At 55.2% G+C, this 115,343-nt stretch carries 102 protein-coding genes, 1 tRNA gene, 1 pseudogene and 1 other annotated feature (2 of these 105 running past the window's edge); of the genes and pseudogenes, 40 read left to right on the top strand and 64 right to left on the bottom strand.

Going from position 1 to position 115,343, the window contains the following annotated elements; all coding sequences use genetic code 11:
• The 21 genes from ACNSPV_RS10420 to tyrS form a co-directional block, all read left to right on the top strand.
• Positions 1-852, top strand: partial view of an ATPase, T2SS/T4P/T4SS family gene (locus ACNSPV_RS10420; RefSeq protein WP_348583481.1) — the 3' portion only. 51 nt of this gene lie to the left of the window's left edge; 852 of the gene's 903 nt are visible here — the last part of the coding sequence; the start codon falls outside the window, past its left edge; its stop codon occupies positions 850-852.
• Positions 849-1,307 (top strand): hypothetical protein, encoded by a 459-nt coding sequence (locus ACNSPV_RS10415; RefSeq protein WP_348583482.1) that lies wholly within the window; start codon positions 849-851, stop codon positions 1,305-1,307. The genes ACNSPV_RS10420 and ACNSPV_RS10415 overlap by 4 nt, the downstream gene beginning before the upstream one ends.
• Positions 1,308-1,325: 18 nt before the next feature.
• Positions 1,326-1,520, top strand: coding sequence for a stage III sporulation protein AC (gene spoIIIAC / locus ACNSPV_RS10410; RefSeq protein WP_005942027.1), 195 nt, complete (start codon positions 1,326-1,328; stop codon positions 1,518-1,520).
• On the top strand, positions 1,517-1,900 hold the full coding sequence (locus tag ACNSPV_RS10405) for a SpoIIIAC/SpoIIIAD family protein (RefSeq protein WP_339394893.1): 384 nt from the start codon (positions 1,517-1,519) through the stop codon (positions 1,898-1,900). Before spoIIIAC ends, ACNSPV_RS10405 begins: the two co-directional genes overlap by 4 nt.
• A complete protein-coding gene (locus ACNSPV_RS10400; RefSeq protein WP_348583483.1) occupies positions 1,897-2,973 on the top strand; it encodes a stage III sporulation protein AE in 1,077 nt (358 codons plus the stop codon). The genes ACNSPV_RS10405 and ACNSPV_RS10400 overlap by 4 nt, the downstream gene beginning before the upstream one ends.
• A gap of 1 nt (position 2,974) precedes the next feature.
• Positions 2,975-3,445, top strand: a complete 471-nt coding sequence (locus tag ACNSPV_RS10395) for a hypothetical protein (RefSeq protein WP_348583484.1) — start codon at positions 2,975-2,977, stop codon at positions 3,443-3,445.
• A complete protein-coding gene (locus ACNSPV_RS10390) occupies positions 3,442-3,963 on the top strand; it encodes a stage III sporulation protein AG (RefSeq protein WP_348583485.1) in 522 nt (173 codons plus the stop codon). The genes ACNSPV_RS10395 and ACNSPV_RS10390 overlap by 4 nt, the downstream gene beginning before the upstream one ends.
• Before the next feature lie 32 nt (positions 3,964-3,995).
• Positions 3,996-4,619 carry a SpoIIIAH-like family protein gene (locus ACNSPV_RS10385; protein WP_348583486.1) on the top strand — a complete coding sequence of 208 codons (624 nt, stop codon included), beginning with the start codon at positions 3,996-3,998 and terminating at the stop codon, positions 4,617-4,619.
• 193 nt (positions 4,620-4,812) lie between these two features.
• On the top strand, positions 4,813-5,199 hold the full coding sequence (locus tag ACNSPV_RS10380) for an Asp23/Gls24 family envelope stress response protein (RefSeq protein WP_249236655.1): 387 nt from the start codon (positions 4,813-4,815) through the stop codon (positions 5,197-5,199).
• 75 nt (positions 5,200-5,274) lie between these two features.
• The gene (gene nusB / locus ACNSPV_RS10375) at positions 5,275-5,721 is read left to right on the top strand and encodes a transcription antitermination factor NusB (RefSeq protein ID WP_249236654.1); all 447 of its coding nucleotides are present in this window, start codon (positions 5,275-5,277) and stop codon (positions 5,719-5,721) included.
• Positions 5,718-6,659: a glycoprotease gene (locus ACNSPV_RS10370; RefSeq protein ID WP_348583487.1), complete on the top strand. Its 942-nt coding sequence runs from the start codon at positions 5,718-5,720 to the stop codon at positions 6,657-6,659. Before nusB ends, ACNSPV_RS10370 begins: the two co-directional genes overlap by 4 nt.
• Positions 6,647-7,870, top strand: a complete 1,224-nt coding sequence (xseA, locus tag ACNSPV_RS10365; RefSeq protein ID WP_348583488.1) for an exodeoxyribonuclease VII large subunit — start codon at positions 6,647-6,649, stop codon at positions 7,868-7,870. The genes ACNSPV_RS10370 and xseA overlap by 13 nt, the downstream gene beginning before the upstream one ends.
• On the top strand, positions 7,848-8,063 hold the full coding sequence (gene xseB / locus ACNSPV_RS10360) for an exodeoxyribonuclease VII small subunit (RefSeq protein ID WP_249236651.1): 216 nt from the start codon (positions 7,848-7,850) through the stop codon (positions 8,061-8,063). Before xseA ends, xseB begins: the two co-directional genes overlap by 23 nt.
• Positions 8,063-8,944: a polyprenyl synthetase family protein gene (locus tag ACNSPV_RS10355; protein WP_348583489.1), complete on the top strand. Its 882-nt coding sequence runs from the start codon at positions 8,063-8,065 to the stop codon at positions 8,942-8,944. Before xseB ends, ACNSPV_RS10355 begins: the two co-directional genes overlap by 1 nt.
• 31 nt (positions 8,945-8,975) lie before the next feature.
• Positions 8,976-9,443, top strand: coding sequence for a divergent PAP2 family protein (locus tag ACNSPV_RS10350; protein WP_249236649.1), 468 nt, complete (start codon positions 8,976-8,978; stop codon positions 9,441-9,443).
• Between the two features lie 46 nt (positions 9,444-9,489).
• Complete coding sequence (dxs, locus tag ACNSPV_RS10345; protein ID WP_348583490.1) at positions 9,490-11,373, top strand: 1-deoxy-D-xylulose-5-phosphate synthase; 1,884 nt, start codon at positions 9,490-9,492, stop codon at positions 11,371-11,373.
• Entirely contained in the window at positions 11,370-12,173 is an 804-nt protein-coding gene (locus ACNSPV_RS10340) for a TlyA family RNA methyltransferase (protein WP_249236647.1), read from the top strand. The genes dxs and ACNSPV_RS10340 overlap by 4 nt, the downstream gene beginning before the upstream one ends.
• Positions 12,174-12,213: 40 nt before the next feature.
• Positions 12,214-13,065, top strand: coding sequence for an NAD(+)/NADH kinase (locus tag ACNSPV_RS10335; RefSeq protein ID WP_249236646.1), 852 nt, complete (start codon positions 12,214-12,216; stop codon positions 13,063-13,065).
• 18 nt (positions 13,066-13,083) lie between these two features.
• Positions 13,084-13,572 carry an arginine repressor gene (locus ACNSPV_RS10330; protein ID WP_339394883.1) on the top strand — a complete coding sequence of 163 codons (489 nt, stop codon included), beginning with the start codon at positions 13,084-13,086 and terminating at the stop codon, positions 13,570-13,572.
• Between the two features lie 15 nt (positions 13,573-13,587).
• Entirely contained in the window at positions 13,588-15,252 is a 1,665-nt protein-coding gene (recN, locus tag ACNSPV_RS10325) for a DNA repair protein RecN (protein ID WP_348583491.1), read from the top strand.
• A gap of 67 nt (positions 15,253-15,319) precedes the next feature.
• Positions 15,320-15,577: a binding site (T-box leader), on the top strand.
• 65 nt (positions 15,578-15,642) lie between these two features.
• Positions 15,643-16,863 (top strand): tyrosine--tRNA ligase, encoded by a 1,221-nt coding sequence (gene tyrS, locus ACNSPV_RS10320; protein WP_339394881.1) that lies wholly within the window; start codon positions 15,643-15,645, stop codon positions 16,861-16,863.
• Positions 16,864-16,996: 133 nt separating this feature from the next.
• Here the strand turns inward: tyrS and ACNSPV_RS10315 are convergent, their stop codons facing one another.
• The 5 genes from ACNSPV_RS10315 to asd all read right to left on the bottom strand — a co-directional run bounded on the left by ACNSPV_RS10315 (position 16,997) and on the right by asd (position 21,713).
• A complete protein-coding gene (locus ACNSPV_RS10315) occupies positions 16,997-17,464 on the bottom strand; it encodes an ACT domain-containing protein (protein WP_348583492.1) in 468 nt (155 codons plus the stop codon).
• A 51-nt stretch (positions 17,465-17,515) separates the two neighbouring features.
• Positions 17,516-18,733: a CapA family protein gene (locus ACNSPV_RS10310; RefSeq protein ID WP_348583493.1), complete on the bottom strand. Its 1,218-nt coding sequence runs from the start codon at positions 18,731-18,733 to the stop codon at positions 17,516-17,518.
• Between the two features lie 111 nt (positions 18,734-18,844).
• Positions 18,845-19,603 carry a 4-hydroxy-tetrahydrodipicolinate reductase gene (dapB, locus tag ACNSPV_RS10305; RefSeq protein WP_348583494.1) on the bottom strand — a complete coding sequence of 253 codons (759 nt, stop codon included), beginning with the start codon at positions 19,601-19,603 and terminating at the stop codon, positions 18,845-18,847.
• 91 nt (positions 19,604-19,694) lie between these two features.
• On the bottom strand, positions 19,695-20,588 hold the full coding sequence (dapA, locus tag ACNSPV_RS10300) for a 4-hydroxy-tetrahydrodipicolinate synthase (protein WP_339394879.1): 894 nt from the start codon (positions 20,586-20,588) through the stop codon (positions 19,695-19,697).
• Between the two features lie 42 nt (positions 20,589-20,630).
• Positions 20,631-21,713, bottom strand: a complete 1,083-nt coding sequence (asd, locus tag ACNSPV_RS10295; RefSeq protein ID WP_348583495.1) for an aspartate-semialdehyde dehydrogenase — start codon at positions 21,711-21,713, stop codon at positions 20,631-20,633.
• A gap of 174 nt (positions 21,714-21,887) precedes the next feature.
• Here asd and queA point away from each other — a divergent pair, with 174 nt between their 5' ends.
• From queA to ACNSPV_RS10260, 7 genes are all read left to right on the top strand, one after another.
• Positions 21,888-22,916: a tRNA preQ1(34) S-adenosylmethionine ribosyltransferase-isomerase QueA gene (gene queA, locus ACNSPV_RS10290; RefSeq protein ID WP_348583496.1), complete on the top strand. Its 1,029-nt coding sequence runs from the start codon at positions 21,888-21,890 to the stop codon at positions 22,914-22,916.
• Positions 22,917-23,011: 95 nt separating this feature from the next.
• Positions 23,012-24,157, top strand: a complete 1,146-nt coding sequence (gene tgt / locus ACNSPV_RS10285) for a tRNA guanosine(34) transglycosylase Tgt (protein WP_348583497.1) — start codon at positions 23,012-23,014, stop codon at positions 24,155-24,157.
• A 73-nt stretch (positions 24,158-24,230) separates the two neighbouring features.
• On the top strand, positions 24,231-24,542 hold the full coding sequence (gene yajC / locus ACNSPV_RS10280) for a preprotein translocase subunit YajC (protein WP_005942086.1): 312 nt from the start codon (positions 24,231-24,233) through the stop codon (positions 24,540-24,542).
• Between the two features lie 75 nt (positions 24,543-24,617).
• On the top strand, positions 24,618-25,013 hold the full coding sequence (locus tag ACNSPV_RS10275; protein WP_348583498.1) for a TIGR04086 family membrane protein: 396 nt from the start codon (positions 24,618-24,620) through the stop codon (positions 25,011-25,013).
• Between the two features lie 28 nt (positions 25,014-25,041).
• On the top strand, positions 25,042-25,791 hold the full coding sequence (locus ACNSPV_RS10270; protein ID WP_348583499.1) for a hypothetical protein: 750 nt from the start codon (positions 25,042-25,044) through the stop codon (positions 25,789-25,791).
• Positions 25,792-25,887: 96 nt separating this feature from the next.
• On the top strand, positions 25,888-27,291 hold the full coding sequence (radA, locus tag ACNSPV_RS10265) for a DNA repair protein RadA (RefSeq protein WP_348583500.1): 1,404 nt from the start codon (positions 25,888-25,890) through the stop codon (positions 27,289-27,291).
• Between the two features lie 17 nt (positions 27,292-27,308).
• Positions 27,309-28,508: a tyrosine-type recombinase/integrase gene (locus ACNSPV_RS10260; RefSeq protein ID WP_348583501.1), complete on the top strand. Its 1,200-nt coding sequence runs from the start codon at positions 27,309-27,311 to the stop codon at positions 28,506-28,508.
• 591 nt (positions 28,509-29,099) lie between these two features.
• Here ACNSPV_RS10260 and ACNSPV_RS10255 read toward each other — a convergent pair.
• The 6 genes from ACNSPV_RS10255 to ACNSPV_RS10230 all read right to left on the bottom strand — a co-directional run bounded on the left by ACNSPV_RS10255 (position 29,100) and on the right by ACNSPV_RS10230 (position 35,944).
• Positions 29,100-29,966 (bottom strand): N-acetylmuramoyl-L-alanine amidase, encoded by an 867-nt coding sequence (locus ACNSPV_RS10255; protein WP_348583502.1) that lies wholly within the window; start codon positions 29,964-29,966, stop codon positions 29,100-29,102.
• Between the two features lie 113 nt (positions 29,967-30,079).
• The gene (locus ACNSPV_RS10250) at positions 30,080-32,491 is read right to left on the bottom strand and encodes an endonuclease MutS2 (protein WP_348583503.1); all 2,412 of its coding nucleotides are present in this window, start codon (positions 32,489-32,491) and stop codon (positions 30,080-30,082) included.
• A gap of 16 nt (positions 32,492-32,507) precedes the next feature.
• A complete protein-coding gene (gene recO, locus ACNSPV_RS10245; RefSeq protein WP_249236630.1) occupies positions 32,508-33,254 on the bottom strand; it encodes a DNA repair protein RecO in 747 nt (248 codons plus the stop codon).
• Positions 33,255-33,449: 195 nt separating this feature from the next.
• Positions 33,450-34,388, bottom strand: a complete 939-nt coding sequence (gene era / locus ACNSPV_RS10240; RefSeq protein WP_348583504.1) for a GTPase Era — start codon at positions 34,386-34,388, stop codon at positions 33,450-33,452.
• A 49-nt stretch (positions 34,389-34,437) separates the two neighbouring features.
• On the bottom strand, positions 34,438-34,929 hold the full coding sequence (gene ybeY / locus ACNSPV_RS10235; protein ID WP_249236628.1) for an rRNA maturation RNase YbeY: 492 nt from the start codon (positions 34,927-34,929) through the stop codon (positions 34,438-34,440).
• A 55-nt stretch (positions 34,930-34,984) separates the two neighbouring features.
• Complete coding sequence (locus ACNSPV_RS10230; RefSeq protein WP_249236627.1) at positions 34,985-35,944, bottom strand: PhoH family protein; 960 nt, start codon at positions 35,942-35,944, stop codon at positions 34,985-34,987.
• Positions 35,945-36,313: 369 nt separating this feature from the next.
• Here ACNSPV_RS10230 and ACNSPV_RS10225 point away from each other — a divergent pair, with 369 nt between their 5' ends.
• Positions 36,314-36,508 carry a DUF3873 family protein gene (locus tag ACNSPV_RS10225; RefSeq protein ID WP_249236626.1) on the top strand — a complete coding sequence of 65 codons (195 nt, stop codon included), beginning with the start codon at positions 36,314-36,316 and terminating at the stop codon, positions 36,506-36,508.
• A gap of 94 nt (positions 36,509-36,602) precedes the next feature.
• Here ACNSPV_RS10225 and yqeB read toward each other — a convergent pair whose 3' ends face one another.
• Genes yqeB through ACNSPV_RS10175 form a run of 10 tightly spaced genes read right to left on the bottom strand, consistent with a single transcriptional unit; the run spans position 36,603 to position 45,801 of the window.
• Positions 36,603-37,418, bottom strand: a complete 816-nt coding sequence (yqeB, locus tag ACNSPV_RS10220) for a selenium-dependent molybdenum cofactor biosynthesis protein YqeB (protein WP_348583505.1) — start codon at positions 37,416-37,418, stop codon at positions 36,603-36,605.
• Positions 37,415-38,470: an XdhC/CoxI family protein gene (locus tag ACNSPV_RS10215; protein WP_348583506.1), complete on the bottom strand. Its 1,056-nt coding sequence runs from the start codon at positions 38,468-38,470 to the stop codon at positions 37,415-37,417. Before ACNSPV_RS10215 ends, yqeB begins: the two co-directional genes overlap by 4 nt.
• Before the next feature lie 22 nt (positions 38,471-38,492).
• Positions 38,493-38,723, bottom strand: a complete 231-nt coding sequence (locus tag ACNSPV_RS10210; RefSeq protein ID WP_339394867.1) for a DUF3343 domain-containing protein — start codon at positions 38,721-38,723, stop codon at positions 38,493-38,495.
• A gap of 1 nt (position 38,724) precedes the next feature.
• Positions 38,725-39,867, bottom strand: coding sequence for an aminotransferase class V-fold PLP-dependent enzyme (locus ACNSPV_RS10205; RefSeq protein WP_348583507.1), 1,143 nt, complete (start codon positions 39,865-39,867; stop codon positions 38,725-38,727).
• Entirely contained in the window at positions 39,864-40,469 is a 606-nt protein-coding gene (gene yedF / locus ACNSPV_RS10200; protein ID WP_348583508.1) for a sulfurtransferase-like selenium metabolism protein YedF, read from the bottom strand. The genes ACNSPV_RS10205 and yedF overlap by 4 nt, the downstream gene beginning before the upstream one ends.
• Positions 40,470-40,494: 25 nt before the next feature.
• Complete coding sequence (gene selD, locus ACNSPV_RS10195; RefSeq protein WP_348583509.1) at positions 40,495-41,529, bottom strand: selenide, water dikinase SelD; 1,035 nt, start codon at positions 41,527-41,529, stop codon at positions 40,495-40,497.
• Positions 41,526-42,233: a selenium cofactor biosynthesis protein YqeC gene (gene yqeC / locus ACNSPV_RS10190; protein ID WP_348583510.1), complete on the bottom strand. Its 708-nt coding sequence runs from the start codon at positions 42,231-42,233 to the stop codon at positions 41,526-41,528. The genes selD and yqeC overlap by 4 nt, the downstream gene beginning before the upstream one ends.
• A gap of 8 nt (positions 42,234-42,241) precedes the next feature.
• Positions 42,242-44,530: a xanthine dehydrogenase family protein molybdopterin-binding subunit gene (locus ACNSPV_RS10185; protein ID WP_348583511.1), complete on the bottom strand. Its 2,289-nt coding sequence runs from the start codon at positions 44,528-44,530 to the stop codon at positions 42,242-42,244.
• Positions 44,527-44,997: a (2Fe-2S)-binding protein gene (locus ACNSPV_RS10180; protein WP_249236617.1), complete on the bottom strand. Its 471-nt coding sequence runs from the start codon at positions 44,995-44,997 to the stop codon at positions 44,527-44,529. Before ACNSPV_RS10180 ends, ACNSPV_RS10185 begins: the two co-directional genes overlap by 4 nt.
• Positions 44,998-45,801 (bottom strand): FAD binding domain-containing protein, encoded by an 804-nt coding sequence (locus ACNSPV_RS10175; RefSeq protein WP_348583512.1) that lies wholly within the window; start codon positions 45,799-45,801, stop codon positions 44,998-45,000.
• A gap of 97 nt (positions 45,802-45,898) precedes the next feature.
• Between ACNSPV_RS10175 and ACNSPV_RS10170 the strand changes: the two genes are divergently transcribed.
• Complete coding sequence (locus tag ACNSPV_RS10170; protein ID WP_348583513.1) at positions 45,899-46,558, top strand: nucleotidyltransferase family protein; 660 nt, start codon at positions 45,899-45,901, stop codon at positions 46,556-46,558.
• A 3-nt stretch (positions 46,559-46,561) separates the two neighbouring features.
• Here the strand turns inward: ACNSPV_RS10170 and ACNSPV_RS10165 are convergent, their stop codons facing one another.
• The 9 genes from ACNSPV_RS10165 to ACNSPV_RS10125 form a co-directional block, all read right to left on the bottom strand.
• Positions 46,562-47,911, bottom strand: a complete 1,350-nt coding sequence (locus tag ACNSPV_RS10165) for a uracil-xanthine permease family protein (protein WP_173014053.1) — start codon at positions 47,909-47,911, stop codon at positions 46,562-46,564.
• Between the two features lie 299 nt (positions 47,912-48,210).
• Complete coding sequence (locus tag ACNSPV_RS10160) at positions 48,211-49,053, bottom strand: SDR family oxidoreductase (protein WP_348583514.1); 843 nt, start codon at positions 49,051-49,053, stop codon at positions 48,211-48,213.
• Between the two features lie 81 nt (positions 49,054-49,134).
• Positions 49,135-49,440: an AzlD domain-containing protein gene (locus tag ACNSPV_RS10155; RefSeq protein WP_249236613.1), complete on the bottom strand. Its 306-nt coding sequence runs from the start codon at positions 49,438-49,440 to the stop codon at positions 49,135-49,137.
• Positions 49,430-50,215 carry an AzlC family ABC transporter permease gene (locus tag ACNSPV_RS10150; protein WP_339394858.1) on the bottom strand — a complete coding sequence of 262 codons (786 nt, stop codon included), beginning with the start codon at positions 50,213-50,215 and terminating at the stop codon, positions 49,430-49,432. The genes ACNSPV_RS10155 and ACNSPV_RS10150 overlap by 11 nt, the downstream gene beginning before the upstream one ends.
• A gap of 138 nt (positions 50,216-50,353) precedes the next feature.
• Positions 50,354-51,874, bottom strand: coding sequence for a DUF3794 domain-containing protein (locus tag ACNSPV_RS10145; RefSeq protein WP_348583515.1), 1,521 nt, complete (start codon positions 51,872-51,874; stop codon positions 50,354-50,356).
• A 109-nt stretch (positions 51,875-51,983) separates the two neighbouring features.
• Positions 51,984-53,405, bottom strand: a complete 1,422-nt coding sequence (locus ACNSPV_RS10140; protein ID WP_348583516.1) for an amino acid decarboxylase — start codon at positions 53,403-53,405, stop codon at positions 51,984-51,986.
• Positions 53,402-54,853 (bottom strand): thioether cross-link-forming SCIFF peptide maturase, encoded by a 1,452-nt coding sequence (gene scfB, locus ACNSPV_RS10135; protein WP_348583517.1) that lies wholly within the window; start codon positions 54,851-54,853, stop codon positions 53,402-53,404. Before scfB ends, ACNSPV_RS10140 begins: the two co-directional genes overlap by 4 nt.
• A gap of 66 nt (positions 54,854-54,919) precedes the next feature.
• On the bottom strand, positions 54,920-55,066 hold the full coding sequence (gene scfA, locus ACNSPV_RS10130) for a six-cysteine ranthipeptide SCIFF (protein WP_005926683.1): 147 nt from the start codon (positions 55,064-55,066) through the stop codon (positions 54,920-54,922).
• A 122-nt stretch (positions 55,067-55,188) separates the two neighbouring features.
• Positions 55,189-55,482, bottom strand: a complete 294-nt coding sequence (locus tag ACNSPV_RS10125) for a DUF2508 domain-containing protein (RefSeq protein ID WP_249236608.1) — start codon at positions 55,480-55,482, stop codon at positions 55,189-55,191.
• Positions 55,483-55,739: 257 nt separating this feature from the next.
• Between ACNSPV_RS10125 and ACNSPV_RS10120 the strand changes: the two genes are divergently transcribed.
• A tRNA-Gln gene (locus ACNSPV_RS10120) sits at positions 55,740-55,813 on the top strand.
• Between the two features lie 98 nt (positions 55,814-55,911).
• Here the strand turns inward: ACNSPV_RS10120 and ACNSPV_RS10115 are convergent.
• The 11 genes and pseudogenes from ACNSPV_RS10115 to ACNSPV_RS10065 all read right to left on the bottom strand — a co-directional run bounded on the left by ACNSPV_RS10115 (position 55,912) and on the right by ACNSPV_RS10065 (position 75,171).
• Positions 55,912-57,672, bottom strand: coding sequence for a bifunctional UDP-sugar hydrolase/5'-nucleotidase (locus ACNSPV_RS10115; RefSeq protein ID WP_348583518.1), 1,761 nt, complete (start codon positions 57,670-57,672; stop codon positions 55,912-55,914).
• A 266-nt stretch (positions 57,673-57,938) separates the two neighbouring features.
• A complete protein-coding gene (locus tag ACNSPV_RS10110; RefSeq protein WP_348583519.1) occupies positions 57,939-59,711 on the bottom strand; it encodes an oleate hydratase in 1,773 nt (590 codons plus the stop codon).
• 217 nt (positions 59,712-59,928) lie between these two features.
• The gene (gene rnr / locus ACNSPV_RS10105; RefSeq protein ID WP_348583520.1) at positions 59,929-62,049 is read right to left on the bottom strand and encodes a ribonuclease R; all 2,121 of its coding nucleotides are present in this window, start codon (positions 62,047-62,049) and stop codon (positions 59,929-59,931) included.
• 166 nt (positions 62,050-62,215) lie between these two features.
• Positions 62,216-62,467, bottom strand: a complete 252-nt coding sequence (secG, locus tag ACNSPV_RS10100; protein WP_249236604.1) for a preprotein translocase subunit SecG — start codon at positions 62,465-62,467, stop codon at positions 62,216-62,218.
• A gap of 101 nt (positions 62,468-62,568) precedes the next feature.
• Complete coding sequence (locus ACNSPV_RS10095) at positions 62,569-64,164, bottom strand: peptidoglycan D,D-transpeptidase FtsI family protein (RefSeq protein ID WP_348583521.1); 1,596 nt, start codon at positions 64,162-64,164, stop codon at positions 62,569-62,571.
• Positions 64,165-64,602: 438 nt separating this feature from the next.
• The gene (locus ACNSPV_RS10090; protein WP_348583522.1) at positions 64,603-65,757 is read right to left on the bottom strand and encodes a site-specific integrase; all 1,155 of its coding nucleotides are present in this window, start codon (positions 65,755-65,757) and stop codon (positions 64,603-64,605) included.
• Between the two features lie 106 nt (positions 65,758-65,863).
• Complete coding sequence (locus tag ACNSPV_RS10085; protein ID WP_158394678.1) at positions 65,864-66,058, bottom strand: excisionase; 195 nt, start codon at positions 66,056-66,058, stop codon at positions 65,864-65,866.
• A gap of 212 nt (positions 66,059-66,270) precedes the next feature.
• Positions 66,271-67,633, bottom strand: a pseudogene (locus ACNSPV_RS10080) (VapE domain-containing protein).
• A 76-nt stretch (positions 67,634-67,709) separates the two neighbouring features.
• Positions 67,710-68,750, bottom strand: a complete 1,041-nt coding sequence (locus tag ACNSPV_RS10075) for a hypothetical protein (protein WP_348583523.1) — start codon at positions 68,748-68,750, stop codon at positions 67,710-67,712.
• A gap of 1,106 nt (positions 68,751-69,856) precedes the next feature.
• Positions 69,857-73,165: a DEAD/DEAH box helicase family protein gene (locus tag ACNSPV_RS10070; RefSeq protein ID WP_348583524.1), complete on the bottom strand. Its 3,309-nt coding sequence runs from the start codon at positions 73,163-73,165 to the stop codon at positions 69,857-69,859.
• Positions 73,165-75,171 carry an Eco57I restriction-modification methylase domain-containing protein gene (locus tag ACNSPV_RS10065; protein WP_348583525.1) on the bottom strand — a complete coding sequence of 669 codons (2,007 nt, stop codon included), beginning with the start codon at positions 75,169-75,171 and terminating at the stop codon, positions 73,165-73,167. Before ACNSPV_RS10065 ends, ACNSPV_RS10070 begins: the two co-directional genes overlap by 1 nt.
• 153 nt (positions 75,172-75,324) lie before the next feature.
• Here ACNSPV_RS10065 and ACNSPV_RS10060 point away from each other — a divergent pair, with 153 nt between their 5' ends.
• From ACNSPV_RS10060 to ACNSPV_RS10050, 3 genes are all read left to right on the top strand, one after another.
• A complete protein-coding gene (locus ACNSPV_RS10060) occupies positions 75,325-75,651 on the top strand; it encodes a helix-turn-helix domain-containing protein (RefSeq protein WP_348583526.1) in 327 nt (108 codons plus the stop codon).
• Between the two features lie 95 nt (positions 75,652-75,746).
• Complete coding sequence (locus tag ACNSPV_RS10055; RefSeq protein WP_015538062.1) at positions 75,747-76,124, top strand: type II toxin-antitoxin system HicB family antitoxin; 378 nt, start codon at positions 75,747-75,749, stop codon at positions 76,122-76,124.
• Positions 76,125-76,178: 54 nt separating this feature from the next.
• The gene (locus ACNSPV_RS10050; RefSeq protein WP_348583527.1) at positions 76,179-77,063 is read left to right on the top strand and encodes a DUF6414 family protein; all 885 of its coding nucleotides are present in this window, start codon (positions 76,179-76,181) and stop codon (positions 77,061-77,063) included.
• A 433-nt stretch (positions 77,064-77,496) separates the two neighbouring features.
• Here ACNSPV_RS10050 and groL read toward each other — a convergent pair whose 3' ends face one another.
• From groL to ACNSPV_RS10005, 9 genes are all read right to left on the bottom strand, one after another.
• Entirely contained in the window at positions 77,497-79,137 is a 1,641-nt protein-coding gene (gene groL / locus ACNSPV_RS10045) for a chaperonin GroEL (protein ID WP_249236595.1), read from the bottom strand.
• Positions 79,138-79,188: 51 nt separating this feature from the next.
• On the bottom strand, positions 79,189-79,476 hold the full coding sequence (locus ACNSPV_RS10040) for a co-chaperone GroES (protein ID WP_249236594.1): 288 nt from the start codon (positions 79,474-79,476) through the stop codon (positions 79,189-79,191).
• Between the two features lie 320 nt (positions 79,477-79,796).
• Positions 79,797-80,786, bottom strand: a complete 990-nt coding sequence (locus ACNSPV_RS10035; protein ID WP_348583528.1) for a diacylglycerol/lipid kinase family protein — start codon at positions 80,784-80,786, stop codon at positions 79,797-79,799.
• Positions 80,787-80,908: 122 nt separating this feature from the next.
• Positions 80,909-83,209 carry an ATP-dependent Clp protease ATP-binding subunit gene (locus ACNSPV_RS10030; RefSeq protein ID WP_339394843.1) on the bottom strand — a complete coding sequence of 767 codons (2,301 nt, stop codon included), beginning with the start codon at positions 83,207-83,209 and terminating at the stop codon, positions 80,909-80,911.
• 139 nt (positions 83,210-83,348) lie between these two features.
• A complete protein-coding gene (locus tag ACNSPV_RS10025) occupies positions 83,349-83,612 on the bottom strand; it encodes a TIGR03905 family TSCPD domain-containing protein (protein WP_249236591.1) in 264 nt (87 codons plus the stop codon).
• 98 nt (positions 83,613-83,710) lie between these two features.
• Complete coding sequence (locus ACNSPV_RS10020; protein ID WP_348583529.1) at positions 83,711-84,586, bottom strand: PHP domain-containing protein; 876 nt, start codon at positions 84,584-84,586, stop codon at positions 83,711-83,713.
• A gap of 158 nt (positions 84,587-84,744) precedes the next feature.
• The gene (locus ACNSPV_RS10015; protein ID WP_418268305.1) at positions 84,745-87,012 is read right to left on the bottom strand and encodes a hydratase; all 2,268 of its coding nucleotides are present in this window, start codon (positions 87,010-87,012) and stop codon (positions 84,745-84,747) included.
• A gap of 336 nt (positions 87,013-87,348) precedes the next feature.
• The gene (gene ligA, locus ACNSPV_RS10010) at positions 87,349-89,349 is read right to left on the bottom strand and encodes an NAD-dependent DNA ligase LigA (RefSeq protein WP_348583531.1); all 2,001 of its coding nucleotides are present in this window, start codon (positions 89,347-89,349) and stop codon (positions 87,349-87,351) included.
• A 337-nt stretch (positions 89,350-89,686) separates the two neighbouring features.
• Positions 89,687-90,097, bottom strand: a complete 411-nt coding sequence (locus ACNSPV_RS10005; RefSeq protein WP_348583532.1) for a hypothetical protein — start codon at positions 90,095-90,097, stop codon at positions 89,687-89,689.
• A gap of 139 nt (positions 90,098-90,236) precedes the next feature.
• Between ACNSPV_RS10005 and ACNSPV_RS10000 the strand changes: the two genes are divergently transcribed.
• Complete coding sequence (locus ACNSPV_RS10000; RefSeq protein ID WP_348583533.1) at positions 90,237-91,874, top strand: hypothetical protein; 1,638 nt, start codon at positions 90,237-90,239, stop codon at positions 91,872-91,874.
• On the opposite strand, the gene ACNSPV_RS09995 is transcribed toward ACNSPV_RS10000, so the two are convergent.
• From ACNSPV_RS09995 to hprK, 7 genes are all read right to left on the bottom strand, one after another.
• Positions 91,875-92,408 carry a terminase TerL endonuclease subunit gene (locus tag ACNSPV_RS09995; RefSeq protein ID WP_348583534.1) on the bottom strand — a complete coding sequence of 178 codons (534 nt, stop codon included), beginning with the start codon at positions 92,406-92,408 and terminating at the stop codon, positions 91,875-91,877.
• Positions 92,409-92,711: 303 nt separating this feature from the next.
• The gene (gene pfkA / locus ACNSPV_RS09990) at positions 92,712-93,686 is read right to left on the bottom strand and encodes a 6-phosphofructokinase (RefSeq protein WP_348583535.1); all 975 of its coding nucleotides are present in this window, start codon (positions 93,684-93,686) and stop codon (positions 92,712-92,714) included.
• A gap of 158 nt (positions 93,687-93,844) precedes the next feature.
• Positions 93,845-97,363, bottom strand: a complete 3,519-nt coding sequence (locus ACNSPV_RS09985) for a DNA polymerase III subunit alpha (protein ID WP_348583536.1) — start codon at positions 97,361-97,363, stop codon at positions 93,845-93,847.
• Positions 97,347-98,288: a DNA-binding protein WhiA gene (gene whiA, locus ACNSPV_RS09980; RefSeq protein ID WP_249236583.1), complete on the bottom strand. Its 942-nt coding sequence runs from the start codon at positions 98,286-98,288 to the stop codon at positions 97,347-97,349. Before whiA ends, ACNSPV_RS09985 begins: the two co-directional genes overlap by 17 nt.
• Positions 98,289-98,303: 15 nt before the next feature.
• On the bottom strand, positions 98,304-99,167 hold the full coding sequence (gene rapZ / locus ACNSPV_RS09975) for an RNase adapter RapZ (RefSeq protein WP_348583537.1): 864 nt from the start codon (positions 99,165-99,167) through the stop codon (positions 98,304-98,306).
• A 37-nt stretch (positions 99,168-99,204) separates the two neighbouring features.
• On the bottom strand, positions 99,205-100,101 hold the full coding sequence (gene murB / locus ACNSPV_RS09970) for a UDP-N-acetylmuramate dehydrogenase (protein WP_249236581.1): 897 nt from the start codon (positions 100,099-100,101) through the stop codon (positions 99,205-99,207).
• 17 nt (positions 100,102-100,118) lie between these two features.
• Positions 100,119-101,054 carry an HPr(Ser) kinase/phosphatase gene (gene hprK, locus ACNSPV_RS09965; RefSeq protein WP_249236580.1) on the bottom strand — a complete coding sequence of 312 codons (936 nt, stop codon included), beginning with the start codon at positions 101,052-101,054 and terminating at the stop codon, positions 100,119-100,121.
• A 367-nt stretch (positions 101,055-101,421) separates the two neighbouring features.
• Between hprK and ACNSPV_RS09960 the strand changes: the two genes are divergently transcribed.
• Genes ACNSPV_RS09960 through ACNSPV_RS09950 form a run of 3 tightly spaced genes read left to right on the top strand, consistent with a single transcriptional unit; the run spans position 101,422 to position 105,241 of the window.
• A complete protein-coding gene (locus ACNSPV_RS09960) occupies positions 101,422-103,209 on the top strand; it encodes a Na/Pi cotransporter family protein (RefSeq protein WP_249238691.1) in 1,788 nt (595 codons plus the stop codon).
• Positions 103,206-103,895: a response regulator transcription factor gene (locus ACNSPV_RS09955; protein WP_249238690.1), complete on the top strand. Its 690-nt coding sequence runs from the start codon at positions 103,206-103,208 to the stop codon at positions 103,893-103,895. Before ACNSPV_RS09960 ends, ACNSPV_RS09955 begins: the two co-directional genes overlap by 4 nt.
• Entirely contained in the window at positions 103,892-105,241 is a 1,350-nt protein-coding gene (locus ACNSPV_RS09950) for a sensor histidine kinase (protein WP_348583538.1), read from the top strand. The genes ACNSPV_RS09955 and ACNSPV_RS09950 overlap by 4 nt, the downstream gene beginning before the upstream one ends.
• A gap of 18 nt (positions 105,242-105,259) precedes the next feature.
• Here ACNSPV_RS09950 and ACNSPV_RS09945 read toward each other — a convergent pair whose 3' ends face one another.
• The 3 genes from ACNSPV_RS09945 to ACNSPV_RS09935 all read right to left on the bottom strand — a co-directional run bounded on the left by ACNSPV_RS09945 (position 105,260) and on the right by ACNSPV_RS09935 (position 108,485).
• Positions 105,260-106,141, bottom strand: a complete 882-nt coding sequence (locus tag ACNSPV_RS09945) for a hypothetical protein (RefSeq protein WP_348583539.1) — start codon at positions 106,139-106,141, stop codon at positions 105,260-105,262.
• 86 nt (positions 106,142-106,227) lie between these two features.
• Positions 106,228-107,025: a hypothetical protein gene (locus tag ACNSPV_RS09940; RefSeq protein WP_348583540.1), complete on the bottom strand. Its 798-nt coding sequence runs from the start codon at positions 107,023-107,025 to the stop codon at positions 106,228-106,230.
• Positions 106,983-108,485, bottom strand: a complete 1,503-nt coding sequence (locus ACNSPV_RS09935; protein WP_348583541.1) for a spore germination protein — start codon at positions 108,483-108,485, stop codon at positions 106,983-106,985. The genes ACNSPV_RS09940 and ACNSPV_RS09935 overlap by 43 nt, the downstream gene beginning before the upstream one ends.
• A gap of 81 nt (positions 108,486-108,566) precedes the next feature.
• Here ACNSPV_RS09935 and ACNSPV_RS09930 point away from each other — a divergent pair, with 81 nt between their 5' ends.
• Both ACNSPV_RS09930 and ACNSPV_RS09925 read left to right on the top strand, forming a co-directional pair.
• A complete protein-coding gene (locus ACNSPV_RS09930; RefSeq protein ID WP_348583542.1) occupies positions 108,567-109,259 on the top strand; it encodes a DUF421 domain-containing protein in 693 nt (230 codons plus the stop codon).
• 9 nt (positions 109,260-109,268) lie between these two features.
• Complete coding sequence (locus ACNSPV_RS09925; protein ID WP_249238684.1) at positions 109,269-109,637, top strand: DUF4363 family protein; 369 nt, start codon at positions 109,269-109,271, stop codon at positions 109,635-109,637.
• Between the two features lie 60 nt (positions 109,638-109,697).
• On the opposite strand, the gene nrdR is transcribed toward ACNSPV_RS09925, so the two are convergent.
• The 4 genes from nrdR to clpX all read right to left on the bottom strand — a co-directional run.
• On the bottom strand, positions 109,698-110,168 hold the full coding sequence (gene nrdR / locus ACNSPV_RS09920) for a transcriptional regulator NrdR (RefSeq protein WP_249238683.1): 471 nt from the start codon (positions 110,166-110,168) through the stop codon (positions 109,698-109,700).
• A gap of 39 nt (positions 110,169-110,207) precedes the next feature.
• On the bottom strand, positions 110,208-112,544 hold the full coding sequence (gene secF, locus ACNSPV_RS09915; protein WP_348583543.1) for a protein translocase subunit SecF: 2,337 nt from the start codon (positions 112,542-112,544) through the stop codon (positions 110,208-110,210).
• A gap of 185 nt (positions 112,545-112,729) precedes the next feature.
• Positions 112,730-114,013 carry an aminotransferase gene (locus ACNSPV_RS09910; RefSeq protein WP_249238681.1) on the bottom strand — a complete coding sequence of 428 codons (1,284 nt, stop codon included), beginning with the start codon at positions 114,011-114,013 and terminating at the stop codon, positions 112,730-112,732.
• A gap of 217 nt (positions 114,014-114,230) precedes the next feature.
• A protein-coding gene (gene clpX / locus ACNSPV_RS09905; protein WP_249238680.1) for an ATP-dependent Clp protease ATP-binding subunit ClpX crosses the window boundary here: on the bottom strand, positions 114,231-115,343 show its 3' portion. Its footprint extends 213 nt past the window's final position; the window shows 1,113 of its 1,326 coding nt (coding positions 214-1,326); its start codon lies off the right edge, out of view — the gene reads right to left on this strand; it ends in the stop codon at positions 114,231-114,233.

The following is a 115,343-nucleotide window of genomic DNA, read 5'->3' as shown; positions in this document are numbered from 1 at the left end:
CCTTTGGGGCAGCTTCCGACATCAACAGCGGCACAGATCCATGAGCTGCGATTCCGGACAGGGCATGGCATTTTTCTTACGATGTCAGGTCGGCAGGTCTGCCTGAAGGAACTTTCTGAGTGTCCGCAGTCACTGCGGGAATGCATACTGGATCAGCTGCAGCTCGAAGAGATCTTTCACACTCTGTGCGGTGGTGCGGTCCATGCACATCAGAACGAACTGACGCAGGGGTTCCTTACCACACCGTCCGGCTGCAGGGTCGGAGTTGCCGGCCGCTATGTGGACCGCGACGGGCAGATGATCCTGCAGCAGGTGCAGTCGTTGAATCTGCGGATCGCGCGTGCAGTTCCTCTGATGCTGCCGGACAGGCTTTGCGAGATCCTGCAAAGGCATTTTATCGGGATGCTTGTAGTCGGTGAACCGGACAGCGGCAAAACAACATTTCTGCGGCAGATCGCTCAAAGCCTTGCCGGAATGCAGCGGAGGGTCTGCGTGGTGGACGAGCGTGGTGAAATTTATCCGCAAGAACTTTCAGGTCCGGATCAGCAGCTGCCCGCAGTGGATACCCTGTCCGGCATTCCAAAGGAGCGTGCCGTGCAGATGGCGCTGCGCACTCTTTCACCGCAGGTGATCGTTCTGGACGAGCTGGGTTCACTGGCTGAAACAGCAGCGCTGGAGCAGGGCTTTTTCAGCGGGGTGGATTTTATTGCAAGCGTTCATGCCGCAAGTGCGGAGGAAGCAGTCAGACGACCGCAGGTGAAGGCTTTGCAGCAGCAGGGAATGCTGCGTGTACTGGTGCTGCTGCAGGGCTGCGCCGAGCCGGGCAGGGTCCGGCAGATCGACGAGTTATGATCCAACTGTTTCATTGGATGGGAGCAGCGCTGCTTCCGCTGTGCGGATGGCTGACCGGAGCAGCCCTTCAGGCAGGAAAAGAGCAGCATATCCTGCAGCTGCGGCATACTGTGGAATTGCTGCGGCGCATCCGGCAGGAAGTGGCATACCGCAGGCCGGATATGGAGCTGCTCTGCCGCTGTCTGATACAGGAAGGGCTGCTGACGCCTGCGGAAAAATTGCAGGCTCTCGCATCGCCTGCAAGCTTCCGCGCCGAAGAGCGGCTTTGCTTTGAACAATGCTTTTCCGGCCTCGGCCAGTGCGAAGCTGCGCAGGAGTGTGAACGGCTGGACTACTATACCGCGCGCTTTGAAGCGTTTCTGCAGCAGGCTCAGCAGGAAGCAGCCGCCTGTGCTGGCCTGTCCTGCAGGCTGGGGCTTGCGGCAGGAGCTGTTCTGGCACTGATTCTTTTGTAAGCGCAGGAGGATGCAGAATTGGAGATCGATCTTGTTTTTAAAATTGCAGCCATTGGCATCATTGTGGCGGTGCTGAATCAGCTGCTAATCCGTTCCGGACGGGAGGATCAGGCCATGATGACCACTCTTGCGGGCCTTGTCGTAGTGCTGTCCATTCTTGTCAAGCAGATCAGCGCCCTGTTTGTCACCATCAAGTCGCTGTTTGCGCTATGAGTACATCCGTTTCCATCCTTGGGGCGGCAGTCGTTTTTGCGGCAGCACAGCTTTTGCTGCGCAAGGATTCTCCGTCTTATGCATTTTTGCTTTCGATCGGTGCCGCAGTATTTATACTGCTGAGGCTTGGCGCGGCTGCGCAAGATCTGATGCGGGGAGTATGGGCACTCAGCCGCCGGGTGGATGGTACTGCCTTTTCCTGTCTGCTGCGCTGTGCAGGGATCCTGCTGATCACGGATTACGCCCGGACACTGTGTGAAGAAGCAGGCGCAGATTCACTGGCGTGGTGTACAGGTTTGGCGGGGAGGCTCCTTGTTCTGGCAGCGGCATTCCCCTTGCTGGAGGAGATCTGTCAACGGATCTGGGGGCTTGCTGCATGAAATTATTTCAAAAGGCGTCCGCTGCTGTGCTTGCCGTCTGCGGAGTTTTGTCTGCGGTCCCGGGTGCGCAGGCGGCCGGGCTGCAGGATCTGCCCGGGCAGGAGCTCTGGCAGCCCTATCTGAATGCTGCGCCGCAGGATGCGGATTCATTTGTCCACGATCCGGTCGGAGCGCTGCTTTCCCTTTTGCCGGCTTCTCCGCTGGAAATGATCCGGCAGATGGTGCATTGTTATGCAGATGTCCTGCTGTTCCTGCTGCTTTTGGTCCTGCTTTCTTTTCTGGTCGGAGAAGCGGCAGACAATGCGCTTTTGGAACTGGCAGCAGCTGTAGGGTGCGGCACCCTTTTATGGGGCGACCTGATGACCCTCGCGCAGCAGGTGTGCGAGCGGATGACAGGATGGAAAGACTACCTTCTGGGGTTCCTTCCGGTCTACAGCGGGGTGCTCACCGCAGGAGGAGAAGCAAATGCCGGTGCAGCGGCAAGCGGTCTGCTGCTGACAGGGCTGTGTTTCCTTGCACAGTGCACGGCTACAGTCGTCAGTCCGCTGCTGCAAAGCTATCTTGCGGTCAGCATGGCGTGCTGCATCAGTACCCAGAGAGGGCTTTCCGACACCTGCCGCGCCACAGGTGCACTGCTGCAAAAAGGGCTGCGCTGGGCCGGCCGCCTTTTTGCAGTTTTACTGGGGCTGCAGCGTGCAATAACGGTGCAGTTGGATCGTTCGGCGCTGCGGCTCGGAGAGCTGTTCACCGGCAGTGTGCCGGTCATAGGACAGGCTCTGAGCGATACGGCAGAGGTTTTTCTGACCGGAATGCGGCTGCTGAAAAGCAGTCTGGGCCTTGCGGCGCTCATGGTGATCGGTGCGGAGTTTTTGCCGCTGTATGTGCAGCTGATGCTCCATCTGGCGTTCCTCACAGCCTGCAGCCTTTTATGCGGGCTTGCGGCGAACAGCCGCTGTCAGGCGCTGTTCGCCTGTATGGCAGAAGCTGTAAAATGCATGGCTGCCATTACAGCATTGTATTTTGAGTTGCTGACGGTGGGCGTCGGGCTTTTGATGATGACAGGAGGCGGATGAAGTGCAGGCATTCCAAAACGCTGCAGCTGCATTTTGCATCGCCTGTATCTGCGCAGAGGTCACTGCTTTGCTGACAGGCACAGGCTGGGCGGGCAGATGCATAAAAGCTGTTGCCGGGCTATATATTCTAGTAGTCCTTTTCCGGCTGGCACCGGGTGTGAAGCCGGAACTGAAAAGCGCCATGGAGGTAGTACCATCCTCTGTCCATATCCAGAGTGCCGAAATATCGATCCTGCAGAAAGCGCAGGAGCGGCTGGAAAGCTCCCTGCGGACAGAGTGTATGCAGCGCTTTGGGGTACCGATAGAACTGGACATCACGCTGACGCAGGAGGGGCAGACCGTACAGGCTGGATCTGCAGTTTTTACCATCCTATCAGAATGTACCGACGCAGAAAAGCAGCAGGTCGCCGCATATCTGCAGGAAGCACTCGGCACAGCATCGGTACGGGAGATGCAGGAGGAAGTCGGATGAAAGAAACAGAGGGCTTTTCCATCCGTCTCTTTGCCGAAAAATGCAAAGGAAAGCAGGGCAGGGCAAGGCTTGCGGCTGCAGTAGGATTGCTGGCGATGCTGTTGATCCTGCTGTCGGAGCTTTTCCCTCAGACCTCTGCGGCAGGCAGCACCCAGAAGGCCAAAAGCGCACAAAGCAGCACCGAATATCAGGCACAATTGGAGGAGCGGCTGGAACGGCTGATCTCTCATATGAGCGGTGCGGGCAAGACCACTGTGATGGTCACACTGGGGACCGGGGAGGAAATGATCTATGCATTGGACACGCAGTCCGGAGATATGCAGTCGCAGCAGACGCATGTCTTGCTGGAGGATGGTTCTGCCCTGACTGAGACAGTCTGCGTGCCGCAGGTCTGCGGCGTGGCAGTGCTGTGCGAGGGCGGCGGTGATGTCCGGATCGCGGCCCGGATCACAGAGCTGGTGAGCGCATTGCTGGATCTGCCGTCCAATCACATTTGTGTGGAGCAGCGCAAGGGCTGAGTCCCGGAAACTTTTATAAGGAGGAACGATCTATGAGAGCACTTTCTGGAAATACCCGCAAAGCTACTGCCGTTACACTGGCCGCAGCGCTGGTGATCGCCGTGTACTTAAACTGGCAGTATGCCCGCAGCGATGTACCTGCGGAACTGGAAAGCACTGCTGCTGTCGCGGCGCAGGTGGAGGATGTTCCGGTGCAGGCCGATGCCATTCTGGATGAACTGCCTACCGAAGCGGAAGCAGTTTCCAGTGCAAATAAAAATTATGGCGAGGCACAGCTGGTAAGTGTTGCCAGTGACAGCGGTGCAAAGTTCTTTGAGCAGGCCCGTCTCAAACGACAGAAAGCCCACGATGAAGCGATGGATTCCATTAAAAAGACGATGAAGGCTTCCTCTCTTTCCGCAGAAGAAAAGAAGGAATACACCTCCCAGATGACGGCAAATCTGGAAGACCTGAATGCAGAAAATGAGATCGAGACCCTGATCAGGGCCAAAGGCTTTGCCGACTGCCTGTGCTTTTTGCAGTCTGGCCGGGCAGATCTGACCGTTATGACCTCAGGCCAGCCGCTCACTGCCGCACAGGTGGCGCAGATCCGCGATGTGGTGCTGAGCAAAAGCAGTGTGACGGCACAGAATATCACAGTGGTGGAGGTCAAATAAGACACAGTCCTGCCATTTTGTCCCAGCATAGCTGCAGAAGGCAGAGTTTTCCCAAACAAGTATTGAAATCACCCCCGCTTTGATGGTATAATAACTCTATCAATCAAGCATGATGTTGTCCTGCGTATGGCATTGATCGTTTCAGGCAGGACCATTTTAAACAGGAAAAAGCAGGCGGACTGCCCGCTTTTGGATGGAGGACAACACAATGGATTTTCAGAATACGAATCTTCAGGGCGGCAGCCTTCAGATCTCCACCGAGGTTATTGGCAAGATCGCACGCTGTGCAGCGTTGGAAATTGACGGCGTTGCTGAGGTCTCCTGCGGCAAGCAGAATAAAAAGCTCAAGGATCTGCTGGAAGCTTCCAGCATCCAGTCTCCGGTCACGGTGGAAATGCGGGATGGTACCGCAAGCATCACCTTGAACCTGATGGTAAGCTTTGGAGCACGGATCCCTGCCGTGGCAGAAAAGGTACAGGAAAACGTGAAGACCGCTGTGCAGAACATGACCAATGTTACGGTGAGCCGGGTCAATCTGGTCATTGCCGGTCTGGCAGATGCTGCAGCAGCGCAGGAATAAAACAAAATCAAACAGGAAAGACCGATCCTCTCTGCCGCTTCAGGCAGAGGGGGTTCGTGTTGCGAGAGGAACATTATGGAAAATATTTTGCCCCGTAGAGAAGCCCGCGAAAATGCATTTTTGCTGGCATTTTCGCAGACCTTTGGTGATATCCCGCTGGCAGAAGCCATCATCAACCACGAAGAAAACGATGAAGAACATCCGGTGGATGGCTTCAGCAAGCATCTGCTGAATGCTTACTACGATCATTCTGCCGAAGTGGACGACGAGATCCGCGCACATCTGCGCAACTGGACCATGGAGCGTCTGCCCCGGGTGAGCCTGACAGTTCTTCGTCTGGCAATTGCAGAAATGCTGTTTGGCGGTGAGAACAAGCCCGGCGTCGCCATCAACGAGGCAGTCGAGCTGACCAAAAAGTATGGTGCAGACGAAGATTACCAGTTCGTGAACGGTCTGCTTGGCGCAGTGGCCCGGGATCATGGTCTGGATGCAGATGCCGCAGCGGAGCAGGCCGAACAGTGAGCCGCTATACGCTTGGCATTGATACAAGCAACTATGCAACCTCTCTGGCAGTGTTTGATACAGCTGGAGAGGTTGTTTGCGCAAAAAAACGTTTTCTGCCGGTAAAAGAAGGCCAGCTGGGCCTGCGGCAGAGCGATGCACTGTTTCATCATACGGTCGCGCTGCCGGAAATGATGCAGGAGCTTGCGCAGGAATTTGATCTGACAAAGATCGATGCTGTCGGAGTGTCGCAGAAGCCGCGCCCGGTGGAGGGCAGCTATATGCCATGCTTTCTGGCGGGCGTCAGTGCGGCTGCAGCCTTTGCGCAGGCAAAGGGCATCCCTCTTGTGCGGACCACCCATCAGCAGGGTCACGCTGCGGCAGCACTGTTTGCAGCCAAGGGGGAACAGCTGTTTGCTGAAAAAGTTCTGCTGTTCCATATTTCCGGCGGTACGACGGACCTGCTGCTCTGCGATCAGGTGCGTCAGATCACGACTCTTGGCACCAGCACCGATCTCTACGCCGGACAGGCTGTGGATCGTGTGGGGGTCAAACTGGGTTTTGGGTTCCCGGCGGGTGCTGAAGTTTCCCGTCTGGCTGCGCAGTGCGAGGAAGAGATCCGGCCGAAGTCCAGTGTAAAGGGAATGCAGTGCAGCCTTTCCGGGCTGGAAAACCAGTGCAACGGTCTGCTGGCCGCAGGCAAAACGCCGGAGTATGTATGCAAATATTGTCTGCTCTGTGTGGCAGATACAGTGGTCAAAATGACAAAGGCCGCGCAGAAGGAATACCCCGGTCTTCCGGTGGTCTGTGCCGGCGGCGTGATGAGCAGCGATATCATCCGCGCATGGGTGCAAAAGCGGCTGCCGCAGGTATATTTTGTGCCGGGAATGTATTCCAGCGATAATGCCATCGGCGTTTCGATCCTTGCAGCACGGGAGGCCGGATTATGGCTGAAGTAATTACCGTTTCGGCCCTGAACCACTACGTTAAAATGCTGCTGGATGCAAACGACAGATTGTTTGACATTGCCCTGCGCGGCGAGATCGCAAACTTTGTACAGAACGCACGCAGCGGCCACTGCTATTTTTCCCTGCGGGATGAAGCCAGCAGCGTGAAGGCTGTAATGTTCCGTGCAGATGCCCGCCGTCTTGCCTTCCGCCCAGAAGAGGGGATGCGCGTTGTGGCACGCTGCCGTGCGACCCTTTATGAGCGTGACGGTGCCTTCCAGCTGTATGTGAACGATATGTTTCCGGATGGCATCGGTGCCGCACAGCTTGCATTGGAGCAGCTCAAAGCAAAGCTGGAGCAGGAGGGTCTGTTTGCCCCGGAACATAAAAAGCCGCTGTCGGCATTCCCTAAATGCATTGGTGTTGTCACCAGCAAAACGGGAGCCGCATTGCAGGATATCCGCAATGTACTCACCCGGCGCTGGCCCTCGGTACAGCTGCTTTTGTGTCCGGTAACGGTGCAGGGCTTTGAGGCAGCACAGCAGGTCGCAGATGCGATCCGGAAGCTGGATCAGCGCAAAGAGGTGGACGAGATCATCGTGGCCCGCGGCGGCGGCAGCAGGGAAGATCTGTGGGTGTTCAATGCTGAAGTGATCGCACGGGCGGCCTATCGCTGCAAAAAACCACTGATCAGCGCGATCGGCCATGAGATCGACTATACGATCCTGGACTTTGTAGCCGACCGGAGAGCCCCTACACCTTCCGCTGCGGCAGAGCTTGCCGTGCCGGATCGGGAAGAGCAGAAACGGATATTACTGGATTTGCAGCAAAATATTCGTAAAAATATGCAAAACCGTCTTGATTTATGCTATAATGGTCTGGAACAATACAACTTTGTGTTGGAGCAGGGGCCTGCACGCCAAAGCTGGCAGAAAAAGCATGACCTGCTGCAGCAGGCGAAAGATGAGATCCGACAGCAGATGCAGACGCAGCAGAATGATGCAGAGCTTCAGCTCCAGCATGCCGCAGCGCTTGCCGGGTCACTGAACCCCTATAAGGTGCTGGCCCGCGGCTATGCTATGGTCACAACAGCAAATGGAGCCATTCTGGATGCAGAAGGTCTGCAGCCGGAAAAAACAATATATGTTCGCAGCGTTTCTCACCGGGCAAAATGCCGGGTAGAAGCGGTGGAGGAGATCAATGAGAACACCCAAAAGTTTTGAAGAGGGCATGGAACGGCTGAATACGATCCTTGTTCAGATGCAGAGTGAAGAGACCACCCTTGCAGATTCGGTCAAGCTGTACGCAGAAGCGGCTTCTCTGATGGAGTATTGCCATGCTGCATTGGAAAAGACATCTCTGCAGATCAGCGAGATCGATGCAAAGCTTGCAGGTACAGTGCAGGAGGAAAGCTGATGGATCACAAAGAGCAGTATCAGAGTTACCTTGCACAGGCAATGTCCGCACTGGAACATGCCTGTGCCCACTTTCTGCCGGAAGAGTCTGAGGTGTGCCGTGCAGCACGCTACAGTCTGATGGGCGGCGGCAAGCGGATCCGCGCCGTTCTGGTGCTCAGTGTCTGTGATATGCTGAGCGGTAATATGCAGGCGGCAGAGCAGTTTGCGGCTGCAGTGGAAATGCTGCATTGCTACTCGCTCATCCATGATGATCTGCCCTGCATGGATAATGATGATCTGCGCCGTGGCAGACCTTCCTGCCATAAAGCTTTTGGCGAGGCGACTGCTATGCTGGCCGGCGATGTTCTTTTGACAGAGGCATTTGAAGTGATTGCCAATGCCCCGGCAGATGCCGATGTCTGTGTACGGGCCGCAGCTGCACTGAGTGCAGGTGCGGGCAGCCGCGGTATGGTCTATGGACAGGAGCTGGATCTGAAGTACGAAGCGCTGGCCGCTACAGAAGAGCAGCTCCGGCTGATCCACCGCAACAAAACGGGCGCACTGATCAATGCGGCGATTCAGATGGGTGCTGCTGCTGCAAGGGCAGATGACGCTCAGTGCCGGGCGCTGGAGCGCTATGCTTACGGTCTGGGGCTGGTTTTTCAGATCGTGGACGATGTGCTGGATGTTACCAGTACTCCGGAACAGCTGGGCAAGCCCATCGGCAGCGACAGCGAGAATGGCAAGACTACTTTCGTGACCCTTTATGGCGCAGAAGGGGCTATGCAGCTTGCACAGGATCTGAACAATGAGACCTGTGCAGAGCTGCGCCGGAACTTTGGCGGAAAGGCTACATTTCTGGAACAGCTTGCACAGCAGCTTCTTGTGCGCAAAAACTAAAACGATCCATACAGAATAAAGGAAAAAGACTATGCAGTTTATTCAAAACATCCTGTCGTTCAATCAGATCCTGACGGTTTCCCTGCTTGGCTGGTTTGTGGCTCAGGTGCTCAAAACCGTTATCAATTTTATCCTGCTGGGTAAATTCCAGCTGGAGCGCATGTGGGGCGATGGCGGCATGCCCAGCGCGCACAGTGCAACGGTCTGTGCAATGGTTATTGCTACCGGGCGCTGTGTAGGTGTTGATTCTGCTATTTTTGCCGTGGCGAGCGTTGTGGCGATCATCACGATGCACGATGCAATGGGCGTGCGGCATGAGACTGGCGAGCAGGCCAAGGTGCTCAATCAGATGATCGATCAGTGGATCGACATCAGCGAAAAGAATGCACCGTTCCTTCAGAATATGCATCTGAAGGAAATGGTCGGCCATACACCGCTGCAGGTAGTGGCAGGCGTTCTGGTGGGTATAGCAGTTGGTTTTCTGTATCCGCTGGTGTGATGAATGGCATCGGCCTAGACTCTGCATTTGAAGGACGTGTGATTTTATGGGAGTATTGCTGCTGGACAGCATCAATCAGCCCGCAGATTTAAAACAATTAAATGAAAAGCAGGTAGAACAGCTTTGTGAGGAGATCCGCAGCTTTCTGCTGAAAAACATCTCTAAAACCGGTGGACATCTGGCGTCGAACCTTGGCATGGTAGAGCTTACAGTGGCATTGCACCGCGTGCTGGAGACCCCGCAGGATAAGATCGTATTCGATGTGGGCCATCAATGCTACACGCATAAGATCCTTACGGGACGACGCGGACAGTTCGATCAGCTTCGTCAGTTGGACGGCATTTCCGGATTTCCAAACCCGAACGAAAGTGTGCACGATGCATTTATTGCCGGGCATGGCAACACAGCCCTTTCGCTTGCTATTGGCATGGCATGGGCCAAAAAACTGCATCATGAGCAGGGGCTTGTTGTGGCAGTGATCGGTGATGGTGCCTTTACCGGCGGCATGGTCTACGAGGGCATGAACAACATCGAGCATCTGGACAACCTGCTTGTGATCCTGAACGACAATAAAATGTCGATCTCTAAGAATGTTGGTGCACTTGCCCGTTATCTGACCCATCTGCGTACGACCACCGCCTATGTGGATGCCAAGGATAATGTGCGCAGTTTTTTGGATGCCGTTCCGCTGGTGGGCACCCCGTTGAAAAATACCCTCACCGATTGTAAAACGCTCCTGCGCCGTGCGATGTACCACTCCACGATGTTCGAGGATATGGGGTTCCAGTATCTTGGCCCTGTGGATGGCCACAATGTGGAAGAGCTGGAACGCACACTCCGCACGCTCCGCAGTCGGCCGGGGCCGCACTTTTTGCATGTTATCACGAAAAAAGGTAAGGGCTATCAGCCCGCCGAAGTGAATCCCGGCAACTATCACGGAGTTTCTGCTTTCGATCTGGACGGGATGCCCGACCCGGAAGTGGCGCCCAAGGAGTCATTCTCAACTGTATTTGGCAAAGCACTCGTGACAGAAGGGGAGAAAAATCAGGATCTCTGTGCCATTACAGCAGCGATGAAATATGGCACCGGTCTTCAGTTTTTTGCACACAGCCATCCAACACGCTTTTTTGATGTCGGAATGGCAGAGCAGCACGCTGTCACCTTTGCAGCAGGCCTTGCAAGTCAGGGAATGCTGCCGGTAGTCTGCATTTATTCCACCTTTCTGCAGCGCTCCTATGATCAGATCATTCACGATGTCAATTTGCTGCAGGAAAATGTGGTGTTTGCGATCGACCGTGCAGGCTTTGTTCCCGGGGACGGCGAGACCCATCAGGGAATCTATGACCCGGCTTTTCTGAGCCAGATCAATATCCCGTTGTATGCACCTTCCAATTACCAGGAACTGACCTACTGGCTGCAGCAACTGCTGAGTGACCGCTTCCATGGCCCGCGTGCGATCCGTTATCCGCGCGGCGGACAGGATGCTGTGCTGGCAGGATTTGGCTGCAGCGGTCAGGAGTACGATTATCTGTATAAGAACGAGAATGCAACAATCGTTCTGGTGAGCTATGCGGATGAATTGACCGATGTTTTACAGGCTGCACAGGAACTGAAGCAAAAAGATATCGTGTGTGACGTGCTGAAGCTTGTAAAGCTATATCCCTTTACAGAAAAAGTTCTCGATGAACTGATAAAATATCAGAAAATTCTGTTTGCAGAAGAATGCGTTGCAAACGGAAGCATCGGTGAGCATTTGGAGTATGTTTTACAGCAAAAAGGATGGAATGGATGTTTTATCCATCTTTCTGTGCGGGATGTGCGTCTTCCTCATGCCAGTGTGGCGCAGATCAAACAGGCAACAGGACTGGATGCTGCCAGCCTTGTACAGACGGTTCAGATGGCCGTGACGAAAGGAGAAAGTTTATCGTGAAGATTCGGTTGGATCAATATCTTGTTCAGCATGGCCTGACACAGAGCCGGGAGCGTGCAAAGGCATTGATCATGTCCGGCATCGTATTTGTCAATGAACAGAAGGTGGACAAGGCCGGCGAAATGATCAAAGAGGATGCCAAGGTAGAAGTACGCGGACATGATATCGGTTATGTGAGCCGCGGCGGTCTGAAGCTGGAAAAAGCCATGCAGTGTTTTCCGCTGACGCCGAATGGCAAGGTCTGCATGGATATCGGTGCATCTACAGGCGGCTTTACGGACTGTATGCTGCAGAATGGTGCCACCAAGGTCTATGCCGTGGATGTCGGCTATGGTCAGCTTGCATGGAGTCTGCGCACCGATGAACGTGTCGTGAATATGGAACGCACGAACATCCGCAATGTCACGCTGGAAGATCTGGCAGAGCCCATCGAGTTTTTCAGTGTGGATGTCTCTTTTATTTCACTGCATCACATTTTCCCGGTGGCACAGGCCATCACCACACCGGATGCCATGGGCGTTTGTCTGGTCAAGCCTCAGTTTGAGGCAGGCCGCGAAAAAGTGGGCAAAAACGGTGTTGTACGCGACCCGGCTACCCACCGTGAGGTTTTGCACAATGCAATGGGTTATGCTGCCGCAAACGGCTTTGTTGTGCGCGGACTGGATTTCAGCCCGGTGAAGGGCCCGGAAGGCAATATTGAATATTTGATGTTCGTGCAGAAGAGTACAGAGCCTGCCGTGCTGGACGACAGTGCTGTAGAACAGGTAGTAGCTGCAAGCCACAGTACGCTGGACCGCTGAGGGATACGCAAAAAATTCAAATGCAAAAGGAGCTTCCGGTATGACGATCTATATTTCGCCGAACCCCGGCAAAACTTCTGCCAATGAGATCGCGCTGCGTGCGGCACAGATCCTGTTGACGCATGGTGCGGCTGTTCTGATGTGCAAAGAATTGTGTGCGGAATGCAGTACCGCGGGTGTGGTCTATCTGCCGCAGGAGGAATGCCTTGAGCGCTCAGATGTGATCCTGACCATCGGCGGTGATGGCACAATTTTGCATGAGGCAAACCTGTCGCTCCGGTATGCAAAGCCGATCCTTGGCATCAATTTGGGACGCTGCGGTTTTCTGGCAACTTGTGAGGTCAACGAAATGGAGACCAAACTCTCCGCTGTTGCCAGAGGGGAGTTCAGTCTGGATCACCGGATGCTGCTGTATGTGCATGTTCTGGGCCATGATGGCTGGGAGGGACATGCACTGAATGACGTCGTGGTCACAAAAGGCCGGTTGCAGCAGGCGATTGATTTCAGCATCTACTGCGATGATATCCTTGTGGAGCACTACCGCGGGGATGGCGTCATTGTTGCCACGCCTACGGGTTCCACCGCGTATTCACTGGCAGCAGGCGGCCCCATTCTGGATTCACAGACAAAAGGCGTCGTCGTAACGCCGATCTGTCCGCACAGTCTGGCGAGCCCGGCCATGGTTTTTGCGCAGGAGCGTAAATTGAACATCTGTGTCGGGCAGGTGGCAGACGATGAGGTTTTTATCAGCTGTGATGGAGCAGCCGGTTATCCACTCAAAGCCGGCGCAACAGCTGAAGTCCGGCTTTCGGATCAGGTGGTAAAGCTGATCACCTTCGGAAAAGCCGATCAGTTTCAGGCAATCGATCAGAAGCTTCGCAGCAGACGATAAACGGGAGGCGAGTTTGATATGGCGCGCAGCCGCAAAGATGATGTAAGAAGTAAAGGAGAACGTCAGCAGGCGATCCTTCGACTTGTACGGGAGTACCCGATCAGTCGGCAGGAAGTTTTGCTGGACTATCTTTCCAAAGAAGGCTTTGAGGTAACACAGGCCACAGTTTCCCGCGATATCCGGGAGCTGTGTCTGGTAAAAGCCGCGACGGCCGAGGGATACCGCTATGTTTCCAGCCGGAACGAAAGCTTTAACCCCAAGGCACAGGGCCGTTTTGAAACGATCTTTCATGAATCTGTGCTGGGCGTGGATTATGCCGGGCATGTTGTACTGGTAAAGTGCTACTCGGGCATGGCCAATGCGGCCTGCGAAGTTTTTGACGCACTGCAGTGGAAAAATGTTGTCGGCACTCTTTCAGGCGATGACACGTTCCTGATCGTTGCGCGGTCAGAGCGCGACGCAAAAACGATCTGCTCAGAGCTGATCCGGCACATCGTACAAAAATAATGCGGGAGAGAGTATATGCTAAGCAGCCTGCAAATTGAAAATGTTGCAGTTATCCAGAAGGCTGAAGTGCATTTCAAGCCTGGTCTGAATGTCCTCACAGGTGAAACCGGTGCAGGCAAGTCCATCCTGATCGATTCCATCAATGCCATTCTTGGTAACCGCACTTCAAAAGACCTTGTGCGCACGGGCGCATCCAAGGCCGTCATCCGTGCTGCCTTTGAACAGGTGCCGGATGCCGTGCTGGACAGTCTGGAGAAGGCGGGGTACGAACGTTCGGATGCGCTGATGCTCAGCCGTGAGATCACCGCCGAGGGCAAGAGCACCTGCCGCATCAACGGCATGCCCGCGACCGCGTCCGTCCTGCGGGAGCTGTGCGGCGGACTTATCAACATTAACGGTCAGCATGACTCCGTGGGACTTCTGAACCCGGCAAGGCATCTGGGAATTCTGGATGATTATGCACAGAACGACGCGGAATTTCAGGAATACTATGTACTGTACAGGGAGCTTGTGCGCATCAAGCGAGAACTGGATGCCATGATCACCGACGAGGCCGAAAAGCAGAGAAAAATCGATCTGCTGAGCTATCAGGTACAGGAGATCGAAGACGCCGGGCTGACGGCTGGCGAGGAACAGACCTTGGAAAGCCGCAGAAAAATTCTGGCCAATGCATCGGCTATCCGGGATAAGATCGCACAGAGTTATGCTCTGCTTTCGGGCGATGACGAATCGTCCGGTGCTGTCGATCTGCTGGGCGAAGCCTCCCATGCAATCGATACGGCAGCGCAGCTTGACGATGCACTTGCTGCTGCATCCAGCCAACTGCTGGATCTTTACTATAATGCAAAGGATGTTGCTGCTGACCTGATCGGCCGTTTGGACTCCTACGATACCAATGACGCTGAACTGGATGAGATCGAGCAGCGGCTGGATCTCATCTATAAGCTCAAGCGTAAATATGGTGATACGGTAGAAGATGTGATCGAATTCGGACAGAATGCAAGGGAGGAACTGGAACGCATCCAGTCCTCTCAGGAACGGCACGACCATCTGCAGGCAGAAAAGCGGCGTCTTTATGCGCTGGCCCGTGAAAAGGCAGAGGCCTTGACCCAGACGCGGCTGAACGCTTTTGAAGCACTGAACAAACGCATTTCCGGCACGCTGGATTTTTTGAATATGCCGGGTGTACGCATGACATTGCGGCACACCCGCGGCCCGTTGGCCAGCCATGGACAGGACAGCATTGAGTTCTACATTTCCACAAATCCCGGTGAGGCGCCCAAACCCCTTGCAAAAATTGCGTCTGGCGGCGAGCTGAGCCGTATTACGCTGGCCATCAAGAACGCAATGGCAGATAAAGATGCTGTGCCTACGGTGATTTATGATGAGATTGACAGCGGTGTTTCCGGCAAGGCTGCTGGGCGCATCGGCGAAGTTCTGCGTCAGAGTGCGCAGGGCCACCAGATTTTGTGCATCACCCATACAGCCCAGATCGCTGCACTGGCCGACTGCCATCTGCTGATCCAGAAAAATGTGGCCAATGACCGCACCTATACCGAAATTCACCCGCTGGATGAGGAAGGCCGTGTGGAGGCGCTGGCCCGCTTGATCTCCGGTGACCATGTGACCGACATTTCCCGTGCAAATGCCCGGGAAATGCTGGGTCTCGGAGCGCAGTAAGCCTGTTTCGGCTGCTGCTGGAGACAGGGGTTGACAAGTATCCGGTATTGTGATAAAGTAGCTATTGTTAATGGCGTTGAAGGGAACAAGTACCTTGAAGCGCTCTGCCCAGAGAAGTCCCGGTTGGTGCAAGGGGCTGCAGAGCAGCAGGGGAAATACCTCCCGGAGCTGCAGGTCGAATGCCTTTACAAGGCTAGTAGGCTGTGCCGCGTGCGAGCGTTACAAACGCAGGAGTGTCACTCTACTCTGGGGTGTGCACTCGTGAGGTCGTTTCTGTGAGGGAACGGCAAACAGAGGTGGTACCGCGATTTTTCTCGCCCTCTGCCAAATTTATTTTTGGCAGAGGGCGTTTTATTTTCCCTCTGCCCATACAAACAGGAGGAAATGATTATGACTCTGTACGAAGAACTCAAGGCTCGCGGGCTGGTGGCTCAGATCACCGATGATGAGATCATCGACCTGATCAACAACGGCAAAGCAACCTTCTATATCGGTTTTGACTGCACTGCCGACAGCCTGACCGCTGGCCATTTCATGGCCCTGACCCTGATGAAGCGCCTGCAGATGGCAGGCAACAAGCCCATTGCGCTGATCGGCGGCGGCACTACCATGATCGGTGATCCTTCCGGCCGTACCGACATGCGCAAGATGCTCACCAAGGAAGACATCGCTCACAATGCGGCCTGCTTTAAAAGGCAGATGGAAAAATTCATCGATTTTTCCGATGGCAAGGCCCTGATGCTGAACAATGCCGACTGGCTGCTGAACCTGAATTATGTTGAGCTGCTGCGTGACGTGGGTGCCTGCTTCTCTGTGAATAACATGCTGCGCGCCAAGTGCTATGAGCAGCGCATGGAAAAGGGCCTGTCTTTCCTCGAGTTCAACTACATGATCATGCAGAGCTACGACTTCTACTATATGTTCCAGCACTACGGCTGCAACATGCAGTTCGGCGGCGATGACCAGTGGAGCAACATGCTGGGCGGTACAGAGCTGATCCGTCGTAAGCTGGGCAAAGACGCTTATGCCATGACGATCACCCTGCTGACCGATTCTCAGGGCAAGAAAATGGGCAAGACCGCCGGCAATGCAGTCTGGCTGGATCCCAATAAGACCAGCCCCTTCGAGTTCTACCAGTACTGGCGCAATGTGGGCGACGCCGACGTGATGAAGTGCATCCGGATGCTCACCTTCCTGCCGTTGGAGCAGATCGATGAAATGAGCACCTGGAAGGATCAGCGCCTGAACGAGGCCAAGGAAATTCTGGCTTACGAGCTGACCAGCATGGTTCATGGCAAGGAAGAAGCCGAAAAGGCTCAGAACGCAGCCCGCGCTCTGTTCAGCGGCAACGCCATGGATACCGAGCACATGCCTTCCACTCAGCTGACCGAGGCCGACCTGACCGATGGCTCCATCGGTATCCTGACCCTGATGGTCAAGGCTGGTCTGGCTGCATCCAACGGCGAGGCACGCCGTCTGGTGGTGCAGGGCGGTGTGCTGGTGGACGGTGAGAAAGCCGCAGCTCCTACTGTAAGCTTTACTGCCGAACAGCTGGCAAAGGGCATTGTGATCAAAAAGGGCAAAAAGATCTATCATAAGGTCACCCTGTAATGAAAACATCCTGAAAGAATCAGTCTGCATACCGATAAAACGGTGCAGGCTGATTCTTTTACAGAACAAAAGGCGCAGGTGAGTTTGCTGACTCATCTGCGCCTTTTCATGTTTACTGCATCAAGAAAACAGCTTACAGCTCATAAGCCTTCTTCAGAGCCTCATAAGCGGCATCCTCGTTTTCTGCATGGACCAGCAGGGAAATGTCCAGATCGCTGGTGGTAATGAGCAGAACCTCAATGTCCGCCATTGCAAGCGCGTTCAGGGCACGGGCGGCCACGCCGCAGCTGGCGACCATTTCCTCTCCAAACAGGTTCAGCTTGGAGTAGCCCACGCTGATCAGCGGGGAAGCCTTGGCATCCTTGTCCAGGTTTGCAACGGAAATGGCCTTCATCACCAGCGGAAGATCACTGCTGGAAGCGGTAAAGCTGAAATCAATGGTAGTACCATGGGGTGCACTCTGGCTGATCATATCTACGACCACGCCGTTATCCGCAAAAATCTGCAAATACCGTGCCAGACTGTTGCCCTTGAACTCCACGTCCTGCACACTGATCATCATCAGGCTGGTCTCAATGTTGATCTTCGATACTCCGTACATAAAGAACCTCCGTTCTGCCCGAAAAGCGGGCTTCAACAACGTAAAATTCACTCAGGTGAGCTGCAAAAATTCCGGGTCTATATTTTTCCGGGCAACCGTCCGGATCCACTCCAGACTGAAATCCGGGTAGTCATTCCGCACACCGTGCGCTTGAGCAAGCGCAGCAGTGTAGTCCTGAAGCAGATAGGTGCGCACATTGGATTTGCCTGCGTCGTAATGCGTTACAGTCGGCCAGAGTCTGGGATCCAGCACTGTGCAGTGAACAGAGCCATCAGGTTCTGTTGTTTTCTCAAGCTTCACGGTAAGAAGTGCGCCCACCAGTTGATCCGGCTTTGCCTGTGTGCTGATAAAATTTCCCAGAGAATAGGCGGTGAATACCTTTCTGCCATCTGCCGCAGTCAGCCATTGAGCGTTCTGCAATACATGTGGATGCGTACCTACGATCAGATCCGCGCCCCAATCCGCAAGGCTTTGTGCCAATGCACGCTGCGCATCCACAACGGTATGACTGTTTTCCACGCCCCAGTGCACACCCACCACTACAAAATCTGCCAGCTGGTGCGCTGACCGGACCTGTTGTTCGATCACATCCGTCTGACTGGTGTAGATGATGTTGGCCGTCATGGCTTTGCTCTGTGGAATACCGTTCGTATGCTCTGTATAGGAGAGGTATGCAATGGTCACACCGTTGACCGTCTGCATCGGGATGCGGCCGTAGTCGCTTTCTCCCTTCCACAAACCGGTCGTTACAACGTCCTCCGGCATACTGTCCCAGAACCGCAGCGTAGCAGCAATGCCGGAAGCGCCTTTATCGTAAGTGTGATTGTTGGAAAGGCTGAACACCCGTACACCAGCCCGATAAAGCGCCCGTGCGCAATCGCCCGGAGTGGAAAAGCACGGGTAGGTGGATGGCTCCAGCTCGTCCGTACAGAGCGTTTCCTGATTGATCCAGTTCACGTCCTGCTGCGCGTAGAAGGGAGCGATGTGCTCATAGCAGTAATCAAAGCTGTAGCCTTCTGTTCCGGCAGCCCGGCGCTTTGCCTGCTTGTAAATAGGGGAGTGGATCAGATTATCGCCGGTGGCAGAAAAGTGTACCGTCTGCACGACTGGCTGAGGCTCCGGTTCTGCCGCTGGTGATGCTGCAGCCGGACTGGAAGGCGGCTCTGGGATAGCTGCCACAGAACCGGCAGACGGAAGCAGATCCCGCGGAAATGTCCATGCAAGGAAGAAAATGCAGAGCAGAAACATGGCCAGAACAGAGACCACCATTTGAAACGCATGTTTCCTCATACGCCGCCTTGTAGGAGGCCGTCGCCGATAATGCTGAGCGGGAAGCTTGCTCATTCAGGGCCACATCCTTTCATCTGGGTGGATCGTTGTTTACAGTGCAGCGATCATATCACCCATATTGTACAGGCCTGGCTCCTTTTTTGCAAGGTAAACAGCAGCATTTACCGCGCCGTTTGCAAAAATATTGCGGGAATAAGCGGTGTGCTTGAGAGTGATCACTTCATCCGGACCGCAGAACAGCACTTCGTGATCACCCACGATGCTGCCGCCGCGCACAGAGCTGATACCGATCTCCTTCGGGTCACGCTTCTGACGGACGGAGGAACGATCATACACATAGTGATATTCGCCATTATTCTGCTCGTTGATGGCATCAGCCAGCATCAGTGCAGTGCCGCTGGGAGCATCCAGCTTGTTGTGGTGGTGCTGTTCCACGATCTCAATGTCGTAATTCGCGCCCAGAATCGCCGAAGCGCGCTTGCACAGCTCAGACAGCACATTGATGCCCATGGACATATTCGCGCTTTTGAACACCGGAACGGTGCGGGACAACTGCACCACCTTGAGCTGCAACTCTTCCGAAAGGCCGGTAGTGCATACCACAATGGGCAGCTTGTGGGCCTCGCAGTAGGGCAGAGCCTTTTCTACGGCCGCAGGGGAGCTGAAATCGATGACCACATCGCCCTTGCCGTCCAGCTTTTCCAGACTGTCGTACACGGGGATGCCGTTCTGATCGCCGTCCTTCAGGTCGATGCCGGCGATCACGCGGCAGTCCTCACGCTGTGTGATCATATCACACAGCACATGGCCCATACGGCCGCCAATGCCCTGAATCACAATATCTGTCATATTTTTTATCCTTTCCTGCCCGCTTTGCATATCGGCATATCGCAAAATGCCCGGACAGAGCGCTCCGCCGGGCATTTTGCAGCCAAAAAACTTATTCCTTAATAAGACCCTCTGCACGCAGAGCCTTTTCAATCTGCTCCTTGTGAGCGTCACTGGGCTCCACCAGAGGCAGACGGCACTCGCCGGCCTCCCAGCCCAGCACGTTCATAGCATACTTCACCGGGATGGGATTCACTTCACAGAACAGCGCATCAGCCAGCGGCAGCATTTCCAACTGCAGCTGACGTGCCTTGGCGGTATCGCCGTCAAAGAAAGCCTTGCAGCAGTTGTGCACCAGCTCAGGCTTGACATTAGAGACAACACTGATGACGCCCTTGCCGCCCAGAGAGAGCAGGGGAACCACCTGATCATCATTACCGGAATAGATGTTCAGCTCGTCTCCGCACAGCTGGGCAATCTTTGCAACCTGAGAAATGTTGCCGGAAGCTTCTTTGATGCCGTTGATCAGCGGGTGCTTGCTCAGCTCCAGTGCAGTTTCGGGTGCAATATTCAATCCGGTGCGGGAGGGCACATTGTACACGATCACCGGGATTCCGCCAGCCTCAGCCATGGCGGTGAAGTGAGCCACCAGACCAGCCTGAGAGGTCTTGTTGTAGTAGGGTGTTACCATCAGCAGAGCGTCTGCGCCGCATTCGGCAGACTTTGCGGCCAGTGCACAGCCGTGGTCGGTATCGTTGGAGCCGGCACCGGCAATGACGGGCACACGATGGTTTACAACGTCCACGGTATACTTGATAGTAGCAAGCTGTTCCTCGTCGGTCATGGTGGAGCACTCGCCGGTGGTACCGCAGATCACGATAGCGTCGGTACCGTGGGCGATCTGGTCCTCAACGATGCGGCCCAGCTCGTCAAAATTGATGCTTCCGTCCTCGTACATCGGGGTGATAATGGCAACACCCGCGCCGGTAAAGACAGGATTCTTCATAGACTAAAAACTCCTTTTGATGCGTTTGCACGCAAAATATACTCAGTCAAAATAGCCCTTTGCGGCCAGCAGCTCGGCCAGCAGAACACCGCCGCCGGCGGCACCGCGCAGAGTATTGTGGCTCATGCAGGCGAACTTGTAATCAAACAGGGTGTCCTCGCGCAGACGGCCGATGCACACAGCCATGCCGTTCTCGGTGTTGCGGTCCAGCTTGGGCTGCGGGCGATCCGGCTCGGTGAAGTAATGCAGGAACTGCTTGGGTGCGCTGGGCAGATCCAGCTCCTGTGCGGGGCCGCGGAAGTTTGCCCATGCCTCCAGAATCTGCTCCTTGGTGGGCTTCTTATCAAAGCTCACGAACACGGCAGCCGTGTGACCATCCGAAACAGGCACGCGGAAGCACTGTGCAGTGATGGTAGGCTTCTCGGCGTTGACGATGTGGTCGCCCTCAATGTGGCCCCACAGCTTCAGCGGCTCGCGCTCGCTCTTTTCTTCCTCGCCGCCAATGTAGGGGATCACATTGTCCACGATCTCCGGCATACGGTCGAAGGTCTTGCCTGCACCAGAAATGGCCTGATAGGTGCACACCAGTGCCTTGCTGACGCCGAAGTCTTTCATCAGCGGGTGCAGTGCGGGAACATAGCTCTGCAGGCTGCAGTTGGACTTGACGGCAATAAAGCCGCGCTTGGTGCCCAGACGCTTGCGCTGTGCGGGGATGATTTCGATGTGATCGGCGTTGATCTCAGGCACCACCATGGGCACGTCCGGGGTGAAGCGGTTTGCACTGTTGTTGGACACCACCGGGCATTCAGCCTTGGCATAAGCCTCTTCCAGAGCCTTGATCTCGTCCTTGGGCATATTGACTGCACAGAAGATAAAATCCACCTGCGAAGCAACTTCCTCTACCTTGGAAGCGTCCAGAACTATCATCTTCTTCACGCTCTCCGGCATGGGGACAGTCATAGCCCAGCGGGGACCGACAGCTTCCTCATAGGTCTTGCCGGCGCTGCGGCCGGATGCAGCCAGAACGGTCAGCTTGAACCAGGGGTGATTTTCCAGCAGCGTCACAAAACGCTGACCGACCATACCAGTCGCACCTACGATACCCACTTTATACTGTTTTTCCATTTCCAGCACCTTTCCTTTCGTGAAAGCGAACTCAATCAATAAATATTTCTATTACATAGATTCACGGCTTGCAAACCGGACAGCAATGCAATATAATAGATACTGTTTATATAGATTTTATGATATCATTGATACGGTGTCCGTGTCAATCATCGGAAAGGCAAATTGCACGCTATGTTAAAAAAAGATTTTTGGTATGATTTACCCAAAGAGCTCATTGCACAGGAGCCGGCTGACCCCAGAGATTCTGCACGGCTGATGGTGCTGAGCCAGAAAGACGACAGCATCCAGCACAAGATCTTCCACGATCTGCCGGAATTTTTAGAGCCGGGCGACCTGCTGGTGGTAAACAATTCCAAGGTTCTGCCTGCCCGCATCGTGGGCGTCAAGCAGCCCACCGGTGCTGTGTGTGAGCTGCTTTTGCTGCGTCAGGTCAAAGGTGACCAGTGGGAATGTCTGGCAAAGCCCGGCAAGCGGATGCAGCCCGGCACCAAAGTGAGCTTTGGCGATGGATCCCTGACTGCTGTGGTGGATGAGACCATGGAAGATGGCAACAAGTACGTTACATTTTATTACGATACTGAGACGCTTTATGAAAAGCTGGACGAATTTGGCAAAATGCCTCTGCCGCCCTACATCACAAAGCAGCTGGAGGATCAGAGCCAGTATCAGACTGTTTACGCAAAGGAGCTTGGCAGTGCTGCAGCCCCTACGGCCGGCCTTCATTTCACGCCGGAGCTGATGGATACCATCCGTGCCAAGGGCGTGAACATTGCTGAAGTGACCCTGCATGTGGGTCTGGGCACCTTCCGCCCTGTGCAGGAGGATGAGATCGCGGATCACAAAATGCACAGCGAATGGTACTGCATCGATGAAAAGACCGCGCAGATGATCCGTGACACCAAAGCCGCCGGTCATCGTGTGATCGCCGTGGGCACCACCAGCTGTCGCACGCTGGAAGCTGTTGCCGCAAAGTACGGCGAGATCCGCGCCTGCAGCGGCAACACCTCCATTTTTCTGTACCCGGGCGTGAAGTTCAACTGCATCGATGGCCTTATCACGAACTTCCATCTGCCGGAAAGCACCCTTATCATGCTGGTATCGGCCTTGTACGGCTACGAAAAGACCATGGCTGCCTATAAAGTAGCTGTGGAGGAACACTATCGCTTCTTTAGTTTCGGCGATGCGATGCTGATCCTTTGATCTTTTTCCGGCATTCTGTTGTTGATGAGCCTGATCCCAGGCTTTTTCATGAAGATTGCACGGCTGTTTTCCGTGCACAGAAAGGAATAAAAACTATGCCTTCTTTGACGACCTACAAGCTGCTCAAGCAGGAACATGACGCCCGGCGGGGCGAGTTCAAGACCGTGCATGGCACGGTGCAGACGCCCGCTTTTCAGAACGTGGCTACTGCCGGTGCTATCAAGGGCGGCCTTTCGGCCCATGACCTTAAGGAGATCGGTGCGCAGGTGATGTTGTGCAATACTTATCATCTTCACCTTCGTCCCGGCGACAAGGTAGTGGCAGACATGGGCGGTCTGCACAAGTTCACCCGCTGGAACGGTCCCATCCTGACGGACAGTGGTGGATTTCAGGTATTCAGTCTGGCCAAGCTGCGCAAGATCACCGAAGAGGGGGTGACCTTCGCCTCCCATCTGGACGGCCACCGCATCTTTATGGGCCCGGAAGAGAGTATGCAGATTCAGGCAAACCTTGGCTCTACCATCGCCATGGCCTTTGATGAATGCGTGGAAAACCCCGCACAGCACGATTACTCCAAAGCCAGCTGTGAACGCACGACCCGCTGGCTGAAGCGCTGCAAGGATGAAATGGCCCGCCTGAAGCATGAGGGCATCTCCGTAAATCCCGATCAGCTGCTGTTTGGCATCAATCAGGGCTGCACCTTTGCGGATCTGCGTGTAGAGCACATGAAGCAGATCGCTGACCTTGATCTGGACGGTTACGCCATCGGCGGTCTGGCTGTAGGCGAGCCTACCGAAGTGATGTACGAAATGATCAGTCAGGTGGAGCCCCACATGCCCAAGGATAAGATCCGCTATCTGATGGGCGTGGGCACGCCGGGCAATATCATCGAGGCAGTTGCCCGCGGTGTGGATCTGTTTGACTGTGTAATGCCCAGCCGCAACGCACGGCATGGTCACCTGAACACCTGGGGCGGTATTATCAACATCAAGAATGCAAAGTATGAGCGTGATGAACGCCCCATCGATCCTGCTTGTGGCTGCCCGGTCTGCCGCAGCTATTCCCGCGCTTATATCCGTCACCTGTTCAAAGCAGAAGAGATCCTGGGAATGCGCCTTGCTGTCATGCACAACCTGTGGTTCTATAACCATCTGATGGAGCGCATCCGCGATGAACTGGATGCCGGTACCTTTACAGCCTTCCACGACAACTATGTAAAGCTTCTGGATACCCGAATTTGAGAATAGCCCTTGCAACCTGTCGTTTAAAAAGGTATAATAATTCTATCTGAATTTTGAGAGGAGATTTTGCCCCATGCAATTTCTGACTACTACGTCCGAAGGCTACATCAGCCTGTTCTTTACACTGGCGCTGATGCTGGTCCTGCTGTACTTCATGATCTATCGTCCCCAGAAGAAGCAGGAGAAGAAGGACGCTGCAATGCGCAGCAGTCTGGAGATCGGTGATCAGGTCACGACCATCGGCGGCGTCATTGGCCGTGTGGTTGCGATCAAGGACGATACCTTTGTTCTTGAGACCGGTGCCGACCGTGTGAAGATCCGCTTTACCAAGACTGCAATTTCTGCAGTTGAAAAGCTGAACATGGACAAGGCTGACAAGAAGTAAGCTTTTTCTTCAAACGATTAAGAGCATATCAAACGCGTCTTCCTGCATAGATTACTGGCAGGGAGGCGCGTTTTTATGTCTGAGAAAAAATTTCCCCCCGCGGAACTCCGTTTTCTCTTTCTGGCAGGCGGGACTGCCTTTGTAGTAACGGCGGTATGTCTGGCGGCAATGGCCGCATGGATGGTCGCTCAAAAATGTCCGGGTACAGCCGCCGAACCTCTTGCCACAGCTGCCGTTGGTGTCGGAAGCTTCTGCGGCGGCTGGGTAGCAGCATTCTGTAAAAAAGAGCGCGGGCTGATTTGCGGGCTTGTGCAGGGCGTGTTTTATGCCGCACTGCTCTGTGTGCTCAGTATCCCATCCGGAGCTATCGCCGAAAGTGGTGCACAGATGCGCTTTGCAATTGTGATCTTGTGCGGCAGCATCGGAGGCTTTCTTGGTATGAAGAGCCGTGAGAGCAAGCGCCGCAGCTGACAGGAGAAAGTTCACAGGAGGTTTTGTAATGTGGGTCTATCAGCAGACTGCAGCCGATCAAGAATTTACAGGGCATCCATGCCCGGAGGTCAGCATGGCTCCGGCCCTTGGGTCAGCCGAACCCTTGCGGCCGGAATTGCCGGATGAAGGATCACCGTCTCAAACGCGTTCGTCTATACAAAAATCTGCATCCCGGCAGATATCCGGGCAAAAAAATTGCTGGCTGCTCGTCTGTGCATTTTTGCTTGGCAGCACGGCTGCCGGAGTGATTGAGGCAATGTGCGCAGCGCAGCCTTTGGATTGGACAGCCCACTATTTTCAGGCATGGAGCAAGCTGTTTGCTGCCGCAGGTTCACAGGCGACGATCGATCTTTTTGGTATACAGTATCTTACATTGGTTTTTGCGGCAACAGTCCTTCTGCTGCTGGGGTTTTCTGCACTGGGGCCGGTTCTGATCTTCCTGTTTGCCATGTTCTACGGGCTGGGAAGCGGAATGCTGACCGTCCAGCTGTTTGAACTGCAACGAAACGCAGGGAGATTGCTCGTTGCTCTGCTGCCTGCTGCTGCAGCAGCCGATGGGCTATGTATCTTTGGAGCGGATGCTCTGCGGGTAAGCGGGCAGATACGCGCCTGTTCTTTTTTCACTCCGGATTTTTGTGCGGGGCACGAGAGAATCCGGCTCAATACGCTGATGCGTGCCTATCTGCTCACCATCGTTTTGTTCCTGCCTCTATGCGGGGTCTCCACTGCGCTTGCCGCTATCAGCAGTCGGCTTTGATCAGGGAGCATCTGAAGATGCTTTTCTTGCGGGTTTGCATGTTGTATGCTACAATAGAGAAAACTAAAACCGATACAATGAAAACAGGAGCTTTTGATGAAAATAAAGACAGTCTATGTGTGCTCCAACTGCGGGGAGACAAGCCCCCGCTGGATGGGCCGCTGCCCCAGCTGCGGCAGCTGGAACACCATGAATGAAGACGTTGTGGCCGAAGCCCCCAAACCCGGCACCGCCGCAGCCAAGCAGGCAGCAGCGGCACGGCCCGAGGGCGTGACCAGCCTGACAGCCAAGCGCCTTTCTGAGATCAGCACTACAGAAGAAAAGAGCCGCATCCTGACGGGCATTTCCGAGCTGGACCGCGTGCTGGGCGGCGGCATTGTGCTGGGCGGCGTGGTGCTGCTGAGCGGTGAGCCCGGCGTAGGCAAGTCCACCATGCTGTTGCAGCTGTGCGGTGCTATTTCCAACCGGCACAGCGTGCTGTATATCACCGGCGAGGAATCGGTGCGGCAGGTCAAGCTGCGTGCGGCCCGTTTGAAGGTGCCGCAGGACAACATTTTTCTGGCAGCTGAAAACGACGTGGATGAGATCTGCGGCCTGATCGAAAAGGAAAAGCCGGATCTGGTAGTCATCGATTCTATCCAGACGATGCGCTGCATGGATATTTCGTCCTCTTCCGGCACCGTAAGTCAGGTGAAGGAGAGCGCTGCGCGCTTACTGGCCGTTGCCAAAAAGCAGGAGATCCCCATGTTTATCGTGGGCCATGTGAACAAGGACGGTGCCATTGCAGGACCCAAGGTCATGGAGCACATTGTGGATACGGTGCTCTATTTTGAGGGCGATAAAATGCTGCCGTACCGCATCCTGCGTGCGGCCAAAAACCGCTACGGCTCCACCAATGAACTTGGCATGTTTGATATGACAGGGCAGGGCCTTGCAGAAATTGAAAATCCCTCGCAAATGCTTTTGGAGGGTCGGCCTCTGGGCGTTTCCGGCAACTGTGTGGCCTGTACCATGGAAGGCAGCCGGCCCATCCTGAGCGAGATTCAGGCTCTCGCCACCAAAACAAATTTTCCGGCACCGCGCCGTGCCTGCAGCGGCTACGATTACAACCGCATGAATCTGCTGATCGCTGTGCTGGAAAAGCGTGCAGGCTACTTCTTTGGCAATCTGGATGTCTATATCAATATCGTGGGCGGCATTGCACTGCGGGATACAGCCTGTGATCTTTCGGTCTGCCTGAGCATGGTCTCATCGCTGCTGGACAGGCCTGTCAGTGATAAGCTGATCGCCATTGGCGAGGTCGGCCTTGGCGGTGAAGTACGCAGCGTTCCCAATTTGGAACAGCGCCTGCACGAGGCAGAACGTATTGGCTTTGAACGCGCGGTGATCCCGAAGCACAGCCTGAATCATCTGAACCCGGCAGATTACCCGGGAATGCAGCTGGTCGGTGCAGCCTATATCACGGATGCCATCAACGCGCTGAAATCGGACCGTTTATAAAATTATAAGAGGGAACTATGTCGATCTATCTGGATGAAAAAAATCCTGGCAAGCATAAGCAATTCGATGATGCTTCACAGGATATCATAGAATATGTCCGCTATCTGGAAGTGATCGCGGGCAAAAGCGCCAATACGGCATTCAGTTATTACTGTGACCTGCGCGGCTTCAGCCGTTTCATGAAGCGCCGCCGCGGCCTTGTTCCGGATGACAGCGAAATGAAGGACATCGATCCGAAAGGTCTGAATACCGCATTCTGGGCAACGGTCACAAAAGAAGATATTTATGAATATTTGTATTTTTTGAGCCGTGAATGCGGCAACAAAAAATCTTCGACCGCCCGGCGGCTGGCCAGTCTGCACGGCTTTTACGATTATCTGGTCAATCAGGTCAACCGGCTGGATGCGGACCCCACAGCCGCCATCCATCCACCCAAGCAGGATAAAGTTCTGCCCAAATACCTGACAGCGGAACAGTCCATTGAACTTTTGGAAAGCACGCAGACACAAAGCGATTTTCCAGAACGAGATTACTGCATGGTCGTGCTGTTCCTAAACTGTGGGATGCGTCTGGCCGAGTTGGTAGGAATGAATCTTGACGATATCGATTTGGAAAACCGCCAGATCCGGCTGTTCGGCAAAGGCCATAAGGAGCGCATGGTCTATCTGAATGACGCATGCATTGAGGCACTGCAGCTCTATTTAAGCAAGCGCAACACGATGGAGGGCCTTTTGCCGCAGGAAAAAGCCGTATTCATCACCCGGCGGCGCAAGGAACGCATCTCAAACCGCAGGGTAGAGCAGCTTGTTACCGGTGCCATGAAGGCTGCCGGACTGAAGGGCTTTTCAACCCATAAGCTGCGACACACTGCAGCCACTCTGATGTATCAGACTGGTAATGTGGACATTCTGACTTTAAAGCAGCTGCTGGGTCACAGCAGCGTTTCTACCACCCAAATTTACACGCATTTGCAAGAATTTCAGGTGCGTGCCGCTATTGAGGAAAACCCTCTGGGTAAACTCAAAAAGCCAAAATCCGAGCCCAAAGTCTTGGATACAACAGAACAGGAAACAGGGGAGAGCAGCGAGAAAACAATGCCGGAGCAAGAGCCTGTGCCGATGGAAGCGTTTGACGGCGCAGCCAAGGATGGCATTGGTCTGGACGCTGCTGCGCTTGCCATGGCGCAGAATGCTGACATTGAAAACCGGAACGACTGATTTTTACTTATAAGCAAGAAACACCTCATTATATAAAATGAATCTGCACCGTCTGTGACAGGTCTAGGACTCGGATCTGTCATAGACGTTTTTATAGGTTATCATGGAATCATAGGCCGGAATCCAGCCAACGAATTAAAATAGCACGAACGAATGGTCATGCACAGAAAAATAAAATGATCAGAATGGTTCTAACACGGATACCATAATGAATGTAAAAGATGCGTGCCTGAAAAAGAACACTGTACGCAGAAAGCGAATGCATGTGCGTCCGGTAAAACCCGTTATAGAAAATGATTCGGAAAAAGAATTACAACAGCAAAACGCAAATGAAATGCATCAAACGATGAAAAACTGCAAAAAGCCGATAAAACAGCACTGCAGTCAGCGAAAGGTCCACAGACTGCCGAAAAAGCCGAATCTGAGAAAAGAGGCTTTTTTCGCTTCCCTGTATTTCACATAACGTGCATTATACGAAATGTGTGCAATCAAAAAAGCAGATCTCCTCTCTCTTCCACTTTCGAGTTCGGAGACCCGTTTGTGAGTGCATCGTCTGGAACAGAATCGTTCTGCCGGTACATCTCTTTTTGTTCAATTCAGGGAAAGTCCGGCCAGCTGTTCAGACTGCGGCTGTGTGCCAAAGTATTCACAGATCGCCTCATAATAAATGCGTGCCGCTTTTTTACAGCCTTCTTCGCTGCCGAACCGTGCTGCATCGGCTTCATTCGTTACAAAGCACTGTTCTGCCAATACAGCCGGACAGTTCACGTCTTCTAACAATGTAAAGCTGCGTTCTTCCCGTATTTCGGTATGGGTGCTCTCCACCAGTTGTTTCTGATCGTTTTCCAGGTAATAGATGTACCGGACTCCCCCGTGCCCGCGCAATGCTGCGCCTGAGGCCTGCATCCCTTCCGCAAGTAGCTGTGCAAAATAAAAGCTTTCCTGATGCCAGGTGCGGCCCGGTACGGACGGATAGCATTCAAAGCCGGATGCCGTGGAGCCATTTGCAGCAGAGTTGCCATGGATAGAGAGCAGCAGCTGCGGCGACTGCTCCGAAGCCCGGGCCGCACGCTGTGCAGGCGTTGCGGTCTCATCGAAGCTGTTACGGGTCTGCAGTGGGATAAAATTTGCATCCTGCTGTAACAATCGGATCAGTTCTGCTGCTGTGGCAGCCGTCATATTTTTTTCTTCAACGACTCCCCTTGCGCCCGGGTCTGCACCACCATGCCCGGCATCGATCACCACCCGGTATGGCGGGTCGCCTACCTGTGGCCGAAACTCTTCACCGGCAATGCTTTCAGCGGGGTGAGCCGTCTGCAGCGTCCGTGCTGCGTACCAAAGTGAACAGCCAAACCAAATAGCCGCCCCGCAAAAAATCAGGATGATGACGTTTTTGATTTTGTGAGAAGTTTGTTTGTGTCTTTTTGCATGTGCGGCTTTGGAATATCGTTTTGCCATGTTGGCCTACTTCCTTCTAATATCAGTATTCCTTATAGAATACGATCTTGCGCAGCAAATTCCTGCAGATCAAGAGAAAAAGCTATCCAGATCGTACTCCGGATAGCTTTTTGCTATTTCAGTTCTACCACGGTCACGCCGCTTTCACCTTCGCCGTAGCGGCCCAGACGAAAATTTTTGACCATGCGGTTTCCGCGCAGATGCTTATGAATGGCTGTGCGCAACGCACCGGTTCCATTGCCGTGGATCAGGTAGACCACCGTCTGCCCGTTCAGAATCGCACGGTCAATAAAGGAATCCACCTCCGGCAATGCTTCGTCCACGGTCAGACCGAGCAGATTGCATTCCATTTTAGCAGAACGCTGCACGCGCTCTACCCTGCCGTTTGGACGGTTGGCATCACCGGTCAGGCGGGAGTAGCGCTGCTGCGCCTTGGTCTGCGGTTTCGTTTCCTTGACCAGTTTTTCCGGCTGCTTCAATCCCTTGAGCGGGACCTTGGTCTTGATGATACCGGCACGCACCAGCACATCACCGTTTTTATCCGGCAGAGCCAGCACGGTGGCCAGCTGGTTCAGCTCTGCAATGCAGACCTCCTGCCCTACTTTGACCTCTTTCAGCGGCACAAACTCCTTGACGGGATTGTGCACCACTTCTGTGCCGATAAAGAGTTTTTCGGATTCTTTCTTTGCGATCTCACGTGCGCGCTGTGCCTTCTGCTGGGTGTTCATGCGTTCATCTTTCTGCAGCTGGCGCAGCTCATCGGTCAGAGCGTAGGCCTGACTTTCCACCTGCTGAGCCAGTGCGCGGGCCTTGGCACGGGCGGCTTCCAGCTCATTTTCGCCTTGCTGGATCAGCTCATCGCGTTTTTTCTGGGCGGCTTCCAGCTGATGCGAGGCCTCATTTTTCAGCTCTTCCACCTCGTTCTGGCTTTCCTTCAGCTGTAATTTCAAATCGTCCAGCTGCCCCAGAACAGCATCCAGCCGCTTATCCTCTGCGGACAGGTGCTGCTGCGCCGCTTCAATGACACGCTCCGGGATGCCAAGTTTTTCACTGATGAGGAATGCATTGGATTTGCCCGGTACGCCGACACTCAGTTTGTAGGTGGGGCGCAGTGTTTCCAGATCAAACTCACAGCTGGCATTGACCACGCCTTTTGTTTCCAGTGCAAACACCTTGAGCTCTGCGTAATGGGTGGTGGCCATCAGCAAAACGCCGCGGCGGCGCAGTTCCTCAATGATGGCAACAGCCAATGCAGCGCCCTCAGCGGGGTCGGTACCGGCACCCAACTCGTCCAGCAGCACCAGCGTATGCGGCATGGCAAGCTCCAGGATTCCGGTGATCTTTTTCATGTGGCCGGAGAAGGTGGAAAGGCTCTGCTCAATGCTCTGCTCGTCGCCGATGTCTACCAGAAATTCGTCAAATACGCAGATCTCGCTGCGCTCATCAGCCGGGATCAAAAAGCCGCACTGCGCCATAGCGCACAGTAGACCGGCGGTTTTCAAGGTGACGGTCTTGCCGCCGGTGTTCGGGCCGGTGATAATAAGCGAATCGTATTCCTTGCCCAATGCAATATCTACCGGCACGCACTTTTTAGGGTCGATCAGCGGATGCCGCGCACGGATCAGAGAGAAAGAATTGTCTGTACGCACAGCAGGCTTAAAGGCCTTGAGATCCAGCGCCAGACGCGCTTTTGCCAGCAGAATGTCAATTTCCAGCATGGCCTTATAGCTGTACTGGAACTGCGGTTCGATGGCGGCCACCTGTGCAGTGAACGCTACCAATATACGTTCGATCTCCTGGGCTTCCTGTGCGCGATACTGCAAAATGCGGGCATTTGCTTCCACAACGGCCTGCGGCTCCACAAAAACAGTGGCTCCGGTGGAGGATACGTCGTGGATAATGCCGCTCACTTCGCCGCGATATTCGCTCTTGACCGGCACAACATACCGGCCGTTGCGCATGGATACCACACTCTCCTGCAGATATTTGGAGGTGTCCATGTTGCGCACCATGCTTTCCAAGCGGTCTCGGATGCTGTTTTCGGTGGCGCGGATCTTCTTGCGCAGGTCATTCAGCGTATAGGAAGCCGTGTCTGCCATGGCATCCGGTGCCAGAATGGCACTGGAGATCTGCTGTTCCAGACTTGGCTGCGGTGCCAGTGCATAGAACAGATCATCTGTCGGCAGAGCATCGTGCTCCGATGCTCCATACCAGCTTGAAAGATTCTGAAAATTGCGCAGCGCACCGGCTACCATCAGCAGCTCACCCATTGAGAGCACACCGCCCTTGACCGCGCGTGCCGCCAGCTGGCTGACATTTTCTACACCGCCAAAACGAGGTGAGCCATTCTTAATCAGCAGGGTATTGATCGCGTCGGTCTGCTCCAGCGCATAGCGCACTTCGTCCGGGTCGCACTGCGGCTGAAGGGCAAGCAACATCTCATGTGCTTCCTTGCACACACAGCCTTCTGCTGCACGGGCGATGATCTTATCCAGTTCCAGTGTTTTTAAGTAACTTGTTTCCATAGGGTTTCCTTTATGCTCAGGGCAGCAGCGATTTTAAAAAGTCATAGCTTTTCAAGGGCTTGTCCAGATGGACCAGAGCATACCGCTCTGCCACCGCAGCAAGCTTTTCCAGACTGCCCACAGATATTTTAAATGCAAATATTTTTTTGTCGTCTACAAGACAGATATGCCGCAATGCATACAAAGCGCCCTGATCCAGATTGCAGGTCTTACCCTGCTTTGCGGCACAATCCGCACAAAGCAGATGCCCCTCCTGCACATCCAGATAAAAGGCGGCTCCATCGTACACACCGCAGTCACGGCAGCATACGATCTGCGGCATAAAGCCGCATTCACTCATTGTGCGCAGCTCAAAAACGGCTTTGACCACCCGCAGATCTGTTTTGCTCTCACTGACCATATAAAAGCAGTTTAACAAAAGCCGGAGTTCCCGCTGTGCTTCCTGCCCGGTGGGCGAAAGAGTCATTGCCATTTCAGCCATATACATCGCAAGGCTCATGCCTTCAATGCTGGCCGAAATGCCGTGAAAGACGTTTTTCACTTCGGCTTCCCGCACGGTATACATGTTGCGGCCCGGCACCAGCGTAAACTCTGAATAGCAGAACAGCCCGCAGGCGCTGAACAATTTGCTTTTCAGCCGCAGGCTGCTCTGTGCAGAGGCTGAGATCACACCCAGCTCCGGCGTCAGGATCGTCAGGATCCGATCCGATTCCTTATAGCGGGTCTCCTTCAGCACCAGACCCGTGGTTACAAAGGCTTCCATTTTTCCTGTCCTCTGCTGTGGCTTCTTCCGGCTGCTTTCGCTTATAATCGAGATAGCGAAGGATATTGCCCGTGCAGGCAAACGCCTGCCAACTTGTCTGCGCATCCATCTTACAGCACCTCTTCCCTTTTGTGGATAGTTTCAGTTTTATTCTGCTCCTTCATCCAAGGGAAATCTGTCCTGATCTGGAAAGTGTCAGCGATTGTTATTGTTCTGCTTAAAACCAAAGTTGTTCAGCAAGAACTCGTTATCCCGCCAATCTGACTTTACCTTGACCCAGCACTGCAGATTGACCCGGCAGCCAAGAAACTCCTCGCAGTCTGCACGGGCTGCACTGGCAATCTTTTTCAGCATTGCACCGCCCTTGCCAATAACCATGCCCTTGTGGCTTTCACGCTCACAGTAAATGTTCACATCAATATCGATCAGGTCTGTGTCCGGGCGCTCTTTGAAACGTTCCACCACAACGGCGATGCCGTGCGGGATCTCATCCCGCATGAACAGAAGTGCCTTCTCACGAATGACTTCTGCCACCAGCTCTTTTTCCGGCATGTCGGTGTAGGCGTCATCATCAAAGTAATGTGGGCCCTCCACGGCATAGCGGCTCAGTGCATCGAACAGCACCTCACAGCCATCGTTATCCCGTACACTGACTGTGTAGATATCATCGAACACGCCCAGCGCTTTCAGCTCTTCCCTGCGGGCCTCCAGATCGGCAGACTCCTTGACAAGATCCGTCTTATTGATGACGGCAATAGCCGGGCCACCACTGCTGCGCAGCATATCCACCAGCACCATTTCGGATTCGTTCAATGCGCCATAGGGCTCAAACAGCATCATGGAAACGTCCACATCTGCAATGGAGTCGCTGGCCGTCTTGTCCATCCGCTTACCCAGTTTGTTGCGTGCCTTGTGCACACCGGGCGTATCCAGCAGAACATACTGCAGTGGCCCGCGGGTAATGACGCCCGTGATGCGGGTACGGGTAGTTTGAGGCTTGGAGGTGACGATCGCCACCTTTTCACCGACCAGAAGGTTGGTCAGGCTGGATTTGCCTACATTGGGACGGCCAATGACCGCTACAAAAACGGACGACGTATCATAATGCCCCTGAATGGGTGTTGCGTTACTCAAAATATAGCTCCTGTCTGTTTTGTGCGGCAGCCGCACGGTGATAAGTGAATTACTCGGTATAGCTGACGGTGCGCGGCAGACCCAGCTGCAGCAGAACGGCCTCTTCTTTTTCCCGCATATGCATCGCTTCCAGACCGCCATTCTCGTGGTCATAGCCCAGCAGATGCAGCATGGAATGCACGGTCAGGAAAGCCACCTCACGCTGCAGCGGATGGCCGTAAAGGTTGGCCTGCTCCTGTGCACGCTCCATGCTGATGACGATATCTCCCAGCATCTTGCAGCCGTTGTTCTCGTCCACATCGTATTTGCCATCCACCCCCAGAGGGAAACTCAGCACATCAGTGGGCATGGGCTTGTTGCGGTACTGGTTGTTCAGCTCTGCAATGGCAGCGTTATCCACAAAGGTAACGCTGATCTCTGCAGGTGCTTCAAAGTGTTCATATTCCAGTACAGCATTGCAGGCACGGCGGATAAGGATACGCAGACCAGAAGGAACCTTGACGGCCTTCTGTGAATTGGTGATCAAAACTTTATTGGACATAAATCAGTCCACTCCTTTCTGCTTTTGATAATCTTTTATCTCAACTCTGAGGATCTTATTTTTCAGGGTGTGCAGCTTTTTCATAGGCCTTGATGATCTCCTGCACAAGGCGATGACGCACAACGTCCTTTTCCGTGAAGTAGCACTGCGCAATGCCGTTCACATTCTTGAGCACATGCAGTGCGTCTACAAGGCCGCTGCGTGTTCGCTCCGGCAGGTCAATCTGGGTCACATCACCGGTGACCACGACCTTGGAACCCACTCCCATGCGGGTCAGAAACATTTTCATCTGCTCGGGTGTAGTGTTCTGCGCCTCGTCCAGAATAATAAAGGAATCGTCCAGCGTGCGGCCTCGCATATAGGCAAGAGGCGCCACCTCAATGATCTGTTTTTCCACAAGACGCTCATAGGTCTCGGCACCCAGCATATCAAACAGGCCGTCATACAGTGGGCGCAGATAAGGGTCTACCTTCTGCTGCAGGTCACCGGGCAGGAAGCCCAGCTTCTCGCCTGCTTCCACTGCCGGGCGGGTCAGCACAATGCGGGATACTTCCTTGGCCTTGAACGCTTTCACTGCCATGGCCACAGCCAGATAGGTCTTGCCTGTGCCCGCCGGGCCAACGCCAAAGGTGATGGCATTGCTGCGGATCGCATTCAGGTATTCTTTCTGTCCCAAAGTCTTAGGCCGGATAGGACGGCCCTTGACCGTCACCGTTACAAAGTCCTCGGTCAGTTCCTTGACCCGCTTTTCCGCACCGTCGTGAGCCAGACTGATGCAGTAACGCACCGTCTGATCCTCCAGCGGCGTATGATTTTCCATCAGAAGCAGCATCCCTTCCACGGCACGGTTCGCAGCGGCAACGTTAGCAGGCTCGCCCGAGAGCCGCAGCTGCGTGCCTCGGCAGACTGCCGTAACCGAAAATTCGTGTTCCAGCAGACGGATGTTGCGGTCACAATTGCCAAAGACCGCCGCAGCCACCTCTACGCTATCCAGTTCAATGTTCTTTTCTGCCATGTGCTCCTCCTGAAAAGACCTATTTTAATGCTTCTATTGTACCACCAAAACATCATTTAGAAAACTATGAAAATTGCACAAAATATTTTTATTGTATCCAGCGTTTTTCCATGGAGCCTCTCGCAGCACAGCCAGATGATGTGCCGGTTCTCTTTATTTGCAGCCCAAAACAGTAACCGCTGACCGCACGGATATGCAGTCGGTGGTTCGTGTGTCGGCAAACTGCGTTCCTACGTTGTCAAGTGACATCCGGGAGAAAAAAGCAGCGAATCTTTGGGCAAAACGGCAATGGCATATTCTCTCCTGCCGTGCTACAATAGCAAACGTTGTGTGCTTACCGCTGATTGCTGCAAAAAAGGAGAATGGACTATGGAACAACTTTTTCTGATGCCCGGACAGGAACGCTGTGAACGCTTTAAGGATGCCAATGGTGCTCCCCGTGTCCATTATTCTTACTGCTCGATGCGCGGTGCTTTCTTTGATTGTGAAAGCCGCAGTCTGGAAGAAGCGCAGCGCCTGTGCGAAGACTGGCTGGTCGGTCAGGATCGCTGTTATCGCAATTGAATTTTGGAATTTTTGATAGCGTCTGTAAACAAAGAAAAGCCTCTGCTTCCCTGCTGGTGACACCGCCGGGAAGCGGAGGTTTTTCTCTTTTCAGTTATTTCCACAGCTGGGCACAAACCAGTTCCAGCACGCTGCCCGCAATGCAGCGTGCTTTATCTGAGATCAAAAAGCAATTAGAGAGTTCCTCCTTGCGCGGGTCTACGTCTGCTACTTTAAAGCCGGGCGTTACCGGGTAGCCGCTGCGCAGCAGTCCGCGAAGAATGCCTGTGATCTGTGTGGTCACAGGAGTGATGGTTCCATCTGCCGTTCTGATCTGAGCGATGGCCTCTCCTTCTGCTACAATATCGCCGATCCTGCGTACATCCTCAAACACACCCGCTGCAGCGGCATGGATCACGCGCTCTTTGCCATAGCCTCCGATGATCCCCGGGATGCCGGTGTTGGCAATGGCTGAACCCTCCCAGATGATACGTCCCAGCCGATGGCCTCGTTTTGTTTCCACCACTGCATCCACGTCCTGCCCGGCAGTGAAGCCCGGGCCAAGCGCAATGGTAAGGGGTGCCATATCCCGGGCAGTGCCGAGATTTTTCTTTGCAAGGATCGCATCCACCAGAACATCCGGTCTTGCCTGTGCAATACTCTCGCCTTTCGGGTCTACTAAAACAGGAACCGCATTCTGGTTCCAGACCTCTTCTGCCTGCGCCAGCGCTTCAATGCGCACAGCACACAGACCTTCCACGGTTGCTTCACCTTCATAGACTGCCTCACACAGCGAGACCTGCCGCCGGATCGCCGCCGGGTGCTCTGTTTCCAGTACAAGGACACGCAGACCGGCAGACCACAAGCGGTGGATCGTACCAGTGGCAAGATCGCCGCCGCCGCGCACAAGGATCAATGCATCCTGTTTCATTTAAGCTCCTCTCCTGCCTGCAGAATGGCCAACCATATTTCCATCGAACCGCCGCAGGCAGCGGCTGCAGCGTCTTCGTCTTTTCCATCTGCCGAAAAATGCATCAGCTGCTGTGCCGGAGTATTTCCCGCCAGCATTTCCTGCGCAGCCAGAATCGTGCGGTGCTCCATAATACCGCCGCCCACGCTGCCAACGACCGTGCCGTCCGCAAGGACCAGCATTTTTGCTCCCGCTTCTCTGGGAGTGGAACCATGCCGTGCCGTGATCACAGCCAGCACAGCACGCTGCCCCGTGTGGTCTGCCTGAGCCATTGCATCCAGAATAGCCGAAGAAAATCCCTCGGTCTGTGAGCGGGCGTTCTTGATCGAAACGACCTGTGCCAGAATAGACAGTGCGATCTCCTCTGCCGTCTGAGACCCGATGGACAGCCCAATGGGCGCATACAAGGCTTCCACCCGCTTTTCCTCAAGCCCCTTTTCCAGCAGCTGACGGCGCACCAGTGCAGAACGTCCCCGGCTGCCCATCATCCCAACATAGGCCGCAGGCTTTCGCAGGATCTGCTCAAGGCAGATCACGTCAAAAGCATGTGCGCGTGTAACGACAATAAAATAAGTTTCTGCGCTGCCGGGCACCTGCTTCAACGCCTGTTCAAACGGCAGGCAGAGCACAGTATCGGCTCCGGCATCCCGCAGCTGCTGTGCGTATTCTTCGCGGTCGTCTATCGCAAGGACCGGCAGACCCAGTAGCCTGGCAAGCCGTACCGTTGCAGCTGCCACATGACCACCGCCGCAGACGACCAGCTGAGGCACTGCACCAAAGCGCTCCACAAATATATGCTGACCCTCGATCAGCTGTACACCCGTGGCGGTGCAGCTCTGCAATCCGGACAGATCTCTGCGCATAAAGTCAGCCGGGCCTGCCTGCCATACCGGTTTACCCGCCTGCAAAAGCAGCTGACTGCCGGAAGCGCTGCCGTCCAGCAGGGTCGCCAGTGTCCAGCCGCCTGAGGACGGAACGTCCTGAAGCATCTTATAAAGCGGTGTTTTGCTCATGTGTCATTCTCCTGTTTTGCTCTTATTGTTCCACCGCTGCTGCACGGTCATACCCGGCTGCATCCAGCCTGTGCTGCCATTGCTCAAACTCTTCCGGCAGCATCCGCCATGCAAGACCGCAGCCCGCGGATATTTCGCGCGGCAGGGGGATCAGTCTGCCCGGAACGCCTGCTGCAAGGCACTGCTTCTCCCATTCCATTGCCTGCAGCGTAGTGCGGAACGAGAGCACGATATAAGTCTTTCTTACACGCATGTCATAACTCCTGCGCAAGCTCGCATACCGCACCTGCAGCCAAAAGCACCTCTGCCTCGGTATTGAAGTGCGAAAAGCTGAACCGTACCACGCCCTGCCGGACGGTGCCAAGAGCTTTATGCATCAGCGGCGCACAATGCGCACCAGCACGTACGCAGATGCCGTAGTCCTCCCACAGGATGTCCGCAATGCGGGCTGAATCCTCGTTTCCGATATTGAGTGCAACAATGGGGGCGCGCGGTGCCATTTCCGGGTCGCCGTAAAGCGTTACATTCGGCAGATCACGGATGCGCTCATAAAAAAGTGCTGCCAACGCAGATTCCTGCGCACACAGCGTTTCCACGCCCTGAGCCAGGATCCACTCCACACCGGAACACAGGCCCGCCAGACCCGGAACATTGAGGGTACCCGCTTCCAGCGCAGTGGGCATCTGTGCCGGATGACGCTCATCAAAGCTGTGCACACCGCTTCCACCCACTACCAGCGGACGGACAGAAAGTCCCGGCCGCACATACAGGCCGCCTGTTCCCTGCGGGCCAAGCAGTGCCTTGTGACCGGTAAAGCACAGCACGTCAATGTCCAGTGCCTGCACATCTACAGGCTGAGCCCCGGCTGTCTGGGCAGCATCCACGATCAGAAGCAAGCCGTTCCGGTGTGCAAACTCTGAGACCCGGGCAAGGTCGGTGCCATTGCCCGTCACATTGGAAGCACCCGTAACAACGACCGCCTTTGTATTGGGCTGGATCAGCTCCTGCCAGCCGTCATATTGCAGGCGTCCTTTCTCGTCCACCCCGGCAAAACTGAGCTGAACCCCCTCCTGATCCCGCAAACGGTAGAGCGCCCGCAGAACGGAGTTGTGCTCACAAACTGTCGTGATGATGTGGTCTCCCGGCGCGAACAGCCCGCCCAGCGCCGTATTCAGCGCCTGAGTGGCATTGGCTGCAAACGCGATGCAGGATGGGTCCGGTGCGTTCAAAAGCTTTGATATTGCGCACCGCGCTGCATAGACAAGGCGGCTTGCGTGCAGGGTGGGTTCGTGGGCACCTCTGCCCGGGTTGCCTGCTGTGCGCAGAGCATCCAGCATGGCTTGCTCCACCTGCGGCGGTTTGTGCAAAGTAGTAGCAGCATTATCCAGATAGATCACGGCTTCACCACATTGCCTGCCTGCGTCAGCTTTTCCACGATTACATACATGTTGGTCACGCTGCCAACAGCCAGCTTTTCCGTCAGGCCATAGAAATTCAGACAGGTCCCGCAGGTCATGATCTCCACGCCCTGTGCCTCCAGTGCCTTCAGGTCATCCAGCATGGGCGAACCCTCACAGGTCAGGGACGCGCCGCCGTTATAGAACAGCACTGTTTTGGGCAGCTTGTCCTGCTGAGTGAGCGCAAACACAAAGGCCTTGAGCAGGGCCCTGCCCAGCTCTTCCGAGCCTGCGCCCATTTTATCTGAGCTGACAGCCACCACTGTATCGGTGCGGAGATCCGGTGCACAGACAGGCACTTCCTCGGTCAGTGCTGCCGCAGCGTTCCCCACTGTGAACAGTACACGGTATTCCTGCTCCGCCAGCTTTTCAGCACTGTACTGATAGCCCTTCTGCTGGGCCATCTTGGTCAGGTTCTGCACGGCGATCTCATTATCCACCAGCACTTCCACCTCACCGGCACCTTTCAGCTCAGAGATCGCTTTTTTTGCCTTTACAACAGGCAGCGGGCAGGCATCACCGCGGGCATCTACTTTCAGCATCGTTTTTTGTCCTCCACTGATATTTTTAATATTTTACGGTAATTTCGTGTTCCGTTTTAGGAACGATCTCCCCCACGATCTTTGCAGGCAGACCGGCCGCCTGCAGCTCTGCTTCCAGCGCAGATGCATCTTCCGGTGCAGTAGCCAGCAGCAGACCGCCGGAGGTCTGAGGGTCAAACAGCACTTCCTCCATGGCAAAGGGCAGATCTTCAAATGTGACATAGGGCCCGGTGTGGTTGCGGTTGCGCTGCCCGGCGGCAGTGTACAGAAACTCGTCTGCCGCCTTTTCAGCCCCCGGAAGGACAGGAATCGACCGTGCATCAATGATGCAGGAAAGCTTTCCTCCCATCATTTCATGCAGATGGCCCAGAAAGCTGAATCCTGTCACATCAGTAGCAGCGTGAACAGGATAGCGGCGGCTGATCTCAGCAGCTGTTTTGTTCAGCGTCGTCATGGACGCGATGGCACCTGCCATATGTTCCGGAGCGGCTTCGCCTACGCGGTTTGCCGTGCAGAGCAGACCTACACCCAGAGCTTTTGTCAGGATCAATTTGTCGCCGGGCTGGCCGGAATCATTGGTATACATCTTTTTGGGGTTCACAAGACCGGTGACGGACAGACCATATTTTACGCCTGTATCGGCAATGGAATGACCGCCTGCCAGGCTTCCGCCTGCTTCGGCAACTTTTTCTGCACCACCGCGCAGGATCTCCCCCAGAATGTTCAAATCCATACTCTCAGGAAAGCAGACCAGATTCAGCGCAGTTTTTACCTCGCCTCCCATGGCATAGATATCACTCAAGGCATTGGCAGCGGCGATCTGCCCGAAGGTATAAGGGTCGTCCACCATTGGCGGAAAAAAGTCCACCGTCTGCACCAGCGCAATATCATCTGTTATGCGGTACACGGCGGCGTCATCCCGGCTGTCGTAGCCCACCAGCAGGTTCGGGTCTTTTTCCCCGCGCGGCAGTTTTTCCAGAATGCGGCTCAGCACACCTGCTCCCAGCTTTGCAGTGCATCCGCCGCCGGTACAGAACACGATTTTTTCTTCTTTGCTCATGCACGCTCTCCTTTTTCAAAATGAGTCAGAATGCAAGGCACGCTGTAACGCTTTTTCAGGATATCGGCGGTCTGACGGGCCAACACGGCCTGCTCTTCGGTGTCTACCTGATTGAGCACCGCATAAAAGCTGCGCTCCCCTACCGCTTTCTTCCCCCCGGACTCGCTGACAAGCAGCTTTGCCAGCAGTGTTGGCGTCAGTACAGCATTTCCCGGGACACGCAAAATCTGCTGTGCCAGTTCTGCCCGGAAGCATCCTTTTTCCAGTGATTCCCCCAGTGCAGAAACGCCTGCAACCGCAAACACGATATCGCACTGCGGCAAGAGCATCGGCTCATGTGCAGCCGGGGCCTTGCAGGGCATCCGTCTGGAACCATCCGCTTCGATGAGAACGATATCGGCCAGCTGCATCCAATGCTCCAGCTGTTTCTGCGGCGGAGCTGTCAACTTCCCGCCGGGAGCCGCTGTTCCGGCAACGGCATAGCTGCCGTGTTCCCACTGGCGGAAAAGCTCCGCGTCCGTCCGCGCCCAGACAGCGCCGGGCGGCCGCATGATATGGGTGGTGGTGGTCACCAGCACATGCCAGTTCTTACGGACACAGTGCGCAGCCATGGCGTACATCAGTGTCGTTTTGCCGCCGCCGCCCACAAGTGATACAATGTGGCCTTTTTCCGTCAGAAACGGAAAGTCATTTTCAATCGGCATACAAACGCTTACTCTTTTTTGGCAACAGCCATGGCGATCTGTTCCGGCGTAATGGGCAGCTCATAGAACCGGGTACCAATGGCATTGTAGATCGCATCGGAAATGGCCGGCAGCGGCGTATTGATGACGACCTCGCCGATGGACTTTGCGCCAAAGGGACCGTTGGGTTCGTAGCTACTCTCAAACTCCACCTTGAGTTTTCCCACATCGGTACGGGCAGGGATCTTGTACTGGAACAGCGAGTTTTCCTGCGGATAGCCATTCTTATCGTAGGTAATGTTTTCGGTCAAAGTCATGCCGATGCCCTGCAGCAGCCCGCCCTCGGTCTGTACACGGGTCAGGTTCGGGTTGATGGGCGTGCCGCAGTCCACGCAGGCATCAAACTCCAACAGCTTTACTTCACCGGTCTCGGTATCCACTTCCACCTCAGCAGCACCGACCATGAACGGCGGCGGCGACAAAGGCGAAGTATGCGTTTCGGTGGCTTCCAGCGGTACCATGTGGCCGAACTGGGAAGCATACGCGATCTCCGACAGCGTTTTTTTCTGTGCAGGGTCCTTGCTCATAAAAACATCCCTGCCGTCAAATTCCGCCTCGTCCTCAGCACATCCCAACAGCTCTGCGCCCAGCCTGCAGATCTGAGTGCGCAGCTTCATGGCACATTTTTCAGTGGCCTTGCCGGTAACATAAGTGGTGCTGGACGCATAGGAGCCAGAGTCATAGGGCGAGGTATCCGTATCGGCTCCAAAGACCGTGATATTGTCCAGCGGGCAGTCCAGAACCTCGGCAGCGATCTGCGCCAGTGTAGTGTCACAGCCGGTGCCCATGTCGGCCGCACCGATCATCAGGGTATAGAAGCCGTCGTCATTCAGTTTCAGGGTGGCACTGCCCACATCCATGCCGGAAATGCCGGAGCCCTGCATCGCCATGCCCATACCGACAGCGCGCACCTTGCCGTTGCCCATATCACGGGCAGGATACTTGTGCTCCCAGTCGATCATATCCCGCACCTTGACAAGGCAGCGATCCAGTGCACAGCTGGTATTGACGGCGCCATAATAGGCAGGCATCACATCGCCCTCCTGCACGGTGTTTTTCAAACGCAGCTCAAAGGGATCCATGTTCAGCTTGTGGGCCAGCTCATTGACGGCAGATTCTACCGCAAACAGGCCCTGCGTTGCACCATAGCCGCGGTAAGCACCGGCAGACATGTGGTTCGTATACACGACATCACTGATAAAGCGGAAAGCCTCTGCCTTGCCGTACAGTGGGATGGATTTGTGGCCGGAAAGGCCTACCGTTGTGGGGCCGTGCTCGCCATAGGCACCGGTATTGGAAAGAGTGTACAGATCAATGCCCTTCACAACGCCGTCCTTCGTAGCACCCAGCCGCACATGGACCTCCATTTCATGACGAGGCGAAGAGGCCGTCTGGCTTTCCACACGACTGAAAATGATCTTGGAGGGCTTTTTGGTCTTCCAAGTCACAAAAGCCGGATATACTTCGCTGACCGCCGTCTGCTTGGCGCCAAAGCCGCCGCCGATGCGGGGCTTTGCTACGCGCACCATGCTTTTTGGGATATGCAGTGCGTTTGCAATATTGCGCCGTGCATGGAATACGATCTGGGTGGAGCTGAGCACGTTCAGGCGTCCATAGGTGTCGATCGAGCAGTAAGTGCGGAAGGTCTCCATCATAGCCTGCTGACAGGCTTTGGTGTGGTACACATGGTCGATGACCACATCGCTGGCTGCAAGCACTGCGTCGATATCGCCGTCTCCGCATTCGTCATGGGCGCAGAGATTGCGCTTGTTATCGGCTCCCACCGGGCACAGACTGGCCCAGTTGTCCTCCGGATGCACCAGAATGGGGTTGTCCTTGGCAGTGTGATAGTCCAGCACTGCTTCCAAAACCTCATATTCCACCTTGATGAGCTTGAGGGCCTTATCTACGCACTTTTCGTCTTTGCCGGCCACGATGGCCACCACATCGCCCACAAAGCGCACATGGCGGTCGATGAGCAGGCGGTCATGAGGACTGGCTTCCGGATAGGTCTGGCCTGCCTGCGTGTAGCGCGGCGCATCCTGCGGCACATCCTCCCATGTAAAGATTGCTTCAATCCCGGGCACTTTTTTTGCCACAGCGGTGTTGATGGTTTTGACGATGGCATTCGCGTGCGGAGAGCGCAGCAGCTTCACGGTCAGGCAGTCCTGCGGGATCACATCATCCATATAAACGGGCTGGCCGGTGACCAGCTGCATCGCATCCTTTTTACGGAAGGGTTTATTGATGGTACTCATTCTGCGGCCTCCTTCTGCTTTTTCCATGCCAGAAAGTTCATGATGCCGCGCAGCTGGCCCTCATAGCCAGAGCAGCGGCAGAGGTTGCCGGAGAGATATTCCTTGACCTCTTCCTCACTGGGGTACGGATTCTCGCGGAAGAGGGCCAGTGCATTCATGATAAAGCCCGGGTTGCAGAAGCCGCACTGCTCTGCGCCCTGATCCGCGATAAAACCGCCAAACTCCGCTGCTTCTTCCTGCAGGCCTTCCAGTGTGGTAATGCTGTGGCCGCTGGCACGTGCTGCCAGCACCGAGCAGGACAGCACCGGTTTCTCGTCCAGAAACACCGTGCACAGACCGCAGTTGGAAGTCTCACAGCCGCGCTTGACGCTCTTGCAGCCGTGGGCACGTACAAAATCGATCAGCAGCATATCTGCGGCCACATCCTCTGTGACTTTGACGCCGTTCAATGTAAGAGTGATCTGCATTTAATTTTCCTCCTGTGCCGTGCGTGCTTCCAGCTCCACAACCGCACGCTTTGTCAGAACGCCCGCCAGATGGCGGCGATATTCCGCACTGCCACGCATATTGGAGCCGGTAATGATATCGTTCTTTACTGCATCGGCGCACTTCAGCGCCAGCTCCTGTGCAGACATGCCGTTTTCCGCCGGGAACTCATACAGCACCGCTATAAGCGGGCGCGCCCCGATGGCAATGCGGAAGCTGCCATCGTTAAGACGGGCGGCGGCACAGGTGAGCACCGGGATATCGGTCTGGCTGTTGCGCACAGACTGATAGAAAAACTCCGCGTTTTCCTTTTTGACGATCAGCCGCACAAGGATGTCCCGGTCATAGGGACGCTCGGCGTACTCCCGCAGGGACACGATGCCACCCTTGTACAGCTCTACCGAACAATCCATGGCCATAAACAGTGTGAGCACGTCGGAAAAGCCAAATCGGCTGTAGATGCTGCCGCCCACAGTGGCCAGATTGCGCAGCTGCACGCCCACGATATGCCGCAGCGCTTCTTTTACTGCGCCGCGGGTATAGGCGGCAAGGCCGGGGTGCTCTTCCAGCTGCCGCAGTGTGACCATAGCACCGATGGAAAAACTGTCCTCGGTCTCCTCTATGGTGTCCAGTCCCAGACCGGACAGGTCGATGGCTGTGCCGACATTGATGTTCTCCATTTTGAGCCAGATCATGCCGCCCAGCACACGGTTGGCCTTTTTCTGGTTCAGCTGCCACGCTTCTTCCAGAGTTTCGGCCCGCTTATATTCTCGGATCGTCATCATAGCTGCAGGTTCCTCTCTTTTTTTCTCTGTTCTTTTATTTTAACACAGATTTCGATATAATACTATTGTCAATTCGTTTCAGAAGGAGTGGTACTATATGAAAGAACTTCTTCCGGTGGGCTGTGTCATCATGGCGTCCGGGGCAAGCCGCCGTTTTGGTTCCAACAAACTGCTGGCAGATTTCTGCGGGGAACCGATGCTTTGCCGCGCATTTGCGGCGACCGATACTCCAAGGCTTTCGGCCCGCATCGTGGTGACACGCTCGGACGAAGTTGCGCAGCTTTGCCGCTCCCGCAATGTTCCGGTGCTGCTGCACGATCTGCCCGGCCGAAACGATACGGTGCGGCTGGGACTTTCCGCGCTGCTGGAACAGGTGCCGGAGCTTTTTGGCTGCATGTTCCTGCCGGGAGACCAGCCGCTTTTGTGCCGCGAGACAGTGGAGGCCATGGCAGGCATCTCCGGGTGGGACAACAGGACTCGGCTGGAACGGCAAAAAGAAACAGAACGGGAGATCTTCCGTCTGGGATTCCGGGTCCGTAACGACCCGTCTCCCCTTACCGGAAGCCCCGTTCTGTTTGAAAAAGGACTTTTTCAGGAACTGCTCACCTTGCCGCAGGGCATGGGCGGCAGCGTTCTGCTTCGGAAATATCCCACGCATGTTCACACTGTTTACATTGCGGATCGGAATGAACTGGCCGACGCCGACACGCCCGAAGCACTGGCGCAATTGGAAGCATTGGCCCGGCAGAAGCTTTGAGCTTTATACTGCCTTGTCATCCTTCGGCAGCAGCACATTCAGCAGGATCGCCACGAACGCAGCCGGAACGATGCCGGACTCGCCGCAGATCAGCTGGAAAGCGTGCGGAGCCTGTGCCAGAATGCCGCTATTGGCACCCATGCCGTAGCCAACACCCAGAGCCACCGAGACGATGGTAAGCTGACGCGGGGTCATCTTTTCCTTGGTGATGAGCTGGATGCCGCTGACCACGATGGAAGAGAACATCATAACGGCAGCACCGCCCAGAACGGCCTGCGGCATAATGGAGATCAGCGCGCCGAGCTTGGGGATCAGACCGCACAGGATCAGGAAGATGGCACCGGAGGCCAGAGCCATGCGGTTGACCACCTTGGTCATGGCCACCAGACCCACGTTCTGGCTGAAGGAAGTGTTGGGCAGTACGCCGAACAAAGCCGCAAAGGAGGAGCCCAGACCGTCACAAATCACACCGCCGGACAGCTCTTTATCGGTGGGTTCACGATTCATGCCGCCCTCCATGACACCGGAGATATCACCCACAGTCTCAACAGCGGTAACAACGAACATGATCATCACCGGCATAATGGCGCGCATGTCAAATACGATCTTGACCGGCATCAGTTTGGGAATGGCAAACCAGGAGGCCTGTGCCACTTTATTCCAGTTGAGCACCCATGCCTTGGTAAACTCTACACCATCGGCAGTGACACCGGTGGTGGGCAGCACCAGACCCATGACAAAGGCCGCAACGTAACCGGCCAGAATGCCGATCAGGATCGCAGAAGAGCTGAGGAAGCCCGTGGTCCAATGCTTGAAGATCAGAATGACCACCAGAACGAACAGGGCCAGCAGCAGATTTTCCATGGAGCCGAAGTCTTTTGCGCTGTTGCCGCCGCCAAAGGAATTGATACCCACCGAGATCAGCGAAAGACCGATGGAAAGCACAACCGTACCGGTGACGACCGGCGGGAAGAACTTGCGCAGGGGCTTGAGGAAGAAGCCCAACACGCTTTCAAAAATGCCGCCGATGATGGATGCACCCATAATGGCACCATAGGCCAGCACACCGCCGCCCATACTGCCGACAACACTGTTGAACACGCCAATAAAGCCGGAACTGGTACCCATGATGATGGGCACGCTACCGCCCACGGGGCCGATGGTGAACAGCTGCACCAACGTGACCACACCGGCCACGAACATGGCACTTTGCAGCAGCGTGACCTGCAGATCTGCGAACTCACCACCCGCAATGCCGCAGGCACTGGTGATGATCAGCAGCGGGGTCAGGTTGCCCACAAACATGGCGCAGACATGCTGCAGACCCAGCGGGATCGCCTGTTTCAGGGACATTTTTGCGTCGAACTGATACGCCGACTCTTCGAGCTTGACTTCCTTCAAATGTTCCACTCTCCTCAAATCTTGACAAAAATCATTCTTTTCGACTGCTTTACCAAAAAAGCGGATTTATTATAGCAAAACTGCGAATTCTTGTAAATTAAGTATGACTTTTCCATGAACGGCTGTTTCCCGCTGAGAAACACAAAAAGCAGGGCGATTTGTGCGTTTTTTTCGCTTTGGTCGGAAAAATTTCGCGCAGAACTCCTGCTTTTTTGTTCCGTTTTATTTGATTTTTGTGCGATATGGAAATTTTACAGATCCGAAAGTCCGTAATCCTGCAGGCAGCACCGGATTCCCTGCTGCGTGGCCGCAAACCGGATGCCGGAACGCTCCAGCTTTGCAGCGTCCATCACAAGGTTCCGCTCCCAGCTTTCTTCGGCGATCTTTACGGTAATGCCCAGTGCTTTGGCAAACTGCCGGGCCGTGCACACCATGTCCTCTGCATTTCCGCTGCCAAAATTGTATACGCCGCCGGGCAGGTCCATGGCGGGTTCCAGATTTTCGATCACCTGCCGCACATAGGTCACGCCGCGGAAGTCGTTCCGGGAGAAACGAACAGCCTCCCCCTTCAGCGCGGCACGCAGAAGATTCAGCGGCAGATTGCCCCGGATGGGCAACCCATAGCCGGGCAGGTCATACATCCAACTGGCACGCAGATGGACCGAGTCCGGGCAGAGCTCCAGCACGCGCTGCTCTGCTTCCAATTTATACTGGCCATAAATGTTTGTCGGATGCAGATCCAACGCTTCTGACAACGGGCCCTGCTGCTTCGTTCCCGCATAGACCTGATCTGAGCTGAATGCCACCAGCTTTGCCTTCGTCTGCTGCGCGGCCCGTGCCAGCCAGACCGGCAGCTCAACATTGGCACGGTAAGCTTCTGCCGGATGCTGTGCGCAGTATCCGGTATCGGAAAGCGCAGCAGTGTGCAGGATCACGTCCGGATCCCGCGCCCTCGTCTGCGTAAGGACTTCCGTTTCGGTGGCGGTGCACAGAAAGCCCTTAGGGAAAGTGCAAAGTTCGTATTTTCCCTGCCACTGTTGTAATACACGAGAGCCCACAAAGCCGCCTGCACCTGTGATCAGAACCCTTTTCATCGTCATCTTTCCTTTCGTTTTGAGAATATGAACCCAGCACAAAAAGCGCCCGGCGGCACGATGCCTCCGGGCACAGAAGTTTTAAAGGAACAGCTCCAGCACGAACACAACGGCACAACAGATCACCGATACCTGAAACAGGCTTGCGCCGAGCCATGCTGCCGCAATGCCGGCCACCAGCGCCATGGCACCGGCAGCCGGGCTCTGGGTCGCGTTGACAATGGCCGGAAAGGTCATGACCGCCAGCGTCACATAGGGCACATAATACAGAAACGACTGAATGAAGCGGTTTTTGATGGGCTTGCGGATCAGTGTGAGCGGAAGGATGCGGATGGTGTAGGACACCAGCGCCATCACTGCAATGTAGATGTAATTGTTATGCGTCATGCTCTGCCTCCTGCTCGTCTGGATTTACCGGAAAAAGCACCGCCGCTGTACCGGAGATCAGCACGGTGAGCAGAATGGTACGGGTGCCTTCCGAGAGAGCGGATATTCCCGGCAGGTAATTGCACAGAAAGCTCAGCGCAAAGCTGATGGCCACAAGTGCAGCTACCACCCTGCTCTTACGCGCCGGAGGAATGATGATGGCAAGGAACATGCCGTAAAGGGCAACGCTCAGCGCACTGACAGCCCGCAGCGGCAGCAGATTGCCCGCAATGATGCCCAGTGCCGTACCGATGGCCCATGCGGGAGCAGCCAGCAGAATGGCACCGTAAGTATAATATGGGTTCAGGCTGCCGGGCCGTGCAATGGTGATGCCAAAAAGCTCGTCTGTCACATCATAGCCGATGACAAGCCTGTGCCAGAAGGGCGTGCCCGGTGCAAAGCGCTGGGCCAGCGCGCAGCTCATGAGCAGATAGCGTGCATTTGCGATCAGGGTAATGACTGCTACTTCCAGATAGGTTGCGTTTGCCATGATGATGGCGAACGCCGCATACTCACCGGCCGAAGCGTTGTTCAGCAGGCTGACCAAAAAGCCCTGAAATGGGGTGAATCCCGCCCGGCGGGCTGCAATGCCCAGCGAGAAGGAGACTGCAAAATATCCCAGTGCAATGGGCACGCCATCCCGCATACCCTCACAGAAGATCTTTTTGCTGAAAGCCCAAACCGGCCTTTCTGCATTGACAAGCTCCGGGGCAAGGAGCTTACTTTTGGAATTCATCTTTGTTTTTAACTCCTTTCCTATTTCAAACACCGCTTCTTATTATACTCTCCCGCACACAGAGAAGAAAGGGCTTTTTCACTTTCTTTTCGGCATAAAAAGAGAACGCCGCCTGAAAAGGCAGCGTTCTTCGTCGATTTATGCGCCCGGCACCAGAAAATGCATTGCCTGCGGCAGGGTCTGTGTTCCTGCGTCCAGACCGTTTGCGGCCAGCATCTGTGCCGGTGACACATGGAACCGTTTTGCAATGCCGAAAGGCTCTTCTCCGGCCTGCGCGTAGTAAATGCGCAGTGCGATCTCCGGGTCTGGCACGGTCAGTGGCTCACCCAACTCCGCGCCGCCAATGCCCTGATGGGTGCTGCGGCAAAGGATGGCTCCCTCTGCGCGGGCTGTCACTGTGACCTCCAGCGTGCCGCCGGTACAGCTGCACTGGATGTTCTCAGTGCTCAGCCAGCACTCCGGGCTGAGCTGTGCGCCCTGCGGTGCATCCACCGCAAGCGGAAAGACCAGCTCCAGCGTTTTTTCGTAACTTTCCAGCTCGGCAAGGCTGTTTTCTGCAAAGGCTGTGGCAACAGCACGCACGGTAAAAGCCCAGCCGTCCCGATAAGGAACCACCTGTGCCGGTCCGTAGGCCACAAAGCAGGCCCGGAGCTGTGCACCGGCATCCGGCAGAGATCCGGCAGCGGTGGCGGAAGCCGTCTCGTTCAGCATGCAGGCAAGATCCTCTACCACCAACTCCTGCGGCGTGACGGTGGTCTCAAACCGGGTGGAAAACGCATCCGATACGTACTGCAGCTGGCAAGAACGCCATGCGTGCAGATGCATCATCACACTGGCTGTCAGCTGACCACCGGCTCCCTGTTCTCCTTCCGTCAGCGCAAAACCAACCGGTTCCAAAACACACAGGCACTTGCAGTCCTCGGCCACGCCGTCCAGATCTACCACCTGATTGAATGGCAGGGATGCCGCCTGACTTTGCAGGCTGCTATCGCCTTCCGCGCGCCAGGCGCATTGGACACGTACCTCGCCCTTGACAACAGCCTTGCCCGCCAGAAGCTTTATCTCCCGTACGGATGCCGTGCCGGTAATATCCAGAATGGCGGCAGGAGGCTTTGCGAACACCATTTCTCCCTCTACTGTGACCAGTTTTTCCAGCACCGCCGCACTGCGCACCCCGGTCAGGGTTTGCAGCTTCTGCTCAATGCCGCCGTCCGCCAGCGCAGTGATCAGTTCTGCCTTGTCCTGTGCATGAAGCGTGACCACCAGACCATAGGCCCCGCGCACCTCAATGCGGTGCGGGTTCACGGCCCGGCAGTTGAGATATTCGGTCTGGCCTTCCACCATGGCCGTCCAGCTGGTGAAGGAAAATTCCGGCACTTCCAACTGTTTTGTAAAAGGCAGTTTCTGTTCGGTCTGGCATAGGCCTGCGCCATTCTCGCCCTGATAAAACGCGGTGCAGCGCAGATAGCCTTCCAGCGTCAGCCGCCCGGGCTGCAGCTGTTTCTGCAGCACCACCGGTTTTGCAAAGCATTTGACCAATTTGAATACCGGAGGCAGATAGTCCGAGATCAGGATCTCGGTTTCCAGCGGGAGTTCTGCCTTCACGGTGCAGCTTGCGCCCGCCTGCGGCAGGGTGTCCCGAAAGATCTTCAGTTCCATGCAGTGTGCTCCTTTCCCTGTCCGTTTCTACTGGAAAGGTATGCGGCTGCCGGGCTGGATATGCCCGTAAAAAAGGCACCGTGCCAGACGCACGATGCCTTGGGAAAGGTTATTGGGGTTCACGGATGACCGAGACCTCTTCCACATGATAGCGTTTCATCCATGCTGCTGCAGCCGGTGTGATCTGTTCGCCGCTCACCACGATGGGAATGGCCGGCGGGCAAGAGACCGTAGGCATGGCACAGATGCGGCCGACTGCCTGCTCTGCGGGCAGCTGTTCCTGCGATGCGAAAACGGCCTGCCGGATGGTACAGCGGCGGTGCAGGCCGCGCTCCAGCTCCGCAAATTCACCGGCAGTTTCTTCCGGGAGCGTCACCGGGCCAGCAAGTTCTTCCGCAATGCGGAGAACGGCTGCGGTAAGCCGCTCGAAGTCCTGCGGCGGATTATCCGGTGTGAACATCAGCACCAGATAACGCGGGTCGGCGTACTCGCACTCGATCTTTGCGGCACGCAGCTTTTCAGCAAGCTCTGTTCCGGAAAGCCCCAAAACCGCAGCATCCAGCGTGACCTTGAGTGGTTCGCTTTCCAGTGCCAGCGGCCCCGGGCAGTGTTTTGCAGCAGCAGCTTCGTTCAGCTCCCGGCGCAGGCGGGTCAGATGACCGCAGCACTGCAAAAGCCGCAGCGGATAACCCTCCGACAGGATTTGGTTGCATTTGTCCAGCGACTGCAGGATCAGATAGGACGGGCTGGTGGAGCCAAACAGTGCCAGCGCATTGCGCACAGCAGCCTCATCCTGAACAGGAGCGTTTTTGCCCAGATGCAGGTATGCGCCCCCGGTGACAACAGGCAGCGTTTTGTGGCCGGAATCGCAGCACATGGCTGCGCCCAGTGCAATAGAATGCTGACCGCCCTGCGGCAGAAAACGCAGGTAAGCACCGTGGGCATTATCCACCAGAAGCGGAACGTCAAAATCCTTGCACACTTCGGCCAGCGCTGCAATATCCTGCACACCGCCGAGATAATCCGGACTGGTGATGTAGACGCCAAAGGGCCTTTTGCCCTGCTGTGCCAAACCCTGCAGAGCACCTGTCAGCTTTGCAGCCGACACCGGGCAGCTGCAAAGCGCACCGGCATCCTGCGGCGCAGGCCAGAGCCACTGGATATCAAAATCCAGCAGTGCCGCCGCATACAACAGCGCTTTGTGAGCGTTGCGCGCTGCCAGCAGGACCGGGCGCTGTCCGGCTGCGGGCGCAGCCTGCAGTGCAAGGCACAGCATTGCACGGATGCACTGGGACGAGCCCTCTGTGCTGTAATAGGTATGTACCGTGCCGAACAGCCGGGTAGCATTGGCTTCGCTCTGGGCAATGATGCCGTCAGCCCCATACAGTTCATCCGCACCCTTTATTTCGGTAATGTCCCATGGCTCAAAGCCCAAAAGGCTCTGGCCCTTGTGGCCGGGCATATGCAGCCGGGAGGTGCCGGACTGGGCGTACCGGCGCACAAAATCCACAATGGGCGTGGTCATGTTCATTCGCAGGCTTCGCCGTCTGCGCAGGCGCTGCAGGTGGAGCCCAGCTCAATGGGAACTTCGATGCCCTTGGCGGCAAGTTCCTGATTCTCAGCCACCTTGATCATGATGGCGCACTCCATGCGCTTTTTGAACAGCTCACAGCCGTACTCGTACACGCCGGTGATATTGCCGGTGGCATGGTAGGAGTTGGCTGCACAGCCGCCGGAGCAGTACAGCTTTGCCCAGCAGTCCTGACACTCCTTGCGGGCATAGGCGTTGCAGTGCTTGAACTCATCCCGCACAGCGGTGTTGGTAACGCCCTTCCAGATATCACCCATCAGATACTTGGGGTCACCCACGAACTGGTGGCAGGGATACAAATCGCCCCAGGGAGTGACGGCCATATACTCGGTACCGGAACCGCAGCCGGAGATGCGCTTGTAGATGCAGGGACCGCCGGTCAGGTCGATCATGTAGTGGTAGAAGGTAAAGCCGCGGCCCTCGCGGTCGCGCTTGATCATTTCCTTGGCAAGGATCTCGTACTGTTCCTTCAGAATGGGCAGATCCTCCTCGGTCAGAGCGCTGGGCTCACCGGGCTTGGACACCACAGGCTCCATGCTCAGCTCGGTAAAGCCGAGGTCTGCCATGTGGAAGATATCGTTGGTAAAGTCGGTGTTGTAGTGGGTGTAAGTGCCGCGCATGTAGTAGTTCTTGTCGCCGCGCTTCTTCACGAACTCCTGGAACTTGGGCACGATGGTATCGTAGCTGCCATGGCCTGCATAGTCCTTGCGGAAGCGGTCGTTGACCTCTTTGCGGCCATCCAGACTCAGCACCACATTGTGGCACTCCTTGTTGCAGAAATCGATCACATCGTCATCGATCAGCATACCGTTGGTGGTCATGGTAAAGCGGAAGTTCTTGTTGTGGATCTTCTCCTGCTCACGGCAGTAAGCCACCAGCTTTTTGACCATATCAAAGTTCATCAGCGGTTCGCCGCCAAAAAAGTCCACCTCAAGGTTGCGGCGGGTGCCGGAGTTTTCGATCAGGAAGTCCATGGCACGCTTGCCCACTTCAAAGCTCATCAGCGCACGGTCGCCCTGATAGCGGCCCTGCGAAGCAAAGCAGTAGGAGCAGTTCAGGTTGCAGGTGTGTGCAACATGCAGGCACAAGGCCTTGACCACGGTATTGCGGTTTTTAAAGTCGAAAGCCATGTTCTCATAGGTATCCGGCGTCCACAGCTTGCCAGCCTCCTTCAGAGAAGTAACATCATCGATGCACTGGCGCAGATCTTCCTCGGTCACATCCTCGCGGTCGCCATACTTTGCCAGCATGGCAGAGACGATCTCATCGGCAGAATGCTCCGGGTACATGGCAATGATATCATATGCCACATCGTCCACCACATGCACCGAGCCGCTGCAGGTATCCAGCACGATGTTATAGCCATTCAATTGATACTGATGTACCATTTTACTCTCCATTCCAATTACACAAAAAAATGCCGCCCGGCAAAGGCGGCATGGGGTTTGCAAAAATTACTTGTTGCTGTTCTCGCACTGCTGGTTAGCCACGCCGCAGGAGGTCTTGCAAGCGGACTGGCAGGAAGTCTGGCACTCGCCGCAGCCGCCGGTCTTAACGCTCTTGGTCAGGTCACGAGTAGCAATGGTCTTAATACGTTCCATAATAGAAAACCTCTCTAGCTCTCAAAATTTCATCGCGCCGGGAAAAGCCCGGTACTCATTTATCTTTGCCTATGATAACACGCAAGGAGCTTTCTGTCAAGATTTTTATGCCGCTAACCTGTTTAAAGCTGCCCGGCAGGCTGATATTTCGTCAGGACAGTATGCAGGCCAAGCTCCCGCGCCCTGGCCAATAAGTACCGGTAGCGGCACAATAGTGCCTGCCTCTCATAGATGCGCTGTTCGATCAGATCGGTGTCTACCTCCAGATCAAACATCATTTCGTTGCGTTTCAGACAGAACAGGCATTCCTTGAGCTCTTCTTCCAGTTCCGGGTGGTAGCGCTCGTGCTCGGTGTCCCGCGGGATACGGCTCGAAAGCAGGGTCTGCGTAGTTTGATTGTGGGTTCGTTCCAGCATAAGCCATCCTCCTCTTTGTGCATCTGAAAATCTGTACATTTCATTCTATGAGGAGCGGCGTGCAGAATATGCCGGTTTATGGGTGGATGCAAAAAAACCGCCCTGCCGGGTGTGCCGGGCATTGAAAAACTTCTGCGGTTTTGCGTGCATTTTGAAAAAGTCTGAATTTATTTGAAAAATATGCTTGACAAAGCCTGCTTTTGTGCGTATAATAGCACACGTTGAGCGGCTCGCGAGCCAAACAACACCAAAGATTTTGGGGATTTGCATAGTGGTAGTGCGGTAGACTCTGACTCTACTTGTGGGAGTTCGATTCTCTCATCCCCAACCAGAAGCCATCCGGTTTATATCGGATGGCTTTTTTCGTTCTATTTCGTTATACAAAAACAGCGCACCGCCCTGCCGGACGGTGCGCCTTTTTATGCGGTTTTACAGGATATTGATGCGGCCTGCGCCGTAAGGATCTTCGTAATTCAGCAGGTAGCCCGGGTAATCTGCCAGCGGGCTGTTGGCTGTTGCCAGATGCGGCAGACCCTCAGCGTCTACGCCGCCAAAGGTCATTGCATAGGTGGACATCACAAGGTAATCCTCAGACACATAGTCCTTGATCAGCTCTGCGCCATCGAACATGGCAAAGCCATCGCCCAGATTGCGCAGCGTGTAGTTCATGCCAGCCAGTGCATAGGTCTTGTTCGGGTCCAGCGGCAGATAAGAACCGGAAGCCTTGTCATAGATCTTCACGTTCTGCACGCGCGGAGTTCCGGTAGCGCTGCCGATCCAGACATTCTTTTCGTCGGTCTGCACCGTGTTGGGGATATCGGTGTGAATCTCGTATGCCGCACCTGCCACATGCAGGAAGCCGCCGTTCTCCTTGCCGCCCTCGCCTGCAAAGCGGGCTGCAAATTCCAGTGCATCCTGGATCTGCTTGCCGGTAACAGACATCAAACAGGCCACATTGCCGAACGGACTGACCTGCTTGCAGGTCTTGAAGGTCCAATAGCCTGCGTTCACATCTGCACGGATGCCGCCGCCGTTCATAATGGCGATATCGCAGTGCAGCTGCTCTACCTCATTGAAGTAGGTGTAGATGCCATCGGCCACAAAGTCGCCCAGATTGGTCTCGGCTGTGCGGATGCGGCGATTGCCGGTCTCCGGATCGGTGACATAGAAGTTGATCTCAGAAGCAGCGATCTTCTCGCCCAGCATATCATCCACAGAAGCGACCCACGCAGTCTGGATGCCTTCAACCACACTGTCGGAGCCTTCGTAAGAGGAGATCAGACGGGTAGCAATGGAACCATCGGTCTTGATGGTCATTTCGCCCACATTGGCAAAATAGGAACCGGTCTGGGTCAGAGCAACTGCCTTGCCGGACAGATCCTTCACCCACTCACACTCCATCTTGGTGTGAGAGTGGCCGTCGATGAATGCATCAAGGCCGGAGGTGTGCTGAATGACTTCCCTGCTGGTCCAGGGCGAAGAGGACGGGTCAACACCCAGATGGCCCAGACCGATCACGTAATCTGCCAGCAGCTTTGCCTTATCGATGGATTTCTGCACAGCCTTATACAGCTTCTGACCATCGTCGCCGCCCAGAATATCATAGATGTAGCGCTTCTGGCTCTTATCCATGAAGTAAGCCGGAGTGGACTTGGTGAAGGTCTCGGGCGTGGTGATGCCCACAAATGCGATCACGCGGCCGCCGATGGTAAAGTACTTGACATCCGGCAGAACGCGATTGCCCAGCGGCAGATTGACCCAGTTGCTGGAGAGGTACGGGAAATCTGCCTCAGCCATCGCCTCTTTTGCACGGGCCATGCCGTAGTCGAATTCATGGTTGCCGGGCGTAGCAACATCATAGCCTGCGGCATTCATCAGCTGGATGATAGAGGCACCTTCGTCCATGGAACCATAAGCAGTACCCTGAATATGGTCGCCTGCGTCCACCAGCAGAACGTCCTTGCCTGCATCCTGATAGCTCTTTTTCAGGGCGGCAATAGCGGCATAGGTCAGTTCCGGAGACTTTTTGTCGATGTAGGTGTGGACATCGTTGGTGTAAAGAATGGTGATGTCCTTCACGCTGCCCGGGAAGCAGGCAGATGCAGCGGGAGCACCAAGGCTCACGGCAGCAACGGCTGTGGTGACGCCTGCGGCCTTCATAAAGCTGCGGCGGGAGATAAGTTGCTTCATGGAAAACGACCTCCTCTTAGAACTTTCTTGTTTTCATCGGGCGTACAGATCCAGCCCGACACTTGTTGCATTAAGCATAACATATATGCCGCCCAAGAGCAAGCCAAAATGACACAATTTATTCAAATTTGATATTTGCAAGTCATACTTTTTATGCAAAAAGTCTCATTTTTTAACAAAAACCAAGCCCGCACTTGCAGTCAGTCGCTGACTTACAAATGCGGGCCTGATTTTAGGGGGATCCAAAAACGAAACGGAGAACCGGATCAGATGGCATTGTATTCCTTGAGGAATTTTTCAAGGTCAGTACCCTCGATTTTTTTCAGAGCTTCCTTCATGGCAAGGCGCGGGATCAGCGGCAGATCCATGTCGGTGATCTTCTTGCCGTCGCGCAGCTTGACCGTTGCATCGATCAGAGCGCGCACGTCGTAGGTGCTGCCCCAGACCTCGGGCACGCCGCGGTCGATGTTCAGCAGGGTGTACACAGCCTCCATACCGGTGCGCATGGAGTATTCGGTGGTGAAGATGGTGTCGCGGGCGGTTTCGGCAAACTGGCCGAGGAAGGCAAAGTTCACAGCGCCCTCGGGCACGATATCGGGGCGGTCGCCCATGGCACGGGGCATAAAGAAGGCGTCGATATAGGGCATCATCACAGGTACGGTGTTTGCGCTGTGCTCTGCCAGCTCCTCGATCTGAGCCTCGGGCACACCGATGTGGTACAGCCACTCCATGCACAGTTCCTTGCCGGTGCAGTCACGCATAGCTTTCTTGACATAGTTGCCGGGCTTGTCGCTGAACAGACCGTAGACCCAGACACACAGCTGGTTCTTAGGCTGGTCGCGGAACTGCTGCTGGCGGTTCAGTGTCCAGCTGAGCAGCCAGTTGGAGTCCTTAACGGTGACGATGCCGCCGGTGACGGTGTGGCCGCTGAACGGGTCACGCTTGCAGATCTTCTGGATATACTGCGGGATCTTGTCGTCCAGAGTTGTAATGGTAGCGCTCTCCCAGTTGGAATGTTCCGGGTCGGAGCAGAACTTCTCGGGATGGCCGAAAGCGGGATCCTGTGCAGCGATCTTTTTCCACAGATCCCAGCCGTTGCCCGGCTTGATGGTGGGGTCAAAGCCTGCAGCCTTGTCCTGCGCACCCACGGTGCTACTCTCCACACAGCCACCGTTGGTGATGAACAGCAGATCGTTCTCGGTCAGGTCGATGGTGCTGGTCTCCCCCGCATGCTCCACGACCACGCTGCTTGCCTGCTTGCGCTTGCCATTGATATCAAATTTCACGTCCACGACCTTGGTCTCATAGTGGAACTGCACGCCGTGGTCCTTCAGGTAAGTGACCATGGGCAGGATGATGGACTCGTACTGGTTGTAGCGGGTAAAACGCAGGGCGGTGAAATCCGGCAGACCGCCGATATGGTGGATATAGCGCTTGAGATAGAGCTTCATTTCCAGCGCACTGTGCCAATTTTCAAAGGCAAACATGGTGCGCCAGTACAGCCAGAAGTTGGAGTTCAGCACCTCATCATCAAAGAAGTCGGTGATCTTCTTATCCTGCAGCTGCTCGTCAGGGGTAAAGAACAGCTTCATGATCTCCATGGCACCCTTATCGGACAGGCCGAACTTACCATCGGTGTGGGCGTCCTGACCGCGGTCCACGGTAGCGCGGCAGAGAGAGTAGTTGGGGTCTTCCTTGTTCAGCCAGTAATATTCATCCAGCACGCTGGCGCCCTCGGTCTCCAGAGACGGGATGGAGCGCAGCATATCCCACATTACCTCAAAATGGTTGTCCATCTCGCGGCCACCGCGCATCACATAGCCGATGTCGTACTTATAGCCATCACAGGCACCGCCGGGGATGGGGTCTTTCTCGAACACATGCACATGCTCGCCCTTCATCTGACCGTCACGGACCAGATAGCAGGCAGCCGTCAGTGCTGCCAGACCGGAACCGATGATATAAGCGGATTTATGATCGACACCCTCCGGCTTTTTAGGGGTTGCAAAAGCTTCATAGTTGCCACTGGAATAGTACATAGAAAAGCCTCCCTGCTTTTTATTGCGTTTTTCGGCATCCTTGCGCCGTCCTTATGGCAACAGTATACCCTGCGCAGACGCAGCAAACAACAAACAAATTTTCATCCGTGTATAAACTTTATACAATCATCCTGTTTTGCTGGAAATGCGTCTAAAATATGACAAAAAAAGAAGGAGGAAGAACCGGACTGGTCCTTTCTCCTTCGGGAAAAACAGCTTATTTTGCGTTTGCCGGAGCAACTTCAAAATCGATCTTGCCCAGATTGACGTCTGCGCGCACGATGGTGATCATCATAGTGTCGCCAAGGCTCCAGTTTTTGCCGGAGACCGGGTCGGACAGGCGGATGCCCTCGGTGAGCATGGTGCCGGAAGGGGTCAGGCTGGAAGCGGGCACAAAGCCCTCCACGCCGTTTTCCAGTTCGATGAACAGGCCGCGCTGGGTCACGCCGGAAATGCGGCCTTCGTAGCACTCGCCCAGATGGCGGCGGGCGTATTCGGCCTTATAGCAATCCTCTGCCTTGCGCTCGATCTGCATGGCGATGATCTCACGTTCGCTGGACTGCTTGCTTGCTTTTTCGGCAAAGTCGCTGTAGCGCAGCACCATGGTCTCCTTATCGATGCCCTTGAGCTGAGCCGTCATGATGCGATGGATGGCCAGATCCGGATAGCGGCGGATGGGGCTGGTAAAGTGTGCGTAGTCCTGCAGGACCAGACCGTAGTGGCCTTTGGGCTTTTCCTCATACACAGCCTTGGACATGCAGCGCAGCATCCCGGTATTGATGATCTGCTCATACGGGCCGCCGCGCACACCTTCCAGGATCGCGCTCAGTTCCTTAGGGGTGGGCACATCCTTGGCAAAGTGGTCGTTGATGCCGCAGGCCTGCAGCAGGGTGTGCAGGCGTTCCAGTTTTTCGGCATTGGGCTCCTCATGCACACGGTACACAAAGGGGATCTGCTTCACGCGGGCAAAGTGGGCGGCGCACTGGTTGGCCAGCAGCATGAACTCCTCGATCATGGCTTCGCTCTCGCCGGAAGTGCGCTTCTTCACGTCGATGCAGTGGCCATCCTCGTCCAGGATCAGCTTTACCTCGCCGCTCTCAATGTCCATGCAGCCGCGCTCCTTGCGCAGGCGGGCACGGTGGCCATACAGCTCCTTCATGGCAGGCAGCTGGCTGAGCACCTCGTGGTACTTGCCCTTCAGCTCGTCGTCTGCGCTGCCGGCAAGCAGAGCATTGATCTCGGAGTAAACACCCTTGACGCGGCTGCGGATGACCGTTTTCGCAAAGCGATAGTCGGTCAGGTTACCATCCTTGTCCAGACGCATCAGGCAGGAGAACGCCAGACGCAGCGCACCCTCGTTCAGGCTGCAGATGCCGTTGGAGAGCTGCTTGGGCAGCATGGGAACGACCTGATCGGCATAGTAGACGCTGGTAGCACGGTTGAATGCCTCGTTATCCAGCTCGGTGCCGGGCTTGACATAGTTGGAAACATCCGCGATGTGGACGCCCAGCTCAAAGCCGCCTTCCGGGGTCTTGGTCAGGCTGATGGCATCGTCAATGTCCTTGGTCTCGGCACTGTCAATGGTGAAGATGGGCAGTGCACGCAGATCCATGCGGCCCTCGGTGTCCTTTTCAGAGACCTCGGCATTCTCCAGCTTCTTGGCTTCTTCGCGGACTTTATCCGGGAAGCGGCTGCGGATATCCTGCGCATAGAGCAGGGCCTTGGCGCAGCGCTTGGCTTCATCCGAATTGCCGAACCGCATGGCAACGCCCACACGGTGATCTTCCTGACGGTTGCCGCGCTGCAGGATCTCCACGGCCACCTTGTCGCCGTCCTTTGCGCCGCCCTCGCAGTCACGCATCAGCTGCATGGAGATGGCCGGGCAGTCATCCGGCACGAATTTCAAGCGGCCCTCGATACGGCGGGCAGTGCCCACCAGAGAATTTTTCTCTTCCAGAATGGCAAGGATCTCGCCTTCATCGCTGCCCTCCACACGGGGATGCTCAAACTTTTCCACAAGCACCATGTCACCGGGCATTGCACCGCGGGTAAAGCGGCCCGGGATAAAGATATCGCTGGTGCCGTCCTCCAGCATTACAAAGGCAAAATTTTTGCCCAGTTTGACCACCTTGCACAGCAGAGCCTTGTCTGCACGGCCAGAACGCACCGTAAAGAACACACCCTGACGCTGGCAGATGACTGCCTCGTGCACCAGCTGGTCCACAGCCTCCATCACCTTGCGGTCCGCACTGCGGTCCCCGCCGAACTTTGCCTTGAGGTCTTTAACTGTGCACGGCTGATTCTGGATCGCGTGCTCAATTTTATCGCGCATTGCCATAATAATCTTTCTCCTTGCTCTTCCATGGCCGCAGCCTCCAACGTGCCGCAGCGCTGCCGGTTGTGGGCCAACTGCCCCACCCTGCCCGGCGGTCAGACTGCCGCCGACATCCTATCATAATACAGAAAAACAGCCCCGTCCTTTACACGGGGCTGCACGAACCTTTTCAGCCTGCCAGACGGCCTGCAAACAGACATGCCAGAATAGCGACCACAAAGAAAACGACACCTGCAATGCGGGTCACCTTGGCCAGCATCTGGTCAGCCGGGGTCAGGCGGGCATTGTTTGCACCGCCCACGCTGCCATTGATTGCACCGGAAAGGCCCTGACCATGCGTGTGCTGCATCAGAGTGAGAAGGACGATGACGAGCGAAGCGACCAGCAGGATCACACCGCCAACAATTTCGATAACAGACATGGATTGAAACGCTCCTTTATTATAATTCAATGAAAACCACGCAAAAATACAAATATATAGTAGCATAACAAGCGTGAAAAAGCAAGCAAAAACCGCGCATTTTACACCAGAGTACGAAGCATGGCGCACAGCCGGGCAAAGATGGCTGCACTGGAATAGGCCGTTTCGGTCTGCCCGTCCTGCAGCACGATCACCGTCCAGCGGGGCTTTTCTGCCGGGTAAAAGCCTGCAAACCACAGATTCTTGCGTTCTGTTCCGTCAGCATCAAACTGTCCGGTCTGAGCCGTGCCGGTCTTGCCGCCCGCACCGCCTTCCAGTCCTGCAGCATCCTGTGCAGTGCCCTCTTCCACCACCTGACAAAGCATTTCACGCAGAAGCGCTGCATTTTCCGCACTCATCACCCGCCTCGACTGCGGATGCGCAAGCGTTTCCAGCGGTGTACCGTCGGTTTCGTCAACCGTGCATTCCAGAAAAAACGGCGTGCGATACATTCCGCCAGAGGCGATGGCATTCATCATGGCGGCGATCTGCACCGGCGATGCCAGCAGGCTGCCCTGCCCAAAGCTGAAATTGGCAAGCTGACCGCTCCGGGCGAGTTCGGCTGCGTCCGGCAGGTTCCCGGATGCAGCATGCAGATTTCCTGCCAAGCTTATCTCCTGCCCAAATCCAAAACGCTGCGCCGCTTGCAGTAAATTCTCTGCACCCAGCTGCTGCCCCAGCCGTACAAAATAGCCATTACAGCTTTTTTCCAGTGCTTCTTCTAGTCCGATCTGCCCATGCGGCACACCGCCTGCGCAGCGGAAGATCTGTCCATCTATCACTGCGGCACCCGTACATTCATATTCCGGAAAAACGCCCTGTTCCAGTGCCGCCGCTGCCAGCACCGGCTTGAACACCGAGCCGACGGTATAGCATTCCAACACGCGATTCAGGAATGGGCTGTCAGGTGCGTCCAGACTGGCGGCAAGGTTATACGGGTCATAGCCCGGCATGCTGACGCTGGCGCGAACCGCAGCAGTGGCCGTGTCCAGAACCAGAATGCACCCGCTGGTCATAGTCTCCGCTGCTACCGCTTCCGCTGCGCGCTGCATTTGACGCGAAATGGTCAGCTGCGCCCCCACAGCCTTGCTGTCCTGCCGGAGATACTGCGGTGTTTCTCCGGCTCGCAGCTGTCCCTGAGCGGTGACAGCGCACAGCAGGACGTCATGTTCCCCCGTCCCGGTCAGCAGCTTGTCCAGTGCTTTTTCCAGTCCGGCAGCTCCATGGCCTTCGCCATCCAGATATCCGATCAGCTGCTGGCACAACGGTGCTGACGCATACCGCCGGGCAAACGGATAGCACGACACTCCCTGCCAGTAAAGATCACGCTCCACATTCAGCAGAAATGGCATGGAACGATTCCGATTCTGGTACAAAAGCACCTTTCCGTCCTCATCGGTATAGGCATACAGGCGGGAATAGCTGTTTTCGCCCGGGAAGCAGAGGGCCAGATATTGCGTTTCCAGCCCGGTGAGCAGTGCACCGGTATGATCGTAAAAATTTCCACGCCGTGCAGGCAGCGCAAGCCGAACCGCGCTTTGCGCTTTGGCGCAGGCTGCATAAGTCTGATTCTGTGCCAGGAAATACAGGCGGCACAAAATCACTGCAAAGCTGAACAGAATGGCCGCATACAGCGCCAAGACCCTCTTGCCGGACATAAAATTCCGCCTCCTCTTTTTATAAGGGTGAGCAGAACAGCAGATGAATATGCGATCACACCATCTTGGGCCGTCTCCGTTTCTGACGCAGAGATGCTGTTTTATGCCAACTGCGAATGCAATCCGCAGCAATTTTTAACTAAAAAAGGAGGCGGACCCTCCAAAGAAGATCCGTCTCCTTCATGCTGTTTATTCGCGCAAGACGCTTTTGAGACTTAGTACATGCCGCCCTTCCAAACCACACTTTTGGAGCCGAATCACGAATATCGGGAAACGTAGACTTTTGTAGAATTATCAAGGCCACAAGCCGATTTTTCCAGATTCTCCGTTTTTGCACGATCCACGCTTTTCTACGCAAATCTACGCCACTTACCGGGTGATTGGCGTAAGTTTTGGCGTAAGTTTCGGCGTAAGAAATTCCGCTTCATGCGTCGAAAATCACAGGTTGCCGGCGATCTGTTCAAAGGCTCTTTCAACCGATTCAAAGCTGCTGTGCGTGTAGACATCCAACGTCACACTGGCATTGGAGTGTCCCATCAGGTATTGCAGGCTTTTTACATCCAGCCCGGCCTGCTGAACATTGGTGCAGAAGGTGTGTCGCAGCACATGAGGTGTAATGCGCGGAACAGGTTTGCCGTACACCTTCTCAAACTTTCCCTGCACGCCACGCATATAGTTTTCCAAGTGCATTGCCACCTTCGGCATTCCGGACTTGTCCAGAAAGAGGAATCCGCTGCAACCATCCACCAGCGCTTCCACTTTCGTGGACGCTCTGGCTTTTACTACACGCCGCAACGCTGCACAAACAGTATCTGTCATGGGAACATTGCGGATACCGCTTTTTGTTTTCGGCGGTGTGACAAAGTAGGGCTTTTCAGCCGTCCGGCAAAGCTGCCGCCGGACATGGATACAGTGCCGTTCAAAGTCGATATCTGCCCGTGTCAGGCCGTACAACTCGCTTACCCGCAAGCCGGTTCCCATAAGAATGACGATATCATCATAATAGTTGCCGCCATAGTCTTGAACGAATTGCAGATATTTCTCCTGCTGTTCTCTGGTCAGGGCATTGCGCACATAAGCGTCCTTCGGCACAACGTCCGACAGCTTGAATTTAAATGGATTCTTGCGGATAATGTCATCCTCCACCGCCATCTCAAACGCCGGTCTGACAACGCTTTGCAGGATTCCTATGGTGTTTTGCTTGAAACCGCTGTCATGCAGAAACACGAACCAGCCTTTCGCATCGGACAATTTTACCGTTTTGATGGCTTTTTGCCCGAAAGGGTCAGCATGAATCCGCTTGACCGCTGTGTTGTACGACCGAAGTGAATTGGGTTTCAACCCACGTTTCAGGTTCATATAGCGGTCAACCAGATCAGCCACCGTCATCTCTCCGGCGGCGTAGTCGATGCCGTCTGCCAGATCGCGCCACAGTTCTTCCTCTTTTTTCCGCAGCTCTGTCAGGGATTTAGCGTAAATACAACGCCGTTTCTTGTGGATATCGGTATAACGATAGTCGTAGGTGCCGTTTGCTCTCTGGCTTTCGCCATCCTTCAAAACACGGCCCTTGCTATCCTTGCGCTTTTCAGACATTTAGAAACTCCTTTCTGTGAAAAGCGCATATAGGGATTAATTTTAGTATACCATACCGACCATGCGATTTCCACCGATATCGAATAGAAAAGACGTTGCACAGTTCTCAAATAGAATATGCCTGCTCGATATAGCAATCAAACAAGCGGCGCTTGATCAAACGCTTGTTGCCCACCCAAAGGACAAATTTGCACTTATCCTCGTTGGTGATCTCACGCAGTTTATTGATGCCAATACCGGAGTAAGCCGCAGCTTCCTCCAAACTCAGATTACTCTTTTCCCAAATCGGGATTTCTTTCATAGATAAATCTCCATATCCTTGTAACCGAACGCCTGTAACCGTGCAGGAAAACTCTCTTTTGCTGCACGCAGGACATTCGATGGACTTTATACTTTTTCTTATCTTTTTAAGGTTACATGGTTACAGAAAGCGGAAAACGCAGCAATCATGCGGTTTTTGCGCTGTAACTGCAGCGTAACCAAACCTGTAACTGACCGTGTAACCGCTGTCCATCAGAAGGGAAAGCCCAGCTGCTGGGTTTCCGCATCCGTTATCTCGGAGAAATCTTCAGCCCCGGTTTCGGGGCTGGTTACGCGCTCCCAGCCTTTCTGAACCCCGTACTTCGGATAACGCTTGGCGGTCTTGTGCGCCTGCCAGCCTTGGATATCGCCGCGCGAAATGCCGGTGTTCATGATCTCGCAGATAGCACGGGTCTCCCACTCTGCCGGGATGTTGGTGTTGCCCAGTGCTTCCGCATAAAGCTGCTTGGAACACACCCGGTCACCCGTGTAGTCCTCCAGAAAGGCGTAGATCATACCAGCCTGCGCATCCTCCTGCATGAAGTCCTGCTGGTGAGCTTGCAGCGTTTCCTGCATGGCAGGGCTGAACGCCAGCTTATAGTTGCCGCTGTTGTAGATGGTCATGGCTTCTGCCCAAAGCTGGTTGATATAAGCACGGGAATCTTCCTCGTTGTCCAGAATGTGCACTTCGGCCAGTTCCGCATCCACCGGAACAGGGATGAAGCGGCGGTTGCCTGTGCGGTCACGGGGCAAAAAATCCTGCCGATTGGTCGTGCCAGCAAAGACGCACTGGCGCAGACGGTCGGCAGGATGGGTCTCGTAGGGGACTTTATAGGTTTCCTTCTGCTTACTGAGAAAACTCTTGATCTCCTCGATGCTCTTGGCATTGGCGGTGGCGATCATCTCCAACATTTCAATGATCCAGTGACCTTGCAGCTTGCGGTACACGTTGTCATCATCCAGCCGCCGCAGGTCATCCGAGAACCACTCATCCTTGACCGCCAGCAGCCGGAAGAAGGTGGACTTTCCCGGTCTCGCCTGTCGGCTCGGTCGGTGCTTCAAAATGCTTGCAGCATTTTGAGGTCGCCACTGGCGACCCGCACCCTTGCCCGCCCACCAGACAGAGCATGGTTTCAAATTTGCATCCCGGCTGGAACACGCGCTTAATGGCTCCCAGCAAGAAAATCTTCATGGCTTCGCAAGTGTATTCGTCCTCCGCAGCACCGAGAAAATGGTGCAAGACGTGGGCTATCCGTTCTGTTCCATCCCATTTTAGGCCGTTCAGGTAGTCCCGGATGGGGTGGTAGCGGTTCTCGTTGGCAACAATGCGGATAGCAGATTCGATTTTCTTCTCGCTGGAGATGCCGTATTTCTCCATCCTCCGCAGGATATATTTCATGTCTGTGTCGTTCAGCGTCTTGCCGAAACGGGGCCAGCCCACAGGCTTTACGATGTCGATGCGCTCGCTCAACAGGTTCAGCCGGATGGCATCGGCAAGCACATGGTCATTCTGCAGAATCGTGATGCAGTTCTGGATCGTCCGCTGGATTTCACCGTTAGAGTGCTTTGCCAGCATTTTCTTCACATCTCCAACGGTTCGGGGAGCACGTTCTTCGTTGACTTCTTTGCTCAATAAACATCACCTCGTACTATTATTGAAAACGATTTTCTGACTTTTCGGCGGTAGGTGGTGCGGACGGCTTCCGCTGGGTCTGTTCCGCCTGCAAGCGATTCAGCAGTTGCAGAACGGAATCCCGTGCTTTCTCCTTGACCTGTTCTTTGCCTTTCTGCCGAACTTCCGGCTTCAGCAGCTTCTCCTGCAAGCGGGCAGCAGTGGTCTGCATGGTCTTGAGAAACTTGTCCAGCACGGTGTCCAACCGATGGGCGGCGTACTCTCTCGTGGCCTGCGGAGCCTTGCGTTCCGGGGACAGCACCCACTTTTTTGTGTCCTCGATCATCCGCATATCTTCCTTGCGGGTCTCGGTGCGCACCACGTCCGTCACGACCTCCACCGCCTTGTCGTAGGCTGCAGCCGAAACTTCATCGATCAGCGTTTCCATGTCGTTGACCTTGAGGGTCAGTTCGTCCAGCCTGTTCTGCTGGGCGGTAAGCCGCTCCTTCTGCTTGGCAAGGATAAAGTCCTGCTTCTCCAGATATTTGCGGTTGCCGTATTCTGCTTCTTCCTCCAGTTCCAGCCCGTGCCGTTTCGCAATCTCGAACAGCATCTTCCGGCAGGCGGCATCAAAGGTGATCTTGCGGTTGTTCCGGCGACTGAGAGGCTTGTCCGGGTCGGGCAGCTCGAAGCCCAACGCTTCCAGTGCCTTTTCCTGCTGAGGAGCGATCTCGCCGTACTTGTTCTCGCAGTCGAATACATGACGCTCGTGGATGTGGGGCGTGCTTTCGTCCAGATGCAACGCCCAGTCCAGCACATGAACGTGGTCGCCATACTTGGCTTTGAACTCCTCGATGAACTCCGTGACGATGTTCAGTAAATCCTCTGCCGAAGCATGATTGTCCTTTGTTCCCAGCTGGTAGATGGTCTCTTCCGGGCAGGTCTTGCGGCTGGACAGCAGGTCGGGAATGGAGCGGTTGCGCTCTGTGTGCCGGATCTTTGCGTTACGCTCGTTCTGGTTTTCGATGAAGACCGTGTACCGGCTCTCATAGAATTGCCGTTCCACATCCGAGAAGGTCACGGCCAGATCATCCGGGTCGGGTGGAGCAAGAGCCGAGCGGAAACCGTGGAAGCAGTCCCAGTAGATGTTGCCCTTGGCTCGTTCCGAGTCGATGTGTTCACTGTTGGCAAGGTTGAAACTGCGGTCGTTGTGCTTGGGGTTGTAAGTGCCGTGGGTTCCGGCTCGTCCGTTGTGTCGTGTTAATTTCAGATAGACATCCCTCTTTTCCTGTATTTTTTGTGTACGGCCACTCGTGCGATCAAATCACAGGAGTGATACAATTCTTCTAAGCAACGGGTCTCGCATTTCAAGACCGTGTCTTGAAATCTTCTCTCGGAATCGAGAGGTAATCCTTTCGGAAAAGGATTTATGTGTTTGTTCTACTGCAAAGAAAGTGGCCTACCGCTCCTTCCCTCAGTGGGAGATCATGGCGTTTGTCGCTTTCTGCTTAGAAGAGTTTGCTTCTGCTCTGCAAGAAAAGTATAACAGAGAAACTCATAGTCGAACAGGAACTATGAGTTCCTAATTTTCAGTGAAAGTAGGAAGCATCGTTCCCATTTCTTGTTGCATCGCTATTCTTTCTTTGCGGGAAATCACTAAGATGCTGCATCTCTGCAATTATCATAGCACCTGAAATCACTAAAGTCGTGGGCTTCGTAGGCCTATTATTGGCCCCCTAAGTGAACCTGTTTTGATTACTTTTTCCTGATTTTGGTATAAGGTTTAGCGGGGGGCTTCTTTCATTTCAACAGCTTGCCGGGAGAGGACGCAGCAGCGGAGCTGCTGGATCTGCCGCCGTTTTGCGCCAGATAATACCCAGTAGGATATGACGCACAGCATCATATCACTGGGCAAGGCGTTCCCCCTTGACTCCCTTCAAAGGGCTGCGGTCTCGCCTGTCGGCTCGGTCGGTGCTTCAAAATACCTGCGGCCTTTTGAGGTCGCCACTGGCGACCCGCACCTCTGCACTCTTGCTCCGGGCAAACTGTCCTGAACGGACAGCTCGTCCGGCTCCGATGTAACGAAAACTGACAAATTCGTCCGTTTTCGTAATCGTATAGCACAAAAAGGCGGCCATCTGCACCCATGCAGACAGCCGCCTTTGGTTTTATGCCGTATTCTATTGGTCAATCTCTGAAGATCTTATCCAGTTCCCTTTCCATGGTGCCCGTCTTGGCAAATTCCAGCGTATCCGCCTGACGGATATGGTGGGCGGTGATGCCGTGATCCTTTGCAAAGCCCAGAATGTAGCTGATGGCAATGCGGTAGATGATCTCGGTCGGCGCAAGCCCATAGACCTGCTTGGCAAAGATATGTTCCAGCCGGGCGTTATCGTCCGGGAAGGCTTGCCGCATCTTCTCGCTGCGGTAAAGGCGCTTGACGATTTCCGTAATGTACAGGCCGGACTTCATGTAGGGGTCCAGGAAGGTCTTACCGGGGTCATCGAAGCAGCCGGGGTTTTCCTGCTCCAGCAGATCCACCATCTTTCTCACCACCCACTTGGGGGTGAAGATCTGGTTGGTTTTCTGGGGCGGGATGTAATCGAAGATATCCTCGGTGCGGCTCTCGTCAAAGTAATCCGCCAGCTTGACCTTCAGGTTCAAAAACTCCTTCACCGAATCATCGAACACCACCGGATCGAACAGGTGGCCTGCAAAATGCTCCTCCTGTCCGGTGGTTTGGTTGATGTACGGCCCGCCGTCCCGCAAAAAGCGGAACTGCTCCAGCGTGATGCTGGTGACCTCCTGAAAGACCTTGTCCGGGATGATCCGGTCAAAATTTGCCAGCGTCACAGTCTCGTCGCCGTAGGCCATGAGGAAGGACGGGATGGTGCGGGAAAAGCCCCGGAGATGGTCACGGACGGTGTCCTCGTAGCCCTTTTTCTCCTGCTCCTTCTGGTTGGTCTCCACGGTGCGCACGATGGTCTGCTGCATCTCCTGCGCCGTCTGCTGGATGGTGGATTGCAACGTCTCCATCAGGGCGGCGGTGCTCTGCTGCTGCTTTGCGTCAAATTCCCGGTTCACCTGCTGGCGCTGCTGGGCGGTGGTGCAGCTTTGCAGCTGCTGGGTGCGTTGGGTCTCCAGCTGGCTCTGGTCGATGCGGTAGTTGTCCACCACCTTGTTCACCGCCACGTCCATCTTGGCTTTGGCGGTGCTCTCGAACCGCTTCTGGTCGGACAGCTTCAGATCCCGACCATACTCCTGCTTTGCCTGCTCCACCATAGGAGCGATGATCTCCTTGGTGATGCTCTTTTTCAGGGGTTCCAGATGCTCTTCTTTGGCAGGAGCCGGAGCATCTGTCAGGTCTTGCAGGGCGGTGTCCAGTGCCGGGGTGCTTTCGTAGATCTTCGCCCCAAACACATCCGCTGCCTTGCCAATGACGTAGCCATCATCCAAATCCACCTCGCCCTTGTCGTTCAGGGAGAGGTCTGCGCCGGTCTCCGGGGTGATCTGGATGGGCTTTGCCTTGGCTTCGCTGATGGGCTGGAAGTTTTGCAGAATGTCCAGCACCTCCTGCGGCGCACTGAACACGTTGGAAATGTTCTGGAACAGGAAGTTGCTCTGGAACCCCATCCGCACCACTTCCTTGGACTTGATCTTCCGGGGGATGCTGAGGACTTTTTCTGCATCCAGCGGGATCATCTCCCCTTCCTCGTCCTCACCAATGACCGGGAAGAAGTTGAGCAGATTCTGGATGTGCGCCTTGCGCTCCTCGGTGTCGCCCTTGCCGCTGGCGGTGTCCTGTGAAAGGTCGTTGGCGAACTGCTCGTAGATCAGCAGGGTGCGGGCAGGGTCAAAATCGAACACATAGGCGTTCTCTTTGCGGCGGAAGGTGCCGTTTTCGTGGAAAAGACAGGGGTTCTGGGCACGGAACGCCGCCTGCATATACAGCGCCGGGCTTTTCAGGTTGGAGAGCATCAGCACCGCCGACCACTCCGGGATGGTGACACCGGTGGTCAGCTGCCCCACCGACAGGGTGATGGTCTTTTCGTGATGGGCGATGGCGGCTTTCACCCGGTCAAAACTCTTCTGGTTCTCGTCCGTGTCGTCCAGCTTGCCGTCACCGGCGGCAAGGATCACCTCATAGTCCCGGAATACCGGGTGCGTCTGCAGCTTTTTCGCCAGCGCTCTGGCGCTGTCCACCCGGTTCAGCAGCCAGAAGGTGTGCTTCAGTTCGGCACGCAGTTCCGGGGTGGAAAACGGAAACTTGTTCTGGGTGGTCATGGCATCCAGAAAGCGGTCTACCTCGGCTTCGTGCTCAAAGCTGCCGCTGGGCTTTACCTTGAAGAACTCGTTCAGGTCAAAGGCAAATTCCTGCGTTTCGCCGTCGATCTCCACGCCCTGCTGGATCTCGTCCCGGATGATCTCGGACATCTGGTAGGTGTAGAGGTTGAGCATGGGGAGGTTTGCGTAGGGGTTCTGCTGCCCCGGTTCGCCCTGCCAGTTCCGTTTGGCGGCCTGCTCGTCGGCGTAGGTCCAGTTGAAGATGGCATTCCCGGCAAACTTGTCGTTCGCCAGCGCCTTGAAGGGCGTGCCGGACAGGTGCAGCGTGAAGCGGCGGCGGATGCGGTCAAAGGCAAGGTCGGTCTTGTAGGTGTCCACGCCCTCGTGGGCTTCGTCGATGACCAGCACATCCCAGTTCAGCTCGGTCAGGTGGCGCAGCTTGTCGTACTCGCCGCCGAAATACTTGGAGCCTTTCATGTCCTGCAAGCTGACGAACTCAATGCGCTTATACAGTTCCTCGCCCTGTGCGGCGGCATCCAGATAGCCCTGCTCGTCCAGCACATGGGGCTGCCCGGCAAGAGCATCCACATGGCTGACAAACAGATAGCCGGATTCCCTGCCCAGAAAGCGCACATAATCGCTGTACCAGCTGTTGGCGATGGCAGGGCGGTTGGTGACGATGAGCACCGTCTGTGCATCGACCTGCTTGCAGAAATCGTAGACGGAAAGGGTCTTGCCAAAGCGGGGCTTGGCGTTCCAGAGGTATTCCTCGCCGGGGTGACTCTGGTAATAGGTCTTGGTGTCGCGGACAGCCCTTGCCTGCTCCTCCCGCAGGGTGTAGGCGATGGCGGCATCCAGCTGCACCCGGCCCCGGTTCATGCGGAAATCCTGAAAATACCGCCGGGACTGCTCCCCATCCAGATGGAACCACTCGTTTTTGCGGTCGTTCTCCACGTTCAGCTTGCGGAGGTAGGCGTGGAAATCGTGGTCGGTGAACACCTCGCCGCTGCCGTCATCGTAGACGGCATTGCCCCGCCACTCCTCATGGTACAGCACATCGGCGGTGTGGGTCTGCTGTTTCAGGCGTTTGTCCACCGACTGCTCGGTGTAGCCGATCTTCGTCCAGCCGTTGTGCCGGGCAATTTCCGGGGTGGTATAGGCGTAGATCATGGGCACCACCTGCCGGGCAGTGCGCAGGGTTATGCCAGCCATTATGCCATCTCCTTTACATGGGTCTCAATAAATTCGATCTCGTCTGCGGTCAGGTCATACTTGCGGTAAAGCTGCTGGTCGATTTCCGCCACCGACTTGCTCCAATCAATGTCGGAATGAGCAGTAAAGTCTTGAAGGGGAACGTATTTCCATTTGGATGGCGTTAAGTCTTGCGTGATTTTCACAACACCAAGCATCGCCCTCATAAACCTCGATTTAATGTATTTTAAGAGGTTATCGCATTCCTCCGCAGTGTCAAATAATCCGACGCTTACAAATGATTCTGTTGCACCCACTCCCGGTTCACTGATTTCCGGGAGAGTCAAAACCTCTCCGAATGTCCCCGTACCATTTGCTTTCGGCATAAACAACTTATACTTATCAAGATTTGCAACATTATTTACATAATCTCTGCGAATAAATTTATATGTTCTCTCGTTGTTTTGCCGACCAAATATCCTAATATAGTCATGTCCATCATCAGGCTTTTCATCCTGATATACATCCGACAACCGATCAAAAGCATTTGATTTCAAATCATACGCATGACCTTTACTAAGTCTTGAAGCTGCATCTGGATAATCCTCATGCAACCTATCTGTGTAATGATACGCAAAACTTGTAATTACTATCTTTTCTATCGAAACAAACGATTTATGATTTTTCACTCTATGAAGAATATCGTTCAATTCATTATACGGAGTAAAAGAACCGATAGCCCCAAACTCTGCATTACCATCACGATATGTAATTGCAACGCCGCCCTTTATGTCGGTGTTTGAAAACACCTTACTGCTGTCCGGTTCATAGTACAATACTTTCAGATGCACGTCATTCAGCATTTTTTCATTCCAGACCTTTGCGGTTTTACCCGCATTGAACAAAAACCGTGCAGGAGTAATTAGTTCTACTTTGTCCGATATTTGATAGGACGCATCCATGAAATCATTATAAATCGGTTTATCCGATGTGTTTTGCAAGGTTTCCTGATACGGCGGGTTTCCGATGATATAATCAAACTTCATGCTGGTACTCCCTTCCTGAATGGTTTCAAAGTTCTGGGCGGTTCCATGGCTGCCCTTGCGCCAGTTTTTCACTTTACAGGATACCGTGGGCAGCTGCGGCTCTGCCGCTCCGAACATGGAAAAGAGGTCAAGCTGTTCTGTCTCCGGCTGGGGCTTGCCGCCGGGCACGGACAGGCGCAGGCCGTCCATCTGCCACAGGTTCCAGCTTATGATGGTGGCGATAGGCTGTAACTCTTCTTTTGTGGGTTTGCGCTGCCAGCGGGCTTGCAGATGCTCTGCATAGGTCAGCAGCAGGTTGACCCGCGCCAACAAAAGGTTATCGCCCTGATACTCGTAGCCGTAGGTTGACTGCACCGCATGGGTGGCATATTTGCGCCACTCTTCCTCTGTGGCGGCGTTCTCGCTTACCACCCGCAGCTTGCGGTCCAGAATGCCAATGCGCCGAGCTACCGGGATCATCTCGCCGGTGGCGGCATCGTACCGGGACGCCAGAAAGGGGGCTTCGCCGCAGGTCACCTCCAAGCGGCGGCTCTGCACATACTGTACCCATGCCGGGGTCCTGCCCCCGCAAACCGGGAACTGCACCGGCGTTTCCACCGTCTGCCAGCCTTGGGGCAGCTCCACCGTGAACTGCCCGGCGGTCTCTCCTGCCCCCAGCCCACGGAACCAGTCGGCGTCCAGTGCGTTGTTCATCTTGTTGCAGACCCATGCGGGCGAGAATACTTCGCCCTTTTTGCGGGTGCGCTGCTGCTGGGTGTCGGTCTGCTTCATCATCCGGGGCAGCACCACCTCGTAGTGGGTCAGCCCGAGCTGCTGGGTGGTGATCTGGGATCTATCCGTCACCGGCTCGTACATCACCGTTTGCAGTTCTTCCGGCGGGTCGGTGGCCCAGATGATGTTTTTACCGGTGGAGCGGTCTTTTAGAAGTGTATCCAGCACCGCCTGCACTTCCGGTGCGTGAAAGTCGATCAGTTGTTCCAACGGGGATTCCCTCGCTTTGCCTTAGCGTTGCGGCGGAAGTGATAATATTCTTAGCACTTTCAGCCTATACTAACAAGCATCTTATCACTTTCGAGGTAAATTAACAAGATTCTCGGCGTTTTTTACCAAAAGTGATATGAAACACCTATACTTATGGCAAAGAAAGGCGGGAAAAAGATGATTGGAGCACGATTAGCCGACCTGCGAGATTGGAATAACCAAACGCAGGAAGAACTCGCCAAAGCCCTTAATGTTGCAACCTCTACCATCCGCAGTTGGGAGCATGAAAAGAGTTCCCCAAACCACGAGATGTTGATTGCCATTTGCAGGTACTATGGCACCTCCGCCGACTACCTGCTGGGGCTGACCGACATTGACCCCTCGGACGAAGCCCGCAAACAGCGCCAGCGCCTGACCGAAGAAGAACAAAACGAGATGCACCGTTACGAAGAATATTTGCTCTGGAAACGCAAAAAATAAGCCGCCCAGCGAGACCGTAAGGTCGCTGGGCGGCTGTTTTCGCCTCTTGACAAATACGTAAAATACGTATATGATGCAATAAATGAGGTCACATTATGAATGCTATTTTCTATCCCGCAATTTTTCACCCGGAAGAAACCGGGTACTCTGTTGAGATTCCCGATATTGAGGGCTGCTTCACCCAAGGCGATACCATGGACGAAGCTGTCCGCATGGCACAGGATGCCATCGGCCTTATGCTGGAAGATTGCAAAGTCTGCCCGGAGCCTTCTGTCCCTTCTGCACTCCATGTTGACCCGGAAGATTTTGTGGTGATGGTGCCTTTCGATATGGAAGAGTACGAAAAGCGGTATAGACCCGTAAAGAAAACCCTTTCCATTCCCGGCTGGCTCAACGATGCCGCCGAATCGGCACACATCAACTTTTCCGGCGTCCTTCAGGATGCGCTGAAAGAGAAACTCCATCTGGCGTAATAACAATTTTAATGTTCAACGCAAATAAGTACCGTTGGAAAGGAGAAAACGAATATGGACGTAAATCAATTGATGATACCTGTATATATCAATGAAAAGATAGTTTTGGATATGCTTGCAATCATCGAAGATGGCTTTTCTACAGTAAGTCAGGTAAGCTATTCTGATCATAAAGAGAACAGTAATGCTCAAAAAATTGAAGCAGAAGTTTCTACGTCCGCTTCAATCTTAAGTAAACTGCTCAAAATCGATCTAAAAGGTGAATTGTCCCATTCTGGAAACTGTGGAGAAACTGAAAACACAACCAAAGAAAAAGTACACACGAATGTATCTTTGTTATCCAAATTCCGAGCATTCCTCACAGATGCGAATATCCTAAAATCTGGATTCGACATCTCAAATATGAAAATCGGTGATTTTATTGAGGTGGAAGGAGAACTTCAAAAAAATCCGCTGATCAATTGTATGGATATTTTTGTGGATATGCTGAGAATGGCTGATATTTTTGCAGAAAAACCTCAGTTAAACGCAAAGACGCAGGCTAAAGCACAAAAGCAGCAGCAAGATGAAACCATGAAAAAAATCAAATCCTTTGCCAGCGAACTCAAACACAGTGGAACGGTAGATTTCATCTTATCTGATTCGGCAGGGACTGTTGTTTTATCTGCTCAAGAACAGTATCTGTCAAATGATAATATTTCCGAAATTCTCGGTGGACATTTCAAGGTCCTTGGAAAAGTTATTGCAATCTGTGCCGACAAAACAGAAAGCATTGATCTTTTAAGAAAAACAACACTGTCCATTTTCCCACATGATCTTCTCGCTGATATGTTTTCATATCTTCAAAATGAAGACATGAAGCAATACAATCTCCCTGAATTAAAGACGGAAATCTCAGGGCCTGCCGTAATTGTTATCCCTGTTGCCATTTATGCATGACGGTAAATATTTTCGGCTTATATCCGTCCATTTATAGAGAACTCCCACGATTACAAGCACTTGCCCGCTTGCAAATCGTGGGAGTTCTCTTTATACCATCTTAAAATGCTTCAGCGCTTCCACAATGGCATCCTCTTTTTTCCTTCGGACACTCGGGTTGTTTGGCATTTTAGGATTTTGGCTTATTGTATCCCTACCTTTGTTCTTCGTCAACAATAAAGCCGCTGACAGTCTGTCTCTCGCAGAATCCATCAGCAGGCTCACGATTCTTCAATACTCCCAGACGCAAAAAATCGGCACCCGCTTTTCAGCGAGTGCCGATTTTGTTACCCTATAGTGCGCTTTGATTTTTGGCGTAAGTGGCGTAAGTTTGGCGTAAATCCGCTTTTGCGCGCTCCAAAAATCAAGGATTCATGCGGTTTTTAGGCAGTTATTAGTACATGCCGCCCATGCCGCCCATATCACCGGCAGGTGCTGCAGGTGCCGGAGGTTCCGGCAGATCTGCAACCAAGCTCTCGGTGGTCAGGACCATTTCTGCAACAGATGCTGCATTTTCCAGAGCAGAACGAGTGACCTTGGTGGGGTCAACGATGCCAGCAGCGATCATATCGTCCACAAAGACCTCATTCTGCGCATCGAAGCCGTAGTTGGGCTTATTGGCAGAAATGATCTTGTCGATGATGACACTGCCTTCCAGACCGGCATTCTTAGCGATCTGGCGCAGAGGAGCTTCCAGAGCCTTCAGGACGATCTTGGCACCGGTGCGCTCGTCGCCTTCCAGCGTGTCGCACAGCTCACGCACAGCGGGAATCGCATTGATGGGAGCAGTACCGCCGCCGGCAACGACGCCTTCCTGAACAGCAGCCTTGGTTGCGTTCAAAGCGTCCTCGATGCGCAGCTTCTTATCCTTCATCTCAACTTCAGTGGCAGCACCGACCTTGATGACGGCTACGCCGCCAGCCAGCTTTGCCAGACGCTCCTGCAGCTTCTCACGGTCGAAATCGCTGGTAGCGACCTCAATCTGGCTGCGGATCTGAGAAATACGGGCTGCGATCGCATCCTTGTCACCTGCACCGCCCACGATGGTGGTGTTCTCCTTGGTGACCTTGACCTGACGTGCATGGCCCAGCATCTGGACAGTAGCGTCCTTCAGCTCATAGCCCAGATCGGAGGAGACTACGGTGCCGCCGGTCAGAATGGCGATATCCTGCAGCATTTCCTTGCGGCGGTCGCCAAAGCCGGGAGCCTTGACAGCGGCCACGTTCAGGGTGCCGCGCAGGCGGTTGACGATCAGGGTGGACAAAGCCTCGCCCTCGATATCCTCAGCCACGATCAGCAGCTTCATACCATTCTGCATGACCTGCTCCAGCAGGGGAACCAGATCCTGAATCACGCTGATCTTCTTATCGGTGATCAGGATGGCGGCATTGTCCAGAACAGCCTCCATCTTATCGGTATCGGTGACCATATAAGGGGTCAGGTAACCGCGGTCAAACTGCATGCCTTCCACGATCTCGTTGTAGGTCTCAGCAGTGGTCTTGTTCTCCTCGATGGTGATGACGCCGTCAGAGGTAACTTTTTCCATTGCCTCAGCGATCAGGCGGCCGATCTCGGGATCACCGGCAGAAATGGTGCCGACGCGGGCGATATCGTTGCTGTCCTTCACCTTCTGGCTGTGTGCCTTGATGGTCTCAACAGCCTTGGCAACAGCCTTGCTCATGCCGCGGCGGATATCCATGGGGTTTGCACCGGCGGTGACATTCTTCATGCCCTCGGTGACCATAGCCTGTGCCAGAACGGTTGCAGTGGTGGTGCCGTCGCCTGCTGCATCGTTGGTCTTGGTGGCAACTTCACGCACCAGCTGTGCGCCCATGTTCTCAAACTCGTCCTTCAGCTCGATCTCCTTGGCAATGGTCACGCCATCGTTGGTGATGACCGGTGCGCCGAACTTTTTGCCCAGCACCACATTGCGGCCCTTGGGGCCCAGGGTGATCTTAACGGTATTTGCCAGGGTGTCGATACCGGCACACAGTGCCTTGCGGGCGTCCTCGCCCTGCTTGATCTGCTTAGCCATAATCAAATCGCTCCTTTAAAGCTCAATTTCTTAATACAGAGGGGGCTGTGCTCAGTCCTCAACGACTGCCAGGATATCACCCTGACGGACGATGGTGCACTCCTCACCGTCCACCTTGACCTCGGTGCCGGAATACTTGCTGGTGAGGACCTTGTCGCCGACCTTAACGGTCATCTTGACTTCCTTGCCGTCCACAATGCCGCCGGGGCCTACAGCGATGACCTCAGCCACCTGAGGCTTCTCCTTGGCACTGCCGGTCAGGATCAGGCCACCCTTGGTGGTTTCCTCGACCTCAACAGTCTTGATAACAACACGGTCTGCAAGAGGAATGATCTTCATAGTTCTTGCCCTCCTATAATAAAATATAATTTAAACTTTGCCATGAACCGGAAGCCTCGTGTGCGCCCTTCCGGTTGCTTAGCACTCCTTTTCTCTGAGTGCTAAGAACATTGTACTCATCTTGACCCGAAAAATCAAGACTTTTTTTGCAATTCTTTATTAACAATTTGTGACGACTCGTTCAATCAACGTATCATCAGCAAAACCTTCCGGATCTCCTTTCTTTCTTCTGCAAAATAAAGGGCCGGAAACCCTGTTTTAAGGCTTCCGACCCTTTGACTGCTCAGGAGATCCTGAAGGCTGAATTTTTTCGCGTCCGGTCAGGTCGCACTCTGTTCGGACCGCTGCGCTGCAAAGCGCTCAAAAGCAGGCTTTGGCAGCAGAATACGGCCAGCCAGCGGCTGTACCTGCACAGTGATCTGCTCCTTGGGCACACACTCACCGTCTGCCGTAGCAACGATAGGCCCGCGGCCATCCACGGCGCGCAGAGAGACCTGCTTTGCCCGCCGGTAGATAAAGTACGGCTCTGCCGCCCTGACCAGCTGACCATTCCGGAAGTGCCCTCCGTTTTTGTACATTCCCAGAAGTTTTGCGATGGTCAAACGGCTCACCTTGCGGATGATATACACATCCAGCCAGCCGTCGTCCGGCTTGGCTTCCGGCGCTGCACGGAAACCACCGCCATAGGTGCGGCCATTGCAGACGGCACACATAAGGCAGTCCACTGTCAGGGTCTCGCCGTCAATGGTGTACTCTACTCTTCGGCCAATATGCCCGCACAGCTGTTCTACGATGGAAAGCGCATAGGCCGCTTCGCCGCCGCACAGCGGGATGCGCCGGAACTTCGGGATGCCGTAGGCGACCTGCGCATCCAGACCGGCAGCGCAGATGGTGGCCGAAAGACCGAGACTGGTCTGCATCAGGTCAATGGCGACCGGCCCGCCTGCAAGCTGGGCGTCCAGATCCAGAAATTCCGCTTTTGTGCCAAAAGTACGCAGAAAATCATTGCCGCTGCCATAGGGCAGGCAGCCCACAGCCGCATTTTCAAACCCATAGACGCCGGTGAGGGCTTCATTGAAGGTGCCATCGCCGCCTGCTGTATAGATGCGGAGCTGCTCCCCTGCCTGCCGGGCCTGTCGGGCTGCGGCATTGGCAAGCTCCCGGGCGTGGCCTGCGTGGGCAGTGATCCGAATGGTATATTCTCCCCTGGCAAGACCGGCCCGCGCCGCAGCCGCATCGATCTGCCGCGGCAGAGCACGGGTACAGTCTGCCTTGCCGGCAGCGGGGTTCAAAAGAAATAAAGTGCGCATGAACTTCCTCCTGCAATTCTGTTTTTCAGATACACCCTGATTCTATGATAACAGAAAACCAGCAGGTTGCAAGATGCATTTTTACTTAGCAGGACGGCGGGGAAGCCACTACTGTCCAATTTTTACATGGTTACGGTTTCATCCTCCCGCAGGATGATAGAGCCATCAGCCGAGCAGTCCGCTGTCCAATGCTGGCCGGTATTGGCTGTGCCGGAGGCAATGCGGTCTGCAAGGGCTTGCTCTACTGCCCTGTCCACGGCGCGGCGCAGTTCCCGGGCACCATAGGCTGACCGTGCCTTTGCCGCCAGTGCCCTGCCCACCTGAGGCGTATGGTGCAGCTGATAGCCACTGCCTGCTGCACGCTGTTCCAGCTGGCAGAGCAGTTTTTCCGCAATGGCGCACAGGCTGTCATCTGCCAGCGGACGGAACACGATCATTTCATCCAGACGGCCTGCCAGTTCTGGCCGGAACCACTTTTTCGCTTCCTCAACGGCCTGCGCCGACTGCTTTTCAAATACGGCTTCACTGCCCGCAGCAAAGCCCAGCGGAGCGCTCTGACCCGCCAGAAAGCGCGCGCCAAGGTTGGATGTGAGCAGCACGATGGTGTTGCGGAAATCCGCTTTTCGCCCCATGGCATCGGTGAGCTGCCCATCCTCCAGGATCTGCAGCAGGATGTTCTGGATATCCGGGTGGGCCTTTTCGATCTCATCAAACAGGACCACGCTGTAGGGGCGGCGGCGCACGGCCTCGGTAAGCTGCCCGCCCTCATCATGGCCCAGATAGCCCGGCGGCGCACCCAGCAGCCGGGCAGCGGTGTGCTGCTCCTGATACTCCGACATATCAAATTTAAGCAGGGCTTTTTCGCTGCCGAACCAGCTGACCGCCAGCGCCCTGGCAAGGGCCGTTTTGCCAACGCCGGTGGGGCCAAGGAACAGCATGGCTCCTATGGGCCTTCCCGGCTCCCCAAGACCGGTACGGCTGCGGCGGATGGCCCCTGCCACGGCAGCGACTGCGCGGCTCTGCCCGACGATCTCCTCGTTCAGGCGCTGTTCCAGCTTTTCCAGCCGTTCCCGTTCCTGCTCTCCAACGCGCTCTGTGGGCACGCCGCTGGCCTGTGCCACTACATGGGCGATATCATCCGGGGTCAGCACGGGCTGGGGCTGCTTTTCCCGTTCCGCACGGATGCGTGCCGCTGCGCAGGCTTCATCCACAAGGTCGATGGCCTTATCCGGCAGAAAACGCCCCGGCAGATACCGTACCGAGAGTTCCACTGCCGCCTGCAGGGTCTCCTGCGGAAGCTTTACGTTGTGATAGCGTTCGTAGCGCGGGGCCAGACCGCTGAGGATATCGACGGCCTGTGCAGGCGTAGGCTCCTCCACCTGCACCTTGCCGAAACGGCGTTCCAATGCAGCGTCCTTCTGGATATGGGTGCGGAATTCCTCGGTGGTAGTGGCACCGATCATCTGCAATTCTCCACGTGCCAGTACCGGCTTTAAAATGCTGGCTGCATCAATGGCACCTTCCGCTGCACCGGCACCTACAATGGTATGGAATTCGTCCACGAACAGGATGGCACTGCCGTCCCGGACCAGTTCTTCCAGCAGGTTTTTGAATCGCTCTTCAAAATCGCCGCGGTATTTTGTGCCTGCCACAAGGCTGGCCATATCCAGTGCCAGAAGACGGCGCCCCTTGAGCGCGCGCGGCACGCGGTCCCCGGCAATGCGCTGGGCAAGACCCTCTGCCAACGCCGTCTTGCCAACGCCCGGCTCCCCCACCAGACAGGGGTTGTTTTTCTGACGGCGGCATAAAATCTCTACCATGCGGTCCAGCTCCGCCTCCCGGCAGAACACCGGGTCCAGCTCCCGTTCTGCGGCGCGGCGGGTCAGATCACGGCAGTATTTATCACTGGCCCGGCTGCCGCGTGGTGCACCGGCTGCCGCCCGTGTCTGGTATGGCAGGACGAACTGCCCGGACAGCTGGCGGCATTCTCTCACAGCCTCTGTGAGCTGCAGCCCCATGGACGCCAGCAGCACGCCTGCCGTGCAGCCATCATCCTCCAGCATCGCGCAGAGCAGATGCTCCGGCTCGGCACGGTTCAGGTGAGCGTTCTGCGCCCCGATGATGGCATAGTCCATGGTACGCCTGAGATCCGGTGCAAGGTCATGGCGGTCCAGATGCAGAGCCGGGGCGCGGCGGGTCTGAGCCAGTTGACGGCGCACTTCCGGCTCACAGATCTGTTTGCCTGCCAGAAACCGCGCTGCTGCGCCCTGATCCTGCTGCAGGATCGCCAGCAGCAGATGGCTGGTATCTGCCTTTTCGCAGCCCAGGTTCCCGGCAAGCTCCACTGCACTGCGCAGCAGTCTGTCCGCCTCATGCGAAAAGCCCTTGTAACCGCCAAAGCCCATTTTTTCCCAGATGCTCATTTGCCTGCTCCTTGCTGAAAAAATTCGTTTGCATAAGAAGTATAGCCCCAAAGCACCGAAAAAAATCAGTCGTTTGTGTCGGGATGGGAAAAGCAAAGAGGAGATACCGGTGTGGCATCTCCTCTTTGGCAGATCATGTTCAGTTCATTTCAGCCAGAGCCTTTTTCAGGTTCTTTGCGATCTGATCCGGGCAGCTGGTGCTGCGGAAGCCGCATTTCACATCCTCAAAGCGCTCTATGACCTGTTCGGCCTTCATGCCGCGAACGATGCTGCAGATGCCCTTCAGGTTGCCGTTGCAGCCGCCGATGACTTCCATGCTCTCAATGGTGTGGTCATCGTTCAGTACAAAGTTGGTCTGCTTGGAGCAGGTGCCGCTGTTCGGGAAGCTGAATTCCTTGCTCATAGTTCAAAAACCTCTCTTTTTGACAGACATTCCGACGGTATTCGTCTTCATTTATTATAGGCCGGTCTGTTGGAATGTCAATGTGACCTGCTGCACGGTCATACATCGATTCCACGGCGCTGGTGGGCCAGTTCCAGAATACGGGCGATCTGATCCTCCTCTGTGGTGCAGGTACCCACCGGGTGCGGCACCTTGTGGTTGGCCCCGTGGAAGTCGGTGCCGCCCGTGTGGATAAGGCCGTACTGCTCGCACAGCGCCGCACACTCAGCCTTGTCCTCCGGGCTGTTGCGGGGATGCTCCACCTCGATGCCGTCGATCATTCCCTCTTTGGCAAGCTGGCGTACCAGCGGCATGCTTTTGTAAACGGTCGGGTGTGCAAATACCACCACCGCACCGGCTGCCTTGGCTGTGGCAAGCACCTCCTGTACCGAAGGATACTTTACCTGATGCAGTACCACGCCGCGCGGCTCCCAGCCAAAAAGGTAACTGTACAGCCTGCCATATACGGCATCGCACAGGCCCAGCTGATGCAGCGCCTCCATAATGCCGCTTTTGAACAGTACACCGCTGTCTTTTGCGTATTCCAGTGCCTGTTCCGTGCGGAACTGCGGATACAGCGCTTCAATTTCCTTTGCGCTTTGCAGACCGCACTCGTTGCGGCGCTGGCGCAGGATGTCGCAATGCTCCCTCAACTCCCGGCTTTCCGGGTCCGGGTAATAGCACAGCAGGTGCACCCGGTGACGATGCTCGTGGTCGTAGCCGGTGAGCTCAGCCGCCGGGAGCAGATGCACCCCGTCCTGCACCGGGTGCTCATAGCAGTAATTTACACTGAGCAGGGTATCATGGTCGGAAATGGCCATGGTGTCCAGACCCACCCGTGCCGCCATGAGCGGCAGACGGTGGATGGGCACCGAGCCATCGGAACAGGTAGAATGATTGTGAAGATCGCCGGGCATAGAAATTGAAACCTCCATGAAAACCCCCTCAGCCGCCTGCGGCGTCAGCTCCCCCGAGGGGGCTTTTCTTTTGCCAAATGCTTTTTATCCGCAAAAGCTGCCGTGCTCCGTTCTGCTAAAAAGCTCTCCCTTTCGGGAGAGCTGGCATTGCGAAGCAATGACTGAGAGGATCTTTATTAGTTCTTATAGAAATTGATCAGGCAGCCATCTGCCAGGATCTTGCGCTCGTCGGCGGTCAGCGGGGCCATATACAGGCTGAACTCCTTGACGGAATCGCCCAGCACATAGGCCTTGATGTCCTGCAGATCGCCCTTGAGCGCTTCGCGGACGTTGGGGATGAACACATAATCGCCCAGACCGAAGGGCGTTGCGCCCACCAGCTGCAGCGGCAGCATACCCCAGTTGATGAGGTTGGAGCGGTAGCGCTTGGTGGCATACTCGGTGACGATGTTGGCCCCGGCACCCAGCACGCGCTGACAGCTGGCAGCCTGCTCACGGGCAGAACCATCGCCGGGCTTGACCGCAAAGATGGTGGATGCGATCTGCACATCATCCCATGTCAGGGCCTCGCAGCCGGGCACTTTGTGCAGCTGAGCCAGCACCTCGGCGCTGCCCTCGCCTGCACGGCGGGCCTTTTCCTCAGCCTGCACAGCCTTGGCACGGCCCACGTACTCCGGGTCCTTGCGGCTGAGGGTGAACTCTGCCAGACCCAGCGGATTGGAGCGGAAGGACGAGGTCTCGCCGGAGGGGATGAGCTCGTCCGTGGTGGTAACAGGATCGGTGATGTAGGAAGCTACCTTCAGCAACAGATTCTTGCCCAGCGGTGCGATCTCGGGCCAGTCCTTGATGTTGGGGCCCAGCTTGAGCAGTGCATCGTAATCGCCCTTGCCAAAGCCCTGATACACGCGGGTATTGTAGCTGGAAGGATCGTACTGATACTCAGGCACAGTGGGATCATAATCAATGTCGGTGGCCGGGGTCAGGATGCCGCCGTTGGCCGTGGTGGCTGCAATGCTGCGGGCATCCATCAGTGCTACGCCGGAAAGCTGGCCGTTGCCAGGCTTGGAGCCCTCACGGCTGGGGAAGTTGCGGGTGGTATGGCGGATGGACAGCGCGCCGTTTGCGGGCACATCGCCTGCGCCGAAGCAGGGGCCGCAGAAAGCCGTGCGGATGGTTGCACCGCTTGCCATCAGGTCGCTGATCACGCCGGTGCGCACCAGCTCCATCATGATCGGCTGGCTGCCGGGGTACACACTGAGTGCGTAGTCGCCGCAGCCGCCGGTATGGCCCTTGAGGATGGAGGCTGCCTCATAAATGCTGTCGTAAAGACCGCCTGCACAGCCTGCAATGACACCCTGATCCACACGCAGCTTTCCATTCTCGATCTTGCTGCACAGGTCAAGGCTGACATCCTTGCGGCCGATGAGCTTCTGCACATCCTGTTCGCAGGCGTGGAGGATATCCTCAAGGTTTGCGTTCAGTTCTTCAATGGTGAATGCATTGGAGGGGTGCATGGGCAGTGCGATCATCGGGCGGATCGCAGACAGATCCACTTCCACCACGCCGTCATAGTAGGCCAGATCCGCCGGGGCCAGCTTTTTATAGTCGGCAGCGCGGCCGTGCACAGCAAGGAAGCGATGGGTGGTCTCGTCTGTCTCCCAGATGGAGGACAGGCAGGTGGTCTCGGTGGTCATCGCATCGATGGCATTGCGGGTATCCTGACGCAGGGACGCAATGCCGGGGCCAACGAACTCCATGACCTTGTTCTTGACGTAGCCGCTCTTGAACAGCTTGCCCACCAGTGCGATCGCTACATCGTGGGGGCCGCAGCCTGCGGGCAGAGAGCCGGTGAGGTAGATGGCCACGACGCCCGGGCGGGCAACATCATAGGTGCGGCCCAGCAGCTGCTTTGCCAGCTCGCCGCCGCCCTCGCCAATGGCCATGGTGCCCAAAGCGCCATAGCGGGTGTGGGAGTCGGAGCCCAGGATCATTTTGCCGCAGCCCGCAAACTTTTCGCGCATGTACTGATGGATGACTGCAAGGTGCGGGGGCACAAAGATGCCGCCGTACTTTTTAGCAGCGGACAGTCCAAAGCGGTGGTCATCCTCGTTGATGGTGCCGCCCACAGCGCACAGGCTGTTGTGGCAGTTAGTAAGCACATACGGAATGGGGAATTTCTCCAGACCGGATGCGCGGGCCGTCTGGATAATGCCCACAAAGGTGATGTCATGGCTGGCCATGGCGTCAAACTTGATCTTCAGGTTATCGGCATCGCCGCTGGTGTTATGGGCCTGCAGAATGCTGTAAGCCATGGTACCGGTCTTTGCATTTGCAACGGCTGCTGCATCAAAGCCTTTTGCGGCCAGCGCGGCAGATGCATTGCCGTCTGCCGGCACCCACTCCCCGCGGGCATAGTATGCACCGCCGGTGCTGCACTTGATCATATCCAACATCTCGATTCGCCTCTCTTTTTGATTTTCCCGCCCTCTGTTGCGGGCACTGCCCCGGCAGAACGGTACACCGTCTGATCTGCCCTATCCTGCCGCACTGCCAAAGCAGGCGGCGACGGCCCCAAAGCCGTGTTTGAATATTATTATAGCATGAAACGCCGGAAAGAAAAAGCACTTTTTTCAAATGAACTGTGAAGGGAGGATGAAGAGACGGACTCTGCGCCGCTCTCTCCCCTCGTCCGGCACAAAAGAAACAAGCCCGAACTGCTGCAAAACAGCCCCTGCAAAAAATGAGACAGGCTTTCCCGAAAAGGATCGCCTGTCTCGTTGTCAGATATTTCCATCCCGAAGCATTGCCAGAAATTCCGCCTCGGTCAGAACGGGAATCCCGAGTGTCTGTGCCTTCGTCAGCTTGGAACCCGCCGCAGCACCAGCCACAACATAAGCCGTCTTTTTGGAGACGGAGCCGCTGGCCTTGCCGCCATTTTTCACGATCAGAGCCTCGGCTTCGTTGCGGGAAAGCGATTCCAGCGTACCCGTGACCACCAGCGTTTTGCCTGCCAGCTTATCGCCTTTCGGTTCGCCCTTCCACTGCATGTTCAAGCCGGCATCTGCCAAGCGGTGCACAAGATCGGTGGTGCCTTCTTTTGCAAAAAATTCTACTACGCTTTGTGCCATCACGCCGCCAAATCCGTCGATCTCGCTGATCTTCTCCACGGTGGCTTCCCGGAGGGCCTGCAATGTTCCAAAATGCTCCGCCAGCAGAGCTGCTGCCTTGTCACCGATGTTGCGGATGCCAAAACCGAACAAAAGCTTATCCAGATTATTCTGCTTGGAGCGTTCGATCGCGCTCAAAAGATTTTCTGCGCTTTTCTCCTTGAATTTGTCCAGCATCAAAAGCTGTTCCCGGGTCAGAGTGTAGATATCCGCAGCAGAATGCACCATATCCTTTTCCACCAGCTGAGTGGCAACAGCCGTGCCAAGGCCCTCAATATCCATAGCATCCCGGGATGCAAAGTGGATGATATTGCGCAGCGCCTGTGCCGGACATTCGGGGTTCACACAGCGCAGAGCCGCTTCATCTTCCAGATGAACGACCGGTGCGCCGCAGGAAGGACAGACAGTTGGCATTTCGTAAGGCTGCGCATCCTCTGCATGGCGGGTGACACCGATCACTTCCGGGATGATATCGCCAGCCTTGCGCACCTGAATGGTATCGCCGATGCAAAGACCAAACTGATGGATAAAATCTTCATTGTGCAGCGTTGCGCGGGCAACCGTGGTGCCTGCCAGAAATACGGGGTCAAAGCAGGCAGTCGGCGTCAGCACACCGGTGCGGCCCACTGCGACCTCAATGCTGCGCAGCGTAGTTTCTTTGACCTCCGGCGGATACTTGAAAGCGATCGCCCAGCGCGGAAATTTGTTGGTGGAGCCCATCAAATCACGCTGTGCAAAGCTGTTTACTTTTATAACAGCACCATCCATATCAAAGTCCAGCTTTGCACGGTTCTGCCCGATCTGCTCGATCTCTGCAATGGCCTGCTCAATATCATGCACCACATGATAACGCGGCGACACCGGCAACCCCAGACTCTTGAGATAGTCCAGACTTTCCGAATGCTTTGTGAGGGTTTTACCGCGGATCTGCTGCACATTAAAAATAAAAATAGAAAGCCCCCGGCTGCCGGTTATTTTGGCGTCCTTCTGACGCAGGGAACCGGCAGCAGCATTGCGCGGATTTTTGAAAGGCGCAGCGCCCTGCAGCTCCTGCTCTGCGCAGAGCTTCTGGAACGCTCCGTGCGGCATATACACTTCACCGCGCACTTCCAGAAACTCTGGTGCATTCTTCAATTTTTTGGGAATGCTGCGAATGGCACGGACATTGGCTGTAACGTCTTCGCCTACTACGCCATCGCCGCGGGTGGAGGCACGAACCAGCTCACCATCCTCATATTCCAAGCTGCAGGAAAGACCATCGATCTTGATCTCGACCACATACTCCGGTTCTGCGCCCGCTTCGCGCACACGGCGGTCAAAGTCGCGCAGTTCATCATACGAAAAAGCATCCAGAAGGCTCTCCATTTTGACCGTGTGGGTCACCTTGGGCAATTTGCTGCTGGCGGTACCGCCCACCTTCTGCGTAGGAGACGACGCCGTTACCAGCTGTGGAAACTGTGCTTCCAGCGCTTTCAGCTCCCGGGTCAGGGCATCATACTCAAAATCTTCCAGTTCCGGTGCATCCTGATCATAATAAAGACGATTGTTTTTTTCAATGATCGTTCGCAGTTCTTCCACGCGCTGCTTTGCCTGTTCCAACTCCAAAAAATCCACTCTCCCGCTCTCCGACTTTTCCTGCGCTGCATTCCAGACTTGTTGGCTGGACGATGCTGCAGCACAGGCTTCATTTTTGTTAGTATACCACATTTTTCCGCCCTCTGCAAAGGAATACGGTTTGTATAGATCATTTATCCATCACAGTTGAAATCGGTTTCATTTTACTTTTTTGGTTGATTTATAATCAATCAGGTGGAGATACTCTTTGTTGAATAGCGTAAATTTAATACGCATTATCGCATTATTTTTGCTGAATCTTTCATTGGATTTCCAGCAATTGCAAGAGACTTTCTCGGTCAAATCTGCAATGGAGGATGTGAGCACACTCCTCCGTTCACGCCATAAAAAAGAGCTGCCCTCCCGATCCCTCGAGAGAACAGCTCCATGGTATTGACTTTATGCACCTTTCTTTGCATTCCGCTTGATAATCCGTATGACGCTTTTTACCAGCACTGTTTTTGTATGTAACACTTGCGGCGCTTCCAGTGCTAATGATTGTGTCAGGTCTCCACCGGTTTTCACGGTGCGATTTTCTCGCCTTGTCCAGCAGGCTCTCTTTCTCATTTGTTGCAGCACCAGCATGGCTGCTCTTGCTCCTCCGGTACGAAGCATACTCTTCTGCCGAGTAAAAGTAGTGGTAAACGTTCTTTCCGCCCCTGTTGCCCACCAGCTCGCGGGCATAGTACCGGTGGTCGTCCCGCTCGGCACCTTTCTGGCCGTGCGCAAGGTATTCCCAGTAATCCATTTTGAAAAAACTCCTCCTTTTCTTTTTCTGTGTTTTTCCGGCCATCAACAACTTTCTTTTACAGCCGGTTGCTTTTATCCACGGTTCCGTGCTATACTGGCTTTAACAGCTTTTGTTTGTAAGGAAAGGAATGAAAAACATGGCAACGATCACCTGTCCTGAATGCGGTAAAAAGCTCCATATCACAGATTCCAGACGTGATTTTGCGTTCTGCGAGTATTGCGGTACCAAAATCGAAATTGCGCCTTTTGTCCGCAATGCGGCAGAACATTCCGAGCCTGCGGAACCAGCGGAAAAAAGAGATTGCGGACATACTGCCGCAGATGTCGCATATCGCCTCGTCGATGCTTTCGCTTCTCCATTTGAAGAGCGGCGTACCAAAAAGCGTGCCGAGGAAGAACGCAAACGGCGTGAGGCAGAAGCAGCCGAGCGCAAAAAACAGGAGCAGCAGGCACGCGAAGAAGCCGACGCCCGTGCCTATGCAGAATACCGTTCTGCTCAGAACGAAAAATACGCCCGTCAGGTTGGCAAGTCTGTCGCCAAAGCCATCAACTATTACAGAGCTAATACCCAAAAATGCCTCATTGCCGGCGGTCTTGTTCTGGTTCTTCTAATTTCGGCGGGTGTCTCTTCGTCAAACAGCAAACAGCATGCACAGGAACAGGCAGCTCATAGTGCCGAGCTTGCCAGACTGGAAGAGGAGCGTGTTGCCAATTCCCACCTTGCAATGGGTGAAGTTATGATGCCTGTCATCTCGGATTACAGTGATTACCGCAATGTTGTCAAGCAGCTGAAAGATGCCGGCTTTATCAATGTTACAGCCGAAGGCAAAGGCGACATGATCCTCGGGATTTTTGAAACCGAGAACGACGTTATTGAAATCACGGTCGATGGCGCCCCGGACTTCAAAGAAGAGACATGGTATCCCATGGACATTCCCATCGTCATTTTGTACCACAGCTTCTATTCTTCCAGTAGCTCATCTGATTCTTCTCAGGAAACCGCAGTTGCAGAAACCACTGAAGAAGAACTCTGCTACGGAGCCGAAAGTTCCGAGTACAGCGAGTGCTATTGGGTCATGCCTTCTTCTGGTATCGTCCGCTATTTCCTCAAAGCGCCGGACTCCTACGCTGCAGGCATCACTGGTCGCATCACGTCGGGCAATGCAAAAAGCGGCTATAAAGTCCACTTCAACTACCTCAACGGCTGGGATGAAACAATTACTGTAACGGACGATGGCCTCCAGGTTACCCGTTCTGATGGCACTGATGGCTCTTATACCATTCCACGCACTTCAGATTTCATTCAATCCTCCTACGACGGCCCCGTTTCCGATATCCCCGAGGGCGTCGACATGAACCAATATGTTGAGGAACAGATGGCTGCATATGGGATCGAAGCATCTTCGGATACAACCGAACAGAGTTCCTCAACTGCTTCTAAATCCACTTCCGGTGAAGAAGATACAGCTCTCGGCTATGTCATGAACACGGGAAGTTATCGTGTTTATTACTACATTGACTTTGCGAACCATGAGGTTTACTATTTTGCCCACGGAAACGGCGACGAAACAGCCATGAGAGCTAAAATTGTTTCTGGCAGTTTCAAAGACGGCATTACTATTCATTTTAGTTATGACCGTGGTTGGGACGAGCAAATCAGTTTTTCTAAATATGACATGAGTTTAACTGACGGAAATGGCTATACTTATTCGTTCAGCAAAGCTCCAGCAGGAGCTGTCAAGCAAATTCTCAGCACCAAAACTGTAATCAAGTAATCACTCAAACGCATCCCGGTTCACCTTGTAACTTACATACGCATCCATCATAGCGGCAACCGCATCGATCTTCTGGTCATACCTCTGTTTCAGAAGCTTGCGGTTGCCGTTTGTGTCTTCCAGCGTAATGCAGTTGCCCATGGCAAATTGCATTAGCGCTTCGTCAAACAACAGCTTCCTCTGTTCGCTCAGCTTCTTCAGCTCACCCAGCGGCACGCTCTCGGTCTTTGCGCCCTGTATCACCTTTTCAATGCCGTACTCGCCGTTCTCTCTGGCCCACCGCTCCACAAAGTCCTTTGCATTATTGTAGGGATCGTAGCCAAAGCACCGCACATCGTACCGGCTTTGCTCAATAAAGGCGTCAAGGTCGTCGTAAACTTCCATCATGTCCAGCACGGTGCCTTCCATCACGGCCAGCGTCCCCTCCCGCATGAACTCGTCATATTTCTGGCGCATGGACTGCGGCAGCTTCGAGAGGGTGCAGCCAAGAAAGCGGAGATGGACGAATATGCTCTCAAGCGAATCGTTGGTCATAAAATCGATGACCTTACTGAGCGTGTTTACACTAGGCGTACCGTCGAATGGCTCATCAGCGAGCTTGATAAGATTCCCTGATGTTCTAGCACCAATCCAGCACCGGGTCGAAATATTACAATTCGAGCCACGGTTTCTTCCATATATTTCTATTTATGGTTATGCACTTTTCATTCACAATTTTTCTTTTTTAAAATGCAGAAAACTCCAGTCAGTTCATGTATTTTTTGCGTCAAAACGTAAAAAAGAGCTACCCTCTCGATCCCTCGAGAGAACAGCTCCATGGTATTGACTTTATAAATATCAGATAGAAATGGTGTTGCACACGTCCATCAGCACCGGGTCAAGCGTCTTGGTCATTTCAAGAGCTTCATCCACCGGATAGTCCACCAGCTTTTCGCCTTTCATACCAACGATACGGTTATACTTGCCCTGCTCCAGCAGACAGACAGCGTGATAGCCCATTGCAGACGCATTCACGCGGTCACGCAGGGTGGGAGAACCACCACGCTGGACATGACCCAGAATCGTTGCACGGGAATCAATGCCGGTACGGGCCTGGATCTCGTTTGCGATCTCCTGCGCATGGCCGACGCCCTCGGCCACGATGATGATGAAATGACGCTTGCCGGTCTTCTGGGTCTCTGCGATCTTATCCAGAATATCGCGCTGCATGTCGAACTCTTTCTCCGGCAGCAGAACAGCCATAGCACCGGAAGCGATGGCCACGTTCAGTGCAATGTAACCGGCATTGCGGCCCATGACCTCGACCACACTGCAGCGGTCATGGCTCTGGGTGGTGTCGCGCAGCTTATCGATCATTTCCAGCGCGGTATTCATCGCAGTATCGTAGCCGATGGTATAATCCGTGCAGGAAATATCGTTATCGATGGTGCCGGGCAGGCCGATCATCGGGATGCCGCGGTGGGCCAGCTCACGAGCGCCGCGGTAAGAACCATCACCGCCAATGACCACCAGTGCATCGATCCCCAGCTCGCGGCATTTCTCAGCACCCTTGTCCTGACCTTCCTTGGTCTTGAACTCCAGGCAGCGGGCAGTGTAAAGGATCGTACCGCCTGCAGAAATGATGTTCGAGACACTGCGCAGGTTCATTTCAAAGCATTCGCCGTTCAGCAGGCCGTTATAGCCGCGCTGAATGCCGATCATACGGTAACCCTTATGCAGGCCGGTACGGACTACGGCGCGCACAGCAGCGTTCATGCCGGGAGCATCACCGCCGCTTGTCAACACACCAATCGTTTTGATCTGCTTTTCCATACGAGAGATTCCCTCCAATTTTGTCTTCATTTACCCAGTAATATCACAGCGCTCTCCATTTCAACGCTGCTCAGAGCACTTCACTTGCCTTGAATCATTATAACACAAACGCTCCGTTTTGAAAACATTCTGCCTGTTAAGATTCGTGCACAGAAATGTCATTTTGTTGCAATATTGTCTGTGCCGACCAGTCTTTCCAGTTCTTCAAACAGCAGCGGATGGCCGGAAGTGTAAAGATGACGCGGCACCTGCAGATACTGCTTGGTGTCCATCAGGTACAGAAGCACCGGCATATCTCCATCGAAAATATGCAGAAGATTTACCACCTTTGCATATTCCCTGCTGCTGCGGGACGGCACACGGATATAGAGTTTTTTTGCAGCCTTCCGCATCGGGTCCGGGCGGCCCTTGTCCGGCCGGGAGGGATCATAGCTTTCAATGGGGACAACACTCTCTGCCAGCAGCTTGGAGGCTTCGTCCTCTCGCACAGAAAGTTTGCCATCGATCACGACGACCGCGTTTTCGTGCAGTGAATCGCGGAAGGTGTCCAGCACTCTGGGGAACACGATCACCTCCATCGTACCGGTCAGGTCTTCCACACTGGTAAAGGCCATCATGCTGTTGGACTTGGTGGTCATCATGCGGCTTTTTACCACTGCACACACGATGCGCACCCTTTCGCCGTCCTTCACATGGGCATCCTCGCCGGTCAGATCCTTGATGGAGTGGGACGCGATCCGCGCCGACTGCTCACGGTAGGCGTCCAGCGGATGGCCGGACAGGTACAGGCCGCTGACATCCTTTTCCTGCTGCAGCAGCTCCTTGTGGCTGTATTCCGACAGCTGTTTGATCTCATAGCTGTCCGCAGATGCTTCGTCCCGCGCTTCCCCGCTCATGACCGAGAACAGATCCAGCTGGCCGTCCAGATTGCGCCGGGAGTCTGTTTCGATGCTTTTCAGAATGCCTTCCACCGCCTCCACCTGACTGTGGCGGTTGCTGCCCATATGGTCAAAGGCACCGGCCTTGATCAGGCTTTCGACCGCCCGGCGGTTCAATTCTGTACCATGCATCCGCTTGCAGAAATCGTACAAGCTGGTGTAGGGCTTATTCTGCCGCTCTCTGACCACATTCTCAATAAGGTTGCGGCCCACGTTCTTGACCGCGTTCAGTCCAAAACGGATCTGACCGTTGTCATCTGCCGTAAATCCGCCGTTTGAAACATTCACGTCCGGCGGCAGCACCTTAATTCCAAGCCGTGCACACTCACCGGAGTACTCGATGACTTTATCGGTGTTGTCCAGCACGCTGGTCAGCAATGCAGCCATGAATTCGCTGGGGTAATGGCACTTGAGATAGGCTGTCTGAAATGCCACATAGGCATAGCAGGCAGCGTGGCTTTTGTTGAATGCATAGGAGGCAAAGCTGGACATTTCGTCGTAGATCTCGTTTGCCACTTTTTCCGAAATGCCGTTTGCCACACAGCCCGGGCATTCGTTGCCGGGGTCGGTGCAGCCGTGCACAAAGTGCTCACGCTCTGCCTCCATGACAGCATGTTTCTTTTTGCTCATGGCACGGCGGACATTGTCTGCCTGCCCGAACGAGAAGCCTGCCAGCTCACGGAAGATCTGCATCACCTGTTCCTGATACACGATGCATCCGTTGGTCACGTCCAGAATGTGCGCCAGCTGCGGGGTCTTGTAGCTGATCTTATCCGGCTCGTGGCGGTTGCGCAGATAGGTTGGGATGGAGTCCATGGGGCCGGGACGGTACAGGCTGATGAGAGCGATGACATCTTCAAGGTTCTGCGGCTGCAGGCCCACCAGGACCTGCTTCATGCCGGAGGATTCCAGCTGGAACACGCCTTCGGTATCGCCCTGCCCCAGCATCCTGTAGGTGTCCGGGTCGTCATAGTCCAGCTTCTGGACGGAAAATTCCGGGTCATGCTTCTGCACGGCAATTTCCGCATCGCGGATGACCGTCAGGGTGCGCAGACCAAGGAAGTCCATCTTCAGAAGTCCAAGCTCCTCGATCTCGGTCATGTTGAACTGGGTCACGGGCAGGCCATCATTGGTGGCCAGCGGCAGATAGTAGTCCGTAGGCTCCGGGGTAATGACGACGCCCGCCGCATGCGTGGATGCATGGCGGGGCATTCCCTCCACCTTCAGGGCCGTGTCGATCAGCTCCGTGACCTGCGGATCGGTGTCGTACATCCGCTTCAGCTCTGTCGAGACCTCCAGCGCACGCTTCAGGGTCATTTTCAGTTCCATGGGGACCTGTTTTGCCACCGCATCCACCTGCTGATACGGGATCCCCATTACACGGCCGACATCGCGGATGGCGTTGCGGGCGGCCATAGTGCCGAAGGTGACGATCTGTGCCACATGGTCAGCACCGTATTTGCGGTTGACGTAATCAATGACTTCCTGTCGGCGTTCGTAGCAGAAATCCACATCGAAGTCCGGCATGCTGACACGCTCCGGGTTCAAAAAGCGTTCAAAGATCAGATTATAGCGGATGGGGTCGATATCCGTGATGCCCACACTGTAAGCCGCAATGCTGCCTGCGCCGGAGCCGCGGCCCGGGCCCACCGGGATGCCCTGACTCTTGGCGTAGTTGACGTAGTCCCACACGATGAGGTAGTAGTTTGTGTAGCCCATCTTTTTGACCACGCCGATCTCGTAGCTCAGACGGTCTTTGTTGGCCTGCGGTACATCAGGGCCGTAGCGGCGCTCCAGACCTTCCCAGCAGAGCTTTTCAAAAAACGCCTGATTATCCATACCGTTCGGCGCTTTGTAATATGGAATTTTAGTGTGTCCAAAATCAAAATCAAAGTTACACTGTTCGGCAATTTTGGCGGTATTCTCGCAGGCTTCCGGCACCATGGAGAACAGATCATACATTTCGTCTGTCGTTTTGACATAGAACTCGTCGGTCTGGAACTCCATCTTATCCGCATCCTGAATGGTCTTACCGGTCTGGATGCACAGCAGAATGCCCTGCATCTTGGCATCCTCCCTGCGCAGATAGTGGGAGTCGTTGGTGGCTGCCATGGGGATGCCTGTTTCCCGCGCAAGCTTGATGAGCTGCGGCAGAACGATGTTGTCCTCTTTCAGTCCGTGATCCTGCAGCTCAATGTAATAGTTACCCTCGCCGAACAGGTCGCGGTACCACAAGGCGCTGGTTTTGGCGCGCTCATAGTCGCCTGCCAGAATGGCCTGCGGGATCTCACCGGCCAGACAGGCAGACAGGCAGATCAGTCCCTCGTGATACTGCTCCAGCAGCTGCTTATCGATGCGGGGCTTGGAGTAAAAGCCCTCCACAAAAGAGGCCGATACCATTTTGATAAGGTTTTTGTAGCCGGTCTCATTTTTGCACAGCAGGATCAGATGGTTATTGCCATCGATCTTGTTCACCTTATCAAAGCGGGTGCGGGTGGCAACATAGACTTCGCAGCCGATAATAGGCTTGATGCCCGCCTTTTTAGCCGCCTTGTAAAACTGCACGCAGCCGTACATAACGCCATGGTCTGTGCAGGCAATGGCGGTCTGCCCGCACTCTTTTACGCGCTCCATCAGCTGGTCGATGCGGCAGGCACCGTCCAGAAGGCTGTATTCCGTATGGATGTGCAGATGAACGAAGTCCCTTCCAAGACGGTTGTTCTCACTGATCTCGCTCACGCTGTGCCTCCTGTTCCAGATTCTTCCGCAGATTTTCGGCCAACGCCTCCAGTTTCTTCATCCGGTGTGACAGGCCGGATTTGCTCACCGCAGGCTCAAAGCAGCCGCACAGTGCCGTGAGCGAAAGGTCCGGGTACTGCATCCGTTTGGCGGCAGCTTGCTGCAGCACCTCCGGCAAGGTGGAAAGGGCATCCTGCTCTTCCAGAAATCGGATTGCCTTCAGCGTCTGCGCATTGGCGCGGGCCGTTTTGCCGAGGTTTGCGGTGTCGCAGTTGGTCTGACGATTCGTCTGGTTGCGCACCTGCTTGAACGCCTTCTGTGCGTGCATCTCCTCAGCGGCATTCACTGCCCCCATAAAGCTGAGCAGCCGTTCTACATTGGCTCCCGTTTTGACGTAGATCAGGTTCACACCGTTGCGCCGGGTGCGGTGCGGTGCAAACTCATGCTCTGCCAGCAATGCTTCAAAGTCCCGTGCAAGGTTGGTGCGGGAGGTAAGGAACTCCAGATTATATTCCTTCTGCGGATCAATGACCGTTCCACTGCACAAAAAAGCTGCGCCAATGTACGCACTGACGCAGGTCTGGCAGCGGATAAGGCGGGGGTCGATCTGCAGGCTGGTCTCACTGCCGGTGGTGCCGAACAGCTCATGCATCCGGGCCACCTGCTCCGGCGCACGGATGTTGAACTCGTACAAAACGCCGCTGGGCCGCTGCTTTTGCAAAATTTCGCCCTGCACGCCGCAGCGGGCAAACAGCTGCTGTGCCGCCTGCACCGTCTCCTGCTGTTCGGTCTGCACCACAAGGCCCCTGGCATCAAAATATTTGGCAAAGCACGCAATGCCATAGGCCGCCGCACGCACACAGCAATCCTTCTGGATGCTGCGTGCAGCGATCTCCTCCCGCGCACGGGACGCAAAACTACTCATATTTCCTCAATTCTGTCAACGCATGGCATCACGATGCTGCACGCCCGGCTCGTAGCCGAGTGCCGCGCAATACTCCGCGATCTTACGCGCAAATGTAATGGAGCGGTGCTTGCCGCCGGTACATCCCACCGCAATGGTCAGCTGGCTTTTGCCCTCCTTGACGTAAAGCGGCAGTGCATACTGCAAAAAGCTTTCGTAGCGCTTGAGCAGCTCCTGCGCTTCCGGGTGCGACATGACAAAGTCCACCACTTCCTGATCCAGTCCCGTCTTGTGCTTGAGCTCCGGGACATAGAAAGGATTGGGCAGGCAGCGCACGTCCAGCACAAGGTCTGCTTCCGGCGGAATGCCAAACTTGAAACCAAAGGACATCACGGTCAGGCGCATTGCACTTTTTGCTCCGCCATTTTTCACGAACAGGTCGCAGATGCGCTCCTTGTTCTGCGCAGTGGAGAGCAGTGCCGTATTGATGGTATAGTCCGCACGCTCCTGCAGCGGCTTCAAAATCTTGCGTTCCTTTGCAAAGGCCTCCCGCGTGGAAATGCCCTCCGAAATGCTGATGGGATGACGGCGGCGGGTCTCGCTGTAGCGGCGCATGAGCACATCATCCGGGGCATCCAGAAACAGGACCTTATACAGGATCCCCTGCTCGTCCAGTTTATGAAGCGCCTGCTCGATCTCCTCGCTGGTGCGGCAGCCGCGCACATCCATAGAAAGTGCCACCCGCTCCAGCTGGCTGTCGCCTGCTTCCGAGAACGCAGTGATGCTGGGCAGCAGTCCGGCCGGAACATTATCGATGCAGAAAAAGCCGATATCCTCCAGTGCATTCATGGCGACCGATTTGCCTGCACCGGAAAGTCCGCTGACGATCAACAGCTCCATAATTGATATCCCGCTCCTTTTATCTTGGCCAATGTTTTTATTTCACAACACGGATCTCTTTTTCCAGTTCATAGCCGGTCTTTTCCTTCACGATGGCACGAACCTCATCGCAGAGAGCCAGCACATCGGCACAGGTGGCACCGCCGAGGTTGACCACAAAGCCGCAGTGCTTGTCGCTGACGGCGGCACCGCCGTGACGGAAACCGCGCAGGCCGCACTGGTCGATGAGTGCAGCTGCAAAAGCACCTGCCGGGCGCTTGAAGGTGCTGCCGGCGCTGGGCTTATCCAGCGGCTGCTTGTCCACACGCTTTGCCATCAGTTCATCCATTTTTGCACGGATGTCCGCTGCGTTCCCGGGCTGCAGCGCAAACTGCGCCGAAAGGATGCAGCCGCCATTTTCTTCAAAAATGCTGTGGCGGTAGCTCAGATCCAGCTCTGCTGCCGATGCCTGTACGACCTCTCCTTCTGCGGTCAGATACCGCACCACGGTGAGGACATCCTTCATTTCGCCGCCATAGGCACCCGCATTCATATACACTGCACCGCCCACCGTGCCGGGGATGCCGTAGGCAAATTCCAGACCGGACAGGCCGTGTTCCAGCGCAGCCCTGCACAGGGCTGCAAGCCGGACGCCCGCACCGGCTGTCAGCATATTACCTTCAACGGCAATATCGCTGCCCAGTGCAGAAATGTCGATCACCACACCGGCAAAACCCTCGTCCGCAAACAGGATATTGCTGCCGTTGCCCAGCAGATAATAACGGACAGCCTGCTCTTTGCACAGCGCTACCGCACTGCAAAGCTGCTGTTCCGTCTGCGGCTGCACGAACAGCTGTGCAGGGCCGCCGATCTTAAAGGTACAGTGTGCCGCAAGCGGCTCGTTCTCCCGGAACGGGATGCCTGCCTGCAGCAGCTTCTGTTTGAATCGTTCCATAGTGGATAACTCCTAAATCAGTCCATTTTGTCATCCAGACCCAGACGGATCAGCAGCTCACGCGCTGCATTGTAGCCCATCTTTTTCTGGCGGTTGTTGATGGCGGCAGTTTCCAGCACGACAGCCAGATTGCGGCCCGGCGAGACCGGAATGCTGGTGCTGGGGATGCTGACGCCCAGAATATCGTAGTACTCGTTTTCCAGACCGGTGCGCTGGTAGTTTTTGGTGGGGTCCCATGTCTCCAGCTGAACAACAAGGTCCAGACTTTCGCTCAGTTTGACCGCACCAACACCGTACACACGGGCCACATTGACGATGCCAATGCCTCGCAGCTCAATAAAGTGGCGGATATTTTCCGGTGCGGTGCCCATGATCTGGCGGTTGGACACCTTGCGCAGCTCCACAGCATCGTCTGCTACCAGACGGTGGCCGCGCTTGACCAGCTCGATGGCAAGCTCACTTTTGCCGATGCCGCTGTCGCCCAAAATCAGGATGCCCTCGCCATACACCTCCACCAGCACGCCGTGCCGGGTGATGCGGGGAGCCAGTTCCAGATTGAGTACACTGATCAGGCTGCCCATCAGCGTACAGGTCGTCTCGTTGGAGCGCAGCAGTGCTACGCCATGCTTCTGGGCCAGTTCCTGCATTTCCGGGAAGGGAGTCAGTTCCTCGCTGCGGCAGACGATAACAGCCGGCGGCTGCTGACGAAACAGCTGATCCAGTGCTTCGTAGCGTTTTTCGGCCGAAAGGCCGGACAGAAAATTCATCTCTGCCAGACCCATGATCTGCAGGCGCAGCTTATCAAAATAATCGTAATAACCCGCCAGAAACAGACCGGGACGGTTGACCTCGGCGATCTCCACACAGATCTGATCCAGTTCCTTTGGCGTATAGACAACTTCCATACTGACACGGTCGGTCAGCGTTTTGAGCGAGACATTGAATGTGCCCATTCTTGTTTCCTCCTGTGCTCCCTTTTGCCGTGCAGCACCGCCATTCCGCCGGGCGGGCACAGCATTCTTTCCTTTTATTATAATAGAATGATTCCTAAAAAACAATACAGCCGCTCTTTCTTTTTCCTTTGCCAGAAAGAAACCTGCACAGCAGCGTGTCCATACACTTTATTTTTACATTTTTCTTACTTTTACACGGATTTTACATTCCGCGGATTTTGGATTTTACATTGCAACAGTATACTCTCAGACAGGAGAGAACCATCAAAACACGCAGGATGCTCTTTCTGTAAGCAGAGCGCCTCCGTTCCGGCGGTGTGCGCTGCGGGTGAAAGCAGCTTCTGAAATCAAAAGTGAGGAAATCTTTATGACCATTTTCAATGTCTTTTCCCTGCTTGGCGGCCTTGCCCTGTTTTTGTTCGGCATGGACATCATGGGCAAGGCCCTGGAAAAGCAGGCCGGCGGCCAGCTGCAGAAGATCCTGAGCAAGCTGACCGATAACCCCCTCAAGGGTTTTTTCCTTGGCCTGTGCGTCACCGCTGTGATCCAGAGTTCCAGCGCTACCACCGTGATGGTGGTCGGCTTTGTCAACAGCGGCATCATGGAACTGCATCAGGCCATTGGCGTTATCATGGGCAGCAATGTGGGCACCACCGTCACCAGCTGGATCCTGAGCCTTTCCGGCCTGCAGGGTGACAGTCTCCTCATCAATCTGCTCAAACCCACTTCTTTCAGTCCTTTGCTTGCATTTATCGGCATTTTGCTGTATATGTGTAAGAGTGAGAAGAAAAAGGGCGTCGGCACCATCCTCATCGGCTTTGCTGTGCTGATGACCGGCATGACTGCCATGTCCAACGCCGTCCTGCCCCTGCAGAACGAGGCATGGTTCACCAGCCTGTTCACCCGCTTCTCCAACCCCCTTCTGGGCGTTCTGGTCGGTGCCCTTGTCACCGGCATCATCCAGAGCTCCAGCGCCAGCGTCGGCATCCTGCAGGCATTGAGCGCCACCGGCGTCATCACCTACGGCAGTGCCATTCCCATCATCATGGGCCAGAACATTGGCACCTGTGTCACCGCGTTGATCTCCTCTGTGGGCGCCAACAAGAATGCACGCCGTGCTGCCATGGTCCATCTGTACTTCAACATCATCGGTGTAAGCATCTTCCTTGTCGGCTTTTACGGTCTGAATACGGTCTGCCACTTTGCTTTTGTGAACACCACCATCGAGGCATGGGGCATCGCTGTGGTGCACTCGGTGTTCAATATCGTGGCAACGCTGGTGCTGCTGCCCTTTGCAAGCCTGCTGGAAAAGCTGGCCATCCTCACCATTCCGGATTCGCCGGAAAAGGAAAGCTTTGCGCTGCTGGATGACCGCCTGCTGAACACCCCTGCCGTGGCTGTGGAACGTGCCCGCTCTGCTACGGCTGAGATGGCAGAGCTTGCCCGTGTGGGCGTGATGCAGGCCATGAGCCTGACCCATGAGTGGAACGACACACTTGCGCAGAAGGTCCGCGATGAAGAGACGCAGGTAGACCGTTACGAGGACGCCCTCGGCACCTACCTTGTCAAGCTTTCCAGCCGTGAGCTGAACCACACCGACAGCCAGAGCGTGAACACCCTGCTGCACACCATCAGCGATTTTGAGCGCATCAGCGACCATTCCGTAAACCTGCTGGAATCCGCCGAGGAGATGCACACCAAAGACATCCAGTTCTCGCAGGATGCCCGGGACGAGCTGCAGGTGCTGGAAGATGCCGTGCAGGACATCCTGAACCGCACCACCGATGCCTTCCATAAAGGCGACCTGCACCTTGCCAGCAAGGTGGAACCGCTGGAAGCCGTGGTCAACGAGCTGGTGCGCGCCATCAAAGCCCATCATATCGCCCGCCTGCAGGCCGGCAACTGCTCCATCGAGTACGGCTTTGTTCTGGATGACCTGCTGACCAACTATGAGCGCGTGTGCGACCACTGCAGCAATGTTGCCGTTGCACAGATCGAGGTCGCACAGGACAGTTTTGATACCCACGCTTACCTCAACGAGCTGCGTCACGGCAGTGACACCAAGGAAAGCGAGGAATTTCATCGTCGTTTGGACCGTTACCGTGAGCGCTATCTTTTCCCTGAAAATCAGTCTGCGGAGGATTTTGACAAATGATCTATATTGTGGAAGACGATGCCGCCATCCGGGAGCTGGAGCAGTATGCCCTGCAGTCCAGCGGATACGAGGTGGCCAGCTTTGAGAGCTCGGAGCCCTTCTGGCAGGCCATGCACGCTGCAGAGCCGGAGCTGGTGATCCTGGACGTGATGCTGCCCGGTGAGGACGGCTTCTCCATCCTGAAAAAGCTGCGCAACACCCCTTCCCTGCGGCGGCTGCCCATCATCATGGTCACGGCCAAGTCCAGCGAGCTGGACACGGTGCGCGGGCTGGACTGCGGCGCAGATGATTACATCACAAAGCCCTTTGGCATCATGGAGTTTCTGAGCCGGGTGCGTGCTGCCCTGCGCCGCTCGGCTCCGGAAGCACGTCCCAATGTGCTCAGCTTTCACGAGATCCTGCTGGACAATGCCCGTCACAACGTGACTGTGAGCGGAACGCCGGTAGAGCTGACCTACAAGGAGTACAGTCTGCTGCGTTTGCTGCTGGAGAACACCAATCTGGTGGTGACACGCGAGACCATTCTGCAGGTGGTGTGGGGCACCGACATTTCGGTGGAGAGCCGTACTGTGGATATGCATATCCGCACCCTGCGCAAAAAGCTGGGGGATGCCGGCAAATACATCTGCACTGTGCGCAAGGTAGGTTACAAGCTGACCGATGAAGAGGAGGCCGGTGAAGAATGAAGCTGCGCAGCATGGAAGAAAAGATCAGCTACCGACTGTTTCTGATGGGTTTCTTTGGTCTGTTGTTTACAGCGGCACTGTGTATCTTTGTGTTTCATAAAGCCTTTACTGCACAGGCATGGACCGGCCTTGAGCGGGAGGCGGAACTGGTCAGTGCCGGATACGATCTGGTGCAGGATCCGCAGCAGCTTACTTCTTTTGTTTCCAATGATCTGCGCATCACTCTGATCTCGCAGGATGGCAGCGTGCTGTTTGAATCCGCCACGGATCAGCCCATGGAAAACCATCTTTCCCGGCCGGAGATCCGGCAGGCTATGGCCGGCGGCATCGGCCGGGATATCCGGGACTCGCAAACCATGGGATATGAGACCTACTATTATGCAGTGCTGCTGCCGAACGGCGAGATCCTGCGCACTGCACAGGACGCCGAAACGGTGTGGTCTATCTACGATTCCTCCATTCCCGCCATCGTGCTGAGCTGTGTTGCGCTGATGCTGGCTGCCGCTGTGCTGGCCACCCTGCTGACGCGTGCGCTGGTGCAGCCGGTGCTGAGCATGACCGAAGACCTTGACCATATTCAGGACAATGTGCCCTATAAAGAACTGATCCCCTTTGCAGAGAGCATCCATTCCGACCGCATCCTGCGCGAAAACAATGAGAAGATGCGGCAGGAATTCACCGCCAACGTCAGCCATGAACTCAAGACCCCTCTGACCAGCATTTCCGGCTACGCCGAGCTCATTGAGACCGGCATTGCAAAGCCGGAGGATGTGCCGGGCTTTGCGCAGAAGATCCATGTGGAAGCCAGCCGCATGATCCAGCTGGTCAATGATATCCTTCAGCTCTCCAGTCTGGACAACGCAAGCGAGACCGGCTCGGAGCCCGAAATGGAAACGGTCGATCTGCTGAACGTTGCAAAGGAGTGCGTGGAGCGTCAGAAGCTGAATGCCCGCCGGGCTTATATCTCGCTGACCTGTCTGGGGGAGAGCGCTCTTGTACACGGCAACCGGCCCCTGCTGGATGAGCTGTGCCAGAACCTGTGTGATAACGCCATCCGCTACAACCGGCCCGGTGGAAAAGTGCAGATCACCACTGCCTGCAATCGGGACGGCCATTGTACCCTGACTGTGACGGACAATGGCATCGGCATTCCGAAAGAAGCACAAACCAGCGTGTTTGAGCGCTTCTACCGCGTAGACAAGAGCCGCAGCAAAGCGACCGGCGGCACCGGTCTGGGACTGGCGATCGTCAAGCATATTGCACTGATCCATGGCGCCCGCATCAAGCTGGAAAGTCAGGTGGATGTGGGCACCACCATTACCGTCATTTTCCCCACTGCAAACTGAGAAGCAGAAGCTTCTGCGCTATTCCGGTAAAAATCTCACGACTGTCTGTAATTGCGGACAGTCGTTTTTTATTGTGATCTTCTCCCTGCCCACACCATACTGCAACGCGCTGCGCTGCTGCAGATGCACAAGGTCTATTCCCTGCTGCCAGAAGCTTTGCACGGTCTGTGTGCACAGCCGGGCCAGCTGAGCGCACTGTGCGGCATCGGGCTGCAGGGTCTCATCTCCACGCTGGCAGTCCAGATGCAGGCGCACCGATTCTCCTTTTAACGTGAACGAAACGCTGCACCGGCGGATCGTTACCGGTTCTTCTGCAAGCCAAAGCGTATGCGTCCCGTACATCCCGGACAGAAGCTGAACCACTGCCGTCTGCTGGGCGTCCAGCTTGATGCGCTGCTCCCCTTTCCGGAAAACACTGGTTCCGGCAGCGGAAAGCTCCTCATCTTGCAAGGTAAGCTGCGGCCAGAACATTCCATCCCGATGCTGGTACAGGCGCGGCATCCGGCCCGATTCCTGCTTCAATTCATTCAGGAGTCTGTCCGGAAGCCCTTCTGCAGCTTCAAGCTGTTTTTCCAGTTCCTCCGTGGAAACTGCAAGGATGGAAGCTTTTGCCGCCGCACGCCCCCGTCCGCTTTCCAGAACGATGGACTCATAGGCAGAAAGCAGTTCTTCTGAGGTGTTCTCACTGATTATGAGAAAGTCGCACAGGCGGTAGTCTGCCTTCTGCGGCAGCTTTTTTTGCACGGACGAAAGTGCCTTTTCCAGCGTACTTTCTTCGGCCAGCCGCATCTGCATTGCAGCCGATGCTTCGGATGCATCCGCAGATGCTTCCGGTGCCTGATACAAAAGCCCGACTGTCACCGTTGCCTCGTTTTGTGCAAGATAGAGTGCTCTTACCATGCTTTTCTCCGTGGTCTCGCAGCGGAGAAACAGCAGGCACCAGCCTACCAGCAAAAACGTGCCGATTGAATGCCGGAGCCGCCGCCTCATCCTGCTGCTCCTTTCCTGCGGTTTGTGGCTTTTTTCCACAGCTCACCTGCCGCTGCGCAGAGGAATCCGATGCGGAAAACAGCGCAGGTAAGCCAGATCAGAAGCAGAAGCGCATCCATACGTGAGAAGATGCCCACGCTCCATGCACGCAGCAATTCCTGCTCCGGATAGTCCGTTCCGCCAAACACAAGGCAGATGCCGCCGGCAAGACACACCTGTGCCAAAAAGGTCAGCCACGGCAGAAAAAGAACGCGGCGCGGCGCAGGTTCTTCTATCAGAAGGGGCCAGAGCAGATACTCCGCGTACAGTGGCACACGCGGCAGCCGGGCCAGCTGCACCGCATCCGGTTCCAGCAGATGGGACCACTCCATCTGGCCTGCAATGCCTGCCAGACAGAGTCCCTCCCCCAGCAGCACGAACCACCACAGCACCCTTGCCGGGGCATCCCAGCCGGAAAGCGGAATGCGGCATCCCGCCCAGAGCAGCAGCGGGAGCAGACCGAGCATTGCCATGGAATGAAACTCCTGCCGACAGACGTTCTGCGCCTGCATTGCCGTCCTGAACGCCTCTGCCAGAAGCCCGAGGACCGCAGCAAAAATCCAGACCTGCCGCACCGCCGTCTGCTGCCAGCAGACATACAGCACCGCGCTGATCCCGGTCAGCAACAGTGCCCCGAACACTCCATAAAGAAGCATCCCGCGCAGGGAAACGCCCGGTTCAAGGCTCTCTGCCAGAGCTGCCGTCCATACACTCAGCGCCAGTGCGGAAAAAGAGAGTTTCTTCTGCCCTTGCATTCCTTTTCCTCCCGTCTTTGCCAAATGTTAAAGCCCTTCTGCGAAAGGCGGCGGTAGTTGCGGCGGATCACGCCATCCTCTGCCATGGGCCGCTGCGGAAACGGATGCGCCGCCAGATACGGCACCTGCAGACAGGCCGTGCCGGATAGGCTGAGCAGAAACGCAAAAAAAGCCCCCGCAAGACCCACCGGCCCGGCAAGACCTGCAGCCAGCACCACACCCAGACGCAGCAGCGTCGCAGGCTCGTACAAAGAGGGCGTGACGAACACCGCAATGGCCGTGATGCTTGCCACAAAGATCACCGGCGTGCTCATAAGCCCGGTGGCAATGGCGGCATCCCCAATGATGAGGGCCGACACCAGACTGACCGAGTGCCCCAGCGACTGAGGCATCCGCAGACCCGCTTCCCGGATGACTTCCAGAATAAGCATGACCAGCAGCATCTCTGCAAACAGCGGCAGCGGCGTTGCCTTTTCTGCCGCTTCGATCCTGTACAGCAGCTGCGGCGGGATCAGCTCCGGCAGATAGACCGCCAGACACACGAACACCCCCGGCAGAAATACGGTCAGATAAAACGAAATATATTTCAGGACGCGCAGAAAAGAGGAAAACACTGCAGTAGATGCATAATCATCCAGACATTCAAAGTTTTCGCAGAAGAGGGCCGGAAGCACCATGGCGGAAGGGCTGCCATTGACCAGAACCACGATTTTTCCCTCACAGAGCTTTGCTGCCGCCACGGCGGGCCGCTCGGTATAGCTCACCGGCGTGAACAGCCGCGCCTTGCCCGGCAGCAGCCACGGTACAAAGTAGCTGGAATCCAGCAGAAGCTCCGGCTTTGCCGCCGCAAGCATTTTGCGCACACGCTGCACCATGGCAGGGTCTGCTTTGTTTTTACAGTAGCAGATGGCATATTCCGTCCGCATTCCGGTGTTTGCCTGTGCCGCTTCCTGTACCAGCTGTTCGCTGCGGATGAGCCGCCGCAGCAGGCTCAGGTTGACCCGCAGCAGATCGGCAAAGCCCTCACGGGAACCGCGCAGATTGCCCTCGCCCGAGGGTTCGCCCACCGAGCGGAACTTGAGCCCCTGCACCGAGAATGCAATGCCCTTTGCGCAGCCGTCCAGAAGCAGCACTGCCATGCCTGCTGTCAGCCGTTTGGTCAGCTCGTCCATATCCTCTACCGGCGCATTCTCTGCCGGAAAAGCCGAGTCGTGCAGGATCAGCTCGTATGCCTGCATCCCGGTGCAGCACTGTCCGGGCTGCACCGGCGGGGCCTGGCGGCTGGCCGCATCCAGCAAAAGCGTCCAGAGCGAATCCAGACTGGCCATGCCGTCAAACAAAAGAATGACGGCTTTGCAATGATAAATCGTGATCTCTTTGGCATAATAATCCGCAGAAGGGCCAAACATCCGGTCCAGTGCCGCTAGATTTGCCAAGAGGTTCTGTGATAACTGCTGCATCCATGTCCACTCCTTTGCACAGCAGTATGCCCGTATGATGCACATTCCATTCCCTTTGCAACCGACAGGAGGTCTTGTTTTTTGAAGCTTCTGATCTGCCGAACCATCATCATTTATCTATGCGTTCTGTTTGCCATGCGGCTGATGGGCAAACGCCAGCTGGGCGAACTGCAGCCGGAAGAGCTGGTGTCCACCATCCTCATTTCCAATCTGGCGTCCATCTCCATCGAATCGGAAGAGGTGCCCATCACATCCAGCCTCATTCCCCTGTTCCTTATTGCGGCACTGGAACTGCTGGGTTCTGTGCTGAGCTTCCGCAGCCAGAAATTCTTCAATTTTCTATCCGGCAGGCCCAAAACGGTCATTCTGGATGGAAAGATCGACCAGAATGCTCTGCGGATGCTGCGCCTGACCACCGCCGATCTGATGGAGGCGCTGCGCGGCAAAAACATCTTTGACCCGCGTGAGGTCTCCTACGCCGTGATCGAAACAAACGGGACCCTCTCGGCGGCCCTGCGGCCGGAGAAAGAGCCTGTCCGCCTTTCTGATCTGCAGATCAAGGTAAACCATGCCAACGCGATCATCCCCTTTGTGCTGGACGGTCAGGTGCTGGAGGACAATCTGCGCTGGTGCGGCAAAGACCGCGAATGGCTGGAGCGGACTGCACAGGCCAACACCCTGCTGCCCGAGGAGATCCTGCTGTTGATCGGCAGCGAGACCGAAGACTATTTTCTGTTAAAAAAAGAGGACCGCCATGGAAGCGGTTCCCGGTGAGGTGAGCGGATGAAGCGGATCTATGCCTGTATCGCCATTGTGGCCGTGCTGCTGGGTGTGGCTTTTTACAGCAGCTGGAAGGTGCAAAGCTTTGCCGAAGTGATCTCGGCAGACCTTGACGCAGCTGCCGAGGCCATCCGCAATGCGGATCATCCTGCTGCGCGACAGGCCCTTGCCGATGGTGCCGCCCGGTGCGACCAGATGCGGACAAGCATGAATCACCTGCTGCGCACTGCAGATTTTACCGAACTGGAAGCCGCCCTGCGCGCTGCGGACGGCCATCTGGAAATGAATGCTCCCGAGGAAGCCTTTGGTGAGCTGCGGCGCGCACAGGTACAGGTGGAAACGCTGGAATGGCTCTCCCATCGGCTGGTATGACAAAAGCACCGGAACTGTGCCTGTTCGGACACAGCTCCGGTGCTCATGGGGTCTATTCTGTTATTTCTGTGGTTCCCTGCGGTCGCCCATCAGCTTTTGCAGCTCATTGAAAAAGCTCTCCACATCCGCGAACTGACGATAGACGGAGGCAAAGCGGACATACGCCACCTCGTCGATCTTTTTCAGCTCCTGCATGGTCAGCTCACCAATGCGTACACTGGGGATCTCACGGTCGTAGGAGCTGAGCAGGGTCTGCTCAATGCTGCTGACCGCCCGCTCCAACGACTCATAGCTGACCGGGCGCTTGGCGCAGGCACGCACCATGGCATTGAGCAGCTTCTGCCGGTCAAAGGGTTCCCGGGAGCTGTCCTTTTTGATGACCACAAGCGGAACAGTCTCCACGACCTCATAGGTCGTAAAACGCATGTGGCAGCTGAGACATTCGCGGCGGCGGCGGATGCGTTCGCTGTCTTCAGTGGGGCGGGAGTCGATCACTTTGGATTCCTCAGCTCCGCAATAGGGACATTTCATGTTCTGTTCCTCCTGTCCGGTCTGACCGGGCCGTGTTTTTTATGCTTTGGTCTTGGGCTTGCGCTCGCTCCACAGCACCCACGCAGAGGTGGAAACGCACAGCGAAGTATACACACCGCTGATCATGCCCATCATCAGCGGGAACGCAAAGGTAAAGATGCTGTCCAGACCGTATAGCTTTGCCACGACACACATAACACCCAGTGCCATTACCGTGGTAATGGTGGTGATGAGGGTGCGGCGTGCAGACTGATTGACCGAGCGGTTGACCAGCTCTTCAAACGAGGCTTTCTTGCCCATCAGGGTGCGGTTTTCACGGATACGGTCGTAGACCACAACGGTATCATTGATGGAGTAGCCCAGAATGGTCAGCATGGCTGCAATGAAATTGCCGTCCAGCGGAGTGCGCAGTAGCACAAAGGTGCCAAACACCACCATCAGGTCGTTCACCAATGCCAGCACTGCCATCATGCCGCCGGTCAGGCCGCCGATGTTCTTGAAGCGCAGGGCAATGTACAGCAGGATCAGCACCAGCGCGAACACCACAGCCACCAGACTCTTCTGCAGGAACTTGATGCCCATGGCAGCGCTGACATTGCTCAGGGACAGCTGCTCAAAGTGGTTTTCCGGATAGCTCTCGTTCAGGCTGTCCAGCAGGTCGGCCACCTGTTCCGTGGTCACCGTCTCGGTGCCGGGCATGGAAATTTTCAAGGTCTGGTCGCCGGTGGCAACGTTCTCGCCGGTCTGCAGGGTCAGGCCGGTGCTGTCCAGTGCAGCGGAAGCCGTTTTCTGCACATCCGCCGTGGTAAAGCTGCCCTCGTAGCTCAGGGTGATCATGGCACCGCCGGTGAACTCGGTATCCAGATGGACGCCGAACACCACAGCGCACAGCACGATGGCTGCCATCAGGCAGGTGGAAATGGTCAGGAAGCGCTTGCGCAGGCCCACAAAATCGATGGGCTTCTTTTCTGCCGTTTCCTTGCCGGGCTTTTCAGCGCCGTAAAGCCAGGGGTTGCGCAGTGCCTTAATGGAAGCTGCGCCGCGGATCATCACACGGGTAGCAAACACGCCAAACACAAAGTTCAGCAGCACGCCGGTGAGCAGCGTATAGCCGAAAGCATAGATCGTACCGGCAGTGGACGGGCCAAAGGCAAAGAATACAAAGTGCAGTGCCTTGGCAAACAGGCCGTCCGAGGGGCCGAAGGCACCCATCAGCACAATCGCCACGATAACGATGGTCACATTGCCGTCAATGATCGGCGTCAGGCCGCGGGCAAAGCCGCTCTTGAGTGCACCGTCCAGAGACTTGCCGTTTTTCAGCTCTTCCTTGATGCGCTCTGCGGTGATAACGTTGGCATCCACACCCATGCCGATGGCCAGAATAATGCCGGCGATACCGGGCAGGGTCATGGTGAAGCTTTCAAACACCGGGAAATAGCCGGACACAAACGCCAGCGTTGCCGCCACCTGACCGGCCAGTGCCATGCAGGCCAAAAAGCCCGGCAGGCGGTACAGGATGGTCATAAATACCACGATCAGCGCAAATGCGATCAGACCGGCCAGCACCATGGCGCTCAGGCTGTTTTCGCCCAGACTGGGGCTGACGGTAGAGTAACTGTCCACAGTCAGCGCAAAGGGCAGTGCGCCGGAGTTGATCTGGCGGGCCATCTTGACGACCTGCTCCTGCGTGAAGGGATTGGATGCCGAACTGGTGATGATGGCAGAGCCATCGGTGATCGCAGTGTTCACGGTTGCGGTGCTCACGTTTTCGTCATCCAGCCAGATGCTGATGGTGCCCTTGGACGCGGCCAGCCGGGTGGTCGCATCACCGAATGCCTTGGCACCGTCGTCCGTAAATTTCAGAGAGACGAAATACTCCGATGCACCCCCGCTGGTCACAGGGCCATACTGGGCTGCGGCACTCTCGATCATGGAGCCGTCCAAAATCAGCTCACCGTCGGCACTGCTGCCCTCCCGGAAGGTGAGGTACGCGGTGGTGCCGATCTCGTCGATCGCCGCTTCCGGGTCAAAATCCGTCTCACCGGACTGCCACGGAAACTCGAGGATCAGGCTGTCGGAGGTGTTGTCCACATACAGCTCATAGTCGGTCACGTTCAAAGCGACCAGACGGTTCTCAATTACAAGCTGCGCGGCCTCCAACTGTTCTTCGGTGGCATCGTAGCCATCCGACGGCACAAAGGTGACGTTTACGCCGCCCTTGATATCCACACCGAAGCGGATATCCTTTGCGCCCTTGATGTAGGTCGTGGTCGTATCGCCGTACTTGGCATATACGCCGAAGAAGGCAGTGTAGACGAACACTGCGATCAGCAGCACTGCGGCGACAAGATGCCATGCTTTGCCTTTTGTTTTCATAAAATTCAGGGAACCTCCAAAAGCAGCGGCACAGACAGCCGCTGCCCGTATTCTGGTACAGACCCGCCTTCTGCGGGCCGTCTTTCTTCCGCAGGGCAGCCGTCATGCCGGCTTTCCTGCGACAAAACTCCCCTGACGGCTCAAGCGAGCCGCACAGAGGAGATAAAATCAGGAATCGTTAGATCTTAGTCCGCCTTATCAGCCAGCAGCTTTTCCACGACCGCCAGACGCACGCAGACACACAGCAGTTCGGACGCCATTTCTACCTCGTCCAGACTGGGATAGGTAGGTGCAATGCGCAGGTGAGAATCCTGAGGATCCTTGTGGTAGGGATAGGCAGAACCGGCACCGGTCAGGGTCAGGCCCGCATCCTTGCACAGACCTGCCACGCGCTTTGCACAGCCGGGCATCACATACAGGCTGATGAAGTAGCCGCCCTTGGGGTCTGTCCAGTGGGCAATGTCGCCGCAGGGAATGAGGTTGTTCTTGAATGCCGTCTTGACGGCATCGAAGCAGGGCACCAGACGACGGCGATGCTTTGCCATGTGGGCCAGAACGCCTTCCTTGTTCTTCAGGAAGCGGACATGGCGCAGCTGGTTCATCTTGTCGTAGCTGATGATCATGACCGAGAAGCGCTTGCACATATACTTCATGCTGCTCTCACTGCAGGCAATGGCAGAGACGCCTGCGCCCGGGAAGGTGATCTTGCTGGTGGAGGTGAACATGAACACACGATCCTCGTTGCCATACTTCTTGCTCTCGTTCAACAGCACCGGAGTCTCGATGATCTCATCAGTGAGATGATGGACGATATAGGCCTCATCCCAGAAGATCTTGAAATCAGGCGCAGCGGTCTTCATCTTCGCAAAACGCTCGATGGTCTCATCGCTGTAGGTGTAGCCATCGGGGTTAGAATACTGCGGCACGCACCAGATGCCCTTGATATCGGCATCCTCGGCCACCAGCTTTTCCACAATATCCATGTCCGGGCCGTTGGGGGTCATCGGCACACTGATGAGTTCAAAGCCAAACTCCTCGGTGATGGCAAAGTGACGGTCATAGCCGGGCACCGGGCAGAGGAACTTGCGCTTCTCCACCTGAGACCAGGGGCACGGAGACTCCGGGAAACCAAACACATAGCCGATGTTGATGAGGTTGTACATCAGCTGCAGGCTGGAGTTGCCGCCCACGAACACCTCGCCGGGCTGCACGCCGAATACATCCGCGAACAGCACACGGGCTTCCTGCAGACCTTCCAGCTCACCATAGTTGCGGGCATCCGTGCCGGCATCGGTGGTGTAATCGTTCATCTTCAGCAGGTCCATGGCCAGATCCATCTGGTGAGGGCCGGGCTTGCCGCGGGCCATATTCAGCTTGAGGCCCTTGGCCTGAAATTCCTTGTACTTTGCTTCAAGCGCTGCCTTTTCAGCAGTGAGTTCATCACGGTTCATTGCAAGATAATTTGCCATTGGAAACACACTCCTTTATCGTACTTCCTGTTACCCATTGCGCTGGCGCTGCATCCGCGGGAGCCTTCCTGCCAGGGAACAGGCTCCGTGCTGCATCCAGACCTTAATATTATAGTACATTTTCGGCCCGGAAACAAGAATATTAAAGCAAAAAGCCCTGCTAAAAGCAAAAAGCTTTTAAAACAGGGCTTTCACTCCCCTGCTGTGCGCCGAAGCGTCAGCTCAGAGAGGCTTGGTTTTTGTAGCGTTTGCGCACCGCACCGTATTCCAGATGGGCTTCTCCGCCCTCCACAGTGTCTTCATCCACGGTCACACGGATGATGGTAGCATCTGTGGGCACATCATACATGATGGGCAGCAGGATGCCTTCCATCACGCTGCGCAGGCCGCGGGCACCGGTCTTGCGCTCAATGGTCTTGCGGGCAATGGCATGCAGTGCTTCATCGGTGAATTCCAGCTCCACATTATCCATGCCCAGAAGTTCTTTGTACTGCTTGACCAGACTGTTGCGCGGCTCCTTGAGCACACGCACCAGAGCATCCTCGTCCAGATCATCCAGCACGGTAATGACCGGCAGACGGCCGATCAGCTCCGGGATCAGGCCAAACTTGACCAGATCGTGGGGTTCCACCTTGCGCAGCAAAGCGCGCTCGGCTTCGCTGGAGTTATCCTTCAGGCTGCTGCCAAAGCCCAGCGCGGACTTATCCGTGCGGCGCAGGATATACTTGTCCAGACCGTCAAATGCACCGCCGCAGATGAACAGGATATTGGTGGTGTCGATCTGGATGAACTCCTGCTGCGGGTGCTTGCGGCCGCCCTGCGGAGGAACATTGCTCACAGTTCCCTCAAGGATCTTCAGCAGGGCCTGCTGCACGCCTTCACCGCCCACATCGCGGGTGATGGAGGGGTTCTCGCTCTTGCGGGTGATCTTGTCGATCTCATCGATATAGATGATGCCGATCTGTGCCTTCTGCACATCGAAGTCCGCTGCCTGAATGAGCTTGAGCAGGATGTTCTCCACATCCTCGCCCACATAGCCGGCCTCGGTCAGGGTCGTGGCGTCGGCAATGGCGAACGGAACGCCCAGCATCTTGGCCAGAGTCTGCGCCAGCAGGGTCTTGCCCACGCCGGAGGGGCCCAGCAGCAGCACATTGGACTTCTGCAGCTCCACGTCGCCGCCCTTGCCGCTGAGGATGCGCTTGTAATGGTTGTAGACCGAGACAGCCAGCACACGCTTTGCCTCGTCCTGACCGATCACATACTGGTCCAGACCTTCCTTGATCTCGGCCGGGGTCAGGATGTTGATATCCAGACCGTCTGCGGGCTGGAT

The sequence above is a fragment of the Faecalibacterium sp. 3 genome (assembly GCF_048323735.1).
GTDB classification, from domain to species: domain Bacteria; phylum Bacillota; class Clostridia; order Oscillospirales; family Ruminococcaceae; genus Faecalibacterium; species Faecalibacterium wellingii.
The sequence above is the reverse complement of the archived record's forward strand: the minus strand, read 5'-3'. Positions and strand labels throughout refer to the sequence as shown.

Excerpts from the sequence above, each read along its gene's own strand:
- ACNSPV_RS10415 (WP_348583482.1), top strand. The coding sequence starts at position 849 with ATGATCCAACTGTTTCATTGGATGGGAGCAGCGCTGCTTCCGCTGTGC.
- ACNSPV_RS10405 (WP_339394893.1), top strand. The coding sequence starts at position 1,517 with ATGAGTACATCCGTTTCCATCCTTGGGGCGGCAGTCGTTTTTGCGGCA.
- ACNSPV_RS10400 (WP_348583483.1), top strand. The coding sequence starts at position 1,897 with ATGAAATTATTTCAAAAGGCGTCCGCTGCTGTGCTTGCCGTCTGCGGA.
- ACNSPV_RS10390 (WP_348583485.1), top strand. The coding sequence starts at position 3,442 with ATGAAAGAAACAGAGGGCTTTTCCATCCGTCTCTTTGCCGAAAAATGC.
- ACNSPV_RS10385 (WP_348583486.1), top strand. The coding sequence starts at position 3,996 with ATGAGAGCACTTTCTGGAAATACCCGCAAAGCTACTGCCGTTACACTG.
- ACNSPV_RS10380 (WP_249236655.1), top strand. The coding sequence starts at position 4,813 with ATGGAGGACAACACAATGGATTTTCAGAATACGAATCTTCAGGGCGGC.
- nusB (WP_249236654.1), top strand. The coding sequence starts at position 5,275 with ATGGAAAATATTTTGCCCCGTAGAGAAGCCCGCGAAAATGCATTTTTG.
- xseA (WP_348583488.1), top strand. The coding sequence starts at position 6,647 with ATGGCTGAAGTAATTACCGTTTCGGCCCTGAACCACTACGTTAAAATG.
- xseB (WP_249236651.1), top strand. The coding sequence starts at position 7,848 with ATGAGAACACCCAAAAGTTTTGAAGAGGGCATGGAACGGCTGAATACG.
- ACNSPV_RS10355 (WP_348583489.1), top strand. The coding sequence starts at position 8,063 with ATGGATCACAAAGAGCAGTATCAGAGTTACCTTGCACAGGCAATGTCC.
- ACNSPV_RS10350 (WP_249236649.1), top strand. The coding sequence starts at position 8,976 with ATGCAGTTTATTCAAAACATCCTGTCGTTCAATCAGATCCTGACGGTT.
- dxs (WP_348583490.1), top strand. The coding sequence starts at position 9,490 with ATGGGAGTATTGCTGCTGGACAGCATCAATCAGCCCGCAGATTTAAAA.
- ACNSPV_RS10335 (WP_249236646.1), top strand. The coding sequence starts at position 12,214 with ATGACGATCTATATTTCGCCGAACCCCGGCAAAACTTCTGCCAATGAG.
- ACNSPV_RS10330 (WP_339394883.1), top strand. The coding sequence starts at position 13,084 with ATGGCGCGCAGCCGCAAAGATGATGTAAGAAGTAAAGGAGAACGTCAG.
- recN (WP_348583491.1), top strand. The coding sequence starts at position 13,588 with ATGCTAAGCAGCCTGCAAATTGAAAATGTTGCAGTTATCCAGAAGGCT.
- tyrS (WP_339394881.1), top strand. The coding sequence starts at position 15,643 with ATGACTCTGTACGAAGAACTCAAGGCTCGCGGGCTGGTGGCTCAGATC.
- ACNSPV_RS10315 (WP_348583492.1), bottom strand. The coding sequence starts at position 17,464 with ATGTACGGAGTATCGAAGATCAACATTGAGACCAGCCTGATGATGATC.
- ACNSPV_RS10310 (WP_348583493.1), bottom strand. The coding sequence starts at position 18,733 with ATGGTGGTCTCTGTTCTGGCCATGTTTCTGCTCTGCATTTTCTTCCTT.
- dapB (WP_348583494.1), bottom strand. The coding sequence starts at position 19,603 with ATGACAGATATTGTGATTCAGGGCATTGGCGGCCGTATGGGCCATGTG.
- dapA (WP_339394879.1), bottom strand. The coding sequence starts at position 20,588 with ATGAAGAATCCTGTCTTTACCGGCGCGGGTGTTGCCATTATCACCCCG.
- asd (WP_348583495.1), bottom strand. The coding sequence starts at position 21,713 with ATGGAAAAACAGTATAAAGTGGGTATCGTAGGTGCGACTGGTATGGTC.
- queA (WP_348583496.1), top strand. The coding sequence starts at position 21,888 with ATGTTAAAAAAAGATTTTTGGTATGATTTACCCAAAGAGCTCATTGCA.
- tgt (WP_348583497.1), top strand. The coding sequence starts at position 23,012 with ATGCCTTCTTTGACGACCTACAAGCTGCTCAAGCAGGAACATGACGCC.
- yajC (WP_005942086.1), top strand. The coding sequence starts at position 24,231 with ATGCAATTTCTGACTACTACGTCCGAAGGCTACATCAGCCTGTTCTTT.
- ACNSPV_RS10275 (WP_348583498.1), top strand. The coding sequence starts at position 24,618 with ATGTCTGAGAAAAAATTTCCCCCCGCGGAACTCCGTTTTCTCTTTCTG.
- ACNSPV_RS10270 (WP_348583499.1), top strand. The coding sequence starts at position 25,042 with ATGTGGGTCTATCAGCAGACTGCAGCCGATCAAGAATTTACAGGGCAT.
- radA (WP_348583500.1), top strand. The coding sequence starts at position 25,888 with ATGAAAATAAAGACAGTCTATGTGTGCTCCAACTGCGGGGAGACAAGC.
- ACNSPV_RS10260 (WP_348583501.1), top strand. The coding sequence starts at position 27,309 with ATGTCGATCTATCTGGATGAAAAAAATCCTGGCAAGCATAAGCAATTC.
- ACNSPV_RS10255 (WP_348583502.1), bottom strand. The coding sequence starts at position 29,966 with ATGGCAAAACGATATTCCAAAGCCGCACATGCAAAAAGACACAAACAA.
- ACNSPV_RS10250 (WP_348583503.1), bottom strand. The coding sequence starts at position 32,491 with ATGGAAACAAGTTACTTAAAAACACTGGAACTGGATAAGATCATCGCC.
- recO (WP_249236630.1), bottom strand. The coding sequence starts at position 33,254 with ATGGAAGCCTTTGTAACCACGGGTCTGGTGCTGAAGGAGACCCGCTAT.
- ybeY (WP_249236628.1), bottom strand. The coding sequence starts at position 34,929 with ATGTCCAATAAAGTTTTGATCACCAATTCACAGAAGGCCGTCAAGGTT.
- ACNSPV_RS10230 (WP_249236627.1), bottom strand. The coding sequence starts at position 35,944 with ATGGCAGAAAAGAACATTGAACTGGATAGCGTAGAGGTGGCTGCGGCG.
- ACNSPV_RS10225 (WP_249236626.1), top strand. The coding sequence starts at position 36,314 with ATGGAACAACTTTTTCTGATGCCCGGACAGGAACGCTGTGAACGCTTT.
- yqeB (WP_348583505.1), bottom strand. The coding sequence starts at position 37,418 with ATGAAACAGGATGCATTGATCCTTGTGCGCGGCGGCGGCGATCTTGCC.
- ACNSPV_RS10215 (WP_348583506.1), bottom strand. The coding sequence starts at position 38,470 with ATGAGCAAAACACCGCTTTATAAGATGCTTCAGGACGTTCCGTCCTCA.
- ACNSPV_RS10210 (WP_339394867.1), bottom strand. The coding sequence starts at position 38,723 with ATGCGTGTAAGAAAGACTTATATCGTGCTCTCGTTCCGCACTACGCTG.
- yedF (WP_348583508.1), bottom strand. The coding sequence starts at position 40,469 with ATGCTGAAAGTAGATGCCCGCGGTGATGCCTGCCCGCTGCCTGTTGTA.
- selD (WP_348583509.1), bottom strand. The coding sequence starts at position 41,529 with ATGAGCAAAGAAGAAAAAATCGTGTTCTGTACCGGCGGCGGATGCACT.
- yqeC (WP_348583510.1), bottom strand. The coding sequence starts at position 42,233 with ATGCCGATTGAAAATGACTTTCCGTTTCTGACGGAAAAAGGCCACATT.
- ACNSPV_RS10185 (WP_348583511.1), bottom strand. The coding sequence starts at position 44,530 with ATGAGTACCATCAATAAACCCTTCCGTAAAAAGGATGCGATGCAGCTG.
- ACNSPV_RS10180 (WP_249236617.1), bottom strand. The coding sequence starts at position 44,997 with ATGCAGATCACTCTTACATTGAACGGCGTCAAAGTCACAGAGGATGTG.
- ACNSPV_RS10175 (WP_348583512.1), bottom strand. The coding sequence starts at position 45,801 with ATGATGACGATCCGAGAATATAAGCGGGCCGAAACTCTGGAAGAAGCG.
- ACNSPV_RS10170 (WP_348583513.1), top strand. The coding sequence starts at position 45,899 with ATGAAAGAACTTCTTCCGGTGGGCTGTGTCATCATGGCGTCCGGGGCA.
- ACNSPV_RS10165 (WP_173014053.1), bottom strand. The coding sequence starts at position 47,911 with ATGTCCCTGAAACAGGCGATCCCGCTGGGTCTGCAGCATGTCTGCGCC.
- ACNSPV_RS10160 (WP_348583514.1), bottom strand. The coding sequence starts at position 49,053 with ATGAAAAGGGTTCTGATCACAGGTGCAGGCGGCTTTGTGGGCTCTCGT.
- ACNSPV_RS10155 (WP_249236613.1), bottom strand. The coding sequence starts at position 49,440 with ATGACGCATAACAATTACATCTACATTGCAGTGATGGCGCTGGTGTCC.
- ACNSPV_RS10150 (WP_339394858.1), bottom strand. The coding sequence starts at position 50,215 with ATGAATTCCAAAAGTAAGCTCCTTGCCCCGGAGCTTGTCAATGCAGAA.
- ACNSPV_RS10145 (WP_348583515.1), bottom strand. The coding sequence starts at position 51,874 with ATGGAACTGAAGATCTTTCGGGACACCCTGCCGCAGGCGGGCGCAAGC.
- ACNSPV_RS10140 (WP_348583516.1), bottom strand. The coding sequence starts at position 53,405 with ATGAACATGACCACGCCCATTGTGGATTTTGTGCGCCGGTACGCCCAG.
- scfB (WP_348583517.1), bottom strand. The coding sequence starts at position 54,853 with ATGGTACATCAGTATCAATTGAATGGCTATAACATCGTGCTGGATACC.
- scfA (WP_005926683.1), bottom strand. The coding sequence starts at position 55,066 with ATGGAACGTATTAAGACCATTGCTACTCGTGACCTGACCAAGAGCGTT.
- ACNSPV_RS10125 (WP_249236608.1), bottom strand. The coding sequence starts at position 55,482 with ATGCTGGAACGAACCCACAATCAAACTACGCAGACCCTGCTTTCGAGC.
- ACNSPV_RS10115 (WP_348583518.1), bottom strand. The coding sequence starts at position 57,672 with ATGAAGCAACTTATCTCCCGCCGCAGCTTTATGAAGGCCGCAGGCGTC.
- ACNSPV_RS10110 (WP_348583519.1), bottom strand. The coding sequence starts at position 59,711 with ATGTACTATTCCAGTGGCAACTATGAAGCTTTTGCAACCCCTAAAAAG.
- rnr (WP_348583520.1), bottom strand. The coding sequence starts at position 62,049 with ATGGCAATGCGCGATAAAATTGAGCACGCGATCCAGAATCAGCCGTGC.
- secG (WP_249236604.1), bottom strand. The coding sequence starts at position 62,467 with ATGTCTGTTATCGAAATTGTTGGCGGTGTGATCCTGCTGGTCGCTTCG.
- ACNSPV_RS10095 (WP_348583521.1), bottom strand. The coding sequence starts at position 64,164 with ATGTCCGGCAAGAGGGTCTTGGCGCTGTATGCGGCCATTCTGTTCAGC.
- ACNSPV_RS10090 (WP_348583522.1), bottom strand. The coding sequence starts at position 65,757 with ATGTCTGAAAAGCGCAAGGATAGCAAGGGCCGTGTTTTGAAGGATGGC.
- ACNSPV_RS10085 (WP_158394678.1), bottom strand. The coding sequence starts at position 66,058 with ATGAAAGAAATCCCGATTTGGGAAAAGAGTAATCTGAGTTTGGAGGAA.
- ACNSPV_RS10070 (WP_348583524.1), bottom strand. The coding sequence starts at position 73,165 with ATGGCTGGCATAACCCTGCGCACTGCCCGGCAGGTGGTGCCCATGATC.
- ACNSPV_RS10060 (WP_348583526.1), top strand. The coding sequence starts at position 75,325 with ATGGCAAAGAAAGGCGGGAAAAAGATGATTGGAGCACGATTAGCCGAC.
- ACNSPV_RS10055 (WP_015538062.1), top strand. The coding sequence starts at position 75,747 with ATGAATGCTATTTTCTATCCCGCAATTTTTCACCCGGAAGAAACCGGG.
- ACNSPV_RS10050 (WP_348583527.1), top strand. The coding sequence starts at position 76,179 with ATGGACGTAAATCAATTGATGATACCTGTATATATCAATGAAAAGATA.
- groL (WP_249236595.1), bottom strand. The coding sequence starts at position 79,137 with ATGGCTAAGCAGATCAAGCAGGGCGAGGACGCCCGCAAGGCACTGTGT.
- ACNSPV_RS10040 (WP_249236594.1), bottom strand. The coding sequence starts at position 79,476 with ATGAAGATCATTCCTCTTGCAGACCGTGTTGTTATCAAGACTGTTGAG.
- ACNSPV_RS10035 (WP_348583528.1), bottom strand. The coding sequence starts at position 80,786 with ATGCGCACTTTATTTCTTTTGAACCCCGCTGCCGGCAAGGCAGACTGT.
- ACNSPV_RS10030 (WP_339394843.1), bottom strand. The coding sequence starts at position 83,209 with ATGAGCATCTGGGAAAAAATGGGCTTTGGCGGTTACAAGGGCTTTTCG.
- ACNSPV_RS10025 (WP_249236591.1), bottom strand. The coding sequence starts at position 83,612 with ATGAGCAAGGAATTCAGCTTCCCGAACAGCGGCACCTGCTCCAAGCAG.
- ACNSPV_RS10020 (WP_348583529.1), bottom strand. The coding sequence starts at position 84,586 with ATGGAGGTTTCAATTTCTATGCCCGGCGATCTTCACAATCATTCTACC.
- ACNSPV_RS10015 (WP_418268305.1), bottom strand. The coding sequence starts at position 87,012 with ATGATCAAGTGCAGCACCGGCGGTGCATACTATGCCCGCGGGGAGTGG.
- ACNSPV_RS10005 (WP_348583532.1), bottom strand. The coding sequence starts at position 90,097 with ATGGATTACTGGGAATACCTTGCGCACGGCCAGAAAGGTGCCGAGCGG.
- ACNSPV_RS10000 (WP_348583533.1), top strand. The coding sequence starts at position 90,237 with ATGGCAACGATCACCTGTCCTGAATGCGGTAAAAAGCTCCATATCACA.
- ACNSPV_RS09995 (WP_348583534.1), bottom strand. The coding sequence starts at position 92,408 with ATGACCAACGATTCGCTTGAGAGCATATTCGTCCATCTCCGCTTTCTT.
- pfkA (WP_348583535.1), bottom strand. The coding sequence starts at position 93,686 with ATGGAAAAGCAGATCAAAACGATTGGTGTGTTGACAAGCGGCGGTGAT.
- whiA (WP_249236583.1), bottom strand. The coding sequence starts at position 98,288 with ATGAGTAGTTTTGCGTCCCGTGCGCGGGAGGAGATCGCTGCACGCAGC.
- rapZ (WP_348583537.1), bottom strand. The coding sequence starts at position 99,167 with ATGGAGCTGTTGATCGTCAGCGGACTTTCCGGTGCAGGCAAATCGGTC.
- murB (WP_249236581.1), bottom strand. The coding sequence starts at position 100,101 with ATGGAACGATTCAAACAGAAGCTGCTGCAGGCAGGCATCCCGTTCCGG.
- hprK (WP_249236580.1), bottom strand. The coding sequence starts at position 101,054 with ATGGGCACATTCAATGTCTCGCTCAAAACGCTGACCGACCGTGTCAGT.
- ACNSPV_RS09960 (WP_249238691.1), top strand. The coding sequence starts at position 101,422 with ATGACCATTTTCAATGTCTTTTCCCTGCTTGGCGGCCTTGCCCTGTTT.
- ACNSPV_RS09955 (WP_249238690.1), top strand. The coding sequence starts at position 103,206 with ATGATCTATATTGTGGAAGACGATGCCGCCATCCGGGAGCTGGAGCAG.
- ACNSPV_RS09950 (WP_348583538.1), top strand. The coding sequence starts at position 103,892 with ATGAAGCTGCGCAGCATGGAAGAAAAGATCAGCTACCGACTGTTTCTG.
- ACNSPV_RS09945 (WP_348583539.1), bottom strand. The coding sequence starts at position 106,141 with ATGGTAAGAGCACTCTATCTTGCACAAAACGAGGCAACGGTGACAGTC.
- ACNSPV_RS09940 (WP_348583540.1), bottom strand. The coding sequence starts at position 107,025 with ATGCAAGGGCAGAAGAAACTCTCTTTTTCCGCACTGGCGCTGAGTGTA.
- ACNSPV_RS09935 (WP_348583541.1), bottom strand. The coding sequence starts at position 108,485 with ATGCAGCAGTTATCACAGAACCTCTTGGCAAATCTAGCGGCACTGGAC.
- ACNSPV_RS09925 (WP_249238684.1), top strand. The coding sequence starts at position 109,269 with ATGAAGCGGATCTATGCCTGTATCGCCATTGTGGCCGTGCTGCTGGGT.
- nrdR (WP_249238683.1), bottom strand. The coding sequence starts at position 110,168 with ATGAAATGTCCCTATTGCGGAGCTGAGGAATCCAAAGTGATCGACTCC.
- secF (WP_348583543.1), bottom strand. The coding sequence starts at position 112,544 with ATGAAAACAAAAGGCAAAGCATGGCATCTTGTCGCCGCAGTGCTGCTG.
- ACNSPV_RS09910 (WP_249238681.1), bottom strand. The coding sequence starts at position 114,013 with ATGGCAAATTATCTTGCAATGAACCGTGATGAACTCACTGCTGAAAAG.